A 96,213-nucleotide genomic window follows, 5' to 3' on the forward strand; every position below is an offset into this window, starting at 1 on the left:
CGCCTGCTCACGGCTGTAACCGTGGGCCCACTCGCCGACCAGCTCCGCCGCGGTGTGCGGGGCGTTCTTCAGCGGGTTGTCGTCCTTGTCCAGAGTGCCGTTCTCGACCGCGCGGATTTCCTCACGGATCTGGATCATTGCGTCACAGAAACGGTCCAGTTCTTCCTTGGACTCACTTTCGGTCGGTTCGATCATCAGGGTGCCGGCCACCGGGAAGGACATGGTCGGGGCGTGGAAGCCGAAGTCGATCAGGCGCTTGGCCACGTCGTCGACACTGATGCCGCTGGTGTCCTTGAGCGGGCGAAGGTCCAGGATGCATTCATGGGCGACCAGGCCATTGCCGCCGGTATAGAGGACAGGATAGTGCTCTTCCAGGCGGCGGGCGATGTAGTTGGCATTGAGGATCGCCATCTGCGAGGCGCGTTTGAGGCCCGCGCCGCCCATCATGCGGATATACATCCAGGTGATCGGCAGGATGCTGGCGCTGCCGAACGGTGCGGCGCAGACCGCGCCTTCGGTGTTCTCCAGCGTCGCATGGCCCGGCAGGAACGGCGCCAGGTGCGACTTGACACCGATCGGGCCGACGCCCGGGCCGCCACCACCGTGAGGGATGCAGAAGGTCTTGTGCAGGTTCAGGTGCGAGACGTCGCCGCCGAACTTGCCGGGGGCGCACAGGCCGACCATGGCGTTCATGTTGGCGCCGTCGATGTACACCTGGCCGCCGTTGTCGTGGATGATCGCGCAGATCTCGCCGATCGCTTCCTCGAACACGCCGTGGGTCGACGGGTAGGTGATCATGATCGCGGCGAGGCGGTCACGGTGTTCGATGGCCTTGGCGCGCAGGTCCTCGACATCGACGTTGCCGCGGGCGTCACAGGCGGTGACCACCACGCGCATGCCAGCCATGTGGGCGGTGGCAGGGTTGGTGCCGTGGGCCGAGGAGGGGATCAGGCAGATGTCGCGATGGCCTTCGCCGCGGCTGCGGTGATAGGCGCGGATCGCCAGTAGGCCTGCGTACTCGCCTTGGGAACCGGCGTTCGGCTGCAGCGACACGGCGTCATAGCCGGTGGCGGCGCAGAGCATGGCTTCCAGCTCGGTGGTCATCTGCAGATAGCCCTGGCTCTGCTCGGCAGGCGCGAACGGGTGCAGGTTGCCGAATTCCGCCCAGGTCACCGGGATCATTTCGCTGGCGGCGTTGAGCTTCATGGTGCACGAGCCCAGCGGGATCATGCTGCGGTCCAGCGCCAGGTCCTTGTCGGCCAGGCGGCGCAGGTAGCGCATCAGTTCGGTTTCGCTGTGGTAGCGGTTGAACACCGGATGCTCGAGGATCGCCGACTGGCGCAGCAGTGCGGCCGGCAGGCGCGAGGCAGTGGTGGCGGCCAAGCTGTCGAACGCCGGTACTGCCTTGCCTTCGGCGAACAGGCGCCACAGGGTCTCGACGTCGGCCTGGGTGCTGGTTTCGTCCAGAGACAGGCCCAGATGGGCGGCATCGATCTGGCGCAGGTTGATGCGCTGGGCGCGGGCCAGTTCATGCAGGCGGGCGGTGGCATCACCGGTGGCCAGGGTCAGGGTGTCGAAGTAGGCGCGGGTGACGACCTTGACGCCCAACTGCTCGAACCCGGCGGCCAGGATCGCGGTCAGGGCGTGGGTGCGTTCGGCAATGCGCTTGAGGCCAGCCGGGCCGTGGTACACAGCGAACATGCTGGCGATGTTGGCCAGCAGCACCTGGGCGGTGCAGATGTTGCTGGTGGCCTTTTCGCGGCGGATGTGCTGTTCGCGGGTCTGCATGGCCAGACGCAGGGCTGTCTTGCCGAAACGGTCGATCGAAACGCCCACCAGACGGCCTGGCATGTCGCGCTTGAAGGCGTCGCGGGTAGCGAAGTACGCCGCGTGCGGGCCACCGAAGCCCAGCGGCACACCGAAGCGCTGGGCGCTGCCGATGGCGACGTCGGCGTCGAATTCACCGGGCGGCGTGAGCAGGGTCAGGGCCAGCAGGTCGGCGGCCACGGCCACCAGGGCGTTGGCGCCATGGAAGCGCTGTACCAGCTCGCGGTAGTCGAATACGTCGCCATTGCTGGCCGGGTATTGCAGCAGAGCACCGAAGAAGCTGCTGACATCGGTCAGTTCACGCTCGTCGCCAACCACCACTTCGATACCCAGCGGTTCAGCACGGGTGCGCAGCACGTCAAGGGTCTGCGGATGGCAATGGCTGGAAGCGAAGAAGGCATGGCCGGCCTTGTTCTTCGACAGGCGCTTGCAGAAGGTCATGGCTTCGGCGGCGGCGGTGGCTTCATCGAGCAGCGAGGCGTTGGCGATCGGCAGACCGGTCAGGTCACTGATCAAGGTCTGGAAATTGAGCAGCGCTTCCAGGCGGCCTTGGGAGATCTCTGGCTGGTAGGGGGTGTAGGCGGTGTACCAGGCCGGGTTTTCCAGCAGGTTGCGCAGGATCGGTGCGGGGGTATGGGTGTTGTAGTAGCCCTGGCCGATGTAGTTCTTGAACAGTTGGTTCTTACCGGCGATGGCTTTGAGGTCGGCGAGGGCATCGGCCTCGCTCTGGCCGTCGTGGCCGCCGAGCACGCTGGTGCCTTTGATGCTGTCAGGGATGACCGCAGCGGTCATGGCTTGCAGCGACTCGAAGCCCAGGGCGGCGAGCATGGCCTGCTCATCGGCGCTGCGTGGGCCGATGTGGCGAGCGATGAATTCATTGGCGGTGCCGAGGTTGATGGTCATGGCAGGTCCTCAGGCGTCGTCGTTGGCGTTGAGCAGGCGGTCATAGGCGCCTTGGTCGAGCAGGCCACTGATGGCGCTGGCATCGGCGGGGATGAAACGGAAGAACCAGCCTTCGCCCATCGGGTCTTCGTTGACCAGTTCAGGGCTTGCGTCGAGCTGGTCGTTGACTGCGACCACTTCGCCGGCCAATGGCATGTAGACGCCGCTGGCGGCTTTCACCGATTCCACGGTGGAGGCTTCTGCGCCTTTGTCGTAGTGCTGCAGTTCCGGCAGTTGCACGAAAACCACATCGCCGAGGGCATTCTGGGCGTAGGCGGTGATGCCCACGGTGACGCTGCCGTCAGCTTCGACGCGCAGCCATTCGTGATCTTCGGTGAAACGCAACTCGCTCATGGGGGATCCTCGCGAAGCAGGGAAGTGGGCACGGTGGTTCCGCGCTCTTGGTTGTAATTCCCGTAGCAATAATGCGGCCAAGTCACTCCAGGCCTTGTAAATCAGGGGGTGAGTCCGAATGTGCGTGCGCTTAGGTCATCTGCCTGTAATGAAATCGCTACGCAGCAGTGACGATTGAAAAGCCTTGTCGGATCAAACCGTTGCGTAGACGGTGTCAACGCGCCGTGTATCGATTTCAATACGTCGTATCGAAATCGATACGGTTGCGGCGGTGTCCTGTTTCCGATCGCGGCTATCCTGTTGATTTTTGTCCGGTCCGGATTAATGTAACGCGACAATTCAGAAGCCTCGATGATCGCCTCGAGCGCGGCTGCGCGCGGATCCCGCCGCACGTCGCCGGAGGGTCTGACGGCGCTCTCATACGAGGAAACCCTATGGTCAAGAGACCCAGCGCGGTAAGCGAACAGTCGGCGTCGCATGCTGCCCGGCAGCCGGTCGGTTGGTTCGAAGCCTTCCTGTTCTGGCTCAAGCTAGGGTTCATCAGCTTTGGCGGGCCGGCTGGACAGATCTCGATCATGCATCAGGAGCTGGTGGAGCGGCGGCGCTGGATCAGCGAAAAACGCTTTTTGCATGCGTTGAACTACTGCATGTTGTTGCCAGGCCCCGAGGCGCAGCAACTGGCCACTTACATCGGTTGGCTGATGCATCGCTCTTGGGGTGGGTTGATCGCTGGCGCCCTGTTCGTGCTGCCTTCGTTGTTCATCCTGATCGGCTTGTCTTGGGTCTACATTGCTTTCGGTGAAGTGCCTGTGGTGGCGGGGATTTTCTACGGCATCAAGCCCGCGGTGACGGCGATCGTCGTGCACGCGGCTCACCGGATCGGCTCGCGTGCGCTCAAGAACGGCTGGCTATGGGCCATGGCTGCGGCGTCATTCGTGGCCATCTTCGCGCTCAACGTGCCGTTCCCGCTGATCGTGCTGGTGGCGGGGATCATCGGCTACCTGGGCGGGCGATTCGCGCCGAGCACGTTCGTGATCGGTGGTGGACATGGCGCGGCCAAGAGCAACCATGGGCCGGCGGTGATCGATGACGATACCCCCACGCCCGCACATGCACGTTTTCAGTGGAAGCATCTGTTGCGCCTGGTTGTGATCGGAGCGGTGCTCTGGACTCTGCCCATGGCGCTTCTGACGCTCTCGTTTGGCTGGAGTGGAACCCTCACGCAGATGGGCTGGTTCTTCACCAAGGCCGCGCTGATGACGTTTGGCGGCGCCTACGCGGTGCTGCCGTACGTCTACCAGGGCGCTGTCGGGCATTACGGTTGGCTCACGCCCACCCAGATGATCGATGGGCTTGCCCTGGGGGAAACCACGCCAGGCCCACTGATCATGGTGGTTGCTTTCGTTGGCTTCATCGGCGGGTATGTGTATCCGATGTTTGGCGCTGAGCACCCGTTTCTCGCCGGAGCAGTGGCGGCGAGCCTGGTCACCTGGTTCACCTTTTTGCCGTCATTTTTGTTCATTCTCGCCGGCGGCCCGGTGGTGGAATCGACGCACAACGAGATCAAGTTCACAGCGCCGCTGACCGGCATCACGGCTGCTGTGGTGGGCGTCATTCTCAACCTGGCGCTGTTCTTCGGTTACCACGTGCTTTGGCCGCAGGGCTTCAGTGGTGCATTCGATTGGCCGTCTGCGCTGATCGCCATCGCTGCGGCCATCGCGCTGTTTCGCTTCAAGCGTGGTGTCATTCAAGTGCTGCTGGCGTGCGCATTGGTAGGGTTGGCGGTGCACTTGCTGCGCACGTGATAGCGGTTGCCGGCCGATGTGTCGTCGGCCGGCTTGGCAGGCTTTGGCCCCTTGCCTCACATCTCGACCTGCGTACCGAGTTCGATCACCCGGTTCAACGGCAACTTGAAGTATCTCAGGTTGCTGTTGGCATTCTTGAGCAAGAAGGCGAACAGGTACTCACGCCACCGGGCCATGCCGATTCGCTTGGTCGCGATGACGGTTTCGCGGCTGAGGAAGTAGGTGGTACGCATGGGGCCGAAATCGAGGCCGTCGCGTTGGCATCCGCCTAGCGCCTTCGGTACGTCCGGCTCCTCCATGAAGCCAAAGTGCAGGGTCACGCGGAAGAAGCCTTCGCCGAAAGCCTCGACCTCGAAGCGTTTGTTGGCGCTGACACGCGGCTCGTCTTCGGACATGACGGTCAACAGGACAACCTGTTCATGCAGCACCTGGTTGTGCAGCAGGTTGTGCAGCAGCGCATGGGGCACCGCCTCGGCCCTGGCGGTGAGGAACACCGCCGTACCTTGTACCCGATGCGGAGGCTGGAACTGCAGGCTGGCGATGAACAGGTCGAGCGGCAGTGCGCTTTCGTCGAGTCGCTCGACGATGATCCGGCGGCCGCGCTTCCAGGTGGTCATCAGCACGAACAGGGCAACCCCGGCGATGACCGGGAAGGCTCCGCCTTGCAGGATTTTCGGCGCGTTGGCGGAAAAGTACAGGCTGTCGACCAGCAAGAAGCCCAGCAACAAGGGAACGGCCAACCAACGCGGCGCCTTCCACAGCAACAGCACCACCGCCGATGACAGCAGCGTGGTGATCAGCATGGTGCCGGTGACGGCCACGCCATAGGCGGCAGCCAGGGCGCTGGAGGATTCGAAGCCGATCACCAGTAGTACGACGCCGACCATCAGTGCCCAGTTCACCATACCAATGTAGATCTGGCCCTGTTCCTCGCTGGACGTGTGTTGGATGAACATGCGCGGTACATAGCCCAACTGAATCGCCTGGCGGGTGAGGGAAAAGGCGCCGGAAATCACCGCTTGTGAGGCAATGATGGTGGCAAGGGTGGCCAGCCCGACCATCGGCAACAAGGCCCAGCCGGGCGCCAGCAGATAGAACGGGTTGCGCACGGCGTCTGGGTTGCCCAGGATCAACGCGCCCTGCCCGAAGTAGTTCAGCACCAACCCGGGCAACACCAACACAAACCAGGCCCGCGCGATGGGCTTGCGGCCAAAATGCCCCATGTCGGCATAGAGCGCCTCCGCGCCGGTCAATGCCAGTACCACCGCCCCCAGAATGGCGACACCCATGCCCGGGTGGACAACGAAGAACTGCACCGCCCAAGTGGGATTGAGCGCTTGCAATACCTCGGGGCGCTGCGCGATGCCATGAACGCCAAGCGCCCCGAGCACCACGAACCACAGCACCATGATCGGCCCGAAGAGGATGCCGATGCGCGCTGTGCCGTGTCGCTGGATCATGAACAGCGCGACCAGTACCACCACCGAGACGGGCACGACCCAATGCTCGATGCCATCGAAGGCCAGTTGCAGCCCTTCGACCGCCGACAGCACGGAAATCGCTGGAGTGATCATGCTGTCGCCATAGAACAAGGCAGCGCCGAACAGGCCGAGCAACACCAGCACCCGGCTCAGTCGCGCATAAGGCGCCGCGGCCCGGTGCGCCAGCGCCGTCAGGGCCATGATGCCGCCTTCGCCCTGGTTGTCGGCCCGCAGGATGAACAACACGTATTTGATCGAGACGACCCAGATCAACGACCAGAACACTAACGACAGCACGCCCAATACGCCGGCTGCGTTGACCTGGACGCCATAGTGGCCTGAGAAGACTTCTTTGAGGGTGTACAACGGGCTGGTACCGATGTCGCCATACACCACGCCGACTGCGGCAACGAGCATGCCGACGCCTGAGGTTTTGCTGGGAAGGGTTTGATGTGCAGTGGTCGCAGTCTGGCTCACGGATGACTTCTCTGGACGGGCGGGTCGAGAGCGCGTGCCTTCCCTATGCTGCGCGCTTCCCTGGCGCCTGAACGGTCCATGCTGGCGCTACGCAGAGGCGCAACGCCGGCATGGACCGTTCAAGCAGCAAGCGCAGCCAGTATCGTTTCAACTGCTTTTGGTGAGTGTAAAAAGAGCGTAAAAATTGCCGCTGCGACCAGGGCCGTCCTGCCGCTGCCGCGTGTCCCGATGATTCAGTTGGTCGTTACACGGCGGCAAAAAATGGCAACGCCAAGTACAGCTTGATGACAATGGCGTTGATGATGTCGATGAAGAATGCCCCCACCATCGGCACCACCAGAAACGCTATCTGCGATGGGCCATAGCGTTGCGTCACAGCCTGCATATTGGCAATCGCCGTTGGCGTGGCGCCCAGGCCAAAACCGCAATGGCCGGCTGCAAGTACGGCAGCATCATAGTTGCGGCCCATGACCCTGAAGGTCACGAAGATCGCAAAGAGCGCCATCACCAATGCCTGGACTGCCAAAAGAATGAAGAACGGCAATGCCAGCGCCGCAAGATCCCATAACTTCAGCGACATCAATGCAATGGCCAGAAACAACGACAAACTGACATTGCCCATGACCGAAACTTCGCGCTCGAATACTTGATACAAACCAAACATCGAAAGCCCGTTTCGTAGCAGTACGCCTACGAACAAGACGCACACGAAGGTCGGTAGTTCGAATGCGGTCCCGTGCAGAAACTTATTCAATAGGGAACCTGCCAGTAAGCTGACCGAAATCAGCGCGATGGTTTCGATCAGAGAAAAGGGTGTGATCAGGCGCTCTTTGTTGGGTTGTTCAAACCCCTGTGGCAAGCGGGGCGTCTCTTGCTCGACACCCGGCGTCTGGACGCGGGCGATGAGCAAGCGTGCGACCGGACCACCAATCAAACCGCCCAACACCAGGCCGAACGTGGCGGAGGCCAGTGCCAGTTCGGACGCTGAGGCCAGACCGAACTTCTCGCTGAAGGTGGCTCCCCACGCAGCGCCTGTGCCGTGCCCGCCCGACAAGGTGATCGAACCTGCCAGCAAGCCCATCAGCGGGTCCAATCCAAGCGCCGTGGCAAGTCCGATGCCCATGGCGTTCTGGACCACCAGCAATCCGGTGACCACCAGCAGGAAGATGCCGACGACACGGCCGCCTTTCTTCAGGCTGGCGAAATCCGCACTCAAGCCGATGGTGGCGAAGAATGCCAACATCAAAGGTGTTTGCAGTGAAGTATCGAATTGGACCTGGATATCGAAACTGCGCAGTCCCAATAACACCACGGCGACCAGCAAGCCACCGGCGACCGGTTCGGGAATATTGTAAGTGCGCAGAAAAGCGATGCGTGCAACGAGGCCTCGTCCTAATAGCAGCACCAGGGAGGCGGCGACGAGTGTCCCATAGAAATCGAGCTCAAGCATGTGATGCGTACTCTTTGTAAATTCAGAAGAATATTTACTTGGGCGCGCCATTCTAGGGACGGCCATTACGCGAGTACGTAGGTTTATTCTGAAAGTTATCGGCTTATGACGGTTATTTTTGTGGTTTTATGCGTCACCCCGACGCTGGCGGGGCGCTGTCGAACCGAGGCGCGAGCCCCGCTTCATGCTTTGTTTGGAATCCCGTACTTGCGTAGCCGCTGGGCAATCGCGGTGTGGGAGGTTTGCAGGCGGCTGGCCAATTGGCGGGTGGACGGATAGCTCAGGTATAGGCGCTGCAGCAGATCGCGCTCGAAGGCCTGCACGGCCTGCTCGAGGCTGGCCACTTCGCCGTCCTGGCCACGGGCCACGGCGGTGCCGGCAATGTCCAGATCGTCGATGTCCACCAGGCTATGTTCGCTGATGGCTGCGGCGCGGAAGATCACGTTCTGCAATTGGCGCACGTTACCCGGCCAGGGGTTGGCCAAGAGCGCCGAGTGTGTGGCCGGGGCCAGGCGGCAGGGTGGGCGCTGGATCTGTGTGCAGGCCTGTTGCATGAAGAAATGCGCCAACAGCAGGATGTCCTGGCCACGTTCGCGCAGGGGGGGAACCTGCAGATTCAGCACGTTGAGGCGATAGAACAGGTCCTCGCGAAAGCTTCCCTCGGCCACCATGCGCTCCAGGTCGCGGTGGGTGGCGCTGATGATGCGCACGTCCACTTTGATTTCCCGGTCGCCGCCGACCCTGCGAAAGCTGCCGTCACTCAGAAAACGCAGCAGCTTGGCCTGAAGGTAAGGCGACATTTCGCCGATCTCATCCAGGAACACGGTGCCCTGGTTGGCCAGCTCCATCAGCCCCGGCTTGCCGCCGCGTTGTGCCCCGGTGAATGCCCCTGGGGCATAGCCGAACAGCTCGCTTTCGGCCAAGCTCTCGGGCAGGGCCGCGCAGTTCAACGCAAGGAATGGCGCGGCATGGCGACTGCTGATGGCATGGCAGGCACGGGCCACCAACTCCTTGCCGGTGCCGGTCTCGCCGTGCACCAGCAGTGGCGCGTCCAGGGCCGCGACGCGCAGGGCGCGGGCCTTGAGGGTGCGGATCGCCGGGGAGTCGCCGAGCAAGGCATCGAACCCTTCGGCATGGTCGTGATGCAGGGCCGACAGGCGTTCGCCCATGCGGTTCGGCGGGTAAAGCGTGAGCAGACCGCCAGCATGGGTGATCGGTGTAGCGTCGAGCAGCAAGCTCTGGCCATTGAGCTGCATCTCGCGCATCGGCAGGTGGAAATTGTTGTCCAGCAGAGCCTGCAGCAGACCTGGGTCATTGAACAGCTCGCCCACGGAGCGGCCGGCCGATTCGCGCCCGCACAGGGCGATCAACGCCGGGTTGGCCAGCAGCACCTTGCCTGCGCTGTCCACCGCCAGCACCGGGTCGCTCATGGCGGCCAGTAGAGCATCGAGCTGCAGGTGTCGGCGTTGGCCGGGAAGGATGTCGACCACTTCCACCGACTGCACGCCCTGGACTTCGAACAACGCATCGTGGAGCTCTTCGAGCACGGCAGGGCTAAGGGTGGGCGCATCGATGTAGACGTTCGGCGGCACCATCTCCACGGCGTCCAGGTTGAGATTGCGGGCACCGAGCAGGGCCAGGACTTCCTGGGTGATGCCGACGCGGTCGATGAAACTGACATGGATGCGCATGGGGTTGAGGGGGCTGTGGCCAGGGGAGGGCGGTAGTATGCCTCGGTCGGTCGATCAAGCCCAATATTGCCGGGGCCGCTGTGCGGCCCCTGATCGTGAAGTCATTCCAGGTGTTCAGGCTTGATCGGATCGCCCGATTTCACGTCCAGCTTCTCGCGGATGTCCTTGAACATCCAGTCGTAGATCTTGTGCGGCGAACCCAGGTTCTCGAATTTCTTGGGCGGCGCCAGGTAGGACTGGGCCCGGCGGGAGAGTTGCATGAGGAAGCTGGGCAGCACCTGGTCCTTGGCCAGGAAGAATTTTTCCTCGACCGTCTTGCCCTCGATGATGCCGTGCATGTGGAACTGGATGCCTCTGCCTTCCTTGGGGTCCGACGCGGCCTCGTATTCGATGTTCAAGTCATAGCTGTGGTCATTCTTGTTCAGCGCGGTGCGCTCGATATGGACATGACCGGGGTGGTATTGGGCCATTGACACGCTCCTCTGGAAGGTCGAAAACGGCGGGCGTCAGACGCCCGCCTACTGCATTCAACGGTAGCTGATCCCCGGCTTGGCGGTGGACACGCGGGTACCGGCGGTGCCTTTGACAATCTCTTCGATGTCCGACAGCGAGCCGATCACCGCCACCTTGCCGGTGTGGCGGGCGAAATCGCAGGCCGCTTGCACCTTGGGCCCCATGGAGCCGGCGGCAAAGCCCAGGCGTTCCAGTTCGTCGGGGTGGGCCTGGGCAATGGCTTTCTGGGTCGGCTTGTTGAAGTCGATGTATGCGGCGTTGACGTCGGTGGCAATCACCAGCAGGTCGGCATCGAGTTGTTCGGCCAGCAAGGCCGAGCACAGGTCCTTGTCGATGACGGCTTCGATGCCTTTGAGCTTGCGGTTTTCATCGTACATGGTAGGGATGCCGCCGCCGCCTGCGCAGATCACGATGCTGCTCTTTTCCAGCAGCCACTTGATCGGGCGGATTTCGAAGATGCGCTTGGGTTTGGGGCTGGCCACTACGCGGCGGTATTTGTCGCCGTCGGCCTTGACCACCCAGCCTTTCTCCTTGGCCAGGCGCTCGGCCTCTTCCTTGCTGTAGACCGGGCCGATGAACTTGGTCGGGTCCTTGAAGGCTGGGTCGTTGGCATCCACTTCCACTTGGGTCAGCAGCGTGGCGAACGGCACTTCGAAGGCCAGCAGGTTGCCCAGCTCCTGTTCGATCATGTAGCCGATCATGCCTTCGGTCTCGGCACCCAGCACGTCCAGCGGGTAAGCCTCGTCGGGTTTGTAGGACAGGCCCTGGAGCGACAGCAGGCCGACTTGCGGACCATTGCCGTGGGCGATGACCAGTTCGTTGCCAGGATGGATCTTGGCGATCTGCTCGGTGGCGGTGCGGATATTGGCGCGCTGGTTTTCAGCGGTCATGGGCTCGCCGCGACGCAGCAGGGCGTTGCCGCCCAATGCAACAACGATACGCATGGTGAATGTCCTTCTCAGGTCAGCTTCAAGCTTCAAGTCGCAAGCTGCAAGCAGAGGCGGGTCGGTGTGAGGCGCCGCGTTTCTTGTGGCTTGGAACTTGAAGCTTGCAGCCAATAGCGTTAGAGATCAGCCAGGGTCGACACCAGGATCGCCTTGATGGTGTGCATGCGGTTTTCCGCCTGCTCGAAGGCGATGCACGCTGGCGACTCGAATACGTCCTCGGTGACTTCGATGCCGTTGGCCAGGTGCGGGTACTGTTCGGCGATCTGCTTGCCGACCTTGGTCTCGGAGTTGTGGAATGCCGGCAGACAGTGCATGAACTTGGTGCGAGGGTTGCCGGTGGACTTCATCAGTTCCTTGTTCACCTGGTAGGGCAGCAGCAGCTTGATGCGCTCGCCCCAGGCTTCGACCGGCTCGCCCATCGACACCCAGACATCGGTGTGGATGAAGTCGACGCCCTTGACCGCAGCCTTGGCATCCTCGGTCAGGGTGATGCGTGCGCCGCTTTCTTCGGCGTACTGCTTGCAGCGCTGGACCAGATCGTCATGAGGCCACAGTTCCTTGGGCGCGGCGATGCGCACGTCCATGCCAAGCTTGGCGCCGATCAGCAGCAGCGAGTTGCCCATGTTGTTGCGGGCATCGCCCAGGTAGGCATAGCTGATATCGTGCAGCGGCTTGTCGCTGTGCTCACGCATGGTCAGCACGTCGGCGATCATCTGGGTCGGGTGGTACTCGTCGGTGAGACCGTTGAACACCGGTACACCGGCGAACTTGGCCAGCTCCTCGACGATTTCCTGCTTGAAGCCACGGTACTCGATGGCGTCGTACATGCGGCCCAGCACGCGAGCGGTGTCCTTCATGCTCTCTTTGTGGCCGATCTGCGAGGAGTTCGGGTCGATGTAGGTGACGTTGGCGCCTTGGTCATAGGCGGCGACTTCGAAGGCGCAGCGGGTGCGGGTCGAGGTCTTCTCGAAGATCAGGGCGATGTTGTTGCCCTTCAGGTGCTGTTGTTCGGTGCCGGTGTACTTGGCGCGCTTGAGGTCGCGGGACAGGTCCAGCAGGTATTTCAGCTCGCGGGTGGTGTGGTGTTCGAGGCTGAGCAGGTTGCGGTTGTGAATGTTGAACGCCATGACGGTTCTCCTTGAGTTCGGGTCGGCCCGGCCGTCGCCTTGTGAGGACGGCCGGGGAAATGGTCGTTAGTAGTCGATTGGGTCGCGAACGATCGGGCAGGTCATGCAGTGGCCGCCGCCACGGCCCCGGCCCAGTTCGCCGGCACTGATGGTGATGACTTCGATTCCGGCCTTGCGCAGCAGGGTATTGGTGTAGGTGTTGCGGTCGTAGCCGATGACCACGCCGGGCTCGACCGCCACCACGTTGTTGCCGTCATCCCACTGTTCGCGCTCGGCAGCGAAACTGTTGCCGCCGGTCTCGACCACGCGCAGCTTGACGCCCAGTTGCTCGCCGACCACCTCGATGAACGACTTGTTCTCGCGGCGCACGTCCATGCCGTAAGGCTTGCTTTCGTCCGGGCGAATGATGAACGGCACGATTTCGCGGACCACTTCCGGGAAAACCGTGACCAGGTCGCGGTCGCAGAAGCTGAACACGGTGTCCAGGTGCATGGCCGCGCGAGATTTAGGCAGCCCGGCGACGATGACTTTCTCCACCGCACCTTTGGCGAACAGGTTCTGTGCCAGTTGGCCGATGGCTTGGCGCGAGGTGCGCTCGCCCATGCCGATCAACACGATGCCCTTGCCGATCGGCATCACATCGCCGCCTTCGAGGGTGGCCTGACCGTGGTCTTTGTCCGGGTCGCCGTACCAGACCTGGAAGTCGGCTTTGGTGAACTCGGGGTGGAACTTGTAGATGGCGGTGGTCAACAAGGTTTCCTGGCGTCGTGCTGGCCAGTACATCGGGTTGAGGGTCACGCCGCCGTAGATCCAGCAGGTGGTGTCGCGGGTGAATTGGGTGTTGGGCAGAGGTGGCAGGATGAAGCTGGAATGGCCCAGGTAGTCGTTGTACATCTTGACCACGCTGGCACCTTCGCTTTCCGGCAGATCCTGGCCGGCCACACCGCCGATCAGGAATTCGGCCAGGTGACGCGGTTCCAGGCCTTCCAGCCAGCTGCGCACTTCGTTGGTCAGGCCGACACCGACGGTGTCAGGGGTGATCTTGCGGTCGAGGATCCATTTCAGTGCTTCGGGGTTCTGCACGATGTCGGTGAGCAGGTTGTGCATCTCCAGCACCTCGACGCCGCGCTCGCGCATCTTGGTGACGAAGTCGAAGTGGTCGCGCTTGGCCTGGTCGACCCAGATCACGTCATCGAACAGCAGCTCGTCACAGTTGCTCGGGGTCAGGCGCTTGTGAGCAAGACCTGGAGCGCACACCATCACTTTGCGCAGTTTGCCGGCTTCGGAGTGGACACCGTACTTCTGTTTTTCCGTGGACATGTTCATTCCTCCAAGAATGCGAAGACGTGGATCAAAGCGTCAGGAAGCCGTCGTAGAGTCCGTAGGCGGCCACCAGGGCGCCCACCACGACGGCGGCAAAGATCAGTTTTTCAACCGAGGTGAAGATCGGTTGGCCGACCTCGCGCTTGGCCTTGGCGAACAGGATCGCGCCAGGGGCATAGAGCAGGGCCGAGAGCAGCAGGTATTTCACGCCGCCGGCATACAGCAGCCAGATGGCGTACAACAGGGCGATGCCACCAATGATCAGGTCTTTCTGGCGTTCGGCCAGGGCCTGTTCGTAGGTTTCGCTCCGTACCGCAAGCAGCACCGCATAGGCCGCCGACCACAGGTAAGGCACCAGGATCATCGAGGTGGCGAGGTAGATCAGCGACAGGTAGGTGCTGTTGGAGAACAGGGTGATGACCAGGAAGATCTGCACCATGGCGTTGGTCAGCCACAGCGCATTGGCCGGCACATGGTTGGCGTTCTCGCGGCGCAGGAACTCCGGCATGGTGTGGTCCTTGGCCGCGGCGAACATGATCTCGGCGCACAGCAGCACCCATGACAGCAGCGCACCGAGCAGCGAGATGATCAGCCCGACGCTGATCAGCACCGCGCCCCAGTGCCCGACCACGTGCTCGAGCACGGCAGCCATCGAGGGGTTCTGCAGCTTGGCCAGTTCCGGTTGGGTCATCACGCCCAGCGACAGTACGTTGACCAGCACCAGGAACAGCAGCACGGTGATGAAACCGATGACGGTAGCCTTACCTACGTCGGAGCGTTTTTCCGCCCGGGAGGAGAAGATGCTCGCGCCCTCGATGCCGATGAACACCCATACGGTGACCAGCATCATGTTGCGCACCTGGTCCATCACGCTGCCTAAGTCAGGGGAGCCTTTACCCCAGATGTCGGCGGTGAAAATGTCCAGCTTGAAGGCGAACAGGCAGATCAGCGCGAACAGCGCCAGTGGCACGACCTTGGCCACGGTGGTGACCAGGTTGATGAACGCCGCTTCCTTGATGCCGCGCAGTACCAGAAAGTGCACCGCCCACAGCAGGATCGAGGCGCCGATCACGGCCGCCGGCGTGTTGCCCTCACCGAAGATCGGGAAGAAATAGCCCAAGGTGCTGAACAACAGGACGAAGTAGCCGACGTTGCCCAGCCAGGCGCTGATCCAGTAGCCCCAGGCTGAGGAAAAGCCCATGTAGTCGCCGAACCCTGCCTTGGCGTAGGCATACACCCCGCCGTCCAGATCCGGTTTGCGATTGGCCAGCGTCTGGAACACGAAGGCGAGGGTCAACATGCCGACCGCCGTGATGGCCCAGCCGATCAATACAGCACCGACACCGGCGCTGGCGGCCATGTTTTGCGGCAACGAAAATATCCCGCCGCCAATCATGGAACCGACGACAAGTGCAACAAGTGCACCCAGTTTTAGTTTTCCGGGAGAATCAGACATTTAACAACTCCATGCCAGGAGAAAGTTGACCTCAGAGTAAATCCGACGCCTGTGCCATGTGCTGACATGGGTCAGTTTCATGGTGATGCGAAGTAGGAAAACTCCTTCACATGACTCCTGGAGAGTGCCGACTGCTTATGCTGCAGGCCTTATGCGCTGGCACCTCCGTGTCCTTCTAGAGCAAAAGCTCGTGTGGCCTGCGAGGTTTCAAGCTAGCCGCTTTTGGGCAATAAGCAAATTTTCGAGAAAACCCCGTCTTAACTATGTTTGTCACTGACCTGCCTCATGGAACGCGCAGTATTAATGCCAACTATATAGACCGACTCGTTATGAGGGTTTTAGCCTTGATCGCTTGGTCTAATATGAGTTGACCGCTCCGTTATAAGAATCAACAAGGTGTTTCATGCGTATGACAACAGCCCAAAGGGGAGCCCTATGAGTGAACCGGGACAGAAGCTACGCCTGGGTGCGTTGATCGCGCTGGTGGTCGGCTCGATGATCGGCGGTGGGATCTTTTCGTTGCCGCAGAACATGGCGGCGCGCGCCGATGTGGGCGCGGTGCTGATCGGTTGGGGCATCACTGCCGTGGGCATGCTGGCACTGGCGTTCGTGTTCCAGACCCTGGCCAACCGCAAGCCGGAGCTGGACTCAGGGGTGTACGCCTACGCCAAGGCCGGCTTTGGCGAGTACATGGGCTTTTCCTCGGCCTGGGGGTACTGGATCAGCGCATGGCTGGGCAATGTGGGCTATTTCGTGTTGCTGTTCAGCACCCTGGGTTTCTACTACCCGGTCTTCGGCGAGGGCAATACGCCGGTAGCCATCGCCTGTGCGTCTTTGCTGTTGTGGGCAGTGCACTTTCTGGTACTGCGCGGCATCAAGGAAGCGGCGTTCATCAACCAGGTGACCACCGTGGCCAAGGTGGTGCCGCTGCTGATCTTCATCGTCATTGCCGCCTTCGCCTTCCGGGCCGATATCTTCACCCGTGACATCTGGGGGCTGAGCAACCCCAAGTTCGGCAACGTGCTGGAGCAGGTGCGCAACATGATGCTGGTGACCGTGTTCGTGTTCATCGGCATCGAGGGCGCCAGTGTGTATTCGGGGCGGGCGCTGCATCGCTCGGACGTGGGCAAGGCCACGGTCATCGGCTTTCTCGGGGTGCTGGCATTGTTGGTGCTGGTCAATGTGCTGTCGTTGGGGGTGATGACCCAGCCAGAGCTGGCCAATCTGCAGAACCCCTCGTTGGCTTCGGTGCTGGAACACATCGTCGGGCCCTGGGGCGCCTTGCTGATCAGCATTGGCTTGGCGATATCGCTGCTGGGTGCGCTGCTTTCCTGGGCGCTGCTGTGCGCCGAGATCCTCTTTGCCACGGCGCGGGACCAGACCATGCCGCGTTTCCTGGCCAAGGAGAACGCCAACCATGTACCGGCCAACGCCCTGTGGCTGACCAATGTGATGATTCAGGGCTTCCTGCTGATCACATTGGTCTCGGCGGGCACCTACACCAGCCTGATCTACCTGGCGTCGTCGATGATTCTGGTGCCGTACTTCTGGTCGGCGGCCTACGCGGTGCTGCTGACCCTGCGTGGTGAAGGCTATGCCGAGCAGCCGCAGTTGCGTCGCAAGGACCTGGTAGTCGCCCTGGTGGCGCTGCTCTATGCCGTCTGGTTGCTGTATGCCGGGGGGCTCAAGTACCTGCTGCTCTCGGCCCTGCTCTATGCGCCGGGCGTGATCCTGTTCGCCCGAGCCAAGCACGAACAAGGCAAGGCGTTGTTCACTGGCTGGGAAAAGCTGATCTTCGCAGCGGTGCTGGCCGGAGCGGGGCTAGCGGCCTACGGCTTGTATTCAGGGGTGCTGAGTTTGTGAGGGGCAGGGCGGGACAGGTCGCTCCGGGCGCGACCAGATCCACAGATTGCCCAGGGTCATGCCGCCAATGGCCAGAAATACTGGCCAGCGATGCTCGAAGAACGCCAGCATCAGCCCCGCGCACAGCAGCATGCTGAGCGTGGCGCTGACCTTGGCACGGCGCTGGATCACCTTGCCATTGCGCCAGTTATGGAGGATCGGCCCGAACAACCGATGGTTTTCCAGCCAGGCGCTCAGACGCGGGGAGCTGCGAGTCGCTGCCCAGGCGGCCAGGAGAATGAATTCGGTGGTGGGCAGGCCGGGTACGACGATCGCGACCAGCCCAATACCCAAGCTGACATAGGCCAGGATTGCGTAGAGCAGGCGGGCGAGTTTCGAGCGGGCTGGTCGGGTCATGGTCTCACTGCGAAAAAACGGTCCGGCCAACGGAGCGGTGACCGGGTGAAGCCTCTCAGGCCAGTGCGGCATCCGCGGCATAGGCATGCTTGAGCAGTTCGGTGAAGCGCTCGAAGGCCGCCACTGCGCCACGTTCGGCGGCGGCATCCTCCTCGGCCGAAAGCTCGAGGTTATCGAGGATTCGGGTGAACTGCTTCCAGCCTTCGGCGCGACCACCGGCCGGCTCGCCCAGATGACGGGCGCCGAAGCTGTCGGACAGCCCAAGAGCCACGGCACGCTTGATCAGGAACGCGGCGCCCAGTTTGGAGCCTTCGGAGACGAAGATCCAGCCCAAGGCCTGGCCCAGGCTCGGCCCTTGCAACGCGCCGGGCAAAGGGGCGGGAACGTCGGTGTCCAGGTCGGCCAGGTCCAGACGTGCCTGCTCGGCACGGCAGCGCTGGGCCAGGTCCGGCACGATGGTGATCAGTCGCGGGTCGTTGTACAGGGCCTGCAGTTCGGACTGGAACAGGTACTGGGCGACCACGAAGCGGGCGAAGCTTTCGCGGCTGTCGAATGGCTTGTGGGATTTGACCAGGGCGTCCAGCTCGGCGTGCGGTGCGTGGGTGACCTGGTTCAGGCGCTGCGAGCGCAGGGCGGGGGTGGCGGTCATGGAAAGGTCCTTGGCAGATGAGGGCTCTAGACGAGACGAATCGGGTCGGGTCCGACCGTAAAAAAGGTGTTTGCAGAGGGGTGAAGGCCCCACTGGTACCGCGCCGATCCTGAGACCGGCGCAGCCCCTGTGGGAGCGGCTTCAGCCGCGAAGCAGGCGATGCGGTGCCGTCGCACGACGGCGCTCAGATATCCCAGATCAAATTGATGGCGAAGTTGCGTCCCGGCGCGGTCAGGCGATCGAGGTTGGCGGGCTGGGTGACGGCGGCTTCGCTCTGGCCGTTCTGGCCGACAGTGGCATAGCTGCGTACGTCATCCCACTGCCAGTACTTCTTGTCGGTCAGGTTGTACAGACCGGCATTGACGGTCAAATCGTCCGTGATCTTGTAGAAGCCGCTCAGGTCGAGCACGCCATAGCCGGGAGTACGCCAGCGCGAAGTGCTGCCGTCGGGGGAGAAGAACGTGGTGTCGTCGACGCGGTTCTTGCGCTTGACCAATGTCCAGCTCAGCAGGCCGCCATAGCTGTCCTGCTCATACCCCAGGCCAAACACGCCAGTGAGTGGGTTGACGCTGTTCAGCGGCTGGCCGGTGTCATCGTTGCGGCCATAGGCGTAGGCCACCGAGCCTTGGGTGTACAGGCCTTGCGGTGCGCCAAAGCGATCCAGGTTCAGACGACCTCTGACCTCGGCGCCCTTGATGGTGGCGTGCTTGATGTTCTGCGCCTGGAAGTCGAGCGCGTCGTTGCCGTTGAGCAGGGCGTCTTCATTGATGAAATCGCGGTACTTGTTATAGAAGGCGGCGACATCGAAGTTGCCCGCATCGAAGTTGCCGCGCAGACCGGTCTCGTAGCTTTTGCTCTTTTCCGGCTCAAGGTTCGGATTCGGCTGGACCACATAGCCGCCGGCCGGGTTCTCGAAGCGGCCATACAATGCCTTGGCCGTCGGCGTGCGGAAGCCTTCGGCGTACTGCCCGTACCAGGTGTAGTGGTCGTTGAAGGCGTAGGTGACGCCCAGCTTGGGCGAAACGCGGTGCCAGTTCTTCTGTTTGTCGCTGACGGTGGTGTTGCCCGAGGTCGGCAGGGTGGCCAGGAACTCATCGGTCAGGTGCGGCTTGAGCCGGGTGTAGTCGTAGCGTGCGCCCGGCAGGAAGGTCCAGTTGTTCCAGCGGATCTCGTCCTGGGCGAATAGGCTGTAGGTGTTGATGGTCGGGTCGGGGAAGTCGCTGACCCGGGCCAGGCTGTCGGGGGGACTGATCTGGCCGATGGCTGTGCAGGAGCCACCAACATTCAGGCAGACGCCCGTACCGCTACGAGAACCGGTGACTTTTTCTTGCTTGAGCGTTGTGCCGTAGGTCAGCAGATGGTCGGTGGCGCCAACGGTGAACGCTTTGTCGAGCTGTGCATCGAGCACCCATTGGCGGTCCTTGTAGGTCGTCTGCCGATCACGAAGCACTTCGCGGCCACGGGCGAAGTACAGCTCCTCGGTGCGTTGATCGGTCTTGGCGATCTGGTAGTTCAGGCTCCATTTCATGTGATCGGCCAGCAGGCTGTCGAGGCCGAACTCATGAGTGATGCCGAAGCGTTCCCGCGTGATGGTGTCATCGGCGCTTCGGGCGCGATACATGTTCGAAGCGCCCATGCCGGGAATGAACGGTCCACCCACGGCACTGAGCACATTCTGGTCGCGATCGTCCTTGTAACGCTCGTAGGTAACGCCCACTCGCGCGTCCTCGGCGTAGTTCCAGCCAAGTTTGGCCAGTACGTTGGTGGTGCGCGCATCCTCGGGGTTGGCCTTGGTGCGGTCAAGGCCGGTGCCACCGTGCTCGTCGTAGGATTCGGTTTCGTGACCGTTGCGCTGGCTCAGATGCAACAGGCCGTCGAAGTCGCCCTGGCGGCCGGCGGCGGTGGCGGAGGTCAGCCAGCTTTCATCGGCCGAGCTGTAGCCGGTCTTGAGGCGGGCGCCCATGTCCTTGCCAGGCTTGATGATGTCGTCCGGATCGAGGGTGAAGTAGCTGACCGCGCCGCCAATGGCATTGCTGCCATAGAGCACCGAGGCTGGGCCGCGAAGGATCTCCACGCGCTTGACGATCTCGGGATCGACATAGTTGCGTTGGGTCTGGGCATAGGGGCCGTAGAAGAAACCATCCGGAACCGAGACGCCGTCGACCTGGGTGAGGATCCGTTCGCCATCGATGCCGCGGATGTTGTAGCCGTTCAGGCCGCTGCGCTGGCCGACGCCGCCGACGGAGACGCCGGGCTCGTAACGGACCAGTTCCTTGATGTCGTTGACGTTCCTGCGATCCAGTTGCTCGCGGGTCTGCACGCTGACGGTGCTTGGCACCTGGCTGACGTCCTGGGCGCTGCGGGTGGCGCTCACGGTCAGTTGCTGCAGGGCGATGGTGTTGCCGGCCTGCTGGCGCTCCAATACCACGTTGGCGTTGCCGATCTTGCGCAGGCTCAGCCCGGTGCCTTGCAGCAGACGGCGCAATGCGGCTTCAGCAGGCAGCGAGCCCCGTACCCCCGGTGACGACACGCCCTCGGCCAATTCGGCACTGAACCCGACCTGCCAGCCGGTGATCTGGCTGAACGCGTTGATCGCCGAGACCAGTGGCTGCTGCTCGATGGCAAAGCGGTAGTCGCCCAGGCGTGGGTTGCTGGTATTGGCCGGTTCTGCGGCCAGGGTAGGCAGGCTGCAGGCGCCGCTGGCGAGCAGGGCCAGGGTCAGCAAGGACAATTGCCCCATGCGGCGGGAAGGGGTGGACGGGCGAGTTGGACCTGTGGACATCGAAGGCGCTCCCTGACGCGCGAACTGTTATAGGTGGTGACCGTTCTTGTTTCAAACAAGAATCAGTTGCATTGGCTATAACGAGACGGACGGGAAGGCGCGATCGCGTAAAAAAACTTCAGGGCGTCAATTGAGGATCACCAGCGCCGGATACTCATGCACTTGTGCAGAGGTGATGTGGGCCAGGGCGCGCAGGGTTTCCAGAGGTTGGTCCAGGCGGTAGTTGCCGGTCACCGCAACCTGTTCGAGCTTCGGGTTGCGGTTGATGATCCAACCGGGGTAGTAGCGGCGCACTTCGGCAAGCACTTGGCTGAGCGGGCAGTTCTCGAACACCAGACGGCCTTCGACCCAGGCTAGGTCTTTGTGCATGTCCGGGCGTTGGCGCTGGCCGAACCCCTGAGGGCCGACGCTGATGCTGTCGCCGGCCGACAGGCGGATGCGCTGGTCACGGGCGCCCTGCAAGTCGATATCGCCACGCTGCACCCGCACTTGCGCTTCGCCATCGAGGTAACGCACGGCGAAGTCGGTGTCTTTTGCCTGCGCGCGCAGTGGGCCTGCTTCCAACTCCAGCGGGGCAGGGCTGTTGCCCGGTACCTGGAAGTAAGCCTCGCCTTGCAACAGACGTGCGACCTGGCGGCCGTCACGCAGGTCGTTGGCGAAGGCTGAATTGGTGTTGAGCAATACCTGGGCGCCGTCGTCCAGTTGCAGGCGCTGACGTTCGCCGACCACGGTCAAGTGGTCGGCCTGCAGGCGCACGGGCAGGTTGCCGAAGGTAAGCAGCCCGACCAGCAGCACGGCGGCGGTGGCCAAAGGTTTCCAGTGGGTACGCAGGCGACCGCGCAAGGCGGTGCGGTGACGGTGGTTCAATTGCACGGCGGCCTGATGCAGCGGGGCGCCGTTCCACAGGGCTTCGGCTTCGACATAGGCTTCGGCGTTCTCTGCGGCGGCGCCCAGCCAGGCTTCGAAATCCCGGGTGTCTTGCTCACTGGCGCATTGCAGACGTACCAGCCAGTCCAGCGCTTCGTCCATGGCACGCGCTCGGGCATCAGGCGCGTCGGGAGACGGGCGAGGGGCAGGGCTGTCTGTCACAGAAAATCCTTGCTGTGGGTTTTTCGCGAATGATCATGGCTGCGAGCAGGCGTGGCAAGTGGGGGGCGCTGCCGACCGGCGAATGGTCGGCTCAGCGCAGGCGCTCGGCGACGCCCACGCAGATGGCCATGATCAGTTTCAGCTCTTTCTGTACGGTGCTGGCGGACACCTTCAACTGCTCGGCGATTTCCAGGTAACTGGCGCCATGCAGTCGGCTGAGGATGAAAATGCGCTGCTGGCGTGGGGTGAGCTGATCGAGACTGACGCTCAGGTGCTTGAGCAGTTGCTCGGCGTGAGCGGCCTCTTCGCTGCTGCTCGTCGGCGCGGCGACGTTGTGCAGCACCTCCTCAGGGACATCGTCAACCAGCGTGCGGGCCTGCACGCGGCGCGCGCGCAGGTGATCGAGCGCAAGGTTGCGCGCAGTCTGGAACACGAACGGCTCCAAGTGCTCGATGGGGCGTTCGCCCAAGGCGCGGGTGACCCGCAGGTAGGTCTCCTGGAGCAGATCCTCGGCCGTGCTGGGGTTGCCCACCATGCGCTGCAACGTGCGCAGCAAAGGGAGGCGCTGGGTGAGGAACACTGTGTTGAACCGGGACTGACTCACGAGGAAACCTGACCGACGAAAGGCAAATGATAATGCTTATCATCTTGTGGTTTGGTCAAGCCTCATCGATGTAAAGAGTGGGTAAGTGTCGCGGTGTTGCGACCCGTCGCAGGCTTCGCCAGGTCCTACAAAAGAACCCATCAGGCACTGGCGCAGCGTGCGATGGTCTGCCAGGTCAACCCGCGTTGCACAGCGCCAGGCAGTTGTCGAGCATGCGGTTGGAGAAGCCCCATTCGTTGTCGTACCAGGCCATCACCTTGAGCATCCGGCCATTGGCGCGGGTGTGGTTGGCGTCGAAGATCGACGACAGCGGGTTATGGTTGAAATCGCAGGACACCAGCGGCAGGGCGTTGTAGCCCAGGATGCGTGAGTGCCGGCTGGCTTCGAGGAACAGTTGGTTGACCTCCTCGGCGCTGGCTTCGCGCTTGAGGTTGACGGTCAGGTCTACCAGCGACACATTGATCACCGGCACCCGCACCGCCATGCCCGTGAGCTTTCCGGCCAGCTCCGGCAGCACCAGGCCCACGGCCTCGGCGGCGCCGGTCTTGCTCGGGATCATCGACTGGGTGGCCGAGCGCGCGCGATAGGGGTCGGTGTGGTAGACGTCGGTGAGCACCTGGTCATTGGTGTAGGCGTGGATGGTGGTCATCAGCCCGTGCTCGATGCCGAACTCACGGTGGAGCACCTGGGCGATCGGCGCCAGGCAGTTGGTGGTGCAAGAAGCATTGGAGATGATCTGGTGCGAGGCGCGCAAGGTGTCGTGGTTGACCCCGTACACCACCGTGGCGTCGGCTCCCTTGGCGGGCGCCGAGATGATCACCTTGCTTGCGCCGGCGCTCAGGTGGGCTGCTGCCTTGGCGCGGTCGGTGAACAAGCCCGTGCATTCGAACACCACATCCACCGCTTCGGCCTTCCAGGGCAGCTCCGCCGGGTTGCGAATGGCACTGACCGAGATACGGTCGCCATTGACCGTCAGGCTCTCCTGGTCGGATTCGACTTGAGCGTCGAACGTGCCGTGCACGCTGTCGTACTTGAGCAGGTGGGCATTCATCGCACTGTCGCCCAGGTCGTTGATGGCGACGACTTGCAGGTCCTGGCGGTAGCCTTGGGTATAGAGTGCGCGCAGGACGTTGCGTCCGATGCGGCCAAATCCATTGATGGCGATCCGAAGGGTCATGGCATTACCTCTGGCAGTCCGAGTGAAGCTTGTGGCAAAAAGGTCACTTCACTGAAACGGTTTTGTTATTGGAATTACAAGATTATTCACTGTTTGATAGAAAACAAGCCTTTTTGATGGCAGTATTTTGTTAAACCTACAACGAGTGGTCGGGCAGACCACCCCCAGATCGCGTCAGGCCCCCTTACCTTGAGCCTAGGCCGCAATCGTTTGAAGGGGAAATGCCCATCGACGCCACCCTTACAGTCAGCCTGGAGTCCAGTACATGCATCCGCGCATCCTTGAGGTCACCGCACGGTTGGTCGAACGCAGCCGTGCCACCCGTGAACGCTACCTGGAGCTGATTCGCGGCGCGGCCAGCGACGGTCCCATGCGCGCCCGCCTGCAATGTGCCAACTTCGCCCACGGCGTGGCCGGCTGCGGTGCCGAGGACAAACACAGCCTGCGGATGATGAACGCCGCCAACGTGGCCATCGTCTCGGCCTACAACGACATGCTGTCGGCGCACCAGCCGTACCAGCACTTCCCGGAACAGATCAAACAGGCTCTGCGCGAGATCGGCTCGGTCGGCCAGTTCGCCGGTGGCGTGCCCGCCATGTGCGATGGCGTCACCCAAGGCGAACCGGGCATGGAGTTGGCCATTGCCAGCCGTGAAGTGATCGCCATGTCCACCGCCATCGCCTTGTCCCACAACATGTTCGATGCCGCATTGATGCTCGGCATCTGCGACAAGATCGTGCCCGGCCTGATGATGGGCGCCCTGCGCTTTGGTCATCTGCCGACCATCTTCGTCCCAGGCGGGCCAATGCCTTCGGGGATCTCCAACAAGGAAAAGGCCGACGTACGCCAGCGCTACGCCGAAGGCAAGGCCAGCCGCGAAGAGCTGCTGGAATCGGAGATGAAGTCCTATCACAGCCCCGGCACCTGCACTTTCTATGGCACGGCCAACACCAACCAGCTGGTGATGGAGGTCATGGGCCTGCACTTGCCCGGCGCATCGTTCGTCAATCCCTATACACCGCTGCGTGACGCCCTGACCGCCGAGGCGGCGCAACAGGTCACACGCATGACCAAGGCCAGCGGCAGCTTCATGCCCTTGGGCGAGATCGTCGATGAGAAGGCGCTGGTCAACTCGATCGTCGCCCTGCACGCCACCGGCGGTTCCACCAACCACACCTTGCACATCCCGGCCATCGCCCAGGCTGCCGGCATCCAGTTGACCTGGCAGGACATGGCGGACCTCTCCGAGGTGGTGCCGACCTTGTCCCACGTCTATCCCAACGGCAAGGCCGACATCAACCACTTCCAGGCGGCGGGCGGCATGGCGTTTCTCATCCGCGAACTGCTCGATGCCGGGCTGTTGCATGAGGACGTCAATACCGTGGCCGGCCACGGCCTGCGCCGCTACACCCAGGAGCCCTTCCTCGAGGGAGGCAAGCTGGTCTGGCGTGAAGGGCCGCGCCAGAGCCTGGACGAGAGCATCCTGCGCCCGGTGGCACGACCGTTCTCCGCCGAAGGTGGCCTGCGGGTGATGAACGGCAACCTTGGGCGAGGTGTGATGAAGGTATCGGCCGTGGCACCTGAGCACCAGGTCGTAGAGGCGCCGGCCCGGGTATTCCATGACCAGCAGTCCCTGGCCGATGCGTTCAAGGCCGGCGAGCTGGAGCGCGACTTCGTCGCGGTGGTGCGCTTCCAGGGACCGCGTTGCAACGGCATGCCTGAGTTGCACAAGCTGACCCCTTTCCTGGGGGTGTTGCAGGACCGTGGCTACAAAGTGGCGCTGGTCACCGACGGGCGGATGTCCGGCGCTTCGGGCAAGATCCCGGCGGCCATTCATGTGTGCCCCGAGGCTTACGACGGTGGCCCGCTGGCGCGGGTGCGCGATGGCGATATCGTGCGGGTCGATGGCGTCGAAGGCACGCTGCAGCTGATGGTATCGGCCGAGGAGTTGGCCACCCGTGATCTGCCGGCACCACCCCAGGGCAACGACTTGGGAATGGGGCGCGAGCTGTTCGGCTTCATGCGGGTGGCGTTCAGCCCGGCCGAGCAAGGCGCCAGCGCCTTCACCTCGGCCCTGGAGCAGCTCAAATGACTGCGCTGCTGGTTGGCGATATCGGCGGCACCAATGCCCGCTTTGCCTTGTGGCACGACAACCAGTTGCAGGCGGTGCAGGTTCTGGCCACTGCCGACTACACCAGCCCCGAGCAGGCCATCGAGGCTTATCTGGCCGGGCAAGGCATTGCCCGCGGCGGGCTGGCGGCCGTATGCCTGGCAGTCGCCGGGCCTGTGAGCGGCGACGCATTTCGCTTTACCAACAACCACTGGCGTCTGAGCCGCCGTGCCTTCTGCCAGGCTTTGCAGGTCGAGCACCTGCTGTTGATCAACGACTTCAGTGCCATGGCACTGGGCATGACGCGCCTTCAGCCGGACGAGTATCGCCAGGTGTGTCCGGGCGCAGCCGACCCTGCACGCCCGGCTCTGGTCATCGGCCCAGGTACCGGCCTGGGCGTGGGCAGCCTGTTGCGCCTGGACAACCAGCATTGGCTGGCCTTGCCGGGTGAGGGAGGTCATGTCGATCTGCCGGTGGGCAACGAACGCGAAGCGGCGATCCATCAGCAGATCCATCGGCAGATTGGCCATGTCAGCGCCGAGACGGTATTGAGTGGCGGCGGGCTGGTGCGTCTGTACCAAGCCATGTGCGCGCTCGATGGCGACATCCCCAGGCACAAGACGCCTGCGCATATCACCGATGCCGCGCTGGGCGGCGAGCCGCGGGCATTGGCGGTGATCGAGCAGTTCTGCCGTTTCCTCGGGCGCGTGGCCGGTAACAATGTACTGACCTTGGGAGCACGGGGCGGGGTTTACATTGTCGGCGGCGTGATTCCGCGTTTTGCCGAACTGTTTCTACACAGTGGCTTTGCCGCGAGCTTTGCCGACAAGGGCTGCATGAGCGGCTATTTCGAAGGGGTGCCGGTGTGGCTGGTGACTGCGGAGTTTTCCGGGTTGCTGGGGGCCGGTGTGGCGTTGCAGCAGGCATTGGGTCATTGATCGCCAGGCCCTTGATGCCCATCCGTTATCACTACCAGAGGAAGGTTCAGTGACCACTGCTGGCAAATCGATCCTGATGGTCGACGACGACCAGGACATTCGCGAATTGTTGCAGGCGTACCTGAGCCGGTCAGGTTTTCAGGTGCATGCCGAGGCCGATGGCAAAGGCTTTCGCCAGGCGCTGGAGGCCGAGCCCTGCGATCTGGTGATTCTCGATGTGATGCTGCCCGACGAGGATGGCTTCAGCCTGTGTCGTTGGGTGCGTCAGCACCCGCGTCTGGCGCGGGTGCCGATCATCATGCTGACTGCCAGCTCCGATGAAACCGATCGGGTGATTGGCCTGGAGCTGGGTGCCGACGATTACCTGGGCAAACCCTTCAGCCCGCGCGAGTTGCAGGCGCGGATCAAGGCGTTGCTGCGCCGCGCCGAGTTCGGTCAGGCGGCACCCAGTCAGGCGGTGCTGGCCTTCGACGATTGGCGCCTGGATACCATCAGTCATCGCCTGTTCCATCGCGATGGCGAAGAAGTGATTCTCTCCGGCGCCGACTTCGCCTTGCTCAAGCTGTTTCTCGACCATCCGCAGCAGATCCTCGACCGCGACACCATCGGCAATGCCACCCGAGGCCGTGAGCCGATGCCGCTGGACCGCATCGTCGACATGGCGGTCAGCCGCCTGCGCCAGCGGCTACGTGACACGGATAAACCGCCACGGCTGATCCGCACCGTGCGCGGCAGTGGCTACCTGCTGGCGGCCCATGTCTGCCCTGCCTGCTGAGCGGCGTTGGCGCTTGCTGCCGCGCTCGCTGCTCGGGCGCATGTTGTCGTTGACGTTGTTGGTGGTGCTGCTGGCCCAAGGGTTGTCGAGCGTGATCTGGGTCTCCCAACTGCGTGCCAGCCAGCTCCAGGGCCTGCAGGCCAGTGCCCGTAGCCTGGCCCATTCGATGAGCGCCAGTGTCAGCTACTTCCGCTCATTGCCAGTCGCCTATCGGCCGATGGTGCTGGACCAGTTGCGCAGCATGGGGGGCACGCGGTTCTTCGTCTCGCTCAACGACAAGCCGCTGGATATGCCGGTGCTGCCGATCACGCCACGCAAGCAGGCGGTGATCGACGTGTTCCAGTCGGTACTGCACGAGCGGCTGGGGCCGCAGATGGAAATCTCCGTGGAATTCGTCAGCCCCCAGGAGCTGCGCATTTTCAATAGTGGCCTGAAGCTCGACGAGCTGCCGCGCTCCTGGGCGCATTACTCACTGACCCTGGAGCCGCTCAACCCGCCGGTGCTGGTCACCCAGATCCGCCTGGACAAAGACGAGTGGCTGTACATCGCCTCGCTGTTGCCTGAGCCCTACACGAGCCTGGAAACCGAGCGCTTGCCGCGTCAGCAGATCGGCTTCATCGCGTTGACCACCGCTTTGCTGTTGCTGTTCATCGGTCTGCTCGTGCATTGGCAGAGCCGCCCGCTCAAGCGTCTGGCACGGGCGGCGCGGGAGATGTCCCTGGGCGCCGATGTCGCGCCAGTCACTGAAGGTGGGGGCAGCGAAGTGGCAGAAGTGGGGCGGGCCTTCAACAGCATGCGCGAGCGCATCAGTCGCTACCTGACTGAGCGCGCGCAGCTGTTCAGCGCCGTTTCCCATGACCTGCGCACGCCTATCACGCGTTTGCGCCTGCGGGTCGAACTGCTCGAGGACGAACAGCTACAGGCCAAGTTCAGTCGTGATCTGGACGAGCTCGAACTGCTGGTCAAAGGGGCATTGCAGTGTGTGAAGGACACCGACATCCACGAGAACATCGAGCCGGTGGACCTCAACCAGGTGCTGGAGATACTCGCCGAGCCCTACTTGGGCGACGGCCGCATCACCCTCGAAGGCTGTGCCCTGGCGCCCTACGCGGGCAAGCCCCTGGCCCTGCGTCGGTGCATTGGTAACCTGATCGACAACGCCATCAAGTATGGCGAACGGGCCCATCTGCGCATTCTCGACAGCGCCACGGGGTTTGTCCTGCAGGTGGATGATCAGGGGCCTGGAGTTCCCGAACAGCGCCTTGAGCAGGTCTTCGAACCGCATTTTCGTCTGGCCGGTCAGCAGCAGGGCTACGGCCTGGGGCTGGGCATCGCGCGCAACATCGCCCATAGCCATGGCGGAGAGGTCAGCCTGCTGAACCTGCGTCAGGGTGGCCTGCGGGTCACTCTCAGCCTGCCGCGTAGCACCGATTGAGCGGCGAATGTCACCGCTTTGTGACATTCGCGCATCCCTTCGTTACCTGGCGGCCTTCGACGGCTGTTTAGACTCCAAGGCAAGCGCAAGCACCACGACTTGCCTCGCATAACAACAAGAAAGGTTCTCCACGATGAATGCGATCACTCGCCTAGCCGCTGTCGTTTCCCTCGCCTCATTCATGCCGCTGACCGCCCTTGCTGCTGATGCAAAGGGCTCTGTCGAAGTCCTGCATTGGTGGACCTCCGGCGGTGAGGCCGCCGCCGTCAACACCCTCAAGCAGCAGGTCGAAAAAGACGGTTTCACCTGGAAGGACAACGCCGTGGCCGGTGGCGGCGGTGCTGCGGCCATGACCGTGCTCAAGAGCCGCGCCGTGGCCGGCAACCCACCCGCCGCCGCCCAGATCAAGGGCCCGGATATCCAGGAGTGGGGTGCCTTGGGCCTGCTCGCCGAGCTCGACGAGGTGGCCAAGGCCAACCAATGGGACGCACTGCTACCGGCCAAGCTGACCCCTATCTGGAAGTACGATGATCACTATGTAGCCGTGCCGGTGAACATCCACCGGGTCAACTGGCTGTGGGTCAATCCGGTGGTGTTCGAGAAGGCAGGCGCCAAGGTGCCGCATACGCTCGATGAACTGTTCGTCGCCGCCGACAAGCTCAAGGCCGCAGGCTTCCAGCCACTGGCCCATGGCGGCCAGCCTTGGCAGGACAGCACGGTGTTCGAAAGCCTGGTGCTGAGCATCCTGGGGCCTGAGGGCTACCACAAGGCGTTCGTCGAGCTGGACGAACAGACGCTCACCGGCGACAAGATGGTGCAGACCTTCAAGACCTTGCAGCGCCTTGGCACCTATATGGACGCCAACCGCGCCGGCCGAGACTGGAACATCGCTGCCGCCGACGTCATCAACGGCAAGGCCGGCATGCAGATCATGGGTGACTGGGCCAAGAGCGAATGGACCGCCGCCCACAAGGTGGCCGGCAAGGACTACCAGTGCGTGCCATTCCCCGGCACTCAGGGTAGCTTCACCTACAACATCGACTCCCTGGCGATGTTCAAACTCAAGAACGAGCACGATATCGAGGCCCAGAACGACCTGGCCAAGGTCGCGCTGGAGCCGGCCTTCCAGACCGCCTTCAACCAAGCCAAGGGCTCGCTGCCAGTGCGCCAAGGCATGGACATGACGCCGTTCGATGCCTGCACCCAGCAGTCGCAAAAGGACTTCCAGGAGGCCGAGAAAGGCCAGGGGCTGCAACCTAGCATGGCGCACAACATGGCCTCATCGCTGGCGGTGCAGGGGGCCATCTTCGATGTGGTCACCAACTTCCTCAACGACCCCAAGGCAGACCCTGCCAAGGCGGCCAAGCAGCTGGGCGCGGCGATCAAGGCCGCGCAGTAGCACCGCTGGCGGTCTCTCTGACCTTACTGGCCCCTGTGGAGGCGGATAAACCCGCTTCCACAGGACTCGCGCTAGATGCATGTTCTTCGGTACTTCACATGAACACAGCAACCGCAACCCTGCGGGCCTCCCCCCTGGACGCCCTGCAACGCTGGCTCCCGAAACTGGTGCTGGCGCCTAGCATGCTGATTGTCCTGGTGGGCTTTTACGGCTACATCCTCTGGACCTTCGTGCTCTCCTTCACCAACTCCAGCTTCATGCCCAGCTACAAATGGGCCGGGCTGAGCCAGTACGCCAAACTGCTGGCCAACGACCGCTGGTGGGTCGCCAGCAAGAACCTGCTGGTATTCGGTGGCTTGTTCATCGCCATCAGCCTGGTCGTGGGGGTGCTGTTGGCGGTGTTGCTCGATCAGCGCATCCGCCGCGAAGGCGTCATCCGCACGGTCTACCTGTACCCGATGGCGCTGTCGATGATCGTCACCGGTACCGCCTGGAAGTGGCTGCTCAACCCAGGTCTTGGCCTGGACAAACTGCTGCGGGACTGGGGCTGGGAGGGCTTTCGCTTCGACTGGCTGGTGGACCCGGACCGGGTGGTCTATTGCCTGGTGATCGCTGCGGTGTGGCAGGCCTCAGGCTTTGTCATGGCGCTGTTCCTGGCCGGCCTGCGTGGGGTCGACCCGTCGATCATCCGGGCTGCCCAGGTCGATGGCGCGAGCCTGCCGAGGATCTATTTGCGCATCGTGCTGCCGAGCCTGCGGCCGGTGTTCTTCAGTGCCTTGATGATCCTGGCGCACATCGCCATCAAGAGCTTCGACCTGGTGGCCGCAATGACTGCTGGCGGCCCGGGCTACGCCTCCGACCTGCCGGCGATGTTCATGTACAACTTCACCTTCAGCCGTGGACAGATGGGCATGGGCTCGGCCAGTGCGATCCTCATGCTCGGCGCCATTCTGGCGATCCTGGTGCCCTACCTGTATTCGGAACTGAGGACCAAGCGCCATGACTAGTCCACGTTGGTTCTCCCCCAGCCGCCTGGCCATCCATGCCACTTTGCTGGCTGCCTGTGCGCTGTACCTGATACCGCTGGTGGTGATGCTGCTGACCAGCTTCAAATCGCCGGAAGACATCCGCGCAGGCAACCTGCTGAGCTGGCCGGAAGTGATCACTGGGATCGGCTGGATCAAGGCCTGGGACACGGTCGGAGGCTACTTCTGGAACTCGGTGAAGATCACCGTGCCAGCCGTGCTGATATCCACCTTGATGGGCGCCTTGAACGGCTATGTGCTGTCGATGTGGCGCTTCCGGGGTTCGCAGCTGTTCTTCGGCCTGCTGTTGTTCGGTTGCTTCCTGCCGTTCCAGACCGTCTTGCTGCCGGCCTCGTTCACCCTCGGCAAGCTTGGCCTTGCCAGCACCACCACAGGACTGGTGCTGGTGCATATCGTGTACGGGCTGGCCTTCACCACGCTGTTCTTTCGTAATTACTACTGCAGCGTGCCCGAGGCCCTGGTACGTGCGGCGCGGCTGGATGGCGCGGGGTTCTTCACGATCTTCGGGCGGATCCTGCTGCCGATGTCGGTGCCGATCATCATGGTCTGCCTGATCTGGCAGTTCACTCAGATCTGGAACGACTTTCTCTTTGGTGTGGTGTTCGCCAGCGGCGACGCCCAGCCCATCACCGTGGCCCTGAACAACCTGGTCAACACCAGCACCGGGGTCAAGGAATACAACGTCGACATGGCGGCGGCAATGATCGCGGGGCTTCCGACCCTGCTGGTCTATGTGCTGGCCGGCAAATATTTCCTGCGCGGCCTGACCGCCGGCGCGGTCAAGGGGTGACACATGGCACGGCTCGAACTTCGCAACGTCAACAAGCGCTACGGCAGCGGCCTGCCCGATACCCTCAAGGCCATTGACCTGGGTATCGAGTCCGGTGAGTTCCTGATTCTGGTCGGCCCATCAGGGTGCGGAAAGTCGACCTTGATGAACTGCATCGCCGGGTTGGAGGACATCAGTGGCGGCGAAATCCTCGTCGACGGCACCGACATTAGCGGCATGAGCCCCAAGGATCGGGACATCGCCATGGTGTTCCAGTCCTATGCGCTGTACCCGACCATGAACGTGCGCGACAACATCGCCTTCGGGCTGAAGATTCGCAAAATGCCTCAGGCGGCGATCGACGACGAGGTGGCGCGGGTGGCCAAGCTACTGCAGATCGAACACCTGCTCACGCGCAAGCCAGGCCAGCTTTCCGGCGGCCAGCAGCAGCGGGTGGCCATGGGCCGGGCCTTGGCGCGGCGGCCGAAGATCTACCTGTTCGACGAGCCGTTGTCGAACCTCGACGCCAAGCTGCGGGTGGAGATGCGCACCGAAATCAAGCTGATGCACCAGCGTCTGAAAACCACCACCGTGTACGTCACCCATGACCAGATCGAGGCCATGACCCTGGGTGACAAGGTGGCGGTAATGAAGGACGGCGTCATCCAGCAGTTCGGCACCCCGCAGCAGATCTATAACGACCCGGCCAACCAGTTCGTCGCCAGCTTCATCGGCTCACCGCCAATGAACTTCATCCCGGCGCGCCTGACGAAACAACAAGGGCGCCTGGTGGCGTTGCTCGACAGCGGGCAGGCCCGTTGCGAGTTGCCCGTCGGGCATCTGTCGGACGAACTCGAAGGGTGCGAAGTGGTGCTAGGCATTCGCCCCGAGCAGATCGGCGTGGGCGCGGGCGAGGGCATGCATGGCATCCGCGCCGAGGTGCAGGTGACTGAGCCCACCGGGCCGGACCTGCTGGTGTTCGTCTCCCTCAACCAGGTCAAGGTTTGCTGCCGGCTGGCGCCGGATGTCGCCTGCCGTGTGGGAGACAGCTTGCAGCTGCAGTTCGATCCTTCGCGGGTGCTGCTGTTCGATGCTGCCAGCGGGGAGCGCCTGGGGCAGGTTGCCCCTGCGCCGGTCGCTGGGGGCAATGTGGCGCGTTTCAAAGGGCGCTGAGTCGTCTAAACCATCAATAACAAGAAAAGTGAGGAACAAGGGATGGACCATCGCAAACGCATCAGGACGCTGGGCTCGCTGGCGGTGCTGACCTTTGTCGGCAGTGGTGGGGCACACGCGGCCGAGGCCTTCTCGGCGGATTCGAAATGGATGACCGGGGACTGGGGCGGCACCCGAACCGAGCTATTGGAAAAAGGCTACGACTTCACCCTCGATTATGTCGGCGAGGTGGCCGGCAACCTGCACGGCGGCTACAACGACGACAAGACTGCCCGCTACAGCGACCAGTTCGCCCTGGGCGCGCACCTGGATCTTCAGAAGATCCTTGGCTGGCACGACGCCGAATTCAAGCTGGCAATCACCGAACGAAGTGGCCGCAACCTGTCCAACGACCGCATCAGCGACCCGCGCGCTGGGCAGTTCAGCTCGGTCCAGGAAGTCTGGGGCCGTGGCCAGACCTGGCGGCTGACGCAGATGTGGATCAAGCAGAAGTACTTCGATGGCGCCCTGGATGTGAAATTCGGGCGCTTCGGTGAGGGCGAGGACTTCAACAGCTTCCCCTGCGACTTCCAGAACTTGGCCTTCTGCGGCTCCCAGGTGGGCAACTGGGTGGGCGGTATCTGGTACAACTGGCCGGTCAGCCAGTGGGCGCTGCGGGTCAAGTACAACATCAACCCGGAGTTCTTCGTGCAGGTGGGGGCCTTCGAGCAAAATCCGTCGAACCTTGAGACCGGCAACGGCTTCAAACTCAGCGGCAGCGGCACCAAGGGCGCGATCCTGCCGGTGGAGATGGTCTGGTCGCCCAAGGTCAACGGCCTGCCGGGTGAATACCGCCTGGGCTACTACTACAGCACCGCCAAGGCTGACGATGTCTATGAGGACGTCAACGGCCAGCCCCAGGGCATCACCGGCAATGACTTCAAATCCCACTCCAGCAAGCACGGCTGGTGGGTCGTGGCCCAGCAGCAGGTGACGGCGCACCAGGGTGATGTCAACCGGGGCCTGAGCCTGTTCGCCAATTTCACCGTGCACGACAAGGCTACCAACGTCATCGACAACTACCAGCAGATAGGCATGGTCTACAAAGGCCCCTTCGATGCCCGGCCCAAGGACGACATTGGCTTTGGCATCGCGCGGATCCATGTCAATGATGACGTCAAGAAGCGCGCCGAGCAGCTCAATGCCAGCAGTGGTATCGACGATTACGACAATCCGGGCTTCGTGCCGCTGCAGCGCACCGAATACAACGCCGAGCTCTACTATGGCTTTCACGTCACCAACTGGCTGACCGTGCGGCCGAACCTGCAGTACATCAAGAGCCCTGGGGGAGTGGATGAGGTTGACAATGCGCTGGTCGCAGGATTGAAGATTCAGTCGTCATTCTGAGAAAAATTGTTGTAAATTTACGCCATCCATTTCCCGGCCACTTCATTTCCACTGGATCTCGGTGGAAATGAAGCCCGCGCCGAGACAGCGCTATCTCAAACAACAAGAGCTTGGAACCATGCCCGAACATCCGCTACATCGCTTCTTTGGCGCGCAGAGGCCCAGGCCGACGTTCGAGTGGGAGCGTTACCAGCAGCGCGATGTGTTGATTATCGATCACCCCCGTTGCCAGGCCGTATTCAGTCGCCAGGGCGCGCAGCTGGTGCATTTTCAGCCTGCCGGCGAACGTCCGTGGCTATGGTGTGCCGAGCAGTGGCCGCTGGCCGGGGCGATCCGAGGTGGCGTGCCGGTTTGCTGGCCTTGGTATGGACGTCATCCCAGCGAAGATTTGTGGCCGTCCCATGGTTGGGCGCGCCTGCTCGACTGGAAGCTGGTCGAGAGCCAGGAGGACGAGGAGGGCGTGACCCTTACCTGGCGCCTGCAGCTGTGCGACTGGCAAGTGGACCTGCACGCGCGCTTGGGCAGCGGCATGGAACTGAGCCTGACCACCGAGCACCAGGACAGCGAACCTTGCCAGTTGAGTCATGCGCTGCTGGCTTATTGGCGTATCAGCGACGTGTCTGAGATAGCGCTGTCTGGGCTTGAGGACATCGAAGGCTATGACCGCCTCAACCGCCAGGCGTGCCGCGAGGACGGTGCGCTCAAGGTCAAGGGCGGTTGCCAGAAGGTTTATCCGGGTACGCCCCGGGTGCAGCTGCAGGACCCTGTGTGGGAGCGTGAACTGTGCATCGACAGCGGGGATTCCGACGACACAGTGGTCTGGCACCCGGGCAAGCGCCCGCTGGTGGGTGTCAGCGGCCGCGAGTGTCAGCGGTTTGTCTGCGTCGAGATCGCCAGCGGCAGCGGCGAGGGCTTGAGCCTGGCGCCGGGGCAGCAGGCTCACCTGAGCCTGCAGGCACACCGGCTCAGTTGAGCTCGTCGTCCTCGATCGGGTAACGGCTGGCGTTGAGGCTTTCCTTGATCTTGCGCAGGTGCGGTTGGAAGTCCACGCCGCGGCGCAGGGTCATGCCGGTGGCCAGCACATCGAGCACGGTGAGTTGGATGATCCGCGAGGTCATTGGCATGTAGATGTCGGTGTCCTCCGGCAATGGGATGTGCAGGCTCAGGCTGCAGGCCTTGGCCAGGGGCGAGCCGGCGGCGGTCAGGCCAAGGACGGAGGCGCCGTTTTCACGCGCCACGCGGGCCACCTCCACCAGTTCGCGGGTGCGACCGGTGTAGGAGATGATCACGAACAAATCGCCGGTATGCGCGACCGAGGCCAGCATGCGTTGCATGAGCACGTCGGCATGGGCCGACACCGCCAGGTTGAAGCGGAAGAACTTGTGCTGGGCGTCGAGGGCCACGGGGGCCGAGGCGCCCAGGCCGAAGAAGTGGATTTGCCGAGCCTGGATCATCATGTCCACGGCGCGGCTGACCTGTTGCGGGTCTAGCGCCTGGCAGGCGCTGTCGAGCGATGCGATGGCGCTGCCGAAGATCTTCTGGGTGTAGGCGGCCGGGTCATCGTCGGCCTCCACCGCGCGGCTGACGTAAGCGGCGCCGCTGGCCAGGCTCTGGGCCAGCTGAAGCTTGAGTTCGGGGTAGCCACTGACACCGAAGGAGCGGCAGAAACGGTTGACCGTCGGTTCGCTGACCTTGGCGGCCTGGGCAAGCGCGGCGATGCTGAAGCGGGTGGCTTGTTGCGGGTTGAGCAGGATGACTTCGGCGACTTTGCGTTCGGCCTTGTTCAGCTCGTCGAGGCGTCCCTGGATCTGCTCCAGGAGGTTTCTCACGCGGTCCATGGTGTGTCCTTGGGTCGGGAAGACAGCCGGCTGATGGAACAGCGGGCTTTTTGCACGGTGTCTATCGTACTGTCGGCGAGGTTGCCGCACCACTTGTCTGTCACAGTTGTAGGGTAATGTTGTGGTTTTTACTACATTACCCCTTGAAAACCGCGGTTGAAAACGATATTCCTAGGCCAACTTTAGGAAAGAACCAACATCATGGCTGCGATCAGTGTAGAACCTTGCACCTTTGCCCTGTTTGGCGCCCTTGGCGACCTGGCACTGCGCAAGCTGTTTCCCGCGCTTTATCAGCTCGACCGCGCCGGCTTGCTGCACGCCGATTCGTGCCTGCTGGCCCTGGCCCGTGAAGCCGGCGATGGCGAGCAGCACCTGGCGACCATCGAGGCGCACCTGCGCCGCTTCGTGCCGGAGGCGGACATCGAGCCCGGTGCGCTGGGGCGTTTCCTCGCCCGCCTGAGCTACGTGCGCCTGGACTTCCTCCAGGCCGATGGCTACCAGGCGCTGGCCGAACAGGTGGCCGCAGACCTGCCTTTGATCGCCTATTTCGCCACGCCCGCCTCGGTGTACGGCGCGATCTGCGAGAACCTGGACAAAGCCGGCCTGGCCGCCCGTACTCGGGTCGTGCTGGAAAAGCCCATCGGTCACGACTTGGAGTCGTCCCGTCGGGTCAACGATGCCGTGGCGCGGTTCTTCCCGGAAAGTCGGGTCTATCGTATCGATCACTACCTGGGCAAGGAGACGGTGCAGAACCTCATCGCACTGCGTTTTGCCAACAGCCTGTTCGAAACCCAGTGGAACCAGAACTCTATCTCCCACGTGGAAATCACCGTGGCTGAAAAGGTGGGGATCGAAGGACGCTGGGGCTATTTCGACAAGGCCGGCCAGCTGCGCGACATGATCCAGAACCACCTGTTGCAGCTGCTGTGCCTGATTGCCATGGACCCGCCCAGCGATTTGTCCGCCGACAGCATCCGCAACGAAAAGGTGAAGGTGCTCAAAGCCCTGGCGCCAATCACCGGCGAAGCCCTGAGCACCCGGGTGGTGCGCGGCCAGTACATTGCCGGCTACAGCGATGGTGCACCGGTGCCGGGCTACCTGGAAGAAGACAACGCCAATGCTCAGAGCGACACCGAGACCTTCGTCGCCCTGCGTGCCGACATCCGCAACTGGCGCTGGTCCGGCGTGCCGTTCTACCTGCGTACCGGCAAGCGTATGCCGCAAAAGCTGTCGCAGATCGTCATCCACTTCAAGGAAACGCCGCACTACATCTTCGCCCCCGAGCAGCGTTTGCAGATCGGTAACAAGCTGATCATCCGCCTGCAGCCGGACGAAGGCATTTCTTTGCGGGTCATGACCAAGGAGCAAGGCCTGGACAAAGGCATGCAACTGCGTAGCGGGCCCTTGCAACTGAATTTCTCCGACACCTGGCGCAGCGCGCGTATCCCGGATGCCTATGAGCGTCTGTTGTTGGAAGTGATGCGCGGCAACCAGAACCTGTTCGTGCGCAAAGATGAAATTGAATATGCCTGGACGTGGTGCGATCAGCTGATTGCCGGCTGGAAGAACGCTGGCGACGCACCCAAGCCTTATGCGGCGGGGTCCTGGGGGCCGATGAGCTCCATCGCACTGATCACACGTGATGGGAGGGCGTGGTATGGCGATATCTGAACTGCAACTGCCGGCGAGCGTAACGATGCATTCGCTGGCTGATGGCAAGGCCTTGGCGGCGACATTGGCCCATGATGTGGCCGAGCGCCTGCGCCAGGCCATTGTCGATAAGGGGCAGGCGTGCCTGGTCCTGTCGGGTGGCCGCAGCCCGGTACCCTTCCTGGAGAAGCTCGCAGGCGAAGCGCTGGACTGGTCGAAGGTCACGGTCAGCCTGGCCGACGAGCGCTGGGTACCGGTCGAGCATGCCGACAGCAATGCCGGATTGCTGGTACGTCACCTGTTCAAGGGCCCGGCCGCCAAGGCTCGCTTCGTGGGCTTGTATCACTGTGCCGAGAGTCTCGATGCCGCCGCTGTTCTGGCCGACCAGGCCCTGGCTGCGTTGCCCCCAATCGATGTGCTGGTGCTGGGCATGGGCGATGACGGTCACACGGCCTCGTTGTTCCCGGCCAGCCCCAACCTGCCTGAAAGCCTGGACCTGCGAAGCACGCACCGCTGCCTGCCGATGCTGGCACCGAGTGTGCCACGCCAGCGCCTGAGCATGACCCGAGCCCTGTTGGCCAGCGCCGGTTTCACCGCGCTGTCTGTGCAAGGCCTGGGCAAACTCGCTACCCTGCGCGCCGCATTAGTGGCCGCTGACCCAACCGAAATGCCGATTCGCGCCTTTCTTCACGACCCCCTGGACATCTACTGGTGCCCATGAGCCAAGGATCCACTCTCATGACCACGCTCGAACGCCAACAGCCTCTGCTCTCGATGGCCGAGAAAGCCGCCCGGATCGACGCGATCTGCGGCAAGGCGCGCATTCTGCCGGTGATCACCATCGCCCGTGAGCAAGACATCCTGCCCCTGGCCGACGCCCTGGCCGCCGGCGGCATCCGTACCCTGGAGGTGACCCTGCGTTCCGAGCATGGCCTCAAGGCCATTCGAGTGCTGCGCGAACAGCGTCCGGAGCTGTGCATCGGTGCCGGCACCGTGCTCGATCGGACCATGTTCACTGCCGTGGAAGCGGCTGGCGCACAATTCGTGGTGACCCCTGGAGTGACCCAGGATCTCCTCCAGGCGGGCGTCGAAAGCGATATCCCGCTGTTGCCTGGCATCAGTACGCCGTCTGAAATCATGATGGGCTATGCCCTGGGCTACCGTCGCTTCAAGCTGTTCCCCGCCGAAATCAGCGGCGGCGTGGCGGCGATCAAGGCCTTCGCCGGCCCGTTCGGCGACATCCGCTTCTGCCCCACCGGTGGCGTCAACCCGGCCAACGTGCGCAACTACATGGCCCAGCCCAACGTGATGTGCGTGGGCGGGACCTGGATGCTCGACAGCAGCTGGATCAAGAACGGCGACTGGGCACGGATCGAGGCCTGCAGCGCCGAGGCGATGGCACTGCTGGACTGAACCTGATTCTGTTGTGTGCTACAACGCTTGCGGGGCGCCGAATTGGCGCCCCTTTTTTTGCCTGCCATGAAGACGATGTGTGAGCGCTGCCCGGGGAGCGGTCCTCAATAGAGGCGCCGCAGGCGTGCCTGCGGTCGGTCCGGTCAGAAGCGGGCGGTGATGTACTGTGGGTCTTCGGATGGGTTGTCGTATCTGCCACCGGGAATAATGCGAGCGTCGAAACCTCGGTCAAGGCTGTAGGCGTCCTTCTTGCCGAAGATCGGCTTGTCGATGTGGCCAGTGGCTCTCTTGCTTTTGCGCGACCTGAGGTATTGCGCACGGCTGACCTGGACGCCCACGGTGTCGGTGAAGGTGGTTAAGCCGTTGCTGCCTAACACCGGCATTGTCACCACCCGCCCCTGAGGGTCGTGCCCTTGGAAGACCAGGAACCATGCCTTGCCGTCTTTACTGCCTCGCTGGCACGTGTCGCCCATCAGGCAGCGTTCGTAACCGGACACCTCGCCCGTGCCGTCGGGAATCACCAGTTGCAGTTTCGACTCGACGAAGTCTGTGAACAACTGCAATTCGCGAAGCGCTTGGCTGGATGCGGCCGGTTGATGGTTGGCTACCAGCGGGCCGGTTGACAGGGCGTACGGCATCAGCCTGGCGCGCATGTCGCTCGACAGCGGCATGGCGTCGATACGGGCCATCAGCTGCGTGTATTGCTCCAGGCGTGCCTGGTAGGCGGCCTGTTCTGCTTTTGACGACCACTGTGGTGCGGGCACGGCCAGGCCGTTGCCGGCGCTGGCAACGCTGGATTTGCTCGGTTGGGAGGGTGCCGGAGATTGGTGCTGCTTGGTCGCCAGCAGCGTGCCGCCGAGCAGGGCGACGCCTACCAGCAACCACGCTGTCAGCGCGCGGCGCAGGAGAAGTCCGGCCAGCAATCGGCGCGGCCAGCTCAGCGCGGGCGCCTCGAACACCAGGCGGCGGGCGAAGAACTCGCGCACGCCTTGTTCGATCAGCGCGTCATCGCAGGCGATGCCCTGGCGTTGATAGTAGCCACGGATGCGTTCGGCGACTTCCTCGCGGCGCCGCGGCAGGTCCAGATGTTCCTGCATCTGGCGTTGCTGAAGGCGTAGCTCGTCGACCAGGGCCATGGCCCCCATCTGTTCGCTGAATGTGCCGTTGCTCATTGCGCGGCTTTGGTCAGCAGGGCGGAGAAGGCGCGCTTGGCGTCTTCCACGGCGGTGGCGATTTCCTGTGCAGCTTTGGTGGACTCTGCACGGTAGGTGTCGGTCAGGCCTTTCATGTCATTCTGGAAGTCCAGGGTGGCCTGGGCCAGGGCGCGTACCGAATCGACGCGGACGGTCGAGCCATAGCTGGCCTTGAGTGCGGCGTCCAGCTGTTGGTTACCCAGTTGGCCAAGGGCTTCGAGCCCCTTGCTGATGCCATCGGTGGTGGCATTGAGCGTGTGGGTGGCCTCGTTCATGCCCTGGTTGGCGGTGAACGAAACGGCCAGGCTGGTCAGCACCACTTCGTTGGTGGAGAAGAACGAAACCATACGTTGGTACTGGCGTTCCTTGACCACGTGGACCTGGCTGATGCGGGCGAAGACCATTTCGGCGGTGTTGTAGCCAACCCTCAGGTCATCGGCAATGTCCTTGATGATCTGGTAGCTCTTGTCTTCGTTTTGCAGCGCACGCACGGCTTCGTCGCGAGCCAGTTCCAGCGCCGCGCGCCGGGCGGGGTCCTGCTGCTCGGCTGCGGTCACCTGGGCGCTGGCCGCATCCAGGGCCTGGGTGCGCGCCTTGAGCGCCTGGGCGGCGATGGCCAGCACCTGCTGGGCCTCGACCTCGGCGGTCTTCATCGCCAGGCGGAAATCCATGTAGGTTTCCAGGATGAGGTTTTCCCGTGCGATCTGGTCGCTGGCGGCCTTGCTCACCTCCAGGTAGTGCTTGCGAATGTCGCCAAAACGGCTGGGAATCGAGCCGCGGGCCATGTTCATCCAACCCAGTTTCAGGCGTTCGAGGGTGTCCAGGCGACCATCGTCCATCCACGAGGCCATGTTCGCGGCATCTTCGCGGATCGAGGTGAAGCTTTCGGTGATGTCCAGGTAGCGGTTGGCGATGTCCATCCCCTCGATCTGCTCGCGCACGATCTGGTTGAACAGGGTGGCTTGCTGCAATACAGCGGCGATGGCCGTGACGCGGTCGTTGTCGTAATGCGCGACTTTATCCAGCAGCACTAACACCGGGGCGGGCTGAGCGGCGGGCTGGCCGAAGCTGATACCGAGTTGTTGCAGGCCATTGAGGGCTCGTTCCAGATATTGGCTCATGGGTGTCCTTGCATGAGTTGTGGGGCTGGGGAGAAGGTGTCGCTGACGGTGTGTTCCGGCGCCGTGGCCGGTGCCAGGCGTGCGGCCTTGATCGTATTGATCAGGGAACCCAGCAGCAGCGCGCGATTCATGTAGCTGTCGATCAGTGACGCATAGTCCGGGCGCGGCGCATAGCGCTCGCCTGTGGGCAACAGCAGGTGACAGGTACACCGTACGGGCGCCGTGGACTGGGCGCCGCACGTGCAAGCGAATGGGCTCATGCTGGCGCGCAAGGCGAACTCCAGTGCCTCGGCATGTCGAAGGGCGTCTAGTGCCTCGTTGATCTGCTCGGTGGCGATGTCCAGTCGCTGGCGCAGCGCCAGCAATTCCCGGCGATAGCGCTCGGGCTGGGGCGAGCCGATGGCTGCCCATTGCGCAAGTGCTGCCTCCAGTGACTCGGCCTTGAGTTCGTACTTCAGCCAGCGCAGGGCATCCTGGCCGTCCTCGTCCTCGCAGCGCGCATACCGGAGGGCTTCGAGATAAAGGGGCTCGACTTGGGCCCAGTGATCTATGACCTGGTTGACCAGCGTTTCGATGCGTCGCACTTGCTTGGCCTGGACGGGCTGTTGAGTCAGTGCCTTGCGTAGATCCTCAAGGCGCTGCTCCAGCGCGCCTATGTGTTTGTCATGCTCGGCCAGTTGTGCGGCGCTGTGTTGCTGCATGGCGTTGAGCAGCTGTTCATTGCGCAGGTTCTGGCTGAAATTGCAGTGTTTGGCGAGCCATTCGTCCAGGAACCGGTTCAGTGCGTTGCGTCGATAGGTCGTGCTGGCAAAGCCTTGCTGGCGCAGGTACCGATACATCGGATGGCGGACATAGCTCGCAAGCTTCTGCGTGCACTCCTGGCTGAGCAGTAGGTGGTCGCGCTTCAAGGGTTCGCGTGCGTCTTGAGCCTGTTGCAGTTCGTGCTGGCACTCACGCATCGCGGGGCTCTGGCTGGATTCGCCCAGCGCCTGTTGCAGATCCTGGTCCAGCTTGGCTTGATGTTCGCGCAGCGTCTGGGTCGATACGGCTGCGTCTTGGCTCGCCTGCTTCAGTTGCGCGTAGCACTGGGCTTGCTGCTGCTGACGTTGCTTGAGCACGTGCTGGATCTGGCGGGCTTCGAAGCTGTCATCGGCGATGTCGTACAGATCACTGAGAATGTGTACCTGTAATTGCAGGTGCTCTGTGTGTAGGTGGGCGCAACTGTGCAGGCAGTCGATTAGGCGGCTCAAGTAGTCTTGGCTGTTTTGGTCAGCCAGTGCCATGAGGGTGACGGGAGTCATCAGAAGCAGCGTCCCTGGTCCGTTTGCCGGTGATCGAGTGATGGCGGACGGGTTCACGGGTCGTCATCCTTGATCGAAGCGGTGGAAGATGAAGCGAGTATACCCAGCATTATGGGCAAAGTGATGGCTACCTGCCTTCTGTGTATGGCCGAGCGATCTTGCGCAAAAAAAAGGGCCCGTATCGGCGGATACGGGCCCTTTTCAGGGACGGCTGAGGCTTACGCCGCCTTGGCCGCCTGCTGGCTCAGCGAGCGGTTCAGTGCGCTGAACAGCGCCTTGAAGCTGGCGGTGGTGATGTTCTCGTCGATCCCCACGCCATGTACCGGACGACCACCGGCCACGCGCAATTCAATATAGGCCGCAGCCTTGGCATTGGTGCCGGCACCGATGGCGTGTTCGTTGTAGTCCATGATTTCCACGCTGATGGGCAGGCCGGCGACCAGCGCTTCCAGCGCGCCGTTGCCTTTACCGCGCCAGTGCAGGGTGGTTTCGCCTTCGCCGGCGACTTCCACTTCCACGGCGCTGTGGCCGTTCTCTTCCTGCAGACGATGGCTGACCAGTGCATAGGGCGTGTTGGCCTGGAGGTATTCCTTGTGCAGCAGGCTGTAAATCTGCTGAGCAGTCATCTCCAGGCCCAGGCGGTCGGTCTCGCCCTGTACCACCTGGCTGAACTCGATCTGCATGCGACGTGGCAGGCTGATGCCGTACTCCTGCTCGAGCAGGTAGGTGATGCCGCCTTTGCCGGACTGGCTGTTGACGCGGATCACCGCCTCGTAGCTGCGGCCGATGTCGGCCGGGTCGATCGGCAGGTAAGGCACTTCCCAGAGTGCGTCTTCCTTCTGCTTGGCGAAGCCTTTGCGGATGGCGTCCTGGTGCGAGCCGGAGAATGCGGTGTGAACCAGATCGCCCACGTACGGGTGACGTGGGTGCACAGGCAGCTGGTTGCACTCCTCGACGACCTTGCGTACACCGTCGATGTCGGAGAAGTCCAGTTTGGGGTCGATGCCCTGGGTGTAGAGGTTCAGGGCCAGGGTCACCAGGTCGACGTTGCCGGTACGCTCGCCGTTGCCGAACAGGCAGCCTTCGGCGCGGTCGGCGCCGGCCATCAGGCCCAGTTCGGTGGCTGCGATGCCAGTGCCGCGGTCGTTGTGGGTGTGCAGGCTGATGATCACGCTGTCGCGGCGGTTGACGTTGCGGCAGAACCATTCGATCTGGTCGGCATAGACGTTGGGCGTCGACACTTCGACGGTGGCCGGCAGGTTGAGGATGATCTTGTGTTCAGGGGTCGGGTTCCACACCTCGATCACCGCGTCGCAGACCTCCTTGGCGAACTCCATCTCGGTGGCGCTGAAGGTTTCCGGCGAGTACTGGAACGTCCACTGGGTTTCCGGCTGCTGAGCGGCATACTTGACGAACAGCTTGGCGGCGTTCACCGCGATGTCCTTCACGCCCTGCTTGTCCTGGTTGAAGACAATGCGGCGGAACGACGGCGAAGTGGCGTTGTACAGGTGGACGATGGCTTTCTTGGCGCCACGCAGGGATTCGAAAGTACGCGCGATCAAGTCTTCACGGGCCTGGGTGAGCACCTGGATGGTGGTGTCGTCCGGGATGTGGCCGTCTTCGATCAGGGTGCGCACGAAGTCGAAGTCGGTTTGCGAGGCGGACGGGAACGAGGCTTCGATTTCCTTCACGCCGACCTGCACCAAGGTCTTCCAGAAACGCAGTTTCTTCTCCGAATCCATCGGCTCGATCAGCGACTGGTTGCCGTCACGCAAGTCGGAGCTGCACCAGATCGGCGCCTGGGTGATGGTCTTCGACGGCCAGGTACGGTCCGGCAGATCGATGGTCGGGAAGGCGCGGTATTTCTTCGAAGGGTCTTTGAGCATGGTCATGGAAGCAATCCTTTTATGTGCGGCCGAGATCGGGCCTGCCGAGCGATAACGAGATGAAGAGGCGAGGCGACACGATCAGCCTGGTAGTCGGGCGCTGACCAGGCAGAGGCTGCGATGTTGTCGGAGCAGAATGAGGGTGCTGAAGGTTTTCATGCCTCAACCCTAACCAGTGACCGGTGGGATGGCAAGCATTCGGAAAAAATTGAGAGGAATGCTTAAAAAAAGCGCTTGTGCGAGATTTTATGGCTGATATCGAACGGCGACTTCGGTATTTTTGCGCGCTATTTTTTGATGGCGCAACTCAAGGGAAAGGTTGTTGGCGGTGTGAGCCTTTTCGCGGGTAAACCCGCCGCCACAGGGTTCTGTGAACGCCTCCAATACAGCGTCGGCCTTGTGGGTGCGGGTTCACTCGCGAAGTCGGTACGCCTGGATCAGGGCTGAAACGCCCCGATGAAAATTGCCGGATCCACCCGCGCGTCGTTGAGACTGACGTTCCAGTGCATATGCGGCCCGGTCGCCCGGCCTGTGGCGCCCACGCGGCCGACCACCTCGCCGCGACGCAGCGTCTGGCCAGGTTTCACATCGATCTTGGACATGTGGCAAAACATGCTGATGAAGCCCTGTCCGTGATCGACGAACACGGTACGGCCATTGAAGAAGTAATCCCCCACCAAGATCACCTTGCCATTGGCCGGGGTCTTGATAGGCGTACCGGCGGGCACGGCGAAGTCCAGGCCGGCATGGGGGTTGCGCTCCTCTCCGTTGAAGAAGCGACGCACGCCGAACTTGCTCGACAGTGGCCCGCTGACCGGTTTGTCGAGGATCAGGTTGCTCGGCAGGGCAGGGCTGAAGCTGCGGTAGGCCTTGAGCTGTTCGGCCAGCTCGCGCTCGATGCGTTTGAGGTCGGCGGGGTCGGGATTGACCTGGCGCTTGTTCTTCAACGTGATGTGTTGCTCGGGGTACTTCTTGCTGCCGACCGTGAAGGGCAGGGTACGCGAACCTTGGGTGAGCACCGCGGTGCCGGGCTTCTGGGTCAGAGGAATGCCGACGATGGCCAGCCAGTTGCCCTGCTCCTGGACCACCAGCACCGGCTTGCCATCGAAGCGTGCGCTGGGTGCCGAGGGGGCAGGGCCCAGGTCGACCACCGCCACGCCTCCGGGCACCGGCTTGTTCAGCTGGCGCGTGATGTAGCTGGCCTGGGCGTGGGTACCGAGCAACAGCAAGAAGAAGGCGAGCAGAGGGGCGAGCAGGCGGGGCATGTGTCAGTCCAGTAGCGAGAGGGTGACCGGAGTCTGGTGGTTGTCCTCGACCCGCACCTTGAGCTCGCCTTCGTTCAGGCGGGCGGTCAGGCGCTGGCCGTTGTGGGTCTGGGCGGCGCTGCGGATGGCCTGGCCGCGCTCGTCGAGCAGAATGCTGTAGCCGCGGGCCAGGGTCGCCAGGGGGCTGACCACGTGCAAGGTCTGCAACTGGGCCTGGAAGCGTTGCCGACGATCCTTGAGCACTTCGCGCATAGCCCGCGGGAGGCGTTCGGCGAGGCTGTCCAGGCGCTGGCCAAGCAGTTTAAGCGCGCGCCCCGGATGTTGCGCGGCCAGGCGGGTGTCCAGACGGCCCAGGCGCTCGTGGCGCTGGTTCATGTTGAGCATGAAGGCGCGGCGCAGGCGCATATCCAGGTCATCCAGGCGCTGTGCCTGTTGGCGCAAGCGCTCGCCGGGGTGGCGCAGGCGGCGGGCCAGGCCATCCAGGCGCAGGTGATCATGAGCCAGGCGGTTTTTCATGCGTAGCAACAGGCGCCGCTGCAGGCTGTCCAGGCGCTGTTGCAGACCGCTGCTGTCCGGCGCCAGCAATTCGGCGGCGGCCGATGGGGTCGGCGCGCGCACATCGGCGACGAAGTCGCTGATCGAGACGTCGGTTTCATGACCCACGGCGCTGACGATGGGCGTCACGCACGCGGCCACGGCGCGGGCGACGTCCTCTTCGTTAAAGCACCACAGGTCCTCCAGCGAACCTCCGCCCCGGGCCAGGATCAATGCATCGAAGCCCATGCTGTCGGCCAGGCGCAGGGCTCGGACGATCTGGGCAATGGCCTCGCGGCCCTGTACTGCGGTGGGAATCAGGTTCAGTTCCACTTGGGGGGCGCGTCGGCCGAACACGCTGATGATGTCGCGGATCACCGCGCCAGTGGGGGAGGTGATGATGCCGATGCGGCGCGGGTGGGCCGGCAGAGGTTGCTTGCGTTCGGCACTGAACAGGCCCTCGGCGCCGAGCTTTTCCTTCAAGGCCTCGAAGGCCAGGCGCAGGGCGCCATCCCCTGCGGGCTCGACCGTGTCGAGAATCAGTTGGTAGTCACCACGCCCCTCGAACAGCGATACCTTGCCGCGCACCCTGACTGCCAGGCCATCGCGCAGGGTCTGGCGTACGCGTACTGCATTCTGCCGAAACAGTGCGCAGCGCACCTGGGCGCCGCTGTCCTTGAGGGTGAAGTACATGTGCCCGGAGGCCGGGCGGGCGAGGTTGGATATCTCGCCTTCCACCCAGACACTGCGGAACACATCCTCGAGCAGCACGCGCGCGCGGCCGTTGAGCTGGCTGACGGTGAGGACCTCGCGGTCCAGGCCGAGTCGTTCGAAGGGGTCTCTGATCATGGCCGGCATCATAAAGGACATCACGCCTGGTTGTCTGTGCTGGCGCTTGAGCCGGGCATTGTCGAGACGAACTGGCGCACCAGTTCCCCCGCGTCTCGTCGACACGCCAGGGCCACGGTGCTCGGGCAAGCCTCTTGCAACGGTATGAAGCGCACCGAGTCCGGCGCGATGTCGCGCATACAGGCTGGTAACAGCGCCACCCCGAATCCTGCCTGTATCAGCTGCAGTTGCGTGGTCTTGCGAGACACGACCTGGGCGGCGCGTGGAAAGAATCCTGCCTCCATGCACAACGAAGCGGACAGGTAGCTCAAGCCCCCTCGCTGTCGATGAGGGATGGAAATGAAACGCTCATCTCGTAATCGCGCCAGTGCCACCTGGGGGGCGTCGGCCAGTGGATGGTCTGCCGCCACGGCCAAGAGCAATGGCTCGCTGAACAGGGCATGGATCTCCACCTCCTGGTGCTGGCGCAGCACCGGCAGACGCAACAGGCCGAGTTCGAGCCGGCCTTCGGCGATGTCTTCTAGTTGGGCCTCGGAGGACTGCTGTGCAATCTCCAGGGACACGCCAGGATTGTTGTTCAGGTAGCTGCCCAGGCTCGCCAAGAGCCGGCCGGTCAAGGGGACGGTGCTGGAGTGATTGAGGCGCAGACTGCCGCGCAGGCCCTGGCCGATCTCCTGGGCCAGGCGCTCGGCTTGGTCCAGATCGGCCAGCAGGCGCTGCGCGCGATCGAGAAAGGCCAGGCCAGCCGAGGTCAGCCGAGGCTGGCGGGCAGTTCGCTCGAACAAAGGCGTACCGAGCTGATGTTCCAGCTCCTTGATCTGACGGCTTAGCGCAGACTGGGCGATGTATAGCCGCTCGGCGGCCGCGCTGAAGCTGCCGCTCTGGGCTATTTCAACGAAGTAGCGCAACTGGCGGATGGAAGTCATGACATGCCTTTTCGAGATATCTGAGGGTTAAAAGGCATATTAGTCGGCATGGCTCGTGGCTGGCTAACCTGTCTCGGTGTTTTCAGGAGTCATGCCCATGCTTGCTCAATTGCCGTTTTCAGGTCTCGACTGGCTGCCCATCCTGCTGGGGGTAGGCGTGGCCTACATCGTGTTCGGTATCGCCGGTTTCGGTACGGCGTTGGTGGCGGGGCCGGTGCTGATCCACTTCATGCCATTGTCGCGGATCATTCCGTTGCTGGTGCTGCTGGACTTCGTCGCGGCCTTTGGCAACTGGTTGCCATCGCGCCAGTCGGTGGTGCGTGGCGAACTGCTGCGCTTGCTGCCGTGCATGGCGCTGGGCTGTACCTTGGGCGTGGTCTTTCTGCTACGCCTGAAATCGGACCTTCTGCTGTTGCTGATGGGCCTGTTCGTGACCGGGTATGCGTTGTATAGCCTGGCCGTAAAGGTGCGGCCGGCGCGACTCGCAGGCGCCTGGGCGGTGCCGATGGGCACGGCGGGTGGGCTGTTCGGCGCCTTGTTCGGCAGCGGTGGCTTTCTGTATGCGATCTACCTCAATGCCCGGCTGGATTCAACGGAACAGGCAAGGGCGACCCAGAGTGCGCTCATCAGTTGCAGTACTGTTGTGCGCCTGTCGTTGTTTGTTGCTGCCGGGGTATACGCCGATGCCAGCCTGTTGTTTGTCGCGGCCTGCCTGCTGCCGGTGATGGCTGCCGGGCTGTGGCTGGGGCGGCACCTGTCCTTGAGGCTGTCCCGCGAAGCCTTCGTGCGTGTGGTCACCTGGCTGGTGCTGGGCAGTGGCGTGGCGTTGATCGGTCGCTACCTGGGCGGCTGAGCGGTAGAATCTCGCTATTACCGCAGTCCGCAGGCCCGTTTCGTTCATGAACACCCAGAGCATCATCGTTCCCAAACTCTCCACCGTCCCGGTCCACGAAGCCCGTGCCCGGGCGATCCTGCGCTGGTTGGTGCGCGAGAAGATCGTCGAGGAGCAGCTCAGCACCTGTGGGCGCACCGGCAATCGCATGGGGTACGCCTTGGCCCAGGGCGCACGCAAGGTCGCGTTGCATCCGGAACGACTCCCCTTCGGCGAGCAGATCAACGGCCTGGAGGTGATGCTCAAGCGCTGCATCTATACACCGACCGAGGGCTTTCTCGAAGAAGCGGGTTGCCCTGAGTGTCGGCGCGAAATCGGCGAGCCGCTGTTCGAGAGCCTGGAGGAGTGGATGCCTGGGGTGAGCGACAACTTCACCTGCCCGCTGTGCGGCTTCGAGGACGACATCAACGGCTTTTTGTTCCTGCAGCCGTGCGCCTTTTCCAACCTGGGGTTCATCTTCAACAACTGGGGCGAGGCCGGGTTCACCCAGGCCTTTCTCGACAGCTTCGCCGACTGGTTGGACCAGCCGGTGGCGGTGGTGCAGGTCAACTGCCAGCCATAAGTGGCAAGCGACAGCAAAAGCGCAGACGTGGGTGGAGTGAATCTCGTCGCTTGCCGCTTGTAACTTGGAGCTTGAATTGCATTGAGCGGCGCGCCGTGGATGAGTATAATGGCGCGCTTCCATTTTTCCCGCCCGGGAGCCCCCGCGATGCTGCGTATCAGCCAAGAAGCCCTGACCTTCGACGATATTCTCCTTGTACCTGGCTATTCTGAGGTACTGCCCAATGAAGTCAGTCTCAAGACCCGTTTGACCCGCGGCATCGAGCTGAACATTCCCCTGGTTTCCGCCGCCATGGATACCGTGACCGAAGCGCGCCTGGCCATCGCCATGGCCCAGGAAGGCGGCATCGGCATCATCCACAAGAACATGACCATCGAGCAGCAAGCTGCCGAAGTGCGCAAGGTCAAGAAGTTCGAGGCTGGCGTGGTCAAGGACCCGATCACCATCGACGCCGACGCCACCGTGCGCGACCTGTTCGACCTGACCCGCCTGAACAACATCTCCGGTGTTCCAGTGCTGGAGAACGGCGACCTGGTCGGCATCGTCACCTCCCGTGACGTGCGCTTCGAAAGCCGCCTGGACGCCAAGGTTCGTGAAGTGATGACGCCCAAAGAGCGTCTGGTCACCGTGCGCGAAGGCGCCGACAAGAACGAAGTCCGCGAGCTGCTGCACAAGCACCGCCTGGAAAAAGTCCTGATCGTCGACGACAAGTTCAGCCTCAAGGGCATGATGACCGTCAAGGACATCGAAAAAGCCAAGGCCTACCCGCTGGCCAGCAAGGACGACCAAGGTCGTCTGCGCGTCGGCGCTGCGGTCGGCACCGGCAAGGATACCGGCGAGCGCGTTGCCGCCCTGGTTGCCGCCGGCGTTGACGTGGTGGTGGTCGACACCGCCCACGGCCACAGCAAGGGCGTGATCGATCGCGTTCGCTGGGTCAAAGAGACCTACCCGCAAGTGCAGGTGATCGGCGGCAATATCGCCACCGGCGCCGCTGCCAAAGCCCTGGCCGAAGCCGGCGCTGACGCGGTCAAGGTCGGTATTGGCCCGGGCTCGATCTGCACCACCCGTATCGTCGCCGGTGTCGGTGTGCCGCAGATCAGCGCCATCGCCAACGTCGCCGCCGCACTGGAAGGCACTGGCGTACCGCTGATCGCCGACGGTGGCATCCGCTTCTCCGGTGACCTGTCCAAGGCCATCGTCGCTGGCGCCTCCTGCGTCATGATGGGTTCGATGTTCGCCGGCACCGAAGAGGCGCCGGGTGAGGTCGAGCTGTTCCAGGGCCGTTCCTACAAGGCTTACCGCGGCATGGGCTCGCTGGGCGCCATGGCACAGGCCCAAGGCTCCTCGGACCGTTACTTCCAGGACTCCTCGGCTGGCGCCGAGAAGCTGGTTCCGGAAGGCATCGAAGGCCGTGTGCCGTACAAGGGCGCCCTGGCTGCGATCATCCACCAACTGATGGGTGGCCTGCGTTCTTCCATGGGCTACACCGGCAGCGCGACCATCGAAGAGATGCGCACCAAGCCTGAATTCGTGCGCATCACCGGTGCCGGCATGGCCGAGTCCCATGTGCATGACGTGCAGATCACCAAAGAAGCCCCTAACTACCGCGTAGGCTAAGGCTTCCAGCAATACCTGTTAGCGGGGCTGTCACGACAGCCCCGCGTCGTTTCCGATTTCCACTGACGAGATTGAGTCATGGCCCTCGACATTCACGCTCACCGCATCCTGATCCTCGATTTCGGTTCCCAGTACACCCAGTTGATCGCCCGCCGCGTGCGCGAGATCGGTGTCTACTGCGAACTGCACCCGTTCGACATGGACGATGAAGCGATCCGCGAATTCAACCCACGCGGCATCATCCTCGCTGGCGGCCCCGAGTCGGTCCACGAAGCCAACAGCCCGCGCGCACCGCAAGCGGTCTTCGACCTGAACGTGCCGGTACTGGGTATCTGCTACGGCATGCAGACCATGGCCGAACAGATGGGCGGCAAGGTCGAAGGTTCCGACCTGCGCGAGTTCGGTTACGCGCGTGTTGATGTGGTCGGCAAGAGCCGCCTGCTCGACGGTATCGAAGACCACGTTGATGACGACGGTGTACTGGGTCTGGACGTTTGGATGAGCCACGGCGACAAGGTCACCCAGATGCCGGGCAACTTCCACGTGCTGGCCAGCACCCCGAGCTGCCCGATCGCCGGCATGTTCGACGACGCGCGTGGCTACTACGGCGTGCAGTTCCACCCGGAAGTGACCCACACCAAGCAGGGCGGTCGCATCCTGTCCCGCTTCGTCCAGGACATCTGCGGCTGCGAGGCCCTGTGGACCCCGTCCAACATCGTTGAAGACGCCATCGCCCAGGTCCGTGAGCAAGTCGGCTCGGCCAACGTGCTGCTGGGCCTGTCCGGCGGTGTCGACTCCTCGGTGGTCGCCGCGCTGCTGCACCGCGCCATCGGCGACCAACTGACCTGCGTCTTCGTCGACAACGGCCTGCTGCGCTTGCACGAAGGCGACCAAGTGATGGCCATGTTCAAGGAGAACATGGGCGTCAAGGTCATCCGCGCCGATGCCGAGCAGCAGTTCCTCGACAACCTGGCCGGCGAAACCGACCCGGAGAAGAAGCGCAAGATCATCGGTCGCACCTTCATCGACGTGTTCGATGCCGAAGCCAGCAAGCTGGAGAACATCCAGTTCCTTGCCCAGGGCACCATCTACCCGGACGTGATCGAGTCGGCGGGCGCCAAGAGCGGCAAGGCCCATGTGATCAAGTCGCACCACAACGTTGGCGGCCTGCCGGAAGAAATGAACCTCAAGCTGGTCGAGCCACTGCGCGAGCTGTTCAAGGACGAAGTACGCAAGATCGGCCTGGAACTGGGCCTGCCGTACGACATGGTCTACCGTCACCCGTTCCCGGGCCCAGGCCTGGGCGTGCGTATCCTGGGTGAAGTGAAGAAGGAATACGCCGACCTGCTGCGTCGCGCTGACCATATCTTCATCGAAGAACTGCGCAAGGCCGACTGGTACCACAAGACCAGCCAGGCATTCGTGGTCTTCCAGCCGGTCAAGTCGGTCGGCGTCGTTGGCGATGGCCGTCGCTACGCCTGGGTCGTGGCCCTGCGCGCCGTCGAGACCGTGGACTTCATGACCGCTCGCTGGGCGCACCTGCCATACGAGCTGCTGGAAACCGTCAGCGGCCGTATCATCAACGAGATCGACGGCATCTCCCGCGTCACCTACGACGTGTCGAGCAAGCCGCCAGCCACCATCGAGTGGGAATGACCGGCTTGCCGGAGTAACCCGGCAACTGAAGCGCCAACAAAAAGCCCGCATATCTGCGGGCTTTTTGTTGGGCGCGCCGCAGCGGATGGCGGGTTCTCAGCAGGTGGTAAATAGTTGGATTTTTAAGAATCGGCAGACTTCGCATGCTATGGACTTCATTGCGAAGGACTGTCGAAATGACCGAGCGAAGCGTTTTCCAGGATTTAAACGACGAAGTAACTGCCTCCAGGCAGGAAGCGAGCGGGCCTTTTTTATTGAAGGACTTCGTGAACCAGCAGGCATTGGACTATCCATCGCCGCGCAAATTCGCCCATGACGTGGCCAAGGCCTATGTATTGCAAGCGTTGGCGCTGGATATCGACCCTGATGATCTGTTCATCACGACCTTGTATATCGATGCCTGGGATGAGGGTGATCAACGCGCAAACATCGCATCGTCCATGACCTTGACCGATGCCCTGATGCGTAATTGGCAGCAACAGGGTGATGGCAGCCTCTTTAGTCATCTTGGGACATTGGAGGCGTTCAGGGTCGAGGGCTATCCCACGGTCATCAGCGAGGCGCCTCTGCCGTTGGATAACTGCTTTGCCTATGAGGCGATCTATCGCAAGACCACGCCTCAGCGCTTTTCCAGTGATACGCAAGTCCGCCTGGACCCGAAGCAGTTCAAACATTTCGCCTGGGAGGCCGATCTTCAAGCGAACTATCTGAGGCACTTGAAGAACTTCTGGCGTCTTCATGAGCGCGATTACAACTTGCTGATCAAGGCATCGGTGCTCAGGGCTGCCTTTGTTCAGCATGAAGAAGGTTCGCTGACGCTCAATGACAAGTACATGGTGCTCAGGGCCTTGGGGCTTGAGGTGTCCACCACTTGGGAAACACTGACTTACCAGGCGTTCGAACAAGCGGCGCTCGGTCAGCATGTCGTTAGCATTCGCGAGCTCTTGGTTTATCGCTATACGGCGAGCGACATTATTGTCTTCAAGGATGAACAGTCCGGACGCCTGCTGGTTTACATCCCCGGCAATTCTTCGCCGCTGCAGGGTTTTGAGGATATGGCAGCGTTTTGCGACTGGTTCGCCCTGCAGTGCAGATTCACTCAGCGACGCACGGTTCTGGAAGGTCATTTCAAGGCCGAAGACGACCCGGACGGGATATTCGTGTCAGGCCTAAAGACAGCGCTGTTGGGGCTGGGGGCTTTTCCCTCTTGGCATGTGGGCAATTACTCCCGCTGGAATCCGCACGATGAAATTAGCCTCGGCCCCGCTCTACATCCTTGGCCGTTCACACATTTCAAAAACTCTCTGAAAAGCCGTCTGCAGTCCGATGCCGTGCGGCTGATTCGAAGCCGTGCCGCTTACAATCAAGGGGTCGCAGGCGAGGTACTGTCCACCGCATTGACTGTCACCAGTATCGTTGCAATGGCGATCCCGGCACTTTGGCTGCCCGTGGCAACGATGTCCGCTGCGCTGATCGGCTTGGGAGCCGATGAGGTCGTCAACGGCACGGTCGAGGATCAGGCGCAAGGCAAGCGCCGCATCGTCTTTGGCATTCTCAACGCTGTGCCAGCCACCTTGGAGCTGGCCAAGGCTGCAGGCGCTGCGGCGCGGGTAGGCGATACGGTCACCCCAGGGGCTGCGGACGAGATAGGGCAAAAGGCAAATACGCTCACCCCCCAGGAAAAACTGGAAAATGCCACTACGGCAGAGCAGCAGGAGCAAGAGATTGCCCGTCAGCGAGAAGAGCGGGCCAATGAATCGGCCGATGAGCGAATGGCCCGTCGCGCGCATGAAGAGACGCAAAGGCAGGCGCGCGCCAACCTCCATGCTCAAACCTTTGACAGTGTGAAGGCGTTCGGTATCGAGCCCGACGGCCTTCGTTCATTGTCACCCCAACTGCGCGATGAACTGGCCAAGTTCGAATACAACGGGCCGCTGGGCGAGGGCGGCAAATGGGTGGTGGATGATTTCGGTGCTGTCTATCAGGAAACCGACGCAGCTTCCGGAGTCCTCACTCGCTACGCTCGGGTACATGCCAAGGTCTACCGTGTCGAGCGCATCGAGCGCGCAGGGCAGTACAGAATCGTTTCTCCATACGAGGCCGATATCCAAGGCCCCTATATCAAACGGTTGAAGGGGTTTTATTCCGATATCGATGTCAAACCTGGCCTGCGCGGTGGTGAGAGTTTCATCGAGGTGACAGCGCAGGCTGAGCCGTTGCCGGAGCGTGTCAAACCGGGCATTACCCTGGTTCGTGCACATCCTCCCGTACAGATCGAAGTGCCCTTGGATGGTATCGAGGTGCGCCCGGCGTTCGAAGAAGAACAACAGATAGACACGTATTACGCGATGAACTCCGCCGAGGGCACGCGCGTCACTTTCGATGCCGATATCGGGGGATGGAAATCTTATGATGGAAAGGTCCACTGGCTGAACAATAAGGGTGTCTGGAAGCAAGGCAGTGTGAAGTCGTTTCTTGCGGCTCGGGCATCGCTTCGGTTCGGCGTGCGTTATGAGATCTACACGTTTCCTCGTATTCCGGGCGTCTCGCAGGAGGCCCGTGCGATCAACCGGGAAGTTCACCAGATTTGGCTTGGTGAGCGAGGGCCCAGGGGAGAATTGATTGAAACGATGAAGACGAACATTCGTGCCAATCCTGGCTTGAAGTTCACGCTGCATCTGGACGTCGATAATGCCGCGTTCACGGGTGAACTGGATCGGTTGAAACAGGCGTTCGCCGAGTTCCCCAACATGGTGGTTTCAGAGCTGAGGGACGAGCCGTTTTTCTTCAAGTTTCTTACCGATAATGAAACCGTGGTGCCTTATCGTTACTTTCGCAGTGGCACCGGACAAAATCTGGCGGCCGCTTCGGATATCTTGAGGTATCGCCTGATTCACGAATACGGCGGTCTTTACATGGATTGTGATGACGTCATGGTCGGGGCGTTCGAAGACGCTGAACTCAATGCGGGGCCGGATGATGTATTGACCGGTGGGGCAGTCTCGTCACCAAGAATGGGCTTTTACGGCCCAGGTAACAGCCATTTTGCGAGTCACGCCGGTAATCCGGTCCTGCAGGAGATCCAGCAGGCGGCCTATCGTCGTTGGATCAATGAGATCGACGCACTGCGGGAGCTGGAAAGTTCCCGCGGGCTAAACGCTGACGGGACCAATCCCTATATGCGCAAGATCTTTGCAATCAGTGGTCCTCAGATGTTCCTCGACACACTTAAGCGCGCACGTCCAGATTACGCGGACCTGCTTGACGATGTGTTGAAGCCCAAGGCGGGGATGCGTTCTCTGGCGTATCTCGAATTTCGAGATGCTGCCGTTGATTTCTATGCCCCCTTTGGGCGGCGGTTGAAAATCCGGGCAGGAGCGGAGAATTCCTGGAGTGCGACGGTGGGTCAGGCGGGCAATTGATAGCGAGGCGCGTAGAGGGTTATGGGGAGTCAGGCCTTCTGCGCGCTCCCGCTGCGACAAGGTGATCCAGTCGCCCGCTCAAGACTTCACTTAATCTTTCGCAAATGCAGGTGTATCGTATTCGCCCTTCATTGCCAGCACTGCTGGCAGACTGATTGCGCAGAAACGAGGTACCCGCACCGATGTCCTTTACCCGTCGACAAATGCTCAAGGGCCTGACCGGCCTTGCCGTGGTTGGCTTGGGCGCCGGAGGCGCGGCGCGTTACTGGTTGGGCAAAGTCGAGGACGAGAACGCCGGGCACGATTATGAACTGATCGCTGCCCCGCTGGACGTGGAGCTGGTGCCGGGGTTCAAAACCCAGGCCTGGGCCTTTGGCCCCTCGGCGCCAGGTACTGAACTGCGTGTCCGTCAGGGCACCTGGTTGCGGGTGCGCTTCATCAATCACCTGCCCGTGGAAACGACCATCCATTGGCATGGCATCCGTCTGCCGCTGGAAATGGACGGGGTGCCCTACGTTTCGCAATTGCCAGTCAAGCCGGGCGAGTTCTTCGACTACAAGTTCCGTGTGCCCGATGCTGGCAGCTACTGGTACCACCCCCACGTCAGCAGTTCCGAAGAGCTGGGGCGTGGCCTGGTCGGTCCGTTGATTGTCGAGGAGCGCGAGCCTACCGGTTTCCTGCATGAGCGGACCTTGAGCCTGAAGAACTGGCACGTGGACGAACAGGGGGGCTGGCTGCCGTTCAGTATCCCTCGCGAAGCCGCGCGCAACGGTACGGCTGGGCGCCTGATCACCATCAACGGCCAGGCGGACGCGGTCACCGAGCTGCCGGCAGGCCAGGTGGTGCGGGTGCGTCTGTTGAACCTGGACAACACCTGGACCTACCGCATCAACCTCAAGGGCAACTGCGAGGCGCGGGTGTACGCGCTCGATGGCAATCCCGTCACTCCGCGCGTATTGGAAGAGGATTACTGGCTCGGCCCAGGCATGCGCATTTGCCTGGCGATCCGCATCCCCGAGGCAGGCGAGGAGATTTCTCTGCGTGACGGCTTCGTGCGCTTGGGGACCCTGCGTTCGGTGGCCAGCGACCAGGCGCCGGGGGATTGGCCCAAGGCGCTACCGGCCAACCCGATCGCCGAGCCGGACTTGGAGAATGCGCAAAAGCTCAACTTCAATTTCGAATGGGCCGGCAAGGTGTCGGTGGATACCGACAACGGTCGTCCACCGAGCTTGTGGCAGATCAACGGTCAGGCCTGGGACATCACCGACAAGACCTGCGCCGATCGCCCGATCGCCACGCTAAAGAAGGGCAAGAGTTACATCTTCGAATTGAAAAACATGACCCAGTACCAGCATCCCATTCATTTGCATGGCATGAGTTTCAAGGTAATTGCGTCCAATCGCCGCAAGATCGTCGAACCTTGGTTCACCGATACCTATTTGCTGGGCAAGAACGAGCGCGCCCAGGTAGCGCTGGTGGCTGATAACCCTGGTACCTGGATGTTCCATTGCCATGTGATTGACCACATGGAAACCGGCCTTATGGCCGCGATAGCGGTGGTCTGATGCGTCCGCAGATCATCGATCGCAGCCGCGATCAGGAATTCATGCAATTAGCCCTGGAACTCGCCGCACAGGGGGCGGCCATGGGCGAGGTGCCGGTTGGCGCGGTGCTGGTGCAGCATGGCCAGGTCATCGGACAGGGCTTCAACCGTCCTATCACCGACAGCGATCCCAGTGCGCACGCCGAGATGGTAGCTATCCGTGCGGCCGCGCAGGCCGCCAGCAACTACCGACTGCCCGGCAGTACGCTGTACGTGACACTGGAGCCGTGCAGCATGTGCGCCGGGCTGATCGTGCATTCGCGCATTGCGCGGGTGGTTTATGGCGCGTTGGAGCCCAAGGCCGGGATCGTGCAGAGCCAGGGGCAGTTCTTCACCCAGGGCTTTTTGAATCATCGGGTGATGTTCGAGGGAGGGGTATTGGCCGAGGCGTGCGGGCAGATTCTGAGCGATTTCTTCAAGGCACGGCGGGCCAAGTGCTAGCAACGCCTGTGCGTCACATCGGCGAGGGCTGTTCGGCCGGCTTGTCCTTGTTGACCCCCGGCACGTGCAGGTTGCCTTCGGCCACCTGCCCCTCGAGCTGCGGCTGGGTCACCCAGGTAAGGATGTCGTAGTAACGGCGGATGTTGGCCACGAAGTGCACCGGTTCGCCACCGCGGGCATAGCCGTAGCGGGTCTTGCGGTACCACTGCTTCTGCGACAGGCGCGGCAGCATTTTCTTCACGTCCAGCCACTTGTTCGGATTCAGGCCTTCTCGTTTGGCTAGCATGCGTGCGTCTTCCAGGTGGCCGCTGCCGACGTTGTAGGCGGCCAGGGCGAACCAGGTGCGATCCGGTTCCTTGATGCTCTCGTCGAGCTGGTCCTTGACGAGCATGAAATATTTGGCGCCGCCCTGGATGCTCTGTTTCGGGTCCAGGCGATTGGACACGCCCATGGCCTGGGCGGTGCGTTGGGTCAGCATCATCAAGCCGCGCACGCCGGTCTTGGAGGTAACCTCCGGCTGCCACATCGATTCCTGGTAACCGATCGCAGCCAGCAGGCGCCAGTCCACCTGCTCGGCCTTGGCGGTGGTGCGAAAATGCTTCTCGTACTTGGGCAAGCGCTGCTGCAAGTGTTGAGCGAAGGTGTAGGCCCCGACATAGCCGAGCACGTCGACATGGCCGTAGTAGCGATCCTTCAGGCGCTGAAGGGTGCCGTTCTTCTGCGACTTGTCGAGAAACTCGTTGACCTCGTTGAGCAGGCTGTTGTCTTCGCCGGCGGCAACCGCCCAGCGTTGATCGCGGGAATCCCCCAGGTCGAAGGCCACTCGGACGTTGGGGAAGTAGACTTGGTTCATGGCCAGTTCGTTGGAATCCACCAAGGTCAGGTCGATCTGGCCTTCATCGACCATGCGCAGTAGATCAACGACCTCGACCGCGTCGGACTCTTCGTATACCAGGGCAGGATTCTGCTTTTTCAGTTCGGCCAGTTGATCGGCGTGGCTGCTGCCCTTGAGCACCATGATCTTCTTGCCGATGAGCCCCTTGACGTTGGTGGGGCGTGAGCGGCCGTTGCGGTAGATGACCTGCGGGGTCACCTCAAGGTAAGGGTGGGAGAACCTTGCCTGGGCCGTGCGTTTTTCGCTGCTGACCAGTCCGGCGGCGGCCAGCACCGGGCCGGAGGGCTTGCCCAGCTGGTCGAACAGTTCATCGAGGCTGTCGGCGGTCTCGATCTCGAGTTTCACGCCCAGTTCGGCGGCAAAACGCTTGACCAGTTCGTACTCGAAACCGGTTTCACCGTTGCGGTCCTGGAAATAGGTGGCGGGGCTGTTGCGAGTTATCACGCGCAGCACGCCGTCCTCCTTGACGCGCTCGAGGGTGCTGGGTTTTTCAACACAGGCACCGAGCAGCAGGAAGAGTCCGGTTGCGAAGAGCCATCTGGCGCAGCGCTGGCGCAAAGCAGTGAGGGCGAACATAGGTTGCAGTATACGCAAAGGACCGGTCCCGCCATATCTCGACAATGGTTGGCAGGTCTGCTAGCTGATTCAGGCGGCAAGCGATAAGCGAAAAGCGGACCGTGGCGGCCTGCATTTTCTTTGCGCTTGAGGCTTGCCGCTTGAAGCGATATTTCTGACCCCGAAGTCCGGTTCCGCCGCCCGGCAGCATTGGCTTAGAGCGGGTGCCGAAAGTCTGCGAATTAGGCTAGAATGCACGGCCTCTAAGCACACCCCTTCCTGAGGCTGTCCCGACGATGTTGATCCTGCGCGGCGCTCCTGCCCTTTCTGCCTTCCGCCACGGTAAGTTACTCGAGCAACTGAGCCAGAAAGTCCCCGCTGTTACTGGTTTGTATGCCGAATTCGCCCACTTCGCCGATGTCGATGGCGAGCTGACCGCCGACCAGCAGCAGGTGCTGGGGCGTCTGCTCAAGTACGGTCCGAGCGTTCCGGTCCAGGAGCCGGCCGGTCGCCTGTTCCTGGTGGTCCCGCGCTTGGGCACCATCTCGCCCTGGGCCAGCAAGGCCAGTGACATCGCCCATAACTGCGGCCTGCAGAGCATCCAGCGCCTGGAGCGCGGTATCGCCTACTACGTCGCCGGGGAGCTGTCCGATGCCGACGTCGCGCTGATCGCCGCCGAGCTGCACGACCGCATGACCCAGCGCGTGCTGGCCCGTCTGGAGGACGCAGCGGACCTGTTCAGCCACGCCCAGCCCAAGCCGATGACCTCCGTGGACATTCTCGGCGGTGGCCGTGCCGCACTGGCCCAGGCCAACGTCGACCTGGGCCTGGCCCTGGCCGAAGACGAGATCGACTACCTGGTCAATGCCTTCCAGGGCCTCAAGCGCAACCCGAACGACATCGAGCTGATGATGTTCGCCCAGGCCAACTCCGAACACTGCCGCCACAAGATCTTCAACGCCAGTTGGGACATCGACGGCCAGGCTCAGGAAAAGAGCCTGTTCGGCATGATCAAGAACACCTACCAGATGCACAGCGAAGGCGTGCTGTCCGCGTACAAGGACAACGCCTCGGTCATCGTCGGCCACGTGGCGGGCCGCTTCTTCCCGAATCCTGAAACCCGCCAGTACGGCGCGGTCCAGGAGCCGGTGCATATCCTGATGAAGGTCGAGACCCACAACCACCCGACCGCCATCGCCCCGTTCTCCGGCGCCTCCACTGGCTCCGGCGGCGAGATCCGCGACGAAGGCGCCACCGGTCGTGGGGCCAAGCCCAAGGCCGGCCTGACCGGCTTCACCGTTTCCAACCTGCGCATCCCTGGCTTCGAACAGCCGTGGGAGCAGGCCTATGGCAAGCCGGGCCGTATCGTCGACGCTCTCGACATCATGGTCGAAGGCCCCCTGGGCGGCGCCGCATTCAACAACGAGTTCGGCCGTCCGGCCCTGACCGGCTACTTCCGTACCTTCGAGCAGGCCATCGACACCCCGCGCGGTGAAGAAGTGCGCGGCTACCACAAGCCGATCATGCTCGCCGGCGGTATGGGCAACATCCGTGAAGACCACGTGCAGAAGGGCGAAATCACTGTCGGCGCCAAGCTGATCGTGCTCGGCGGCCCGGCCATGCTGATCGGCCTGGGTGGCGGCGCGGCTTCGTCGGTTGCCACCGGCGCCAGCTCCGCCGACCTGGACTTCGCCTCGGTACAGCGCGAAAACCCGGAAATGGAACGCCGTTGCCAGGAGGTCATCGACCGCTGCTGGCAACTGGGCGACAAGAACCCGATCGCCTTCATCCATGACGTCGGCGCCGGTGGTATTTCCAACGCCTTCCCTGAACTGGTCAACGACGGTGGTCGCGGTGGGCGTTTCGAACTGCGCAACGTGCCCAACGACGAGCCGGGCATGGCCCCGCACGAGATCTGGAGCAACGAGTCCCAGGAACGTTACGTGCTGGCGGTCAGCGCCGAGGACTTCGAGCGCTTCAAGGCCATCTGCGAGCGCGAGCGCTGCCCGTTCGCCGTGGTCGGCGAAGCCACCGAGGAGAAACACCTCACCGTCACCGACAGCCATTTCGACAACACCCCGGTGGACATGCCGCTGGATGTGCTGCTCGGCAAGCCGCCGCGCATGCACCGCTCGGTCACCCGTGAAGCCGAGCTGGGCGATGACTTCGACCCGAGCACGCTGGACCTGGACAACGCCGTCGAGCGCGTCCTGCACCACCCGGCCGTTGCCAGCAAGAGCTTCCTGATCACCATCGGCGACCGCACCATCACCGGCCTGGTCGCCCGCGATCAGATGGTCGGCCCGTGGCAGGTCCCGGTGGCCGACTGCGCCGTCACCGCCACCAGCTTCGACGTCTACACCGGCGAAGCCATGGCCATGGGCGAGCGCACCCCGCTGGCCCTGCTCGATGCCCCAGCCTCTGGCCGTATGGCCATCGGCGAAGTACTGACCAACCTGGCCGGTGCCCGTATCGAGAAGCTCTCCGACATCAAACTGTCGGCCAACTGGATGTCCGCGGCTGGGCACCCGGGTGAAGACGCCCGCCTGTACGACACCGTCAAGGCCGTCGGCATGGAGCTGTGCCCTGAGCTGGGCCTGACCATTCCGGTGGGCAAGGACTCCATGTCGATGAAGACCAAATGGAGCGAGGACGGCGTCGAGAAGAGCGTCACCGCACCGATGTCGCTGATCGTCAGCGGCTTCGCACCGGTGGTCGACATCCGTGACACCCTGACGCCGCAACTGCGCATGGACAAGGGCGAGACCGACCTGATCCTGATCGACCTGGGCCGCGGCAAGAACCGCATGGGCGCCTCGATCCTGGCCCAGACCTTCGGCAAGCTCGGCGCCCAGGCACCGGACGTCGACGACCCAGAGGATCTCAAGGCCTTCTTCGCAGTGGTTCAGGGCCTGAACGCCGACGGCCACCTGCTGGCCTACCACGACCGTTCCGACGGCGGCCTGCTGACCACCGTGCTGGAGATGGCCTTCGCTGGCCACTGCGGTCTGGACCTGCAACTCGATCCGCTGACCGACAGCAAAGGCGACGTACCGGCCATTCTCTTCAACGAAGAGCTGGGCGCGGTCATCCAGGTTCGCCAGGACGCCACCCCGGATGTGCTGGCACAGTTCAGCGCCGCTGGCCTGGGCGACTGCGTCGCGGTGATCGGTAAACCGGTCAACAACGGTGAAGTGTCCATCAGCCTCAATGGCGAAGTGCTGTTCGACGACCAGCGTCGTCTGCTGCAGCGCCAGTGGGCCGAGACCAGCTACCAGATCCAGCGCCTGCGTGACAACGCCGATTGCGCTGACCAGGAATACGACGTCCTGCTGGAAGAAGAAAACCCAGGCCTGTCGGTCAAGCTGGGCTTCGACGTCAACGACGACATCGCAGCGCCGTACATCAAGAAGGGCGTGCGCCCGCAAGTGGCCATCCTGCGCGAGCAGGGCGTCAACGGCCAGGTCGAGATGGCTGCTGCCTTCGACCGCGCAGGCTTTGCCGCCATCGATGTGCACATGAGCGACATTCTCGCCGGTCGTGTCGACTTCGCCGAGTTCAAGGGCCTGGTGGCCTGCGGTGGCTTCTCCTACGGTGACGTGTTGGGCGCCGGTGAAGGCTGGGCCAAGTCGGCGCTGTTCAACAGCCGTGCCCGTGAAGCCTTCCAGGCGTTCTTCGAGCGTAACGACAGCTTCGCCCTGGGCGTGTGCAATGGTTGCCAGATGATGTCCAACCTGCACGAACTCATCCCGGGCACCGAGTACTGGCCGCACTTCGTGCGCAACCGTTCGGAGCAGTTCGAGGCGCGGGTGGCGATGGTCGAGGTGCAGAAGTCCAACTCGATCTTCCTGCAGGGCATGGCCGGTTCGCACATGCCGATCGCCATCGCCCACGGTGAAGGCCATGCCGAGTTCGCCAGCGAGGAAGCCCTGTTGGAAGCGGACCTGTCCGGTTGCGTGGCCCTGCGCTTTGTCGACAACCACGGCAAGGTCACCGAGGCCTACCCGGCCAACCCGAACGGCTCGCCGCGCGGCATCACCGGCCTCACCAGCCGCGACGGTCGCGTGACCATCATGATGCCGCACCCTGAGCGTGTATTCCGTGCCGTGCAGAACTCCTGGCGTCCGGACGAGTGGCAGGAAGACGGCGCCTGGATGCGCATGTTCCGCAATGCGCGCGTCTGGGTGAACTAAACGTGTACAAGCTCGCCTTCTTCGTGCCGCCGAGCCATGTGGAAGTGGTCAAGGCCGCTGTGTTCGCCGCAGGCGGCGGACGCATCGGCGACTATGACCACTGTGCCTGGCAGACGCAGGGCCTGGGCCAGTTCCGCCCGTTGGACGGCAGCCAGCCGTACCTCGGGCAGACCGGTCAGGTCGAGCAGGTGGAGGAGTGGAAGGTCGAGCTGGTGGTGGCGGATGAGTTGATCGCCCAAGTCGTCGCCGCGCTCAAGGCGAGCCACCCGTACGAGACGCCAGCCTACGAGGTCTGGCGGCTCGCCGAGTTCTGATCCCGTTCGTGTGATATCCCAGGGGCCGCTATGCAGCCCATCGCAGCGCGCTCGACGCTTGCGATGGGACGCGTAGCGGCCCTTTCTACAGGCATCAGCCGATGCCGATCTCTCCTCCATCCTTGCGTTGAATCACCACGGTCGACGACCGAGGCCGCACGCGGCTGCCCGTGGGGGTGGCGTCGGTAGCGATGTCACTGCGGGGCCAGTTGGCCGGATGCTGGATGTTGACGAACAACGTCTTGTTGTCGGGAGTGAAGGTGATGCCAGTCACTTCGCAGCCGTTCGGCCCGACGAAGAAGCGGCGCAAGTCTGCCTGGTTGCGGGCATCGATCGGCACTTGCCTGCCGTTTGCGTCCACCAGATCGGTGGGGATCACCGCGAGCAACTGGTCATTGGTATAGCGGGTCACGCTCGATTCGCTGTTGTCGGTCTCGAACCACAGCACACCGCGGCTATCGAAACTCATTCCATCGGGGCTGGCGAACTGGTTCAGTTCGGTCAGGCCCGAACGATTGATGTCGGCACCGCCATCGGCATTGGCGCCAAAGACGAAGATATCCCAGGTGAAGCTGCGCTGATCGTCGCTGTCGTGCCAACGGATGATGTGGCCGTGGCGGTTCGGGCCGCGTGGGTTGGCCGCATCGACCGTGGCCGGTGTGCGTTCGCTGTTGTTGGTCAGGGTGACATAGGCGTCACCATTGAGGGGATTGACCGCCGTCCACTCCGGGCGGTCCATGGGCGTTGCGCCCACGGCATCGCCAGCACCCCGGGTATTGAGAATGATCCCGGCCAGGTCGCCGTACAGCGCACCCAAGGTGCTGCCGCCGGTGGTGGCTGTGCCGGGGGCGAGCAACAGCCAGTGGCCGGTGCCGTCAGCATCGAAGCGCGCCACGTAGAGCTTGCCGTGGTCCAGGTACTTGGCGCCGGTGGCCAGTCGATCGCTCGGGTTGGCGTCGGCAGGGTCCCAGACAGCGTCAGAGACGAACTTGTACAGGTATTCATTGTTGGAGTCGTCGCCCATGTACCAGACCAGCGGCTTGCCGGCTACCGCCAGGCCAGGACAGCAGCCCTCGTGGCGGAACCGGCCCAGCGCGGTGCGTTTGACGGCGCGCGTGCGGGCGTCGTACGGGTCGATCTCGACGATGTAGCCGTAAGTGCTGGCTTCGTTGCGGTAGTCCTCGGTGGCACTGGCGCCGCGAGGGGTGATGTCGAAGCGGGCGAACTCGTCGTTGGCTTCGCTGCGGTCACCTGCGGCGCTCTCCCAGCCGTACTGGCCGCTCGAGGTGGCCACGCCGATGCGCACTTGGTCGGCAGGGCGGGTGCCCTTGTTGACGAAGATGCCGGGCCAGTTCTCCTCGCACGTGAGGTAAGTGCCCCAGGGTGTATAGCCGTTACCGCAGTTGTTGTTGGTGCCACGGCACTGGGTGCCGGTGGGCGAGAATCGGGTCTTGACGTGCTCGCTGCCGCGCAGAGGGCCGGCGATCTCCATCAGCGAGGCGGTGGTGAAGCGGCGGTTGAGCGGGTCATTGTCGACCACCTGCCAGCGCCCGTTGAGTTTGCGCAGGCGAACCACGCCGGCGCCGTGGGCGTTGATTTCCTTGCGCACTTCTTCGGCCGGGCGCTTGCCATTGGCAGAGGTGGTCGGGCCGTTCGGGTGCAGCGCGGCAGGGTCGATGTATTCGAAGTTGATTGCCAGCAGGCCATCGTCGGAACTGCCACCGATGGGAAAGAAGTGCATGCCGTCGTGGTGCATGCCCATGGCGTTGGCCTGATCTGTGGATGTGTTACTGCCGTCGGCTTTCCAGGGGCTGGCCTTGCTGTTCAACGGTGTGCCCCAGGGCGCCAGTACATAGGCGCTGTAGCCGGCGGCCACGGCGCAGCCATCGGTACGCGAGCCGGGGATCGACTGGAACCCCAGTCTGGGCCTGGGAGTGGCGGGACGGGCCGGAGCGGGCGTGCCTTGGTTGGCGCCACTGCCCAGGCAGCCGGTCAGGCCTGCCCCTGCGATCAGCGCGATGGCCGCCCCCAAGCTGCCGCGCATGACGCTGCGCCGGCTCAGGTAGGCATCCATGACACTGGCCATGGGCAGGTTCCCGCTGGAGTTGCGATCAAGGTTATCGCCGCTTTCTCGACTCATCAGGGTGTCCTTGCGTTGCTGAGTGGAAGGAAGACCGCGACTTTGAACGCAAAGTATGACGATTTTTTGGCAAAACCATGAAAGGGTCGCCGAAACCCGTTCGTCACGGCCAGGATTGGTTTTCAAGATGTGTGATGGATGGCCTTGCCCTCGAAAACGAGCAGGCATGCCTGCTCGTGCCACGGTTGCAGCGTTTTGCCTGCCGTGGCCTTGGCGCCGATCAGGCGCATCTCTTCAGCACTGGCCGGGCGCAGGTCGCTGGTGGCGTTCAGGTCGCTGACGATTGCTTGCTCCTGGCGCGTGGTGCGTGTCTGGTCGCTACCGAACAGGCCAAACAGCTTGCTGTCGCGCTCGTGCTCGGTCGTGGTGATGCGGTTGCGATCGGCCTCGATGGCCAGCAGGCCCTTTTCGCTGAACAGGACCGAATCGCCCTGGCTGCTCAAGGTACTGCCCTTGACCGTGACCTGATCGGCGATGATGTCGAGATCGCCTCCTACCTTGAGCTCGCTGCCGGCCACCGTCTGACCCTGGCGTTCGTTGCCATCGCGTGAACCGAAGAAGGCGCCGGAGACCAGATCGCCCCGATAGTCGCGTTGTGTGCCTGTGTCCTGCAGGGTGGTCGTGGTCACGCTCACCTGACCGGCCTTGAATAGGGTGTCGCCCTGGCTTTGCAGGCGGCTGCCCTGCACCTTGAGCGTATCGCCGGCGGTCATCACGATGCGTCCGCCTTCCAGCTGGCTGGCGTTGGCGGTTTCCTTGTAGCGGTCGGTATCGCTGTCGCCGCGCCACAGGTGCTTGCGGTGGCGCACCTGTTCTTCGATCCGTTGACTGTCGATGCCGGCTTCGACATCGAGCTTGGCCGCGCTGTCGAGCCTCAGCTCGCCTCGGGTTCGAAGGTCCGCCACCACCAGGCGCATGTCATCGCCTGATTGCAGTGCGATCCCTTCGTCGGCGTGCAGCAGTGTCCCTTGTTGCTGACGGTCGGTGGTGGTGCGCTCGCGGTTGTAGGTCTCGGTGGTGACGAAGAGGAACTTGTTGTTCCATTGTTCGTGATCGCGCTGGAGGCTTTCCCGAGTCTTGGCGTCCAGGGTCAATTTGTTGCCGGCGGTGAATTCGATACGCCCGGCTTTGGCCTCGACGGCGTCGAGCGTCAGGTCGCCAGCTGCGGTCAACGCCAGTTCACCCTGCTCGGTGCGCAGACGCGCACGTTCATCGGCGGTGCCGCTGACGTGCAGGGTGCCTGAAGAACGGACGCTGATGCCATTATCCGCGCTCAATGGGGAAGGGCCCACGCGTACACCTGCACCTTCGGCAGTGCTTACCACCCGGATGCGCCCGGCACGCATGGCGCCGAACAGGCTGGCATCGATGCTGGCCGGGGCGCTGGGCAGGTGCTGAATGATTTGCCCGTCCTGGGCATCGATGCGATTTCGCCCGACAGTCAGGTTCAGATCTGTGCGGGCATCGAGCGCCCCGTGCTGATCGATGCGTGGGGCGATCAGCTCCAGCGCCGCCTCGCGGTTGGATTGTCCGCCTTCGAGCACCTGCAGGGTACCGCTGGCGTTCAGGGTATCGAGAAAGCGGATCTGTTGATCCTGGATGTCCGGCGTGCCGACCAGCAGTCCGGCACGTGTGGTGTTGATGAAGCTGCCGCCATTGAGGGTGATGCCGTTGGGGTTGGCCAGGATGTAGTCGGCGGCGCGACCGAAAATCTCCTGCGGTCCCTCGATCAGCGAGGCGTTGCGGCTGACGACTTCGTTGAGGATGGTCGACGCGGCCTGGCCCTGGAATTGTGGATTGGCGTTCAGGGCTCCGACCAGTTGTGATTGGCCAGGCCGCAAGGCGTTGTTGAGCACCACGCCGGGCTTGGCGACGTTGTAGTCGAGGAACTGATTGTGGGACAGGCCGCGGGCGTTAGGGGCGACGATGTCGATCACCGGTACGCCGTGGTTATTGTTGACGACCGGCGTACCGCCGGGCCCGGTGGTTGGTTGCAGGCCATCTGCGGCCACGGCGCAGGAGCATGTCACCAGGGCGATGAAAATGGCCCAGCGCAAGACATCCGGGCTCACCGAGTGGGGGTGGGTAGTAAGGGTCACTGTTTTTTCTCTTTTGTTGTGTGATCAGAGACTCAGGGTCCACTCCAGGACCCAGAGGCCAGGTTCCAGCGAGCGGCGGTTGCGTTCGCTGGCGTACAGGGCTCGTTGATAGTCCAGGCGCAGGTGATTGGCGGGAGGCCCTAGCACTACACCCAGGGCGCCCCCTGCGATCCGTTGGGGAGCGCTGGCGGGGGTGAAGCGGGTCCAGCCCAGGTCCAGGCCCAGGTGAGGGCGTATCTCCAATGTCCGGGAGAAGGGCAGGGGCTGGCTGAAGGTGTTGCGCCAGACCGCGCCGCTGGCACCGGCGACCGTGTCCTGACGCCAGCCGCGAACGGCGGCGTCGTCGCTAAGCAGCAATTGCTCGATGGCCGCAAGCGGTTGCTCGCTGTACTGAAGGTTCAACTCGCTCTGCCAACGCCAGGGCCATTGCGCAGGCCCCTGGCGCAAATGCACGAAGCTGGCCCGGTACTTGCGCCAATGCGTTTGCGCAGCCCTTTCCGAGGGCAGCAGTGAATGCTCGGCGCCAAACCAGTCCAGGTTCTGGGACACGCCCACATAGGCGTTCCACAGTCCCCCTTCGAGCCACAGCAGGTTGAGGCCGGCCTCGAAGGTGGTCAGCGTCGGGCTTTGCTGCGCGATCGCCGTGTGTTGAATGCGGTTGACCAGTTGCTTGCGGTCCAGTCGGGCGAGCGCACTCAACATCCCTTGGCTGTTGCGCCATAGCAGGCGTTCCACGCTCAGGCCCTGGAGATGGCTTTCGCCGGTGCTGACCTGACGCCGTTGTGGCAGGGGAGCGCGATAACGCATCCAGCTGGCGTTCACGGCCAGGCTCCACGGGCCGTAGGGCACGCTGTAATAGAGGTTCACACCTTGGCTTTGGCCGGGGGCGTCGAACACGGTCGAGGCCACGCCCAGGCGTAGGTCGTCGTTCAAGCCCAGTGGGCTGTCCAGTCCCAACCCAAGGTTGAGGCGATGACGACCGGTCAGGTCACTGCCACGGTTGTCCAGGCGGCTGTCCAGGTGCCAGCGCGAACCGGTGCGGCGCGGCTGGATGACCACGCGTGTACCATTTTGGATCTCGCCCGGTAGCAGGTCGGCGTTCAAGTCGTAGGCCCGCAGGCGATTGAGCTGGTCCAGGCCTTGCTCGAGTGCGGGCAGGTACAAGGGCTGACCGAGCAGGTCGGGAAAGGCGCCTCGCAAGGAAAGCGGCAGGTCGGTACCGGCCAGTTCGATGGATTCGACGAAGCCTTCGACGATGACGATAGCCAGTGGCTTGCCGGCCTGGGGCCGATGTGCCAGGTAAGGGCGGCTGGCCGGATAACCTGCCTGGACGTAGCTGTCGGTGATGGCCCTGAGCAGCGTGTTGACGTCGTCGACGCTCAGGCAAGGGCGCCACAGGGGACGCAGGACCGCTTCCAGCTGCTGATTCGATAGCACTCGGTTCCCGCTCAGGCGTAACCCGGCGGTGGGCCAGCAGTGTGAATCTGCGCGAGTAGGTGGGGCAGGGTCGACCCGTACCGGGCCTGGCTGACGACGGCGTTGCCATCGCTCGAGGCGCTGCCGGCGTTCTTGAAGCTGCAGGGTGCGTTGTTGCTCGCGTAGTTGCGAGGTGGCGGGATCGTTGGCCCACGCAGTTGGGTGGACCATCAAGGCAAGGGCCAGGCTGGCCAGTATTGGCCTGGCGAAGCGACGCAAGGAAGTCGACATGGAGAAGCCCCGCAATGGCTGCACGTATGTGCTTTTTTGCGGGGATTCTAAGAATCCGACTTACCGTTTGGATGCGGTCCCGTACCCATCTGGGCGTCAGGTGGGGGTGGGTTTAATGTGTGTAATTTCCTACAAAGTTAATCGAATTGTAGGAATCAGGGACGGATCTCGATCAAGGTCCCGTCCTTGACCATGTCCCAGACCTCGCGCATGTCATTGTTGCGCATGGCGATGCAGCCTTCGGTCCAGTCCAGGGTATGGAAGTACCACTCCGGGTAGTCCTCGTTGATCGGCGTGCCATGGATCATGATCATGCCGCCTGGGCTCACGCCCTCGCGGCGGGCGCGGGCGGCATCGCTGATGTTCGGGTAGGAAATGTGCATGGCCAGGTTGAAGCGGTCACTGACCTTGCGCCAGTCAAGCCAGTACAGGCCTTCGGGCGTCTTGCTGTCACCTTCGCGCTCTTTGGTGCCTTTGGGTTGCTTGCCCAGGGAGATGCGGTAGGTCTTGAGTGGCTCGCCACGGCTGATCAGTTGCAGGCGGCGCTCGGACTTGATCACCAGGACCTTGTCGATCAGTGGTTGGTTGGCGACCGCAGACGGTTCGACAGGCTTGCGAATGATGGTCTCGGTGAAGGCGGCCTGGGACACCGATGCAACGGAAAGGCAGAAAAGGGCAAGCAACCAACGCATGAAACCGTATCCCTGAGAGCTAAGTGGTGGACGACGAGACGTTCATCGGCGGCAGGTACTCATGGCCTACGGGGTAGTGCTGCCCGATGCGGTCGCGATAATAGCATTCTAGTGTCCGTACGACGGTGCGGAAAGCCAACTCGTTCCAGGGAATTTCATGTTCCTCGAACAAGCGCACCTCCAGGCTCTCGACGCCAACGGCAAAATCCAGGTCAGCCAGCTCGGCGCGGAAGAATACATGTACCTGGTCGATGTGAGGCAGGTCGAACAACTGGTACAGGCTCATCTGCCCGACCCGGGCGCAGGCCTCCTCGACGGTTTCGCGTCGGGCGGCCGCATCGAGGGTTTCACCGTTCTCCATGAACCCGGCGGGCAGCGTCCAGAACCCCCGGCGCGGTTCGATCGCCCGTCGACAAAGGAGCACTTGGCTGCCCCAGGTGGGGAGCACGCCAGCAACGATGTTGGGGTTCTGGTAATGAATGGTATGGCAATGCTCGCAGACATACCGCAGGCGGCTGTCGCCCTCGGGGATCCGCTGAATGACCGCCTGGCCGCACGCGCTGCAGAATTTCATGCTGTTCTTCCCTTTATCTGCAGCTATCTTGGCGTGCCGGCCCTGCGCTGCGCAAGCGGCCTGCTGGCGGGGCTTGGGTGCTTCACGGCTTTGGTGCATCATGCAGGGCAGGCCTTGGAATCGAGAGAGTGCAATGCTGGACGAGCTTCTTCGCCGAATGAGCAATCACACCCCCACGTCACTGGAAACCGACCGGCGTTTCCCCGAGGCGGCGGTGCTCTTGCCCATCACGCGTAGCGAAGAGCCCGAGCTGGTGCTGACCCTTCGGGCCAAAGGGCTTTCCACCCATGGAGGCGAGGTGGCCTTCCCCGGTGGTAGACGCGACCCGGAGGATCCGGACCTGGTGTTCACCGCCCTGCGCGAGGCCGAGGAGGAAATCGGTCTGCCGCCGGGACTGGTGGAAGTCATCGGTCCGCTGAGCCCGGTGATCTCCCTGCATGGCCTTAAAGTGACGCCATTCGTCGGGATCATCCCCGATTATGTCGAATACCGTGCCAACGACGCGGAGATCGCCGCCGTGTTCACGGTTCCGCTGGCGTTTTTCCGCCAGGACCCGCGCGACCATACCCACCGTATCGACTACCAAGGGCGCAGTTGGTACGTGCCGGCCTACCGCTACGGCGAGTACAAGATCTGGGGGTTGTCGGCGATCATGATCGTCGAACTGGTCAATGTGCTGTTCGACGCTGGCATCAGCCTGCACCAGCCCCCTGAGCGCTATACCCAGATCTGAGCGGGGCCCAACCCGCCATCTGCCTTCAACCGTGAGGAGCAAGACATGAAATACCGCCTGGGCGACCTGCGGGTCGAGACCCATCCCACCAGTTGGGCCGCCCCCAATGCCACCCTGATCGGCAAGGTGCGCCTGCAGGCCGGGGCCAGTGTCTGGTTCGGCGCGGTGCTGCGCGGCGACAACGAACTGATCGACATCGGCGAAGGCAGCAACGTCCAGGATGGCACGGTGATGCACACCGACATGGGCTCGCCGCTGACCCTCGGCAAGGGCGTGACCGTCGGCCATAACGCGATGCTCCATGGCTGCACGGTGGGCGATCACAGCCTGATCGGTATCAATGCCGTGATTCTCAATGGCGCGCGCATCGGCAAGCATTGCATCATCGGCGCCAACGCACTGATTCCTGAGGGCAAGGAAATTCCGGACGGCTCGCTGGTCATGGGTTCGCCAGGCAAGGTGGTGCGCGAGTTGACCGAGGCGCAGAAGCGCATGCTCGAAGCCAGCGCCGCACATTATGTCCATAATGCCGAGCGCTACGCGCGCGAGCTGGCCCCCCAGGATGACTGACATGCAGAACGCCGAACGCCCGGTCGCCTCGCCGTGCGTCAATGTCTGTGCGCTGGACGAGCAGGACATCTGCGTCGGTTGCCAGCGCACGGTGAGCGAGATCACCCGCTGGTCGCGCATGAGCAACGACGAGCGCCGTCAGGTGCTGGTGCTGTGCCACGAGCGGGCGGTGGCGTCAGGCTTGATCATCGGGTCGGGGCTGTAGTTGACTCCAAAATCAAGTATTCTGTGCCGCTTGCCCAACGTGTGATCCCATGTTTTATCTCATTGCCTATATCAGTAGCGTAGTGCTGATCAACTACGCCTTTTCCAGTGCTCCGCACCTGGATGTGATCTGGTCCGCCTGGGGTGGGCTGGTGTTCATCCTGCGCGACATGGTGCAGACCCGCTATGGTCATGGCGCGTTGTTGGCCATGCTGGCGGCGTTGGTGCTGTCCTATGTCACCTCGGAGCCTGCCATTGCCCTGGCCAGTGCGACCGCGTTCTTCGTCTCCGAGCTGATCGACTGGCTGGTGTTCAGCATCACCCGTCGGCCGTTGCGTGACCGTCTATGGCTCAGCTCGGCCCTGAGCATTCCGGTGGACACCTTCATCTTCTTCGGCATGATCGGCGCCCTGACCCCGGCAGTGATTGGTACGGCTCTGGCGTCCAAGTTTGCCGGCGTCACTGCCGTGTGGCTGGCCATGGCCTGGCGCGCCCGACGCGAGGTCGTCGCAGGGTGATGTGATCGGGGTTGCGCAGCGGCCCCGGAATGCCTCGGCGGGTGTAGAATATCGGTCCTTTTTCAGCGGGCAGCAGCCAATCCGGCGCAGCCCCGGACGCCTTCGAGGACCTGAAATGACCCGTATCGGAACCCCATTGTCGCCCACCGCGACCCGTGTACTGCTGTGTGGCTGCGGCGAGTTGGGCAAGGAAGTGGTGATCGAGCTGCAGCGTCTGGGTGTCGAAGTCATCGCCGTGGACCGCTACGCCAATGCTCCCGCCATGCAGGTCGCGCACCGCAGCCACGTCATCAACATGCTCGATGGCGTTGCCCTGCGTGCGGTGATCGAAGCCGAAAAGCCGCACTACATCGTCCCTGAGATCGAAGCCATCGCCACCGCGACCCTGGTCGAGCTGGAGAACGAAGGCTTCAATGTCGTTCCCACCGCCCGCGCCACCCAGCTGACCATGAACCGTGAGGGCATTCGCCGGCTGGCCGCCGAAGAGCTGGACCTGCCGACCTCGCCCTACCATTTCGCCGATACCTTCGAAGACTACGCCAAGGCCGTCGCCGACCTGGGCTACCCCTGCGTGGTCAAGCCGGTGATGAGTTCCTCGGGCAAGGGGCAAAGCCTGCTGCGCAGCGATGCCGATCTGCAGAAGGCCTGGGACTATGCCCAGGAAGGCGGCCGCGCCGGCAAAGGCCGGGTGATCATCGAAGGTTTCATCGATTTCGAATACGAAATCACCCTGTTGACCGTGCGTCATGTAGGCGGCACCACCTTCCTCGCACCGGTCGGTCACCGTCAGGAGAAGGGCGACTATCAGGAATCCTGGCAGCCACAGGCCATGAGCCCGAAGGCCCTGGCCGAGTCCCAGCGCGTGGCTCAGGCGGTCACTGACGCCCTGGGCGGTCGTGGTCTGTTCGGCGTGGAGCTGTTCGTCAAGGGTGACCAAGTGTGGTTCAGCGAAGTCTCGCCGCGTCCCCACGATACCGGGCTGGTGACCCTGATTTCCCAGGACCTCTCGCAATTCGCCTTGCATGCTCGCGCGATTCTGGGTCTGCCGATCCCGGTAGTGCGTCAGTTCGGTCCGTCGGCTTCGGCGGTAATCTTGCCTGAAGGCCGGTCACAGCAGACCACCTTCGCCAACCTGGGTGCGGCCCTGAGCGAGCCCGATACCGCCATCCGCCTGTTCGGCAAGCCGGAAATCAATGGCCAACGTCGCATGGGCGTATGCCTGGCGCGTGACGAGTCGATCGAAGCGGCGCGGGCCAAAGCGACCCGGGCTGCCCAGGCGGTCACGGTCGAATTTTAAGCCATAAGCCTCAAGCCTCAAGCTGCAAGAAAAAGCAAATCCGCGCAGGCTTTGGCTTTTTCTTGCCGCTTGAAGCTTGCCGCTCCCCACTTACAGCTCTGTATTGCGTGTCTCTTTCAGGCACAAGACGGCGATCAGGCTGATCACCGCGGCTACCGACACATAGCCGCCCACCCAGCTCAATCCCCCCATGCTGACCAACTGTTGGGCAAAGAACGGTGCCGCTGAGGCGCCGACGATGCCGCCGAGGTTGTAGGCTGCCGAGGCGCCGGTGTAGCGCACATGGGTCGGGAACAGCTCAGGCAGCAATGCCCCCATCGGTGCGAAGGTCACGCCCATCAGGAACAGCTCGATGGCCAAAAACAGCGCAACGCCGGTGGTCGAGCCTGAGGTCAGCAGCGGCTCCATGGTGAATCCCGATGCAACCGCCAGCAGGCCGCCGACGATCAGCACCGGCTTGCGTCCATAGCGATCGCTCAGCCAGGCCGACAGCGGCGTGGCCAAGGCCATGAACACCACGGCAAAGCACAGCATGCCCAGGAAGCTCTCGCGGCTGTAGCCCAGGGTCGAGACCCCATAGCTCAGGGAGAACACCGTGGAGATATAGAACAGCGCGTAGCACACAACCATCGCCGCCGCGCCCAGCAAGGTGGGCAGCCAGTACTTGGCGAACAGATCGACCACCGGCAGCTTCACCCGCTCGTGGCGTGCCACGGCTTTGGCGAATACCGGGCTCTCCTCGAGCTTCAGGCGCACGTACAGGCCGACGATCACCAGCGCGGCGCTGAGCAGGAACGGAATGCGCCAGCCCCAGTCACGGAATTGCTCGTCGCTGAGCACCAGCGCCAGGGTCAGGAACAGCCCATTGGCCGCCAGAAAACCGATGGAGGGGCCAAGCTGCGGGAACATGCCGAACCAGGCACGCTTGCCTTCAGGGGCGTTTTCGGTGGCCAACAGTGCCGCCCCGCCCCATTCGCCGCCCAGGCCCAGGCCTTGGCCGAAGCGCAGCAGGCAAAGGATGATCGGCGCCCAGACGCCGATGCTGTCATAACCCGGAAGAACCCCGATCAGGGTGGTCGAAACGCCCATCAGCAGCAACGAGGCGACCAAGGTGGATTTGCGGCCGATACGGTCGCCGAAATGGCCGAACAGTGCCGAACCCAGCGGGCGGGCGAGGAAGGCGATACCGAAGGTCAGAAAGGCCGCGAGCATCTGCGCGGTGCCCGAACCCGACGGGAAGAACACCGGGCCGATCACCAGCGCGGCGGCGGTGGCGTAGACGTAGAAGTCGTAGAATTCGATGGCGGTGCCGATGAAGCTGGCGGTGGCCACACGGGCGGGGGAATTGACGGGGGCTGCCGAGGTGTCGGCGCAGGTACTGCTGATAGTCATGTTGTAGGTCCCTGACAGTCATTGCTCCCTATGGGCGGGTCGCTCCCTGCCAGGCAGGCATGGGCGTGCGGGCGCCGGAGCGTCATAGTGTGAGTCGCTCGACCGACGATAGCCCAAGGGTAGGGACGGGAGCGGGCTGTTCTGGGTGTCGAAGCAGGACCGCGGGGCGTGTCAGTGGAGCGCACCGGCCGTGTGGTGCCGGAAGCGGGTAGCAGGCGGGACGGCAGGGCTGGGTAAGCGTGACCGGAGTATAGCTATCGGGTCACGGTCCACACCAGTACCTTGCTGGCGCAATTGTCCTCTGTTTCGAGGATTTCCAGGCGATAGCGGCCAATCTTCAGGCATACAGCGCTTTCCGGAATGCTTTCCAGCGCCTCGGTGACCAGCCCGTTGAGGGTCTTCGGGCCACCGTCGCAGGGCAGGTGCCACCCCAGACTGCGGTTTATTTCGCGCAGCGAGGCGGTGCCTTCGATCACGTAGCGGCCGTCGGCCAGGGGGTGGACGTGCGGGTTTTCCAGCGAGTGCTCATCCTCGAACTCGCCGACGATCTCCTCGAGGATGTCCTCCAAGGTGACGATGCCTTGGACCTCTCCGTACTCGTCCACCACCACGCCCAGGCGTCTCTGCTGCTTGTGGAAGTTCAGCAACTGCCGTTGCAGCGGAGTGCTCTCGGGAACGAAGTAGGGTTCGTAGCAGGCCGCGCGCAGCGCCTGGAGGGTCAGCTCGCCATGGGGCAGCAGATGGCTGATCAGCTTGGTATTGAGGATGGCTTCGACCTGGTTGATATCACTGTGGTAGACCGGCAGGCGGGTATGGCGGCTGACGATCAGTTGTTCAGCGATCTGCTCGAGCGAGTCGTCCAGGTTGATGCCGTCCACTTCGTTGCGGGGCACCAGGATGTCGTTGACGGTGATCTTGTCTAGGGATTGCAGCCCTTCGAGCAGCCCTTGGCGTGGTGCTTCGTAGGGCTCTGGTTCGTCGAAATCATCGTGCTCCTGTGGGTGCAATGCCACGGCGGCGGGTTGCGCGCGCAATGGGCGAAGGATCAACTTGGCGCAGCCGTCGAGCACGCAGGCCAACGGTTGCAATGCGAGCAGAGGCCATCTGAGCAGGGGGCCGAGGTTGAGGAAGGCGTGCGGATTGCGTCGGGCGGCGCGCCTTGGCAGGTACTCGGCCAAGACCAACAGGGCGCCGCTTGCGGCAAGGCCCGCCAGCCAGAAGCCGTGTTCGCCGTTGTAGCGCTGGCCGATCAGGCAGGCCAGGCCAAGCACCAGCAGCTTGCCGAGGCCTGCGCAGAGCACCACGGCTTGGGCGGGCAGTGCGGGCTCGGCGCTGTCAGCAGGGCGCTGATGGCCGTTCAATTGCTGGCGGGCCGCGTCGACGGCGGTGAATAGCGCCGACCAGAGCAGCGCCAGTGCCAGAGTGCCGAATAGCGGAGCGTACGGCAGGGTGTCCATGGGCGGTCGTCAGATATGCAGGATGAATTCACGTACCAGCTTGCTGCCGAAATAGGCCAGCATCAGCAGGCAGAAACCGGCGAGGGTCCAGCGAATCGCCTTGTGGCCGCGCCAGCCCAGGCGGGTGCGTCCCCACAGCAGCAGGCCGAACACCACCCAGGCCACACAGGATAGCAGCGTCTTGTGCACCAGATGCTGGGCGAACAGGTTGTCCAGGAACAGCCAGCCGGACACCAGCGACAGCGACAGCAGACCCCAACCGGCCCAGAGGAAGCCGAACAGCAGGCTTTCCATGGTTTGCAGGGGCGGGAAGTTACGGATCAGCCCGGAAGGATGCTTGTGCTTGAGCTGGTAGTCCTGCAACAGCAGCAGCAGGGCCTGGAACACGGCAATGGTGAACAAGCCATAGGCCAGGATCGAGAGCAGGATATGCGCCAGGATCCCAGGCTCCTCATTGACCAGCGGTACGGTGCCGGGCGGGGCGAACTGGGCCAGCAGGGCGGTCACCGCGCCGAGCGGGAACAGCAGCATGAGCAGGTTTTCGACCGGGATGCGCAGGCAGGCCAGCAAGGTCAGCGCGATCACCGCGACGGCGATCAGACTGGCGGCGCTGAAGAAGTCGAGGCTAAGGCCCAGCGGGGTGATCAGCTGGAAGAACAGGGCGCTACCCTGGGCAATGACCGCAAGGGCACCGAGCAGACCGAGCAGCCGTTTGTCGGCGCGGCTGCCCTGGGCCAGGCGACTGCCTTGGTAGAGAGCGGCGGCGATGTAGAGGCCGGCGGCGAGCAGGTTGGGGATGAGGCTGGGGGAAGAGAGCATAAGTCCTGGTAGGCAAGCCCTAAAGGGACGGAGTTTGGCATAGATCCCGCCGCTCTAGGAAGACTGGAGACGGTAGGGCCTACCCCATCTGCAAGATTCCACAGGGCCGGCGCTGGCCTTGTAGGCGCGGGTTCGCCCGCGAACAAGTCACCTGGACCCCAGTGGTCAGCACCCAGGTGTGCGCCGCCCTCGCTCTTCGCTATAATCGCCGCCTTGCTGTGCCCAGCGCGTGTGCATATTCACCTGGGCGCCTGAAAAACCTCGGCTTCATTAGGGCCTGAAAGGATCACCATGTTCGAAAACCTGACCGACCGCCTGTCACAGACGCTGCGCCATGTCACCGGCAAGGCCAAGCTGACCGAAGACAACATCAAGGACACGCTGCGCGAAGTGCGCATGGCCCTGCTCGAGGCCGACGTCGCCCTGCCGGTGGTCAAGGATTTCGTCAACAGCGTCAAAGAGCGCGCGGTCGGCACCGAAGTGTCGCGCAGCCTGACCCCGGGCCAGGCGTTCGTGAAGATCGTCCAGGCCGAACTCGAAGGCCTGATGGGCGCGGCCAACGAAGACCTGGCGCTCAATGCCGCACCACCAGCCGTGGTGCTCATGGCCGGTCTGCAAGGTGCGGGTAAGACCACCACTGCCGGCAAGCTGGCGCGCTTCCTTAAAGAACGCAAGAAAAAGAGCGTGATGGTGGTCTCTGCCGACGTCTATCGTCCGGCAGCGATCAAACAGCTCGAAACCCTCGCCAATGACATCGGCGTGACCTTCTTCCCGTCGGACATCAGCCAGAAGCCTGTGGCCATTGCCGAGGCGGCGATCCGCGAAGCCAAGCTCAAGTACATCGATGTGGTCATCGTCGACACTGCAGGTCGTCTGCACATCGACGCCGACATGATGGACGAGATCAAGGCGCTGCACGCCGCGGTCAAGCCGGTCGAGACGCTGTTCGTGGTCGACGCCATGACCGGCCAGGACGCCGCCAACACCGCCAAGGCTTTCGGCGATGCCTTGCCGCTGACCGGTGTGGTGCTGACCAAGGTCGACGGTGACGCCCGTGGGGGTGCAGCCCTGTCGGTTCGCGCTATCACCGGCAAGCCGATCAAATTCATCGGTATGGGCGAGAAGACCGAAGCGCTCGAGCCCTTCCACCCTGACCGTATCGCTTCGCGCATCCTGGGCATGGGTGACGTGCTCAGCCTGATCGAACAGGCCGAGCAGAACATTGACAAGGCCAAGGCCGACAAACTCGCCAAGAAGCTCAAGAAGGGCAAGGGCTTCGACCTCGAAGACTTCCGCGACCAACTGCAGCAGATGAAGAACATGGGCGGCCTGGGCGGCCTGATGGACAAGCTGCCGAGCATCGGTGGGGTCAACCTGTCGCAAATGGGCAATGCCCAGGGTGCGGCCGAGAAGCAGTTCAAGCAGATGGAAGCGATCATCGACTCCATGACCCCTGCCGAGCGTCGCGACCCGGAAATCATCAGCGGTTCGCGCAAGCGCCGCATCGCCCTCGGCTCCGGCACCCAGGTGCAGGACGTCGGTCGGTTGATCAAGCAGCACAAGCAGATGCAGAAGATGATGAAGAAATTTTCCGCCAAGGGCGGCATGGCCAAGATGATGCGTGGCCTTGGCGGGATGCTGCCAGGTGGCGGCATGCCGAAGCTCTAATTCGATTCTGGGAGGTTGCCTTCTATCTATAGGCAGCTCTCCCGAAATCCCGCTTCGGCGGGAACGATGTCGCGAAATTCGCGGCTTAACCGGCAGATCTGAACGGTGTGGTAGCCCCGCGCCGAAAAAGGCATTTGCAAATGTCCGTGTATTCCCCGAGAATATGCGGCCTTTTGGGCACCCTGTGCCCATTTGGGCATTCAGATTTGCAGCACCGACTATAGGAACGATGTTCACATGGTAACCATCCGTCTTGCCCGTGGCGGCTCCAAGAAGCGCCCTTTCTATCACCTGACCGTGACCAACAGCCGTAACGCCCGTGACGGCCGTTTCGTTGAGCGCGTTGGCTTCTTCAACCCGGTTGCTTCCGGCGCTGAAGTCAAGCTGTCGGTCAATCAGGAACGCGTCAACTACTGGCTGAGCCAGGGCGCACAGCCGTCTGAGCGCGTTGCTCAGCTGCTGAAGGACGCTGCCAAGGCCGCTGCCTGAGCAGTATGAACGCGACGCCAGAAAACGCTGACGCTCTCATTGTCGTCGGCAAGATTTTTTCGGTTCACGGCGTTCGCGGCGAGGTGAAGGTGTATTCCTTTACCGATCCGATTGAAAACCTGTTGGATTATCCGCGCTGGACGCTTCGGCACGAAGGCAAGGTAAAACAGGTCGAGCTGGTCAACGGTCGTGGCTCCCAAAAGGGCCTGGTCGTGAAACTGAAGGGCCTTGATGATCGTGATGAAGCCCGTCTTCTGAGCGGTTATGAAATCTGCATTCCGCGGAGCCTTTTGCCCAACCTGGCCGCTGACGAGTACTACTGGTACCAGTTGGTAGGTCTGAAGGTCATCAATCAGGACGAACAACTGTTCGGCAAGATCGATCACCTGTTGGAGACCGGTGCGAACGATGTAATGGTGGTCAAGCCTTGCGCAGGCAGCCTGGATGATCGCGAGCGACTGTTGCCCTATACGGAGCAATGCGTGCTGGCAGTCGACTTGGAAGCAGGTGTGATGCGGGTCGAGTGGGACGCGGATTTCTAAACGATGGGTAACCTTCGCGTAGAAGTCGTCACGTTGTTCCCCGAGATGTTCTCGGCCATCACGGAGTACGGCATTACCAGCCGCGCGGTGAAACAGGGGTTGCTGCACGTGACCTGCTGGAACCCGCGGGACTACACCACTGATCGTCACCACACGGTGGATGATCGGCCGTTTGGCGGTGGTCCGGGCATGGTGATGAAGATCAAGCCTCTGGAAGACGCCCTGGCCAGCGCCAGGCAAGCGACCGGAGCATCGGCGAAGGTGATTTACCTCTCGCCACAAGGCCGCAAGCTGACCCAGCAGGCGGTCAAAGACTTGGCGCAACAGGAATCGTTGATCCTGATCGCCGGTCGTTACGAAGGCATTGACGAGCGTTTTATCGAGGCTCATGTCGATGAAGAGTGGTCGATTGGTGACTATGTGCTTTCCGGTGGCGAGCTGCCGGCCATGGTACTGATCGATGCGGTTACGCGACTGCTGCCCGGAGCTTTAGGGCATGTGGACTCGGCGGAGGAAGACTCCTTCACCGACGGTCTGCTCGACTGCCCGCACTACACCCGACCGGAGGTGTATGCGGATCAGCGCGTTCCCGACGTGTTGCTTAGTGGCAACCATGCACACATCCGGCGTTGGCGATTGAAGCAGTCCCTTGGTAGGACCTTCGAACGACGCGCCGATCTTCTGGAAAGTCGCTCGCTTTCTGGAGAAGAGAAGAAGCTGCTCGAGGAATATCTCCGCGAGCGGGACGATAGTTAACGTATCGATGGTGGATCGAGTTATCCGCCTTAGGAGCACAGCATGACCAACAAGATCATCCAGCAGCTCGAAGCCGAGCAGATGAACAAGGAAATCCCAACCTTCGCACCAGGCGACACCATTGTCGTCCAGGTTAAAGTGAAGGAAGGTGACCGTTCCCGTCTGCAGGCGTTCGAAGGTGTCGTTATCGCCAAGCGCAACCGCGGTCTGAACAGCGCCTTCACCGTGCGCAAGATCTCCAGCGGCGTTGGCGTAGAGCGTACCTTCCAGACCTACAGCCCGCAGATCGACAGCCTGTCCGTGAAACGTCGTGGTGACGTGCGTAAGGCCAAGCTGTACTACCTGCGCGACCTGTCCGGCAAAGCCGCTCGCATCAAGGAAAAACTGGCCTGAGTGCCGTTTGACCGGTGGCCCCAGTGGCCACCTTGCGAGAAAAAAAGCAGCCTTCGGGCTGCTTTTTTGCTTTTTGAATTTCTGTATTGGCGGTGTGAGCTTCTTCACGGGTAAACCTGCCCCCACCACGATTGCGCCAACCCTGTGGAATCAGGGCTCCCCGCGAATCAGGCGACACCGCTTTCAAGCCCCTGCGACAAGAGCCCTTCATGACCACCCCTCGAGATCAGGAAATCCAGCGCCGCACCGAACTGTCGGTGACCCGCGTGACCAAGGCTGTCTTCCCCAGCACCACCAACCACCACAACACCCTGTTCGGCGGTACTGCGCTGGCCTGGATGGACGAAGTGTCGTTCATCGCCGCCACGCGGTTCTGTCGTTTGCCGCTGGTGACCGTGTCGACCGACCGCATCGACTTCAAACACCCGATTCCTGCGGGCTCGATCGTCGAGCTGGTGGGGACGGTGATCAAGGTCGGCAATACCAGCCTGCAGGTACAGGTGGATGTCTTTGTCGAGAACATGTACCTGGATGGCCGCGATCGGGCCATCCATGGTGTGTTCAGCTTCGTCGCCATCGATGAGGACAAGCGGCCGGTGCCCGTGCTTCCCGCTCATTGATCCACGGTCTGCGCCTCGACCTTGGTAGTCGCCTCCAGGTCTGCCTCCACCAGTGCCACCAAGGTCCAGCCAGGCTGGGGCTTGAGAGGGGAGTCCGGGCTGGCGACATGGACCCAGCCGTTGCTGTCACGGGCGAAAAGCAAGGTTGCGCGTTCGCCATGCAGCGCTTGGTAGTCCTGCCAGTTGAAACTGTCGGTCAGGTGGGTGCTGTACAGTTCGGCGCCTTGATGCAGGCGATTGGCCAGTTGCCCATAGGTCATCGTGCTCGAACCGAGCAGCTGGCCGCGATGCTCCTCGCTGGCACGGTGCTTGTCGCTGCGCTGCTTTTCCAGGCCACTGGCCAATACGAACAATCGATTGTGGCCAAAGTCATGGCGAAAGCGTGCGCAGGCTAGGGCGTTGAGTTCACCGGCGGGCGAAAGGCCCAGCAGATGGCCCAGGCCGACCAGGTCCAGGTGGGCGTCGGCGTGCTGAGACGCTGGGTTGCCGAAGTAAGTCGGCAGCCCATCCATGCGCGCGGCGCGGATATTCTCCCAGCTCGAATCGGTCAGTAACACCCGGCTGCCCAATTGCTGCAAGGCCTTTGCAATGGCGCGGGCTGGCGGGTTGGCGCCGACGATGAGAAAGCCGCTTGGGGCAGGCTCGGCCACCCTGAGCAGACGGGCCAGTGGCCTTGCGGTGGCGCTTTGCAAAACCACAGTGCCGATGATGACCGCGAAGGTCAAAGGGACGAGCAGCAGTGCCCCCTCGTGGCCGGCTTCATCCAGGCGAATGGCGAAGATCGCCGAAACGGCTGCTGCGACAATGCCCCGTGGCGCGATCCAGGCCAGCAGCAGGCGCTCGCGCCAGTTCAGGTTCGAGCCCCAGGTAGACAACAAGACATTGAGCGGCCGGGCCAGCAACTGGATGACCAGCAGCAATGCCAGCACCGCTGGGCCCAGTGCCAGCAGTGCATGCAGGTCGAGGCGGGCGGCCAGCAGAATGAACAGCCCGGAGATCAACAGCACGCTGAGGTTTTCCTTGAAGTGCAGGATCTGCCGCACATCCACGCCGGGCATGTTGGCCAGCCACATACCCATGACCGTCACGGCCAGCAGTCCCGACTCATGGACGATCTGGTTGGCGGCGATGAAGATGCCCAGCACCGCTGCCAGCGACGCCAGATTGTGCAGGTACTCTGGCAGCCATTGCGCGCGCATGATCTGGCCCAGCAGCCAGCCACCCGCGGCGCCCAGGGTACTGCCGCAGAAAATCACGCCGGCAAAGGTCACCAGGCTCTGACTCAGCCCGTCACCGTCGGTACGGGCGATGATGAAGCTATAGACCACCACTGCCAGCAGCGCACCGATCGGATCGATGACGATCCCTTCCCAGCGCAGGATATTGGCGATTGCAGCCTTGGGTCGCACCACTCGCAGCATTGGTACGATCACGGTCGGGCCTGTGACCAGGGTAAGGGTGCCGAAGAGGATCGCCAGGGGCCACTCGAAGCCCAGTAACCAGTGGGTGGCGAGGGCGATCACCAGCCAGGTGCTCAAGGCACCCACCGTCACCAGTCGATGCACTACGCTGCCGATCTCGCGCCATTGGGACAAGTGCAGGGTCAGGCTGCCCTCGAACAGGATCAGGGCTACGGCCAGGGACACCAGTGGCATCAGCAGCGGGCCGAACAGTTGCTGCGGCGATAACCAGCCCAGCACGGGCCCGGCCAGAATTCCACACAGCAGCAGAAAGAGTATCGCTGGCAGTTTCAGGCGCCAGGCCAGCCATTGGCAGGCAAGGGCGGCCGCGCCGATGCCACCGAAACTCAGGAGAATCTGCTGTTCGCTCATATGGGCTCCCTATGCCATCGTTGTTATGAAAGACTAAGCGCCATTGCACCGTTTGCCACCGAGTTTTCATGCCCGCTCTCGACCATCCCCTGATCGACCAGTTTCTTGATGCCCTCTGGCTGGAAAAAGGCCTGTCCGACAACACCCGCGTCTCCTATCGCAGCGACTTGGCGTTGTTCAACGGCTGGCTGCAAGAGCGCGGCGTGGCTTTGCCTGATGCTGGCCGTGACCTGATTCTGGACCATCTGGCCTGGCGCCTGGAGGAAGGCTACAAGCCGCGCTCCACGGCACGCTTTCTCTCCGGTCTGCGTGGCTTCTTCCGGTATTTGCTGCGAGAAAAGCTGGTAGGCGTCGACCCGACCTTGCAAGTGGAAATGCCGCTATTGGGGCGACCATTGCCCAAATCCTTGTCGGAGGACGATGTCGAGGCCCTGTTGCAGGCGCCGGACCTGGCCGAAGCCATCGGTCAGCGCGACCGGGCCATGCTTGAAGTGCTCTATGCCTGTGGCCTGCGAGTGACCGAACTGGTCAGCCTGACCCTCGATCAGGTCAACCTGCGCCAGGGGGTTCTGAGGGTGATGGGCAAGGGCAGCAAGGAGCGCTTGGTGCCGATGGGCGAAGAGGCGGTGATCTGGCTCGAACGCTACTTGCGCGACGGCCGCAACGACCTGTTGAACGGGCGCCCGAGTGATGTGCTGTTCCCCAGCCAGCGCGGGGAGCAGATGACCCGCCAAACCTTCTGGCACCGCATCAAGCATCAGGCGCGGGTTGCCGGCATCGACAAGCCGCTGTCGCCGCATACCTTGCGCCACGCTTTTGCCACGCATCTGCTCAATCATGGGGCCGATTTGCGTGTGGTGCAGATGTTGCTCGGTCACAGTGACTTGTCCACCACCCAGATCTATACCCATGTCGCAAAGGCACGGTTGCAGCAGCTGCATGCCCAGCACCATCCTCGTGGATGAATGATTTTCATGTTCCGACCTATGGAGGTTGAGAGGGCATTTAGCATCAGCCTGTTGTGGTAGGCTTGGACGGTTTGCATCAAGGGCCGTCCACTCGCCGCGTTTTTGCCGCGGATCGACATCCTCCGGCCCCGTCCGCCTTCAGGAGTACCCCATGCGCGTGACCCAGATTTTCGCCGCCGCCGCCCTGGCGTTGGCCAGTACTTTTGCCGTCGCCGCGGCCACCGATGCCAGCGCCGGTGCCGAGCAGGCCATTCGTAATACCCTCAAGACCCTTGCGCTGGAAGTGCCAGTCGAAAGCGTCGCCAGCAGCCCGGTCAACGGCCTGTATGAAGTCAAGCTGCAAGGTGGTCGTGTCCTGTATGCCAGTGGCGATGGCCAGTTCGTGATGCAGGGGTACCTGTACCAGATCCAGGATGGCAAGCCGGTCAACCTCACCGAGAAGACCGAACGCCAGGGCATCGCCAAGCTCATCAACGGCATTCCAGCTGCCGAAATGGTGGTTTATCCTGCCAAGGGCGAGACCAAGTCGCATATCACCGTCTTCACCGACACCACCTGCCCGTATTGCCACAAATTGCATGCTGAAGTGCCGGAGCTCAATCGCCGCGGTATCGAGGTGCGCTATGTCGCCTTCCCGCGCCAGGGCCTCGGCTCGCCAGGTGACGAGCAGTTGCAGGCAGTCTGGTGCTCCAGTGACCGCCGCGCGGCGCTGGACAAGATGATCGATGGCAAGGAAATCAAGGCCGCCAAGTGCGCCAACCCGGTCAGCAAGCAGTTCGAGCTCGGGCAGTCGATCGGCGTCAACGGCACGCCGGCGATCGTCCTGCAGAGCGGTCAGGTGATCCCGGGCTACCAGCCGGCACCGCAGGTCGCCAAGCTGGCCTTGGCCAGTGACGGCAAGGCTGCCAAGTAATTCAATCAGTACGCCGTCACCATGGGGAGACGGCATGTTTCACGGTCGGCGCAGGTGCCGGCCGTTCAATGGGGAGTTCACAGTGAAACCGGTCAAAGTAGGCATCTGTGGGTTGGGGACCGTCGGTGGCGGAACCTTCAATGTACTTCAGCGCAACGCCGAGGAGATTGCCCGCCGTGCCGGGCGCGGTATTGAAGTGGCACAGATCGCCATGCGCTCGCAGAACCCGAACTGCCAGATTACCGGTACCCCCATTACCGCTGATGTGTTCGAAGTCGCGAGCAACCCCGAGATCGATATCGTCATCGAACTGATCGGTGGCTATACCATCGCCCGCGACCTGGTCCTGAAGGCCATCGAGAACGGCAAGCACGTGGTCACTGCCAACAAGGCGCTGATTGCCGTGCATGGCAACGAGATCTTCGCCAAGGCCCGCGAGAAGGGCGTCATTGTTGCCTTCGAAGCAGCCGTGGCCGGCGGCATCCCGGTGATCAAGGCGATCCGCGAAGGCCTGTCTGCCAACCGCATCAACTGGCTGGCGGGCATCATCAACGGCACCGGCAACTTCATCCTCACCGAGATGCGTGACAAGGGCCGTGCCTTCCCCGACGTATTGGCCGAAGCCCAGGCCCTGGGTTACGCCGAAGCCGACCCGACCTTCGATGTCGAAGGTATCGATGCTGCCCACAAGCTGACCATCCTGGCCTCCATTGCCTTCGGTATTCCGCTGCAGTTCGACAAGGCCTACACCGAAGGCATCACCCAGCTGACCACCGCCGACGTCAATTACGCCGAGGCGCTGGGTTATCGCATCAAGCACCTGGGCGTGGCCCGCAGCACCGACGCTGGCATCGAGCTGCGTGTCCACCCGACCCTGATTCCCAATGATCGTCTGATCGCCAACGTCAATGGCGTGATGAACGCTGTCATGGTCAACGGTGATGCTGCCGGCTCCACCCTGTATTACGGCGCCGGCGCCGGCATGGAGCCGACCGCCTCTTCGGTGGTCGCCGACCTGGTCGATGTGGTCCGTGCCATGACCTCCGACCCCGAAAACCGCGTGCCACACCTGGCCTTCCAGCCCGACTCGCTGTCGGCTCACCCGATCCTGCCGATCGAAGCCTGTGAAAGTGCCTACTACCTGCGTATCCAGGCCAAGGACCACCCGGGCGTATTGGCTCAAGTGGCGAGCATCCTCTCCGAGCGTGGTATCAACATCGAGTCGATCATGCAGAAGGAAGCCGAGGAGCAGGACGGCCTGGTGCCGATGATCCTCCTGACCCACCGAGTGGTGGAAAAGCGCATCAACGACGCCATCGTCGCCCTGGAAGCTTTGCAGGACGTGGTCGGCAAAGTCGTGCGTATCCGCGTCGAACAGCTCAATTAAGCGGCAAGCTTCAGGCTGCAAGCTGCAAATGAAGGCAGTGCGGTGTTGAGGCTTCGAACAGAGTAAATTCGCGGCAAGGGCGAGACGCAAAGCACGAGAGCAACGCCGGTCGGCATCTCTTTTAGCTTGCATCTCAAACGGGCCGCTCAAACCAAAGGTTTGCACCCATGCGCTATATCAGTACCCGTGGCCAGGCACCGGCCCTGAATTTCGAAGACGTCCTGCTGGCGGGCCTCGCCAGCGATGGCGGTCTGTACGTGCCGGAGAACCTGCCACGCTTCACCCAGGAAGAGATCGCTTCCTGGGCTGGCCTGCCGTACCACGAGCTGGCTTTCCGGGTGATGCGCCCGTTCGTCGATGGCAGCATCGCTGACGCCGACTTCAAGAAGATTCTCGAAGAAACCTATGGTGAGTTCGCCCATGCCGCGGTGGCGCCGCTGCGCCAACTGGCGGGCAACGAGTGGGTGATGGAGCTGTTCCACGGCCCGACCCTGGCGTTCAAGGACTTCGCCCTGCAGTTGCTCGGCCGCCTGCTCGACCACGTCCTGGCCAAGCGCGGTGAACGCGTGGTGATCATCGGAGCCACCAGCGGTGACACCGGTTCGGCCGCCATCGAAGGTTGCCGCCGCTGCGACAACGTCGACATCTTCATCCTGCATCCGCACCAGCGTGTCTCGGAAGTGCAGCGTCGCCAGATGACGACCATCTTCGGCGACAACATCCACAACATCGCCATCGAAGGCAACTTCGACGACTGCCAGGAGATGGTCAAGGCCAGCTTCGCCGACCAGTCGTTCCTCAAGGGCACCCGTCTGGTGGCGGTGAACTCGATCAACTGGGCGCGGATCATGGCCCAGATCGTCTACTACTTCCATGCGGCGCTGCAGCTGGGCGGCCCGGCCCGTTCGGTGGCCTTCTCTGTGCCGACCGGCAACTTCGGCGATATCTTCGCTGGCTACCTGGCACGCAACATGGGCCTGCCGATCAGCCAACTGATCGTGGCGACCAACCGCAACGACATCCTGCATCGCTTCATGAGCGGTAACCAGTACGTCAAGGACACCTTGCACCCGACGCTGTCGCCGTCGATGGACATCATGGTCTCCTCCAACTTCGAACGCCTGCTGTTCGACCTGCACGGGCGCAGCGGCGCCGCCATCGCCGAGCTGATGGAGCGCTTCAAGCAGGGCGGCGGCTTCAGTGTCGAACAGGATCGTTGGACCGAGGCGCGCAAGCTGTTCGATTCGCTGGCCGTGACCGACGAGCAAACCTGCCAGACCATCGCCGAGGTGTTCGCCACCACCGGTGAGGTGCTCGATCCGCACACTGCGATCGGCGTCAAGGCCGCCCGTGAGTGCCGTCGCAGCCTGGATACGCCGATGGTTGTCCTGGGTACCGCGCATCCGGTCAAGTTCCCGGAAGCGGTGGAAAAGGCAGGCGTCGGCAAAGCCCTTGAGCTGCCAGCGCACCTGAGCGACCTGTTCAGCCGTGACGAACGCTGCACGGTCCTGGCCAACGATCTGAAGGCTGTCCAGGCATTCGTCGCCCAGCATGGCAACCGCGGTAAACCGCTCTAAGATTCAACCCGCTCGGGGTCGCGCAGCGGCCCCAGACGGTTTCCTACTCGTCTGCAAAAGATGAGTCAGATCTTTCTTTAGAAGCTTAAGTAATTTCCTATTCCAGCCGCCGCATGGGGCTTTTAGAGTGGCTCGCCCGTCCATATGGGCATAGTGCTACTCCAGGAGCGGTTCATGCATTGGCTCAACGTACTGATTCACGCACGACCTTCCCACGATATCTCGCTGCATCAGGCCTGCAATGCCCAAGGCGTCTTCAATGTGCGCGTGGCCCAGAACCTGGCCGAGGCAAAAGATTGTCTGGCTCAGCGGGGCATCATCGACCTTTTGATCCTCGATCACGGCTTGCCGGTACATTACGGGCGAACACTGCTCCGGCAGGTGGCGCAAGCGCAGCAACCCTGTGCATTGTTGGTCGTCGGACAATCGATCGACCATGACGAAGGCCTGGCCCGGGAGGCTAGGCGCCAGGGGGTTCGGGTTATCGGTGAGCTGTCCTGGCCGTTGGTGATGCCGAGGTTGCAGCGGGCGTTGGAGCGTATCCATCATGAAGTCGAGGGGCATATTCAAACTGTCATGTACCCCGCGCATGCTCACTGATACCGGCGCGGCATGAACGAACTTTGCAGGGCGTCTGGTGGTCAGTTCCGATAGGTTCCACGAACAGCGAGTACGCCGGATGGAAAGAATCTGCAAACTGCTCAACGACGCCTTGACCCCTTACCAGGCCCTGCTCGGCGAAACAGACGCCAGCGGCAACCGTCAACTGACCGTGATCGATCAACAGGGTGACGTGACACTCAGGCGTTCGGTCAGCCCGCATCAGCTCCAGGACCAGCGCCTGCTGGTTGACTTGGTTGACGGCCTGCACCGAGACCTGCAAATCGCCGAGGGGCGTCTGCAACCCTGTGTAATCGCAGCCTTGCAGCATCAGCGAGCATTTTCCGGAACCTTTGCCTGAAGGTTTCGTCAGAATCCTTAAGAGCAGTTCGACAGCACTTGGCTCCGGTGCTCAAGGCTGTTCCGGAAAGTCCCCCTGACTTTCGTTCGACCCTGGGTGTTCCTTCCTGCGCCCGGGGTTTCTTTTTTTTTTAAAGCCAGTCGAGGCAGTTTCAGTACTTCTCGGCGCTTTCGGTCTGGGTGCCGAAAAAGTGCTGGCTATCGATCAAGTATTGTTCGTGCTCTTCCGGGGCCAGCCAGCGAGCATAAAACGCTGGCAGTGTCTCGCGACGCAGGGTGAGCAGCAGTTGGTCGATATGACGGACGGCCTCGCGTCCCAAAGCCGTATCGGAGCAGCCCACATGCAGAAACTGGTAGCGGTTCACGCCCTGGATCGGGTGGAAGGCGTATTCATCCGGGTTGTTGCCCTGAGCCTGGATCAAGTAGCGGATTTCCGGCCAGTAGCCCAACACCAGCTGCAGACGGCCCAAGCGCTGCATCTGTAGCAAATTGGCGGTAGCTTCATTGCCGTAATGGCGGCTCAAGGCCGTGTCGGGTAGTTCTCGGAGGATTTCGTCGATTTGAACGCTGTAACTGCGTTCGGCGACGATGCCCAGCTTGAGTGGAGTCTGGCTGAGCAGGCTTTTGAGGTCGACCTGTTGGTTGTCGAGAAACGGGGCCAGGGCCGCCTGGTCTTGCTTGCGTATCACCAATCCGCTGCTCAATACCCCCAGCGAAGGGATGGAAAAGCGCACGAACTTGGCGCGCTCAGGCGTCCATAGCAGCGTCGGATCGCAGGTAAAGCTGGGCTCCTGGAGCATCTGCAGGCCCCGTGCACGGTTCACCCTGACGATACTGTGATCGTACTCAGGCATCTGCGCGATCAGCCGCGGCAGCAGGTTGTCAACGACACCCTGGCCTTTGGCCGTGCCTTCGAAGATGGTGAAAGGCGGCAGATCGCGCACCAGCCAGATCAAGCGCTCCTTGGACTGCCCCATGGTCGGCAACATCCCACACAGGATGATCAGCAGCCCAAGCAAGTGCCTGGCGATTGCGCGCATCGGTGGGCGTTCAGACCGCACCGGTTTCGCGCAGTCGACCGATGGCGGCGGCGTCGTAGCCCAGGCGCGTCAATACCGACTCGGTGTGTTCGCCGAGGGTCGGACCGACCCACTCGCTGGAGCCTGGCGTGTCCGAAAGCTTGGGAACGATGCCTGGCATCTTGAACGGCTTGCCATCGGGCAATTTGGCCTGGAGGAACATTTCGCGAGCCAGGTACTGTGGGTCGCTGAACATGTCTTCGGCCGAATAGATGCGGCTGGCTGGTACCTCGGCCTGGGTGAGGACCCGCATGACCTCTTCGAGCGGCAGGCTGTTGACCCAGCGGTCGATCACGCCGTACAGCTCGTCGCGGCGCAGGTCACGCCCGTCGTTGGTGGCCAGGCCTGGATCATTGGCCAGATCGTCGCGGCCAATGGCCTGCATGAAACGCTTGAAGATGGCATCGCCATTGGCGCCGATCTGCACATGCTTGCCGTCGGCGCTGGTGTGGATGGAAGAGGGCGTGATCCCGGGCATGATGTTGCCGGTGCGTTCGCGGATGAAGCCGAACACGTCGAACTCCGGCACCATGCTTTCCATCATCGCGAAGATGGCCTCGTACAGCGCTACGTCCACCACTTGCCCCTGACCCCCGTTGACCTCGCGGTGGCGCAAGGCCATCAACGCACCGATCACACCCCACAAGGCGGCGATCGAGTCGCCGATGGAGATGCCCGTGCGTACCGGTGGCCGGTCCTCGAAGCCTGTAATGTAACGCAGGCCGCCCATGGACTCACCGACCGCGCCGAAGCCGGGCTGGTCCTTCATCGGCCCCGTCTGGCCGAAGCCTGACAGACGCACCATGACCAGGCGCGGGTTGAGCGCGTGCAACACATCCCAGCCCAAGCCCAGTTTTTCCAGCACGCCCGGACGGAAGTTCTCGATCAGGATGTCCGCTTCGGCCAGCAGGCGCTTGAGCACTTCGCGGCCTTCGGGGTGCTTGAGGTTGAGCGTCAGCGATTGCTTGTTGCGCGCCTGGACGAACCACCACAGCGAAGTGCCCTCATACAGCTTGCGCCACTTGCGCAGCGGGTCGCCGCCGTCGGGCGACTCGACCTTGATCACCTCGGCACCGAACTCGGCACAGATACGCGAGGCGAAGGGGCCGGCGATCAGGGTGCCGAGCTCGATCACTTTCAGGCCGGCGAGGGGTTTGCTTGGCGTGGGCATGGGGCATCCGTGGCAGCTGGGCTTAGCCCGTGGTTTTATCATAGGTCGTCGACGTCAGGTACTGCCGCGGCGCAACGAAGAGTGGGATCGGTTAGACTGTGTGACTTTTATTTCGCAAGAAGCCCCCGCCCATGGCCCAGCCGTCGACCACTTATAAGTTCGAACTGAATCTGACCGACCTCGACCGCGGTGTGTACGAGAACGTTCGTCAGACCATCGCCCGTCACCCATCGGAAACCGAGGAGCGCATGGCTGTACGCCTGTTGGCCTACGCGCTCTGGTACAACGAGAACCTGTCATTTGGCCGTGGTCTGTCCGACGTGGACGAAGCAGCCCTGTGGGAAAAGAGCCTGGACGACCGCGTCCTGCACTGGATCGAAGTGGGCCAACCGGATGCCGAGCGCCTGACCTGGTGCTCGCGTCGCACCGAGCGTACCAGTCTGCTGGCCTACGGCAGCCTGCGGGTGTGGCAGAACAAAGTGGTCGATGCGGTTAAGGGCCTGAAGAACCTCAGCATCGCCGCGGTTCCCCAGGACGTGCTGGAGATTCTGGCCACCGACATGCCCCGCTCGATCAAGTGGGACGTCATGATCAGTGAAGGCACCGTGTTCGTGACCGACGACCGTGGCCAGCACGAAGTGCAGCTGGAATGGCTGCTCGGTGAGCGTGGCTGACCTGTCCCCAACCTGACTGCCGAAGACCTCATGCGTATCGAACCCCGTCCCCTGCCACCGAGCCTGCCGTTCCTCGGTAACCTGCCCCCCTTGCTGACCCGCCTGTACGCCGCCCGTGGCGTGCAGTCCGAGGCCGAACTGGACAAGAGCCTGGCGCGCCTGCTGCCGTATCAACAGCTCAAGGGCATCGACGCGGCGGTGGACCTGTTGCTGGAGGCGCTGGACCAGCGCCAGCGTATTGTCATTGTCGGCGACTTCGATGCCGACGGGGCCACGGCCAGTACGGTCGGTGTGCTGGGGCTTCGCCTGCTGGGCGCGGCCCATGTCGATTACCTGGTGCCCAACCGTTTCAAGTACGGCTATGGCCTGACGCCTGAGATCGTCGAAGTGGCTTTGCAGGGGGAGCCACAACTGCTGATCACGGTGGACAACGGTATCTCCAGTGTCGAGGGCGTGGCAGCAGCCAAGGCCGCCGGGCTCAAGGTATTGGTGACCGACCATCACCTGCCGGGTGCGCAATTGCCCGATGCCGATGCCATCGTCAACCCGAACCAGCCAGGGTGCGATTTCCCCAGCAAGGCGCTGGCCGGCGTAGGGGTGATCTTCTACGTGCTCATGGCGCTGCGTGCTCGTCTTCGCGCCCTGGGGCGCTACGATCATCAGCCGCAGCCGAACATCGGTGAACTGCTTGACCTGGTGGCGCTGGGCAGTGTCGCTGACGTTGTCCCGCTGGACGCCAACAATCGCATTCTGGTGCACCAGGGTCTGGAGCGCATCCGTGCCGGCCGCGCCCGCCCCGGCCTGAAGGCCATCCTCGAAGTCGCCCGGCGCGATCATCGGCGCATCACCTCCACTGACCTGGGCTTCATCCTAGGGCCGCGCCTGAACGCCGCCGGCCGCCTGGACGATATGAGCCTGGGGATCGAATGCCTGCTCTGCGACGATCCGGTCGCGGCGCTGGAGATGGCCCAAGCGCTGGATGGCCTGAACCAGGACCGCAAGTCCATCGAGCAAGGCATGCAGCGCGAAGCGCTGGCCCAGCTCAAGGACCTGCCGGTCGAATCCATGCCTTATGGCCTGTGCCTGTTCGAGGCCGACTGGCACCAAGGCGTGATCGGCATCCTCGCCTCGCGCATGAAAGAGCGCTATCACCGCCCGACCATCGCCTTCGCCGATGTCGGCGATGGCATGCTCAAGGGGTCTGCGCGCTCGGTGCCGGGGTTCCATATTCGCGATGCGCTGGATGCGGTGGCGGCGCGTCAGCCGCACTTGATCAGCAAGTTCGGCGGGCACGCCATGGCGGCTGGCCTGTCATTGCCGGTGGAAAACTTCCAGGCGTTTGCCGCGGCCTTCGATGAGGAGGTTCGTCGGCATCTGGTGGAAGAGGACCTGACCGGGCGATTACTGTCTGACGGTACCCTCGCGGTCGAGGAGTTCCACCTGGACCTGGCCCGCGCTCTACGTCATGCGGGGCCTTGGGGGCAGCACTTTCCGGAGCCACTGTTCCATGGTGTGTTCCAACTGATCGAACAACGGGTGGTGGGCGAGCGGCATTTGAAGGTGGTGCTCAAGAGCGAGTGCGGCTCGCTCAAGCTCGATGGCATCGCCTTTGGCATCGATCGGGATGTCTGGCCGAATCCGACGGTGCGCTGGGTGGAGTTGGCCTACAAGCTGGATGTGAATGAGTTTCGGGGGAATGAGAGTGTGCAGTTGATGATTGCGCACATGGAGCCGCGGTGAGCTGGTTGTTGGTTTTGAGGTTTGTGGGCTTATCCGTTTGATTTGTCGACGCTGATTCACCTTTCCGCCCTTACGGCGGGTCACTTTTGGTCTTGGCCAAAAGTAACCAAAAGCCGCGCGCCCCTGCATCCG

The 96,213-nt window shown here is 62.6% G+C and carries 78 protein-coding genes and 1 pseudogene (1 of these 79 only partly in view); 43 read left to right on the plus strand and 36 right to left on the minus strand.

The window, feature by feature from the left end; genetic code table 11:
- Together gcvP and gcvH are read right to left on the minus strand one after the other, a co-directional pair.
- Positions 1 to 2,730, minus strand: partial view of an aminomethyl-transferring glycine dehydrogenase gene (gene gcvP, locus BLS27_RS20415; RefSeq protein ID WP_043210703.1) — the 5' portion only. It extends 126 nt beyond the left edge of the window; 2,730 of the gene's 2,856 nt are visible here — the first part of the coding sequence; the start codon lies at positions 2,728 to 2,730; the stop codon falls past the left edge of the window.
- Between the two features lie 9 nt (positions 2,731 to 2,739).
- Positions 2,740 to 3,123 carry a glycine cleavage system protein GcvH gene (gene gcvH / locus BLS27_RS20420; RefSeq protein ID WP_043210701.1) on the minus strand — a complete coding sequence of 128 codons (384 nt, stop codon included), beginning with the start codon at positions 3,121 to 3,123 and terminating at the stop codon, positions 2,740 to 2,742.
- A gap of 434 nt (positions 3,124 to 3,557) precedes the next feature.
- On the opposite strand from gcvH, the gene chrA reads away from it, so the two are divergent.
- A complete protein-coding gene (gene chrA / locus BLS27_RS20425; protein ID WP_043210698.1) occupies positions 3,558 to 4,928 on the plus strand; it encodes a chromate efflux transporter in 1,371 nt (456 codons plus the stop codon).
- 56 nt (positions 4,929 to 4,984) lie between these two features.
- On the opposite strand, the gene BLS27_RS20430 is transcribed toward chrA, so the two are convergent.
- From BLS27_RS20430 to arcD (BLS27_RS20465), 8 genes are all read right to left on the minus strand, one after another.
- Complete coding sequence (locus BLS27_RS20430; RefSeq protein WP_043210696.1) at positions 4,985 to 6,886, minus strand: potassium transporter Kup; 1,902 nt, start codon at positions 6,884 to 6,886, stop codon at positions 4,985 to 4,987.
- Between the two features lie 244 nt (positions 6,887 to 7,130).
- A complete protein-coding gene (gltS, locus tag BLS27_RS20435) occupies positions 7,131 to 8,336 on the minus strand; it encodes a sodium/glutamate symporter (protein ID WP_043210694.1) in 1,206 nt (401 codons plus the stop codon).
- Positions 8,337 to 8,518: 182 nt separating this feature from the next.
- The gene (locus BLS27_RS20440) at positions 8,519 to 10,027 is read right to left on the minus strand and encodes a sigma-54-dependent transcriptional regulator (RefSeq protein WP_043210693.1); all 1,509 of its coding nucleotides are present in this window, start codon (positions 10,025 to 10,027) and stop codon (positions 8,519 to 8,521) included.
- A gap of 101 nt (positions 10,028 to 10,128) precedes the next feature.
- Entirely contained in the window at positions 10,129 to 10,497 is a 369-nt protein-coding gene (locus BLS27_RS20445) for a DUF5064 family protein (RefSeq protein WP_070574787.1), read from the minus strand.
- A 57-nt stretch (positions 10,498 to 10,554) separates the two neighbouring features.
- Positions 10,555 to 11,484, minus strand: a complete 930-nt coding sequence (gene arcC / locus BLS27_RS20450; protein WP_043210691.1) for a carbamate kinase — start codon at positions 11,482 to 11,484, stop codon at positions 10,555 to 10,557.
- A 119-nt stretch (positions 11,485 to 11,603) separates the two neighbouring features.
- Positions 11,604 to 12,614, minus strand: a complete 1,011-nt coding sequence (locus tag BLS27_RS20455) for an ornithine carbamoyltransferase (protein WP_043210689.1) — start codon at positions 12,612 to 12,614, stop codon at positions 11,604 to 11,606.
- Positions 12,615 to 12,680: 66 nt separating this feature from the next.
- A complete protein-coding gene (gene arcA, locus BLS27_RS20460; protein ID WP_043210687.1) occupies positions 12,681 to 13,934 on the minus strand; it encodes an arginine deiminase in 1,254 nt (417 codons plus the stop codon).
- 31 nt (positions 13,935 to 13,965) lie between these two features.
- Positions 13,966 to 15,393, minus strand: a complete 1,428-nt coding sequence (arcD, locus tag BLS27_RS20465) for an arginine-ornithine antiporter (RefSeq protein WP_043210686.1) — start codon at positions 15,391 to 15,393, stop codon at positions 13,966 to 13,968.
- Positions 15,394 to 15,828: 435 nt separating this feature from the next.
- Here arcD (BLS27_RS20465) and arcD (BLS27_RS20470) point away from each other — a divergent pair, with 435 nt between their 5' ends.
- Positions 15,829 to 17,256 (plus strand): arginine-ornithine antiporter, encoded by a 1,428-nt coding sequence (gene arcD, locus BLS27_RS20470; RefSeq protein WP_090346647.1) that lies wholly within the window; start codon positions 15,829 to 15,831, stop codon positions 17,254 to 17,256.
- Here the strand turns inward: arcD (BLS27_RS20470) and BLS27_RS20475 are convergent.
- From BLS27_RS20475 to gap, 6 genes are all read right to left on the minus strand, one after another.
- The gene (locus BLS27_RS20475) at positions 17,236 to 17,652 is read right to left on the minus strand and encodes a YbaN family protein (RefSeq protein WP_090346650.1); all 417 of its coding nucleotides are present in this window, start codon (positions 17,650 to 17,652) and stop codon (positions 17,236 to 17,238) included. The two genes, arcD (BLS27_RS20470) and BLS27_RS20475, sit on opposite strands and share 21 nt — an antisense overlap.
- Before the next feature lie 55 nt (positions 17,653 to 17,707).
- Positions 17,708 to 18,301 carry a biliverdin-producing heme oxygenase gene (locus BLS27_RS20480; RefSeq protein ID WP_090346653.1) on the minus strand — a complete coding sequence of 198 codons (594 nt, stop codon included), beginning with the start codon at positions 18,299 to 18,301 and terminating at the stop codon, positions 17,708 to 17,710.
- A 184-nt stretch (positions 18,302 to 18,485) separates the two neighbouring features.
- Positions 18,486 to 21,083, minus strand: a complete 2,598-nt coding sequence (locus BLS27_RS20485) for a TonB-dependent receptor (RefSeq protein WP_090346655.1) — start codon at positions 21,081 to 21,083, stop codon at positions 18,486 to 18,488.
- Positions 21,084 to 21,209: 126 nt separating this feature from the next.
- On the minus strand, positions 21,210 to 22,172 hold the full coding sequence (locus BLS27_RS20490; protein ID WP_090346658.1) for a FecR family protein: 963 nt from the start codon (positions 22,170 to 22,172) through the stop codon (positions 21,210 to 21,212).
- A 91-nt stretch (positions 22,173 to 22,263) separates the two neighbouring features.
- Complete coding sequence (locus BLS27_RS20495; RefSeq protein WP_090346661.1) at positions 22,264 to 22,776, minus strand: RNA polymerase sigma factor; 513 nt, start codon at positions 22,774 to 22,776, stop codon at positions 22,264 to 22,266.
- Positions 22,777 to 22,951: 175 nt separating this feature from the next.
- Positions 22,952 to 23,953, minus strand: a complete 1,002-nt coding sequence (gene gap / locus BLS27_RS20500) for a type I glyceraldehyde-3-phosphate dehydrogenase (RefSeq protein ID WP_090346664.1) — start codon at positions 23,951 to 23,953, stop codon at positions 22,952 to 22,954.
- Between the two features lie 265 nt (positions 23,954 to 24,218).
- Here gap and edd point away from each other — a divergent pair, with 265 nt between their 5' ends.
- The 10 genes from edd to BLS27_RS20550 all read left to right on the plus strand — a co-directional run bounded on the left by edd (position 24,219) and on the right by BLS27_RS20550 (position 35,957).
- Complete coding sequence (gene edd / locus BLS27_RS20505) at positions 24,219 to 26,045, plus strand: phosphogluconate dehydratase (RefSeq protein WP_043210667.1); 1,827 nt, start codon at positions 24,219 to 24,221, stop codon at positions 26,043 to 26,045.
- Positions 26,042 to 27,001 (plus strand): glucokinase, encoded by a 960-nt coding sequence (locus tag BLS27_RS20510; RefSeq protein ID WP_043210665.1) that lies wholly within the window; start codon positions 26,042 to 26,044, stop codon positions 26,999 to 27,001. The genes edd and BLS27_RS20510 overlap by 4 nt, the downstream gene beginning before the upstream one ends.
- Before the next feature lie 76 nt (positions 27,002 to 27,077).
- Positions 27,078 to 27,776: a two-component system response regulator GltR gene (gene gltR / locus BLS27_RS20515; protein ID WP_232111710.1), complete on the plus strand. Its 699-nt coding sequence runs from the start codon at positions 27,078 to 27,080 to the stop codon at positions 27,774 to 27,776.
- On the plus strand, positions 27,757 to 29,211 hold the full coding sequence (locus tag BLS27_RS20520) for an ATP-binding protein (protein ID WP_090346669.1): 1,455 nt from the start codon (positions 27,757 to 27,759) through the stop codon (positions 29,209 to 29,211). The genes gltR and BLS27_RS20520 overlap by 20 nt, the downstream gene beginning before the upstream one ends.
- A 133-nt stretch (positions 29,212 to 29,344) precedes the next feature.
- Positions 29,345 to 30,610, plus strand: coding sequence for an ABC transporter substrate-binding protein (locus tag BLS27_RS20525; RefSeq protein ID WP_090346672.1), 1,266 nt, complete (start codon positions 29,345 to 29,347; stop codon positions 30,608 to 30,610).
- Positions 30,611 to 30,708: 98 nt separating this feature from the next.
- The gene (locus BLS27_RS20530; protein WP_043210655.1) at positions 30,709 to 31,617 is read left to right on the plus strand and encodes a carbohydrate ABC transporter permease; all 909 of its coding nucleotides are present in this window, start codon (positions 30,709 to 30,711) and stop codon (positions 31,615 to 31,617) included.
- Positions 31,610 to 32,446: a carbohydrate ABC transporter permease gene (locus tag BLS27_RS20535; protein ID WP_043210652.1), complete on the plus strand. Its 837-nt coding sequence runs from the start codon at positions 31,610 to 31,612 to the stop codon at positions 32,444 to 32,446. The genes BLS27_RS20530 and BLS27_RS20535 overlap by 8 nt, the downstream gene beginning before the upstream one ends.
- Before the next feature lie 3 nt (positions 32,447 to 32,449).
- On the plus strand, positions 32,450 to 33,598 hold the full coding sequence (locus tag BLS27_RS20540) for an ABC transporter ATP-binding protein (protein ID WP_090346675.1): 1,149 nt from the start codon (positions 32,450 to 32,452) through the stop codon (positions 33,596 to 33,598).
- 42 nt (positions 33,599 to 33,640) lie between these two features.
- Complete coding sequence (locus BLS27_RS20545) at positions 33,641 to 34,984, plus strand: carbohydrate porin (RefSeq protein ID WP_043210649.1); 1,344 nt, start codon at positions 33,641 to 33,643, stop codon at positions 34,982 to 34,984.
- Between the two features lie 118 nt (positions 34,985 to 35,102).
- Positions 35,103 to 35,957: a D-hexose-6-phosphate mutarotase gene (locus BLS27_RS20550; RefSeq protein ID WP_090346678.1), complete on the plus strand. Its 855-nt coding sequence runs from the start codon at positions 35,103 to 35,105 to the stop codon at positions 35,955 to 35,957.
- On the opposite strand, the gene hexR is transcribed toward BLS27_RS20550, so the two are convergent.
- Positions 35,950 to 36,813 carry a DNA-binding transcriptional regulator HexR gene (gene hexR, locus BLS27_RS20555; protein ID WP_178113806.1) on the minus strand — a complete coding sequence of 288 codons (864 nt, stop codon included), beginning with the start codon at positions 36,811 to 36,813 and terminating at the stop codon, positions 35,950 to 35,952. The two genes, BLS27_RS20550 and hexR, sit on opposite strands and share 8 nt — an antisense overlap.
- Positions 36,814 to 37,023: 210 nt before the next feature.
- On the opposite strand from hexR, the gene zwf reads away from it, so the two are divergent.
- From zwf to BLS27_RS20570, 3 genes are read left to right on the plus strand one after another with little or no spacing between them, the layout of a single operon-like run.
- Positions 37,024 to 38,493, plus strand: coding sequence for a glucose-6-phosphate dehydrogenase (gene zwf, locus BLS27_RS20560; protein WP_090346681.1), 1,470 nt, complete (start codon positions 37,024 to 37,026; stop codon positions 38,491 to 38,493).
- Complete coding sequence (gene pgl / locus BLS27_RS20565) at positions 38,480 to 39,193, plus strand: 6-phosphogluconolactonase (protein ID WP_090346684.1); 714 nt, start codon at positions 38,480 to 38,482, stop codon at positions 39,191 to 39,193. Before zwf ends, pgl begins: the two co-directional genes overlap by 14 nt.
- A gap of 17 nt (positions 39,194 to 39,210) precedes the next feature.
- Positions 39,211 to 39,885, plus strand: coding sequence for a bifunctional 4-hydroxy-2-oxoglutarate aldolase/2-dehydro-3-deoxy-phosphogluconate aldolase (locus BLS27_RS20570; protein ID WP_043210636.1), 675 nt, complete (start codon positions 39,211 to 39,213; stop codon positions 39,883 to 39,885).
- A gap of 143 nt (positions 39,886 to 40,028) precedes the next feature.
- Here the strand turns inward: BLS27_RS20570 and BLS27_RS20575 are convergent, their stop codons facing one another.
- From BLS27_RS20575 to BLS27_RS20610, 7 genes are all read right to left on the minus strand, one after another.
- Entirely contained in the window at positions 40,029 to 41,057 is a 1,029-nt protein-coding gene (locus BLS27_RS20575; RefSeq protein WP_070574751.1) for a DUF6384 family protein, read from the minus strand.
- Positions 41,054 to 42,199 carry a merozoite surface protein 3b gene (locus BLS27_RS20580; RefSeq protein WP_070574749.1) on the minus strand — a complete coding sequence of 382 codons (1,146 nt, stop codon included), beginning with the start codon at positions 42,197 to 42,199 and terminating at the stop codon, positions 41,054 to 41,056. Before BLS27_RS20580 ends, BLS27_RS20575 begins: the two co-directional genes overlap by 4 nt.
- The gene (locus tag BLS27_RS20585) at positions 42,196 to 43,500 is read right to left on the minus strand and encodes a hypothetical protein (RefSeq protein WP_090346688.1); all 1,305 of its coding nucleotides are present in this window, start codon (positions 43,498 to 43,500) and stop codon (positions 42,196 to 42,198) included. The genes BLS27_RS20580 and BLS27_RS20585 overlap by 4 nt, the downstream gene beginning before the upstream one ends.
- A gap of 218 nt (positions 43,501 to 43,718) precedes the next feature.
- Complete coding sequence (gene leuA / locus BLS27_RS20590) at positions 43,719 to 45,392, minus strand: 2-isopropylmalate synthase (protein WP_043210635.1); 1,674 nt, start codon at positions 45,390 to 45,392, stop codon at positions 43,719 to 43,721.
- A 431-nt stretch (positions 45,393 to 45,823) separates the two neighbouring features.
- Positions 45,824 to 46,651 (minus strand): M23 family metallopeptidase, encoded by an 828-nt coding sequence (locus tag BLS27_RS20600; RefSeq protein ID WP_043210631.1) that lies wholly within the window; start codon positions 46,649 to 46,651, stop codon positions 45,824 to 45,826.
- 3 nt (positions 46,652 to 46,654) lie between these two features.
- Entirely contained in the window at positions 46,655 to 48,034 is a 1,380-nt protein-coding gene (gene xseA, locus BLS27_RS20605) for an exodeoxyribonuclease VII large subunit (RefSeq protein ID WP_090346727.1), read from the minus strand.
- Between the two features lie 20 nt (positions 48,035 to 48,054).
- The gene (locus tag BLS27_RS20610) at positions 48,055 to 48,960 is read right to left on the minus strand and encodes a LysR family transcriptional regulator (RefSeq protein ID WP_090346693.1); all 906 of its coding nucleotides are present in this window, start codon (positions 48,958 to 48,960) and stop codon (positions 48,055 to 48,057) included.
- A 97-nt stretch (positions 48,961 to 49,057) separates the two neighbouring features.
- Here BLS27_RS20610 and BLS27_RS20615 point away from each other — a divergent pair, with 97 nt between their 5' ends.
- The 7 genes from BLS27_RS20615 (at position 49,058) to tadA (ending at position 59,153) form a co-directional block, all read left to right on the plus strand.
- The gene (locus tag BLS27_RS20615) at positions 49,058 to 49,813 is read left to right on the plus strand and encodes a sulfite exporter TauE/SafE family protein (protein ID WP_043210627.1); all 756 of its coding nucleotides are present in this window, start codon (positions 49,058 to 49,060) and stop codon (positions 49,811 to 49,813) included.
- Positions 49,814 to 49,859: 46 nt separating this feature from the next.
- Entirely contained in the window at positions 49,860 to 50,414 is a 555-nt protein-coding gene (locus BLS27_RS20620; RefSeq protein WP_090346696.1) for a sugar ABC transporter ATPase, read from the plus strand.
- Between the two features lie 147 nt (positions 50,415 to 50,561).
- The gene (gene guaB, locus BLS27_RS20625; protein ID WP_043210622.1) at positions 50,562 to 52,031 is read left to right on the plus strand and encodes an IMP dehydrogenase; all 1,470 of its coding nucleotides are present in this window, start codon (positions 50,562 to 50,564) and stop codon (positions 52,029 to 52,031) included.
- 78 nt (positions 52,032 to 52,109) lie between these two features.
- Positions 52,110 to 53,687 carry a glutamine-hydrolyzing GMP synthase gene (guaA, locus tag BLS27_RS20630; protein ID WP_070574734.1) on the plus strand — a complete coding sequence of 526 codons (1,578 nt, stop codon included), beginning with the start codon at positions 52,110 to 52,112 and terminating at the stop codon, positions 53,685 to 53,687.
- 176 nt (positions 53,688 to 53,863) lie between these two features.
- The gene (locus BLS27_RS20635; protein ID WP_167358125.1) at positions 53,864 to 57,109 is read left to right on the plus strand and encodes a dermonecrotic toxin domain-containing protein; all 3,246 of its coding nucleotides are present in this window, start codon (positions 53,864 to 53,866) and stop codon (positions 57,107 to 57,109) included.
- Positions 57,110 to 57,291: 182 nt separating this feature from the next.
- Entirely contained in the window at positions 57,292 to 58,674 is a 1,383-nt protein-coding gene (locus tag BLS27_RS20640) for a multicopper oxidase family protein (RefSeq protein ID WP_043212423.1), read from the plus strand.
- Positions 58,674 to 59,153, plus strand: a complete 480-nt coding sequence (gene tadA, locus BLS27_RS20645; protein WP_043212425.1) for a tRNA adenosine(34) deaminase TadA — start codon at positions 58,674 to 58,676, stop codon at positions 59,151 to 59,153. Before BLS27_RS20640 ends, tadA begins: the two co-directional genes overlap by 1 nt.
- Before the next feature lie 13 nt (positions 59,154 to 59,166).
- Here tadA and mltF read toward each other — a convergent pair whose 3' ends face one another.
- Positions 59,167 to 60,624, minus strand: coding sequence for a membrane-bound lytic murein transglycosylase MltF (gene mltF, locus BLS27_RS20650; RefSeq protein WP_090346703.1), 1,458 nt, complete (start codon positions 60,622 to 60,624; stop codon positions 59,167 to 59,169).
- Positions 60,625 to 60,899: 275 nt separating this feature from the next.
- Here mltF and purL point away from each other — a divergent pair, with 275 nt between their 5' ends.
- Together purL and BLS27_RS20660 are read left to right on the plus strand one after the other, a co-directional pair.
- Positions 60,900 to 64,796 carry a phosphoribosylformylglycinamidine synthase gene (purL, locus tag BLS27_RS20655; RefSeq protein WP_043212430.1) on the plus strand — a complete coding sequence of 1,299 codons (3,897 nt, stop codon included), beginning with the start codon at positions 60,900 to 60,902 and terminating at the stop codon, positions 64,794 to 64,796.
- Positions 64,797 to 64,798: 2 nt separating this feature from the next.
- Complete coding sequence (locus tag BLS27_RS20660; RefSeq protein WP_043212432.1) at positions 64,799 to 65,110, plus strand: YqfO family protein; 312 nt, start codon at positions 64,799 to 64,801, stop codon at positions 65,108 to 65,110.
- 94 nt (positions 65,111 to 65,204) lie between these two features.
- Here BLS27_RS20660 and BLS27_RS20665 read toward each other — a convergent pair whose 3' ends face one another.
- The 5 genes and pseudogenes from BLS27_RS20665 to BLS27_RS20685 form a co-directional block, all read right to left on the minus strand.
- Entirely contained in the window at positions 65,205 to 67,250 is a 2,046-nt protein-coding gene (locus BLS27_RS20665; RefSeq protein WP_090346706.1) for a PhoX family protein, read from the minus strand.
- Positions 67,251 to 67,435: 185 nt separating this feature from the next.
- Positions 67,436 to 69,349, minus strand: a pseudogene (locus tag BLS27_RS20670) (two-partner secretion domain-containing protein); the annotation flags it as partial.
- Between the two features lie 24 nt (positions 69,350 to 69,373).
- Positions 69,374 to 71,056 carry a ShlB/FhaC/HecB family hemolysin secretion/activation protein gene (locus BLS27_RS20675; RefSeq protein ID WP_090346709.1) on the minus strand — a complete coding sequence of 561 codons (1,683 nt, stop codon included), beginning with the start codon at positions 71,054 to 71,056 and terminating at the stop codon, positions 69,374 to 69,376.
- 155 nt (positions 71,057 to 71,211) lie between these two features.
- Positions 71,212 to 71,748 (minus strand): L,D-transpeptidase family protein, encoded by a 537-nt coding sequence (locus BLS27_RS20680; RefSeq protein ID WP_043212440.1) that lies wholly within the window; start codon positions 71,746 to 71,748, stop codon positions 71,212 to 71,214.
- A 19-nt stretch (positions 71,749 to 71,767) separates the two neighbouring features.
- Positions 71,768 to 72,322 (minus strand): NUDIX hydrolase, encoded by a 555-nt coding sequence (locus BLS27_RS20685; protein WP_043212441.1) that lies wholly within the window; start codon positions 72,320 to 72,322, stop codon positions 71,768 to 71,770.
- A gap of 133 nt (positions 72,323 to 72,455) precedes the next feature.
- Between BLS27_RS20685 and BLS27_RS20690 the strand changes: the two genes are divergently transcribed.
- The 5 genes from BLS27_RS20690 (at position 72,456) to purT (ending at position 75,644) form a co-directional block, all read left to right on the plus strand.
- On the plus strand, positions 72,456 to 73,055 hold the full coding sequence (locus tag BLS27_RS20690; protein ID WP_070574714.1) for a CoA pyrophosphatase: 600 nt from the start codon (positions 72,456 to 72,458) through the stop codon (positions 73,053 to 73,055).
- 45 nt (positions 73,056 to 73,100) lie between these two features.
- A complete protein-coding gene (locus BLS27_RS20695; protein WP_090346712.1) occupies positions 73,101 to 73,625 on the plus strand; it encodes a gamma carbonic anhydrase family protein in 525 nt (174 codons plus the stop codon).
- A 1-nt stretch (position 73,626) separates the two neighbouring features.
- Positions 73,627 to 73,830: a DUF1289 domain-containing protein gene (locus BLS27_RS20700; RefSeq protein WP_090346714.1), complete on the plus strand. Its 204-nt coding sequence runs from the start codon at positions 73,627 to 73,629 to the stop codon at positions 73,828 to 73,830.
- A gap of 49 nt (positions 73,831 to 73,879) precedes the next feature.
- Positions 73,880 to 74,347 carry a VUT family protein gene (locus BLS27_RS20705; protein WP_043212443.1) on the plus strand — a complete coding sequence of 156 codons (468 nt, stop codon included), beginning with the start codon at positions 73,880 to 73,882 and terminating at the stop codon, positions 74,345 to 74,347.
- Positions 74,348 to 74,462: 115 nt separating this feature from the next.
- Complete coding sequence (gene purT, locus BLS27_RS20710) at positions 74,463 to 75,644, plus strand: formate-dependent phosphoribosylglycinamide formyltransferase (RefSeq protein WP_043212445.1); 1,182 nt, start codon at positions 74,463 to 74,465, stop codon at positions 75,642 to 75,644.
- Between the two features lie 90 nt (positions 75,645 to 75,734).
- Here the strand turns inward: purT and BLS27_RS20715 are convergent, their stop codons facing one another.
- The 3 genes from BLS27_RS20715 to BLS27_RS20725 form a co-directional block, all read right to left on the minus strand.
- A complete protein-coding gene (locus BLS27_RS20715) occupies positions 75,735 to 77,036 on the minus strand; it encodes an MFS transporter (protein WP_090346717.1) in 1,302 nt (433 codons plus the stop codon).
- Positions 77,037 to 77,290: 254 nt separating this feature from the next.
- Positions 77,291 to 78,493 carry a transporter associated domain-containing protein gene (locus BLS27_RS20720; protein WP_043212450.1) on the minus strand — a complete coding sequence of 401 codons (1,203 nt, stop codon included), beginning with the start codon at positions 78,491 to 78,493 and terminating at the stop codon, positions 77,291 to 77,293.
- Between the two features lie 9 nt (positions 78,494 to 78,502).
- Entirely contained in the window at positions 78,503 to 79,312 is an 810-nt protein-coding gene (locus tag BLS27_RS20725) for a cytochrome C assembly family protein (RefSeq protein WP_043212451.1), read from the minus strand.
- Between the two features lie 291 nt (positions 79,313 to 79,603).
- Between BLS27_RS20725 and ffh the strand changes: the two genes are divergently transcribed.
- The 6 genes from ffh to BLS27_RS20755 all read left to right on the plus strand — a co-directional run bounded on the left by ffh (position 79,604) and on the right by BLS27_RS20755 (position 83,780).
- Complete coding sequence (ffh, locus tag BLS27_RS20730) at positions 79,604 to 80,980, plus strand: signal recognition particle protein (protein ID WP_043212452.1); 1,377 nt, start codon at positions 79,604 to 79,606, stop codon at positions 80,978 to 80,980.
- Positions 80,981 to 81,217: 237 nt separating this feature from the next.
- Positions 81,218 to 81,469, plus strand: a complete 252-nt coding sequence (gene rpsP / locus BLS27_RS20735) for a 30S ribosomal protein S16 (RefSeq protein WP_043212455.1) — start codon at positions 81,218 to 81,220, stop codon at positions 81,467 to 81,469.
- A 5-nt stretch (positions 81,470 to 81,474) separates the two neighbouring features.
- Positions 81,475 to 82,011, plus strand: coding sequence for a ribosome maturation factor RimM (gene rimM, locus BLS27_RS20740; protein WP_070574704.1), 537 nt, complete (start codon positions 81,475 to 81,477; stop codon positions 82,009 to 82,011).
- A gap of 3 nt (positions 82,012 to 82,014) precedes the next feature.
- A complete protein-coding gene (gene trmD / locus BLS27_RS20745; protein WP_043212458.1) occupies positions 82,015 to 82,767 on the plus strand; it encodes a tRNA (guanosine(37)-N1)-methyltransferase TrmD in 753 nt (250 codons plus the stop codon).
- A gap of 42 nt (positions 82,768 to 82,809) precedes the next feature.
- Entirely contained in the window at positions 82,810 to 83,160 is a 351-nt protein-coding gene (gene rplS / locus BLS27_RS20750) for a 50S ribosomal protein L19 (RefSeq protein ID WP_043212460.1), read from the plus strand.
- Between the two features lie 209 nt (positions 83,161 to 83,369).
- Positions 83,370 to 83,780, plus strand: a complete 411-nt coding sequence (locus BLS27_RS20755; protein ID WP_043212463.1) for an acyl-CoA thioesterase — start codon at positions 83,370 to 83,372, stop codon at positions 83,778 to 83,780.
- Here the strand turns inward: BLS27_RS20755 and BLS27_RS20760 are convergent.
- Positions 83,774 to 85,612, minus strand: a complete 1,839-nt coding sequence (locus tag BLS27_RS20760; RefSeq protein ID WP_043212465.1) for a cation:proton antiporter — start codon at positions 85,610 to 85,612, stop codon at positions 83,774 to 83,776. The two genes, BLS27_RS20755 and BLS27_RS20760, sit on opposite strands and share 7 nt — an antisense overlap.
- A 68-nt stretch (positions 85,613 to 85,680) precedes the next feature.
- Here BLS27_RS20760 and xerD point away from each other — a divergent pair, with 68 nt between their 5' ends.
- From xerD to BLS27_RS20790, 6 genes are all read left to right on the plus strand, one after another.
- Positions 85,681 to 86,577 carry a site-specific tyrosine recombinase XerD gene (gene xerD, locus BLS27_RS20765; protein ID WP_043212466.1) on the plus strand — a complete coding sequence of 299 codons (897 nt, stop codon included), beginning with the start codon at positions 85,681 to 85,683 and terminating at the stop codon, positions 86,575 to 86,577.
- 154 nt (positions 86,578 to 86,731) lie between these two features.
- Entirely contained in the window at positions 86,732 to 87,493 is a 762-nt protein-coding gene (locus BLS27_RS20770) for a DsbC family protein (protein ID WP_043212468.1), read from the plus strand.
- Between the two features lie 82 nt (positions 87,494 to 87,575).
- Entirely contained in the window at positions 87,576 to 88,880 is a 1,305-nt protein-coding gene (locus tag BLS27_RS20775; RefSeq protein ID WP_043212471.1) for a homoserine dehydrogenase, read from the plus strand.
- Between the two features lie 167 nt (positions 88,881 to 89,047).
- On the plus strand, positions 89,048 to 90,457 hold the full coding sequence (gene thrC, locus BLS27_RS20780; protein ID WP_043212473.1) for a threonine synthase: 1,410 nt from the start codon (positions 89,048 to 89,050) through the stop codon (positions 90,455 to 90,457).
- Positions 90,458 to 90,631: 174 nt separating this feature from the next.
- The gene (locus tag BLS27_RS20785) at positions 90,632 to 91,057 is read left to right on the plus strand and encodes a response regulator (RefSeq protein ID WP_090346720.1); all 426 of its coding nucleotides are present in this window, start codon (positions 90,632 to 90,634) and stop codon (positions 91,055 to 91,057) included.
- Between the two features lie 79 nt (positions 91,058 to 91,136).
- Positions 91,137 to 91,418 (plus strand): DUF3509 domain-containing protein, encoded by a 282-nt coding sequence (locus BLS27_RS20790; protein WP_043212477.1) that lies wholly within the window; start codon positions 91,137 to 91,139, stop codon positions 91,416 to 91,418.
- Positions 91,419 to 91,569: 151 nt separating this feature from the next.
- Here the strand turns inward: BLS27_RS20790 and BLS27_RS20795 are convergent, their stop codons facing one another.
- Positions 91,570 to 92,457: a TIGR02285 family protein gene (locus BLS27_RS20795; protein ID WP_043212480.1), complete on the minus strand. Its 888-nt coding sequence runs from the start codon at positions 92,455 to 92,457 to the stop codon at positions 91,570 to 91,572.
- Between the two features lie 10 nt (positions 92,458 to 92,467).
- Positions 92,468 to 93,667 (minus strand): CaiB/BaiF CoA transferase family protein, encoded by a 1,200-nt coding sequence (locus BLS27_RS20800; protein ID WP_090346722.1) that lies wholly within the window; start codon positions 93,665 to 93,667, stop codon positions 92,468 to 92,470.
- 131 nt (positions 93,668 to 93,798) lie between these two features.
- On the opposite strand from BLS27_RS20800, the gene BLS27_RS20805 reads away from it, so the two are divergent.
- Positions 93,799 to 94,341, plus strand: coding sequence for a YaeQ family protein (locus tag BLS27_RS20805; RefSeq protein WP_043212483.1), 543 nt, complete (start codon positions 93,799 to 93,801; stop codon positions 94,339 to 94,341).
- 30 nt (positions 94,342 to 94,371) lie between these two features.
- On the plus strand, positions 94,372 to 96,081 hold the full coding sequence (gene recJ, locus BLS27_RS20810; RefSeq protein WP_090346725.1) for a single-stranded-DNA-specific exonuclease RecJ: 1,710 nt from the start codon (positions 94,372 to 94,374) through the stop codon (positions 96,079 to 96,081).
- Positions 96,082 to 96,213 lie beyond the last annotated feature (132 nt).

The organism is Pseudomonas guariconensis, assembly GCF_900102675.1.
In the GTDB taxonomy this organism is placed as follows: Bacteria; Pseudomonadota; Gammaproteobacteria; order Pseudomonadales; family Pseudomonadaceae; genus Aquipseudomonas; species Aquipseudomonas guariconensis.

Bases quoted from the DNA above. Each gene is read 5' to 3' on its own strand.
- tadA (WP_043212425.1), top strand. From the start codon at position 58,674: ATGCGTCCGCAGATCATCGATCGCAGCCGCGATCAGGAATTCATGCAA.
- BLS27_RS20690 (WP_070574714.1), top strand. From the start codon at position 72,456: ATGCTGGACGAGCTTCTTCGCCGAATGAGCAATCACACCCCCACGTCA.
- trmD (WP_043212458.1), top strand. From the start codon at position 82,015: ATGGGTAACCTTCGCGTAGAAGTCGTCACGTTGTTCCCCGAGATGTTC.
- BLS27_RS20480 (WP_090346653.1), bottom strand. From the start codon at position 18,301: ATGACCGCCACCCCCGCCCTGCGCTCGCAGCGCCTGAACCAGGTCACC.
- BLS27_RS20725 (WP_043212451.1), bottom strand. From the start codon at position 79,312: ATGCTCTCTTCCCCCAGCCTCATCCCCAACCTGCTCGCCGCCGGCCTC.
- BLS27_RS20760 (WP_043212465.1), bottom strand. From the start codon at position 85,612: ATGAGCGAACAGCAGATTCTCCTGAGTTTCGGTGGCATCGGCGCGGCC.
- BLS27_RS20575 (WP_070574751.1), bottom strand. From the start codon at position 41,057: ATGAGCAACGGCACATTCAGCGAACAGATGGGGGCCATGGCCCTGGTC.
- BLS27_RS20580 (WP_070574749.1), bottom strand. From the start codon at position 42,199: ATGAGCCAATATCTGGAACGAGCCCTCAATGGCCTGCAACAACTCGGT.
- BLS27_RS20795 (WP_043212480.1), bottom strand. From the start codon at position 92,457: ATGCGCGCAATCGCCAGGCACTTGCTTGGGCTGCTGATCATCCTGTGT.
- mltF (WP_090346703.1), bottom strand. From the start codon at position 60,624: ATGTTCGCCCTCACTGCTTTGCGCCAGCGCTGCGCCAGATGGCTCTTC.
- guaB (WP_043210622.1), top strand. From the start codon at position 50,562: ATGCTGCGTATCAGCCAAGAAGCCCTGACCTTCGACGATATTCTCCTT.
- rplS (WP_043212460.1), top strand. From the start codon at position 82,810: ATGACCAACAAGATCATCCAGCAGCTCGAAGCCGAGCAGATGAACAAG.
- BLS27_RS20535 (WP_043210652.1), top strand. From the start codon at position 31,610: ATGACTAGTCCACGTTGGTTCTCCCCCAGCCGCCTGGCCATCCATGCC.
- leuA (WP_043210635.1), bottom strand. From the start codon at position 45,392: ATGACCATGCTCAAAGACCCTTCGAAGAAATACCGCGCCTTCCCGACC.
- BLS27_RS20635 (WP_167358125.1), top strand. From the start codon at position 53,864: ATGACCGAGCGAAGCGTTTTCCAGGATTTAAACGACGAAGTAACTGCC.
- BLS27_RS20705 (WP_043212443.1), top strand. From the start codon at position 73,880: ATGTTTTATCTCATTGCCTATATCAGTAGCGTAGTGCTGATCAACTAC.
- BLS27_RS20525 (WP_090346672.1), top strand. From the start codon at position 29,345: ATGAATGCGATCACTCGCCTAGCCGCTGTCGTTTCCCTCGCCTCATTC.
- arcD (WP_043210686.1), bottom strand. From the start codon at position 15,393: ATGTCTGATTCTCCCGGAAAACTAAAACTGGGTGCACTTGTTGCACTT.
- BLS27_RS20585 (WP_090346688.1), bottom strand. From the start codon at position 43,500: ATGACTCCCGTCACCCTCATGGCACTGGCTGACCAAAACAGCCAAGAC.
- BLS27_RS20640 (WP_043212423.1), top strand. From the start codon at position 57,292: ATGTCCTTTACCCGTCGACAAATGCTCAAGGGCCTGACCGGCCTTGCC.
- BLS27_RS20540 (WP_090346675.1), top strand. From the start codon at position 32,450: ATGGCACGGCTCGAACTTCGCAACGTCAACAAGCGCTACGGCAGCGGC.
- BLS27_RS20475 (WP_090346650.1), bottom strand. From the start codon at position 17,652: ATGACCCGACCAGCCCGCTCGAAACTCGCCCGCCTGCTCTACGCAATC.
- xseA (WP_090346727.1), bottom strand. From the start codon at position 48,034: ATGATCAGAGACCCCTTCGAACGACTCGGCCTGGACCGCGAGGTCCTC.
- BLS27_RS20805 (WP_043212483.1), top strand. From the start codon at position 93,799: ATGGCCCAGCCGTCGACCACTTATAAGTTCGAACTGAATCTGACCGAC.
- thrC (WP_043212473.1), top strand. From the start codon at position 89,048: ATGCGCTATATCAGTACCCGTGGCCAGGCACCGGCCCTGAATTTCGAA.
- BLS27_RS20715 (WP_090346717.1), bottom strand. From the start codon at position 77,036: ATGACTATCAGCAGTACCTGCGCCGACACCTCGGCAGCCCCCGTCAAT.
- BLS27_RS20570 (WP_043210636.1), top strand. From the start codon at position 39,211: ATGACCACGCTCGAACGCCAACAGCCTCTGCTCTCGATGGCCGAGAAA.
- edd (WP_043210667.1), top strand. From the start codon at position 24,219: ATGCATCCGCGCATCCTTGAGGTCACCGCACGGTTGGTCGAACGCAGC.
- BLS27_RS20530 (WP_043210655.1), top strand. From the start codon at position 30,709: ATGAACACAGCAACCGCAACCCTGCGGGCCTCCCCCCTGGACGCCCTG.
- BLS27_RS20785 (WP_090346720.1), top strand. From the start codon at position 90,632: ATGCATTGGCTCAACGTACTGATTCACGCACGACCTTCCCACGATATC.
- zwf (WP_090346681.1), top strand. From the start codon at position 37,024: ATGGCTGCGATCAGTGTAGAACCTTGCACCTTTGCCCTGTTTGGCGCC.
- BLS27_RS20665 (WP_090346706.1), bottom strand. From the start codon at position 67,250: ATGAGTCGAGAAAGCGGCGATAACCTTGATCGCAACTCCAGCGGGAAC.
- BLS27_RS20615 (WP_043210627.1), top strand. From the start codon at position 49,058: ATGCTTGCTCAATTGCCGTTTTCAGGTCTCGACTGGCTGCCCATCCTG.
- BLS27_RS20440 (WP_043210693.1), bottom strand. From the start codon at position 10,027: ATGCGCATCCATGTCAGTTTCATCGACCGCGTCGGCATCACCCAGGAA.
- BLS27_RS20545 (WP_043210649.1), top strand. From the start codon at position 33,641: ATGGACCATCGCAAACGCATCAGGACGCTGGGCTCGCTGGCGGTGCTG.
- gltR (WP_232111710.1), top strand. From the start codon at position 27,078: ATGGTCGACGACGACCAGGACATTCGCGAATTGTTGCAGGCGTACCTG.
- BLS27_RS20620 (WP_090346696.1), top strand. From the start codon at position 49,860: ATGAACACCCAGAGCATCATCGTTCCCAAACTCTCCACCGTCCCGGTC.
- guaA (WP_070574734.1), top strand. From the start codon at position 52,110: ATGGCCCTCGACATTCACGCTCACCGCATCCTGATCCTCGATTTCGGT.
- xerD (WP_043212466.1), top strand. From the start codon at position 85,681: ATGCCCGCTCTCGACCATCCCCTGATCGACCAGTTTCTTGATGCCCTC.
- purT (WP_043212445.1), top strand. From the start codon at position 74,463: ATGACCCGTATCGGAACCCCATTGTCGCCCACCGCGACCCGTGTACTG.
- BLS27_RS20720 (WP_043212450.1), bottom strand. From the start codon at position 78,493: ATGGACACCCTGCCGTACGCTCCGCTATTCGGCACTCTGGCACTGGCG.
- BLS27_RS20455 (WP_043210689.1), bottom strand. From the start codon at position 12,614: ATGGCGTTCAACATTCACAACCGCAACCTGCTCAGCCTCGAACACCAC.
- BLS27_RS20610 (WP_090346693.1), bottom strand. From the start codon at position 48,960: ATGACTTCCATCCGCCAGTTGCGCTACTTCGTTGAAATAGCCCAGAGC.
- arcC (WP_043210691.1), bottom strand. From the start codon at position 11,484: ATGCGTATCGTTGTTGCATTGGGCGGCAACGCCCTGCTGCGTCGCGGC.
- BLS27_RS20700 (WP_090346714.1), top strand. From the start codon at position 73,627: ATGCAGAACGCCGAACGCCCGGTCGCCTCGCCGTGCGTCAATGTCTGT.
- BLS27_RS20680 (WP_043212440.1), bottom strand. From the start codon at position 71,748: ATGCGTTGGTTGCTTGCCCTTTTCTGCCTTTCCGTTGCATCGGTGTCC.
- BLS27_RS20445 (WP_070574787.1), bottom strand. From the start codon at position 10,497: ATGGCCCAATACCACCCCGGTCATGTCCATATCGAGCGCACCGCGCTG.
- BLS27_RS20800 (WP_090346722.1), bottom strand. From the start codon at position 93,667: ATGCCCACGCCAAGCAAACCCCTCGCCGGCCTGAAAGTGATCGAGCTC.
- BLS27_RS20510 (WP_043210665.1), top strand. From the start codon at position 26,042: ATGACTGCGCTGCTGGTTGGCGATATCGGCGGCACCAATGCCCGCTTT.
- arcD (WP_090346647.1), top strand. From the start codon at position 15,829: ATGAGTGAACCGGGACAGAAGCTACGCCTGGGTGCGTTGATCGCGCTG.
- BLS27_RS20550 (WP_090346678.1), top strand. From the start codon at position 35,103: ATGCCCGAACATCCGCTACATCGCTTCTTTGGCGCGCAGAGGCCCAGG.
- ffh (WP_043212452.1), top strand. From the start codon at position 79,604: ATGTTCGAAAACCTGACCGACCGCCTGTCACAGACGCTGCGCCATGTC.
- BLS27_RS20675 (WP_090346709.1), bottom strand. From the start codon at position 71,056: ATGTCGACTTCCTTGCGTCGCTTCGCCAGGCCAATACTGGCCAGCCTG.
- pgl (WP_090346684.1), top strand. From the start codon at position 38,480: ATGGCGATATCTGAACTGCAACTGCCGGCGAGCGTAACGATGCATTCG.
- gcvH (WP_043210701.1), bottom strand. From the start codon at position 3,123: ATGAGCGAGTTGCGTTTCACCGAAGATCACGAATGGCTGCGCGTCGAA.
- BLS27_RS20520 (WP_090346669.1), top strand. From the start codon at position 27,757: ATGTCTGCCCTGCCTGCTGAGCGGCGTTGGCGCTTGCTGCCGCGCTCG.
- gap (WP_090346664.1), bottom strand. From the start codon at position 23,953: ATGACCCTTCGGATCGCCATCAATGGATTTGGCCGCATCGGACGCAAC.
- gltS (WP_043210694.1), bottom strand. From the start codon at position 8,336: ATGCTTGAGCTCGATTTCTATGGGACACTCGTCGCCGCCTCCCTGGTG.
- chrA (WP_043210698.1), top strand. From the start codon at position 3,558: ATGGTCAAGAGACCCAGCGCGGTAAGCGAACAGTCGGCGTCGCATGCT.
- arcA (WP_043210687.1), bottom strand. From the start codon at position 13,934: ATGTCCACGGAAAAACAGAAGTACGGTGTCCACTCCGAAGCCGGCAAA.
- BLS27_RS20685 (WP_043212441.1), bottom strand. From the start codon at position 72,322: ATGAAATTCTGCAGCGCGTGCGGCCAGGCGGTCATTCAGCGGATCCCC.
- BLS27_RS20485 (WP_090346655.1), bottom strand. From the start codon at position 21,083: ATGTCCACAGGTCCAACTCGCCCGTCCACCCCTTCCCGCCGCATGGGG.
- BLS27_RS20790 (WP_043212477.1), top strand. From the start codon at position 91,137: ATGGAAAGAATCTGCAAACTGCTCAACGACGCCTTGACCCCTTACCAG.
- BLS27_RS20755 (WP_043212463.1), top strand. From the start codon at position 83,370: ATGACCACCCCTCGAGATCAGGAAATCCAGCGCCGCACCGAACTGTCG.
- rpsP (WP_043212455.1), top strand. From the start codon at position 81,218: ATGGTAACCATCCGTCTTGCCCGTGGCGGCTCCAAGAAGCGCCCTTTC.
- purL (WP_043212430.1), top strand. From the start codon at position 60,900: ATGTTGATCCTGCGCGGCGCTCCTGCCCTTTCTGCCTTCCGCCACGGT.
- BLS27_RS20600 (WP_043210631.1), bottom strand. From the start codon at position 46,651: ATGCCCCGCCTGCTCGCCCCTCTGCTCGCCTTCTTCTTGCTGTTGCTC.
- BLS27_RS20770 (WP_043212468.1), top strand. From the start codon at position 86,732: ATGCGCGTGACCCAGATTTTCGCCGCCGCCGCCCTGGCGTTGGCCAGT.
- BLS27_RS20695 (WP_090346712.1), top strand. From the start codon at position 73,101: ATGAAATACCGCCTGGGCGACCTGCGGGTCGAGACCCATCCCACCAGT.
- recJ (WP_090346725.1), top strand. From the start codon at position 94,372: ATGCGTATCGAACCCCGTCCCCTGCCACCGAGCCTGCCGTTCCTCGGT.
- rimM (WP_070574704.1), top strand. From the start codon at position 81,475: ATGAACGCGACGCCAGAAAACGCTGACGCTCTCATTGTCGTCGGCAAG.